The following is a 115,343-nucleotide window of genomic DNA, read 5'->3' as shown; positions in this document are numbered from 1 at the left end:
ATTGGATTCCGTTAAAATTACATTTGCGCGGAGCTTAGCATTCGATCTCGAAATATTTAAATCCAAAACGAGATCAATCCGTTGTTTATTTCGAATACTACCAAAGTTTTTGATTTCATTTATGCGGTACAATGGGGCGGTCATACTAATTTTGGATAACTGACTCAGTATAGTCTGCAATCTGATTGTAAGTGTTTTAGCTAATGCCTTACCAGCCATATCATCGCCTTGGTAATCGGAACGTATGCAAACTCTTGGTGTGTATTTGGACTTTCCACCATGTTCCCCATCGATTGGCGTTTCATTCGATTGTGCTTCCAGAATTCCAAGGAACTCGAAACCACGCCCTCTAACGGTTCGGATATATTTTTGCGTGGCACCTGTATCCCCCAAGACCTTGCGTACACTTTTAATAGCTGTTGAAATAGTGCCGTCCGACATGATACGTCCACCCCAAATTCTATCAACTAACTCATTGCGTGTTACGACTTTCCCTGATCTCTGAATTAAAAATAATAGTAAATCAAAAACCAAAGGTTCAATAGGAAGAGATTCTCCATTAGATTTTAATTTGTATGTAGTTGTATCGATTTCGAAATTATCGAATTTGTATAATTTGCTCATAAGTTTCCCCTGGCGCGCTGAACCTTAATAAATCAGTTCTTACACCTCGCAGCCAAATCCATTTTCCCATAGATAGAAAATATAGTGTTTTAGAAAAATTTTGTTTGTTGAATTGCTGGGAGTAGGCTTGTCCATATCAATCACCGCCGCCAGTCTGGAGGCGGTAATTGATCGGAGTAATTCTTACCGACATTAGATTATGAACGTACATCAAATGCATACGAAACAATACCGCTTGAATAAACGTTACTCAAATCTGGTTGACTGGAATCAATTATTTGACAGTTTCCTTTACGCCAAACGTTATCACATAGTTTCAGTTTGATGTTTGGACCTGCTATTTTCCCACCTGAGGAATTTGTAATTTTAATAGATCTGATATTATTCCGTAGACGTGAGTTTAACACGCCGACACGGCTAGGTGCTCTTCTACAAAATGAACGTCCTTCAAAATCTTTTTCGGTATAAAAACATACTTTAAAAGTAGAGTGATTACTCTCGGAATTCTGTTGCCGGGGTTCAGTAGAAGAGGGAGCTGGTGCGGTAGTTGGTCCTGGTGTCGATCCTGGTGTGTAGTCCATTGTCGGTGCTGCTGCGACAGTTACACATGTAGCAAGAAGAGCGATCAAAGTAGTGGTTGTGCGTGTTTTTAAGAAGTTAGATGTGTTTTTCATTTTATTATCCGTATTGGTTAACAGCTATAAAACACGAGCTTGGTGATCGTGTATTTATGGTTGTTTGCGTTTTAATTTTTGGCTTGAAGTGCGAACTGCATTACTCGCCGCAGGCATGGAAGCATTGTCAGCAATTGACCTTTCCCATGTGACCTGATGGATTAAGGCTACCAAGAAAAAATGCGAAACGCTTGGAGGTAGCTTGAGGAATAGCTGAGGAAAGTGTGGGGGGGAAGGTTGATCTAAATCTTAGATGAAAGGTAGATATGCGGGGCGGTGTTGTTCTGATCGCGGCGGATGCCCGGCGTTGCCATAAGATTGCGGATTACATATGGAGTATTGCGATTTGAACTGCTGAAAAGGGAGGGCATCAATTCAATAAAAATGTCCGAATTATGAGTGAATATTTAGATTGAATCAGTATGATAGAGCTGATCCACTTTATTGAAACTTGATGTTATGTTACCTAGTTTCATGCTATAGTACATTGATGGTTTTTATCTTTAGAAACGTACTCTGTAAATTGAGAGAATGCGGGAAGTCGATGAGATTTGAATTTGATGGATTTGAGCTAGACCTTGAGAAAAGGGAGCTTTTTGATGCTGGTAACGAGATCATAATTGAACCGAAAGTGTTCGACCTTCTTACTTACATGGTGCTAAACAGAGATCGCATGCTCAGCAAAGAAGAGCTTATCAACGCCGTTTGGGACGGTCGTTTTATTTCAGATAGCGCGGTATCAACAACAATTAAATTTGCGCGGAAAGCTGTTGGGGACAACGGACGCGATCAGCATACAATCAAAACAGTTTTTGGTCGTGGTTTTAGGTTTGTGAAAGACCCCTTGGTGTTGGAGAGCTCAGATCAGGGAACAGTTACATCAAATAAGCCTGTTCAAAAAGTAAATATCCCGCCTGTCTCTAATGTACCGCGTCGGCAAGGGCCATTTTGGGGGCGAGATGAAGAGTTTGTAAAACTTCAAAACCTTGTCCGTGAAAAGGCACTCGTTTCAATTGTCGGACCAGGTGGCGCTGGGAAATCGGCATTATCAATGGAAATTGGGCGATGGGCACAGGATCATTTTTCTGGAGGGGTTTGGTTTTGTGAATTAGCCACGGCCAACGAGGCTCAGCTTGAATCGGTAATTCTTGGCACGCTCGACCGAAGCGCCGGGGCTGGTCCTGTTAACGCGGCGCGTATTGCTGAACGTATTGGTGAAGCACCGACACTCTTGATCTTGGATAATTGTGAACATGTTATAGACGCTGTTGCAAGGTTAACAGATGAGTTAATACAGTTGCTACCTGCGCTCATGCTTTTGACAACGAGCCGCGAAGAACTTGATGTGCTTGGCGAGAATATAGTACGCATTGGTGGACTTGATTTTGGTTCAGCTGATGCACCTGCGGTTCGTTTGTTTCAAAGTCGTGCCGCAGAAGTATCGAATTTCGTCGATAATGACGAGAATAAGGAAACTATACGAAAAATCACAAAACGGTTGGAAGGACTGCCGCTTGCGATTGAGCTTGCCGCACCTCGTCTTGCATCCTATTCTCCGGTGGAATTGTTGGAAGCATTGGACGACCAGCTCTCAGTCCTCGCCTCACGCCGCCGTCATTCTGCAGCGCGTCACTCGCGAATGGATGACACGATTACGTGGTCGTTTGACCTCCTTAAAGAAAATGAACGAAATGTTTTGTTGTCACTGGGGGTTTTTGCAGGTGCGTTTACAATGGAAGCGGCAATTGCAGTGTGTGGTCCTTTCCAAGCACGTGAGGCGATCCATCGATTGGTGCAGCAGTCCGTGGTTACGTTCTTGCCAAGTGATGGAGAAGAGGCATCGCGTTTTAAATTGTTAGAACCCATTCGACAGTTTTGTATGCGCCAATTGGACGACACTCGACTTGTTGAGCTTACACAGTGTCACGCCGAATGGTACGCCGGCCACACAATCGATTTAGCTCACAAAATGAGAGGCCCCGGAGAAACTACAGCGTCTCATGAATTAACGGCTGAATGGAGCGATGTTGGTCGTGCATTAGAATGGGGGCGTCAGAATAATTCGCCAAAAATTGCAATCGACCCACTACTTGCACTTCATATTCACTTACTTTGGCAATTGCGCATTGAGGGTTTTTCTTGGTTAGAGTCAGGGGTAAACTCCTGCGGACTTTCTGAAGATCGGCAGCCTCAAGTTGATTTGCTCAGAGCCATGGGATGCTGGAGCGCTGGCGAACTTGAACAATCCGAGCAATTGTTAGAAGCAAGTGTGAAAGGCGGAGGGGAGACTACTGCCACAGCATATTTCCGATTTTATCAAGCTTTTGCGCGCGAGGATTTTGCAGGAGTTCATGCTGCAGCTGAGGCGGCCTGGGTTAAAGCTGAGGCAAGTGACGATATTGCTTGGCAAACAACTGCAGCTGCGTTTCGGATCATAGGCCGTACGATGGTTAATCCCAACGATGAAATGTTGGATGGTTTGTTTCAGGACTTAGACAGACGTCTTAATCAATATAGATGGCCGTCAGGTGAATGTGGAGCTCTGCTGGCCATGCTGACGTATGAATTTATGACTGGAGACGCCGCATCTGGTACAGCAATACGTAATGAGTTGGATCGCGTAGCTGACGCTTGCAACGCGCCTTGGTTCAAGATAACGGCTTCCGGTGTTGGCGCTCAAGATCGTGATGACGTGCAAGATGCTGCAAGTAAAGTTCAGAGGTCTGCGCAAAATTTACGGATGGCTGTTGCCTCCGGAGACTTGATGCAATTGCCAACTTTAATTCGATTTGCCGCAATGGAATTATGGGAAGTTGGTGAAGTAGAAGCGTCTGCAAAAATTATTGGCCTTGTCCCCAAAGTGCGTGGACTGGGTGAGAAAGGGTCGATGGCCCCAGGCTATGACCAAACCGTGAAAATGGTGCGTGAGGCCCTTCCGATTGAACGGTTAAAGGAGCTTTTGAGGATTGGTAGTCATCTGTCACTGGAAGAAGCTGTTGTTGTTTTAGAGTCTGCGCTGGAGAATAATCGTTCCGATGATTTGTAGTATCCTGTGTTCTCATGCTTTTTTACTCTTGATGTGATTCTTCATAACTTCTCCAAGAGTTCGCCAAGCTTTAAATTTGGCAATACTTCATAACCTTTTCATCGCCAGCAGGTGTTCTGTTGTGTGTTTCCGCGGATATTACCGCTTAAACAATATTGGAGATGGATATGAATGTACAAACAAAGTCAAAAACAGCTGATAATGGTGTAAATGTAGATGCCTTGTTAGGCGCTCGTGAGGCGCTTACTGCAGCGCCACAAGCAGCGAACTTTACTTGGCGTGCTGAGTGTAAGTGGCTGAATGGTATGCATAGTCGTTCAACAATGACCGGTTTCTTTGGTCTTGGTGAAGAGCATACTCATAAGACACCTTATAATATTGATGCGGATCACCCTGAATGTTTTGCTGCCGAAGACGATGGCGCTACGCCGACTGAAATCGTATTGGCTGCATTGGCGAGTTGCTTAACTGGTGGTGTAGCCTCAGTTGCCCAGCACCGGGGAATTCAGTTGCGTGCGGTGACGGCACGTGTTGAGGGCGATTTAAATGTTTACGGTGTTCTTGGAATGGATCCAGAAATCCGCAATGGTTTTAACGCCATTCGTGTGAGTTTCGACATTGATTCGGATGCTTCAATTGAAGAGGTTGAGGCCGTTGTCGCACAGTCCCAAAAGCTATCTCCTGTTTTCGATATCATCGCCAACCCGGGCAATGTCAAAGTGACTGTAGGTTAAAAACAGCATTCATTAATGAATGGAGAGAGCGATGAAAACTAGAGAAACTGTCGTTATTGGGGCCGGTCAATCCGGCCTCGCAATGAGCTACGAATTAGCTAGCGCTGGAATTGAGCATGTTGTTCTAGAGCGTGGGCAAGTTGCTAATAGTTGGCGAAAAGAGCGATGGGATTCACTTCGGCTTCTTACACCTAACTGGATGAATGGTCTCGCAGGTCTATCCTATCAAGGGCGTGATCACGACGGCTTCATGACAAATGCAGAACTTATTAGCCAGTTTACTACTGCTGCCAAAATCAACGACACACCAATCCAATGTCAAACGAATGTAATGTCAGTTCGGGAGCGGTGGAACGGGTATATGGTGCAAACCGATAATGGTGCAATTGTATGTAATAATGTTGTCATGGCAAACGGGGGGTGCGGAGTTCCCAAGATTCCAAGTTTTGCTGCCAGCCTACACAACGATATTGTCCAATATACTCCCCAAAATTATAAACGACCCACTGATCTTCCGGATGGTGATGTATTGATTGTTGGGGCCTCGGCTTCGGGTATGCAATTGGCGCAGGAAATACAGAAGTCAGGTCGTCAGGTCACCCTTGCCGTTGGAAACCATCTACGTTTTCCTCGCGATTACAGAGGCGTGGATATACTTGGATGGATGGATCTGATTGGCGTTTTCTCTCAGCCTTATGATAAGGTTGATGATCTTGAACGTGTGCGAAGAACCCCGTCACTGACGCTTGTTGGTTCGGACATGCGAGAGACAATTGATCTCAATTCACTGCAAAAAATAGGCGTTGAAATTGTAGGAAGATTGTCTGCAATCCGTGACGACGATTTTCTGTTTTCCGGTGCTTTAAGCAATCTCTGTAAAGCTGCAGACTTAAAGCTAGAGCGCTTACTTCGTTCAATAGATGATTGGTTAGAGCAATCCAATCTCACAACGTTATTCCCGATGACGAGCGCAATCCCATCAACAGGAGTTCCAGAACAATCTCGTTTGAAATTGCGTAGTTCTTCCGTTCGAACAGTTATTTGGGCAACAGGATTTTTATCGGATTTTTCTTGGTTAGATTTACCCGTGTTCGATCGGAAGGGACGCCTAGTACACGATGGCGGTGTTGTTGCACCGGGATTATACGCGCTTGGTTTACCTTATATGCGCACTCGAAAATCGACCCATATTCATGGTGCACAGGAAGATGCGCAGGCGATTGCTCACCATATCTGTAATCGGTTGCAAAAAACTATGGCTGCATAACGGCTATGTACCGGTCTTAGACCAAACGAAAAATTTACGCGTTAACTCCCGTTAAGGAAATAACCTTAGGTCAAAAACGGGTCTTGAACGCTGAAATACTGAATGAAAAGGAAACTAGAATGTATACGCTTCACAAGATTCGTGCCAGGCCGAACGTAGCTGTTATACGTGCCATACATCCCGCAGAATTAGATGCCGTGCGTGGATTTATGCGAGATTTGGTTGAGTGGCTTTTTGAGCGCCATCATCAATATATTGATTTGGTTCGCCGTTATTTTGATCCGAATGAATTTGACGCAGAACTTAAGAATTTACCTGGTGATTTTGCCTCGCCAAAAGGCGTTCTTTTGCTTGCATTGGTTAGCAATGATTACGCTGGATGTGTCGGTCTTCGTGATCTTGGCGAGGGCGTTTGTGAGATGAAGCGTCTATATGTCGATCCTGTCTATCATGGTCATGGTATTGGAGAAGCATTGGTTGAAGCCTCAATTTCTCAGGCGCAATATTTAGGATATTCGAAAATGCGACTGGATACTGGCCCAAAACAAGTAGAAGCTCGAGGATTATATGCGAAGATGGGCTTCACCCCAATTCCAGCCTATTATGACCTTAGTGCCGAGATGGAAGACTGGCTGACTTTCATGGAATATGATCTCACATATGAGTGAGGCTTTCGCCGATGTGCGATTAAGGGTTGTCGGACTATTCCATATCGTCCGTCACCCCAATTTCAATTGAAGAATTCAGCTTAATCTTACTCATATCTCTCTGAGTTATCTAATATTCATTGTCTCTCAATTGTTTCATGTCGCTCGCTGTAATTATATTTCCGGCGATACCCCATTGTCCATCAGGGATATCATGAACTTTTACCCAAGTGATTCCGCGTGTTAGTTCACCGCTTACTTCAATCACCGCATCGGTGACTTTTTGGATCATTTTTGTCTTCTCACTTTCGCTAAAGACACCCTCAATTACATAAATATTTACCAGCGACATCGTCATCTCCAAAGGCAGCTATAGCACCTGCGTTAGCTCGTTTGTGGAGTTAATAGACCTGACCGATTGATAATGCTTGAGGGGTATATGAAGAATATATGAGGAGTGCATATTTCTTACCTATTCTGATTGTCTGGGTTTGTCGTTTATTATTGTCACAGGCGAAATTAGAAATGTGACGATAGACGCACTCCATTGTGAAATCAGCCTGATGTCGCGGGAATTTTCGTGCAGATATTAAATCCCCATACAATCCTCAGGTAGTCCTCAAGCAGTGATGTGTTTCAACACGTAGGACTCTCTCAGATTTTAAAGGATGGATATTTTGTAAGGCTGATCAACAAAGTTTGATAATGCCGATGACAAAAAAGCATTCGATCCAAAGAGAGACTAATAGGATTGAAACAAAATGACAACACAGCACAACTCCCGAATTTTTGCACATAGCAACCAGCAAGCTAAGTATTTGCTAAATGATGTACCTAGAGGTGCAGGCTATGAGTTAAGATCAAGTACCAAGGCCAAGTTTGATGGCTTGGGAAATCAAATATCTCGATTGTCAGTTCGACTTGCTTGTGGAACTTCACTCATTGCCTTGGTAAGCGTTGCTACCTTGACAGTATCTTCATTCGCGAGTGATTTTGTTGTTGATACCGCGACAACAACAACCAACGGTAATGGCGCAAATGTGCTGGATGGCAATGATAATCTTCTCATTACGAGTGACGGTAGTATCATTGTAACCGGAGAGGATGGAGTACGGGCATCAATTGGTAATAATACGATTACAAATGAAGGACGCATCGAAACAAATGTTGATGGAAATCACGGCATTCGATCCTTCGGTGCAGATTCAAAAGTGATCAATTCGGGTGAAATTCTCACCCACGATGCTAACGCCTCCGGCATTTATGGCTTTGGCGACCGGGCTAACATCGTAAATAGCGGAAGAATATCTGTTGAAGGTGAAGATTCTAATGGCGTCCGCATGGATGGTAACCATTCAGTTGTTAATAACTCGGGAGTAATTGAGGGTTTTGGTGAAAGAGTCCGAGGAATCTCTTACGGTGGTGGTGGCGCAAGTGTTGTCAATTCGGGTGAGATAACATTAAGCGGTGGTGATCAATCTGTTGGCATAATAACTGGCCACGATGCTGCTATTTTAAACTCAGGTTCTATATTACTTGGGGGTGATTCTTCATTAGGTATCGTTCTTAACGGTGTTAATTCGATTGCGGTAAATACAGGTAATATTACCACAACGGGAGTGGCTTCGGTTGGTATTGCCTCGCTCTTCCGCAATTCCATAATTGTAAACACTGGCGAGATCAGAAGTGCTGGGAATTTGAGTGCTGGTATTGAAGTCAGCAAAGAAGACGCCACCGTGGTGAGTTCGGGTCAAATTTTTATAAGTGGTGACAATAGCAACGGCATTAGTGCAACGTTTGGGGCCTCTGACGCCAATATTCGTAATTTGGGTGAAATCATAACCTCTGGAGCAGGTGCGAACGGTATACGGTCTCAGGGCGAGGGCGTTGACGCATTTAATAGCGGCTCGATATCAACAAGTGGTGATGGGGCCAGAGGCGTTTATAACTCAGGCGCAGGCTTTAATTTTGAGAATGCTGGAAGTGTATCAGTCGGTGGAAACGGAGCTGGTTCTTATGGCGTCGAGAGTACTGGTACAGAAGCAACTATTATCAATAGCGGTTCCATTATAGTAGATGGTACAGGCGCAACGGCTGGCATTCGTGTTTCAGGACCAGATTCAAGCATATCAAATTCCGGTAAAGTTATATCGACAGAAGGGAACTCTATTGAGCTCTATGGAGCAGGTGGGATACTCAATCTGAATGCACCGTCCTTTATCGGGGGAGCATTTAATATCCCGGGCTATGGATCAGATACAGCAGAGCTAAACATCGCCACTGGCGCATCTCATTCAGTGTTGTGGAAATTCGATCCCACACATCTTGATGGTGGAGCGCCGAAAGTCTCAGGTAACGTGCCAGGGTTTTATGATGCAGGCACAGGTCGGTTTGCAACATATGATCCAACAATCCTTGCTATTGCATTGGATCAGCTTGGAGGGAAAACAGGATTGATCTCTGATCTTGCCGCCCGCAAATCATCGGAAGATGATATCTGGATTTCTGCGTTTGGTAGCTTTTCCAACATTGATGGAAATGGCGCAACGCTTGATCGTGATATTGCCAGTGGTGGTGTCGCCTTTGGTGCAAGCAGACAGATCAGCAATACGTTCCGTCTAAATGGAATGGCCGGTTATTTAAACTCAAAAGCCGATGCAAGTTCACGCTGGACACAGTCTTTGGACAATGAATCACAAAGCTTCTTTGCCAATGTAAATGGTGATTTTAAGCGAGAGAACTACGATCTCAACTTTGGTCTATCCGCAGGCTTTACGAACAATGATAACCGTCGTTTCGTCAATGATAACTTAGCTCTTACAAATGGCCAAACACTTGGTCAGTCTTGGGCCACGTCTAAATATTCAAGCTGGTGGTTTAGTCCTGAAATTACTGTCTCTAGAGATATTGAGGGAGCAAACGGTTGGACGTTTACACCTCTTGCTCAAGCACGATATTCATTTGAATCTATTCAAGGATCAAACGAAGCTGGATCAAATGCTAACGCAGCTTTAGCAAAACGTAATCTCGGCTTGCTCGACGCAAAGGCTGAAGTATCTGCAAGTAGGAAATTCGATCGCATTAAGGTAACCGGGCGAGCAGGTGTTCAGGGAACAGCATCTGTTGGTGCTGGCAGCACCAATATCACGCTTGTTGGTATCACGCAGTCTGTATCGAATGGCTTTGATAATCGTGTTTCTGGTTATGTCGGTGCTGATTTGAATTATCAGTTCAACGACAAAACATCGCTTAATGTTTCGAGCAAGGGTACTATTGGCGGTGGCATAAAAAGCGCCTCTATCTTCGCAAAGCTAACGAGAAAATTCTAATACCCGTTTAACTTTATGATGGCTAAGGCACGAACAATATATATTGTCCCTGATAGCATTGTTGTATCTCCCAATCCTCAAAAAATCCCCAGAAGGCCCTCAAGTAATGTGTGCCGGATGTAGATATTTTCTGCACAGGTTCTCGAGGGATGCGTGATCTTTGATCAGTCAGCTTGTTCAGTATTCGCTGGATGGCAATGACCTAGTTATCTGCCGTTGAGCCAAGCAACTTTGTTAAGCGATATCTTATGGAGAGAAAAATGTCGAAATTTAAAATTCATGATGCGAAGAGTTCAAGCATCCTGGCAACGTTAGAAGATCAAATCGGGTTTATCCCGAACGTATTCGGGGTGTTGGGTGGAAACGCAAAAGCACTGGAAGCTTTTGCAACTCTAAACACCCTTTTTGGGAACAGTAGTCTTAGCCCAATCGAGCGTGAGATCGTTCAGGTCGCGGCAAGTGTTGTAAATAGCTGCGAATATTGTGTTGCTGGACATACCGCTTTCGCACATTTTCAAGACTTAAATTCGTCTCAAATCACCGCCATTCGGACCGGGGAGAAGCTTGCTGATAGACGTTTGGAGGCACTGCGCCAGTTCGCCCAATCGTTAGTTTCAACGAAGGGTCGTGATGCACAGTTGGAATTGGAGGAATTTTTAGCTGCGGGATATAATCGTGAACAAGTCTTTGATGTCGTCTTAGGTGTCAATGTGAAAATGTTCAGTAATCATGTCGCGGGTTTGACTGAAATCCAACTTGATGAACCTTTTGCTCCGTTTCAATGGTCACCTGAAGATACAACGTTGTCCGCTGCATAACAGTAAAAATTATTTTATTTAAAAGCAGTCCCACAACAGCAAACAAACTGCCTCTTTCTACGTCGATCTTGAAGTTTAATTCAACTGAAGGAAGAGATTCTGAAAGTTAAGATGTTTTCCTCCACAGATGTGGAGGAAAACCAGCAATACAAAGGTGGCGAGGGATTGTTTTCCAACCACAAAAAATGGCCTTAAAGGAAATTAAAATGTTGCATAAATTGTCCGTTTTGACTGCCGTAGTTTGCGCGGTGATAACCACTTCGTGCTGGGCTGATGAAACTACCCCTGATAGATCAAACCTATTTTCGGGTTGGTATGGAAGCGTATTCGTCGGGCATAGTTCATTACAACCATTTATGAATACACTTTCATATGATGAAAATTACGAATTCCATCACTCCTTTGATAACGGGTGGGTGTATGGTTTTACTCTCGGTAAGAGTTTTGAGAATGGATTGAGGCTTGAAGCTGAACTTTCCCGTGCAGCGCATAACCTATCCAGCGCTGGCTATAATTCTGCTCCATTACCAGATAAATCTGGTGGATTTGAAATTACCTATGCATTTGTGAATGGGTGGATTGATTTGCCAAAAATCGGGCGCATACAGCCTTATGTCGGCGGCGGTATCGGCGTTGGACGGATTGATTCTGACATCGTACTTTTTGATTTTGAAGGCGTTCGCAAAGCTGGGGCAAATCTTGCACTGCAGGCTGGAGCTGGAGTTACTGTTCCACTGAGCAACAACCTCTTTCTTGATCTTGGATATAGGCACAAAGCGATACCCAATTTTAATATGAAAAATTTGGTTACACCTACAAGTACCTATGTAGGCTCATCAGCAGGCAGTCATAACCTACAAGTCGGCTTCACGATACATTTTTAATGACTAATCGAACATTCGATGTGGAAGATATGAAGGAGAAAATTATGACAATTTCATATGAAAAATTTGAAAAACTTGAATTTGAAGGTTGGCAAGAGCGCGCTGCTGGATATGACGATTCAACCCTTCATATGACAGGTAAAACTATTCCCGCATTGATAACCGCGACCGGTATTGCACCTTGTGATCGGGTTCTTGATGTTTGCTGCGGAACAGGTGCTGTTGCACGCGTTGCCGCAAAGTTTGGCGCAAAGATCAGTGGAATCGATTTCGCACCTGATATGGTTAGCATAGCAAGTGAGTTGATCGCTGATGGTGAGTTTAAAACCGCCGACGCTCAAGCGTTGCCATTTGAAGATAATAGTTTTGATGTCGTTCTTACAAATTTTGGGCATTACCATTTGGCCGATCCAGAGCTTGCAATTCGTGAAGCTGCTCGGGTTTTACGTACCGGTGGGCGTTATGGATTCACAACCTGGGTTGGGCCAGATCAATCAGATGGATTTGGATTGATTTTAAAAACAATCCTTGGAAATGTCGACCCTGATGTCGTTATTCCAAGCGCCCCAGATGCCTTTCGTCTTGCCGATGAAAAGGTAGCCAGACAAGTTTTAAAAGCTAGCGGATTTGATCATATTCAATGCAGAACGTTTCCGTCAAAAATTGTGTGTCATCCAGATAGTTTTGTTACCTTTTTGAAAGCTGCAACAGTTCGAGCTACCTTAGTTTTGAATGCTCAACCGGTTAAAATTCGAACTAAGATCGAAGCTTTGTTGCGGGAGAAAATTGAATCATTCGTTACGAATGGGCAAGTCGAACTACCAATTCCTAATCGTATTATTACTGCAACGCGCATGTATCCTGAGGGAGCTTTGTGATGAGCACACTGAAAACACGATTCACTGAAATGTTTGGGATAGATCATCCGATTGCACTTGCTCCAATGGGAGGTGCAGTTGAAGCGGAACTTGCAGCAGCAGTTAGTAACGCGGGTGGATTTGGTATTTTACCACTTTCCTGGAGTGATCCCGATACTATTCATGAGCAACTTCTATCAACTCAAGAAGCAACAGATAAACCATTTGCAGTAAACCTTTGTATTGAAAATTCACAGGATAAACGTCTTGGATTGTGTTTGGAACATGAGGTTAGGGCTGTGCATTTTTTTTGGGGAGACGCAGGCCCTTATGTCAAACGTGTGCATTCTGCTGGTGCTAAAGTTATTCAAACGGTTTCGAGCTCTGACGAAGCGAAACGCGCGTGTGACGCTGGTGTTGATGTACTAATAGCACAAGGTTGGGAGGCGGGAGGCCACGTTCGAGGTAAGGTTGCTTCCATGCCGTTGATCCCATCGGTTACGGATGTGTCCGGTGAAATCCCTGTGCTAGCTGCTGGGGGAATGGCAGATGGACGTAGCCTCGCTGCTGCTATGGCTCTTGGGGCAAGTGGCATTGTAATGGGGACGCGATTTCTAGCGTCGGCTGAAACATGCGCTCACCCTGATTATGTGGCGCAAATTCTTTCCGCTGATGACAATGATACAATCTATGCAAAAGATCTTTTTAATGTGGGTTGGTCAAATGCACCGCATCGTGTATTGCGAAGCGCCTTAACTGACCGGTGGTTTGAGGATGATTGCCCTGATAATATTCATCGCTTTAGAGCAGGTGAAACAGTAACCCGTAGTGGCGATGTTAATATATCGGCTTATCAATCAGCAACTCCGCATAAATCCATGTCTGGAGAAATAACAACAATGTCAATGTGGGCGGGTCAAAGTTGCGGTCTGGTCTCGGAAATCACGTCTGCATCGGGAATTATAAAATCAACGGTTACCCAAGCAATCTCTATAATTGAGCAGCAATCAAAGTTACTAACAGGTGGAGTTCTCAATGACGGATGAAATGCGATTTAAGACGCTCAAAGTAGCTCTTGTTCTGTTCGGGGTTATTTGTTTTTTAATCTATCCTCTGGGCATCGTTTGGCCATCAGGTTGGATCTGGCATGGCGGACAAGGGGAACATTATTTTCAGATGATTTGTGGGATATACGCTGTATTGGGTTGGTTTTTGATCAAGGCGGCAGTCGATCCTAACACCCATAAAAGTTTGATTTCATTCACGATATATTCAAGTGTGGTTCACGCTGGAATAATGGCATCGCAAGTTGTAACCGATCACATGGAGATAGGGCATTTGATTGGCGATATACCGGCCTTACTTATTGTTGCCATTGTGCTTTGGTTGCTCTTTCCTAAAGATGAAATAACTCGGTAGAGAGAACACGTTAGCTCGCACTGAGTTGGATTTCGACCATTGGGATAAATGCAAGAATGCAACGGACTGAGGATAGTCATTTTGACTTCCGTCATATATCTGTAGGTATTATAAAACGCGAGCTGCCCTCTATCAAAGGTGCTTTCAGAATAATAACTTACTCTATTATTTGGAAAGCATTTCCTTATTCCAAAGGTCAATAGACTGGAATGTAGAATGATGCTCAAGGATATACACTTCTTTTGCTATCATTTATAAATATCAGTTAAACCGAGATTTACGTAAATTGGTGTACGTGACGATTGAGTCATTCCATCTGGAATCAGTTTGATGTCGTGTAGAATCTAGTACAGACCAAAAACCTTCATACTATCCCCACACGATCCTCATGCAATGCCGCATTTTAGCGCGTAGAAATTTTTCAGATTTTGGAGGGAGTTTAGAGTCCTTTCTGAAATTTCTTTTTATCTAATGTTTAATATCAATTTTTTTAGTTAGGAATAGAATCATGAAAATGCGAAATACAATTTTGCCTGCGGTATTGGCCACAGCAACAATTTTAACAGCCTCATCTTCTGCAATTGCAGGGGGAGGCCACTACGGTAATTCCGGTGGTTACGGCCATCATAATAACCATCATGGTGGCGGTTATGGCCACGGCCACAGAGCATTTAAAATTTGCTTCTACTCGCGTACAAATTATCGTGGCCACCATTACTGCGAATCTGATTATCGTACCAAACATAGAGTTGGTCATAATTGGCGTCACAAAATCAAGTCAGTAAAAATTCATAGAAATGGAAGATACGGCAGACATACACCATCCATCCGCCTATGTAATCAATACGGTGGCGGCGGTTATTGCAAAACCTATTTTCGCGGCAGCCCTCACCTACACGAAGCTTTGTATGGTCACGTTTATTCTTACAATATTAGCCAATAATGCAATTTGTGAGATTGAAAATCAAAGGGGTGCGATTGGTTTTCGCACTCCTTTCTTTAGTGTTGAATATATCTAGCAATCTGACGCCATCAAGTATCAAAATACTGGTTTATCATCTTCCAGCAGTTAACGACGGTCTTTGAAAGGTGTTGTACTTGATGATACGATGGCTTGCTTTCAGCAGTTGACTTATTCGCTCACAGGTACTTTTTTCAAAAGTTCAAAAGTTCAAAAGTTCAAAAGTTCAAAAGTTCAAAAGTTCAAAAGTTCAAAAGTTCAAAAGTTCAAATATCGAAGAGTCGAGAAATTTATTTATCGACCAATCTGATTATCTATTTGTTGGGATATCTACGTATCGAACGCCTTGCATATCAAGGGTTTGAGTGTGCACAATTGCTAATGTGGGATTAGGAGAAAACGTTACCTCCCTCTCGTCTAGTAACGCTAAGGTTAGAGAAGGGTACGTGGCAGGATATATACAAAGGTAACACCTTTGTCGCACGTACCCCCACCACCTGACGGTGGCCGCCCGAGGGCTAATTCTTGATGCGAGACGAAGGAACGAGACTATTGAGCAAGACCACCACAAAAACGAAAACGCGCTCTTTGGGTTTGCCAGAAGGTTTAAAGGGTGAAGCGCGCAAAGCTGGACGCAAGCATGGCCAGTGGAAGCAATCAAACCCGGATGACGTGAGAGCAATGTTGGCTTCGTTCACCTTAGTTCCAAAGTGCGACCGGAGGAAAAAGAGGCCTTCAAGACGCTCTGCAAAGCTCAGGGTGTCACACCCAATAAAGCTGTCCGCATCTTCGTTCGCCAAACAACTGGCTATCTCGAACTTGGGGATCGGTCGCTTGATTGCCTCCTTGACATCACTCGTCAGATAAGTGGCGTCTCAAAAAACATCAACCAAATTGCCAAGGCCGGAAACAGAACACTTAGTCCTGACTATGTCGCGTTCATGGAAGATCGGAAGGAATTGGGTGCTCAATTGGCGAGATTGGAAGACCTTCTCAGGGAGGTTGTTAATGTTGGCAAGCGGCGCTCGGATGGTCTTCGTAAATTTGAAGATTTGCTGGAGGCGGAATGAGCGATCAGGTTCGAGAATTGATAGCAAACGCAATTGGCACACGTGAGAACGTTCGACCGGTTGATATCGTCATGGGTGACCATTGGGGAGAAATTGATCTCAGCAATTCAATGCGTTTGTCACTGCTGTATTCGGTTCTCAAGAAGAACGATGCTGGAGGGTTTGCCAAAGGTGGTGGAGGCGGAAACACAAGCCGACTTCGTTCGCCTTTCTCAGTTGCTAAACGTTCACCACAAGCCATGGTCAAAGTTGTCAAAAAGGGAGGCACTTCAAGCGCGCGCGCTATGCGTGATCAGATGTCATATCTTTCCAAAGATGGGGATGCAAAGCTGGAACGTTCAGAGCGATATTTTGGCATCGAGTTAGATGATAAGACCCATGAAGATTTGATCCGATCCTGGGGTTTGTCTGGTGAGACGAAAACACAATCAGATAAGACCACTCATTTTGTGGTGAGCTTTCCAAATGATACCGATCATAATGCGGCCTACAAAGCAGGGCGGGCTTGGGCTGATGAGATGTTTGCGTCTGGAAATTATGGTGATGTGTATGACTATTACACTGCGTTTCACACAGATCGCGCCCATCCGCATATGCACGTGGTTGTTAATCGTCGCGGTATGGAACATGGCGATTGGCTGAAAGTCTCACTTCGAAGCCAGTTTAATTATGACGAGTTTCGCGCAGTTCAAGTCGAAGTGGCTGCAAGAGAAGGCATCTATCTTGAAGCATCTCACAGACTAGCTCGAGGCCTAACAGACAGACCTGTTCTTGATGCAGAATATCGCGATGCCGTAAGAGATGGGAGGAAGCCGGTAGCTCCCTCCCATATTCCAGAAACAGCATTGAAAGCAGCAGCATCAGTCATCCTGCATGTTCATCAAATGGGCGCAGCGGCCGCTCAACTTCAAGATAAATATCCAGAACTATCAGAGATCATGTCTATCACAGCAGATACAATCTTAGCCGGACACGAGGTCATGCCCGGTAATCAGCAAAACAACAGACCTCTCAACTTTAACGAAATCAACCAAGCAAGCGAGTTTATCATGTCCAGACGACTTGAACTTCTCGACGGTCTTAAAGAGATCGATGATGAGATTAAATCTTTGCCAGATGGAGAAGCAAAATCACGCTTTGAAAGGGATGTGTCTCAAATGAAAGCAGATACCGCCGAACTCATGCCAGATGTTGCAGAACTTCAAAGACATACCTTTGAAAACCTCAATGGTTTTTATCAAGGGCTCAAGGTGGAGGATGATATTGAGAAGGATGCCAAACTTATTGCTGATCGTGAAGTTGCGGAATTAGCCAAGGAAGCAGGTATAGAGCCAGACAAATTTGTTAACCGGTTTGAAACTGGTGAGCCCGCCTCACAGGAGTTAGCCGATACTTGGCGACAGGATGAGTTGGAGGACATTTAGAAGAATCTAACTTATGATGACCGAACCGAACCTCGCGATCAAAGTGAAGTTGAGCAACTCGCCAAAACTGCATATGACGAACTGCATCGAAATGCTCTTCAAACGTATCGGCAGGTAGAACGTGAACTTGAGACCCATCGAGCGCGGAAGAAGCAGCTTCGTTTGATTGGAAGGCGAATCCACCGAGGTAGGTCCCTTGAAAGTGATGTTGAGAAAAGTTTGAATCAGATAATCAAGGACACTTTGCATCCAATGGAACTGAGTCGTCTTGAGATGGGCGAGAGTAACGCATTTCAACACATCTCAGAAAATGTTGATCATCAGCGCGCGTTGAGCCATAGGTACTTAGGCGCTGAGGTTCATGACGCAGAAGGTAATCGTAAATTACATCTTCATAGAGCGCTTCAGAAAGTGGATAGAGAAATGCCACAAATAAACAGAGCTTTGGATAAAGATTATGGTTTGGATTATTAAGTTACCAACACCTTTACATTATCTGCTGAGATGTTGAGCGGACATAATCTAGATGAAGGTCGAGGGCAGAAATTTTGCACACCTATATCTTCAGTTGTCTTTCTTCCTTCTGGACCTTCATCTGTCTTTCCCAATCTTTTATTAGTTGGTTCCAATTTGCTGGGTACTTTTGCAGAGGATAATTGGTGATTATACACGGTCCGTCTTGAAATGCCGATAGTCTTACCGACTCTCACACCGGACAACGAAATAACGGCTGTTACCGAGATAGGCATTGAGCATCGGTCAGACGGTTCGCTCGGTTGTTGTTTGGTCTCGAGGAAAATCAAGAATAAAAGGATGAAGTTCTTCTTGCGTCCCCTTTGTCTGTTAAGTTGATTGATAATTTATGTAACTATTTTAGGCCGCATTTTTAAAATGATTCTGGCATGGTAATAAATCTAACTCGCGGAGAAAATGACTGAAGAAGTAAACTTAAGAACCATCTCAAAACCCAAGTCTTCATTACTGGATGTAGTGTTTGTCCATGGTTTAACTGGGGACGCGACTAAAACATGGACTTCAAAGAGTGGTTTTTGGCCGGAATGGTTGGCCGAGGGCAACCAGATGGTCGGTGTTTATACTTTAGGTTTCCCAGCCAGCAAATTTAAAAAGTCGGTTAATCGTGAGCTGGACATATATGAATTGGCTAAACCCTCAACAGAGCTACTTTGTGGAAATGGTATTGGACAAAGACCTGTTATGTTCGTCACTCATAACTTTGGCGGAATTTTAACTAAATTAATACTCCAACATTGCAATGGTTCTTTAGATAACGCACACGCTTGCCCCGTCTCGCCGATACGCATTCACAAGTTGGCTCATACGTTGTTTAGTTTGTTTTCCGCGTGTCCGCTTCAAAAGCTAGTTTAGTGCATATTAGAGAAAACTGAAAATTGGCGGCTCAGGGCGTGCGATTGGCGAACATGTGTAAGATCGCCAACTTGTAATTGGCTAATTATAAGCGCAATGTTGATGAAAGGTACTCTCTTATGAAATACAAACGATCTCACTGACTTTTGCTGTATTTTCTATAATGGCTACGTCAAATACTGTTTATGCTGGTGACACTATGAATGGAGCTCAACTTGATGCGCTGATTACAGGCAATACTCTTTATGTCGATATTCCAAAGGGTGCGCCAGGAGCTCCAGAGGGAGGGATTGCCCCAATATACTATGCCACCGATGGTACGGTGAAGGCCCATTTGCCAGCAGGTCCCATGCTAGCGGGAAGATGGTCAATTGATGGCGATCAATATTGTATTGATTGGAACAATGGACCGCAAAACAGTTGTACTGAACTTGTGCGTAAGTCTGTCGGGTTCGCTGTAGTTGATGTAGCTTTGCAACAACCACGTGGAACGGTTAATCGCATCCAAACCGGAAATCCAGAGAGGCTTTAAGGAGGGAATTTGAGATGATATTAGTCACAGTTGAAGCCAAATTCTCACCAGATGATGTGGATGAAGCCATTAGTCTTTTTAATGCGCAAGCAGATGATATACGTCTGATGGATGGATGCGGACATTACGCATTGTTCCGCGATATAGGAGGCGACGGCATCGCCATTCTTCAACATTGGGCGGCAACGGATGCCTTTAATGCGTACAAGACAAGTGATGTATTTGCAAAACTTGGACAGGATCTACGTCCGCTTATGACGGCATTTCCAGTGACTCGCGTCGCAACAATTGATAGCGTCTAAAACATGATTGAATCACGGCATGCTGCATATTGCTTTTTCCAGGACATCGATCCACGTCCGCCTATGGATGCAATTTTTGAGCGTGATTACCTGCTTTACGCGGTTAAAGGCGCGTTGAATATTAGGATGGGGGACCAGAACTGGCTTTTGCCACCTTCCTTCGCGACATGGGTTCCTACAAACACAAGGGTAATTGTTGATATCACAAAGCCTGTGACGAGTTGTTCTGTTCTTTTCCGTCCACGATTCTGTGCGAATTTTCCAGAGCACCCCGCTGTTTTTTAGATGTCAAATCTTGCCAGGAGTATGATCCAGCATTGTAAAGGTTGGGGAAGAGACGATCCGCAACCGTCTAAAGCGGAAGGTTTCTTTCTCGCTCTGTTGAACCTCTGTGCTAACCTTATCAGCGTGTCAACAGACGTAAGACGACCATATTCAGATGATCCTTCCGTCCGGCAGGCATTACGGTTTACCGAGGGCAGATTAGAAGGCGCGTTGAGAGCTGCCGAGGTCGCAAAAGCTACAAATTTATCGGAACGCACCATGCAAAGAAAATTTGTTGAGTGTCTGGGAATGACTTGGTCTCAAACTCTCTCGCGGCTTCGAATGATCAAGGCAATCGAACTCTTGTCAGATACATTTCTTTCAATAATTCAAGTTGCGGGATGTTATGGGTTTGCTTCTCGTAGTGCCTTTAATCGAGCGTTTTTGGAATTTGTAGATGCAACAACATCTGAATTTCGTAAGAGGCTGCAGGATTATTAGCCAGATATTTGTTTTTAGTTTTATAAAATCTCGATAACTAAACCAATGTCTTTGCTGGAATAATGAGCATCATCTCGTTAAGTCAACAGCGCGGAATTGATACAATTGATACATTCTGTGACGTTATTCAGATACGCTTAATTTGTACGCATTGAGGCGGGGCGATGCAAACGGCGATGTTTCCGGGAAGACCAAGCACAGTGAGGGGAGATAAATGAAAAAAGAGATTGAACTTTCGTTGACTGACGATGCTCATTCGATTTTACCATTTCTCAAAGATGCAATAGGCGCTTTGGAGGAGGGGTTTGCTCTTTACGATAAAGATATGCGATTTGTTTTATGCAATGATCAGTATCTTGATCTCGTGTTTTCCGAGAGCCACCCAGCTTTGGAGGTTGGACAAGATGGTGCGGAAATTGCCGCGATGGTATTTGCATCAGAAACGTTTCTACTTCCTGAAAAAATGAAGCTTAAGGAATTGGTCTCGCAAACGATGGAGTTTGTGAAAACCTACGGGAGAGGCTTGGAGCTTAAACGTGCTGACGGACGAATTATTGAGTGTTGTTCAAATAAGACTGGCTTGGGGGGCTATCTAATTACTGTTCTGGATATTACGGATCGCAGTAAGTTGGAAGATGGTTCCAGAAAAATGTTGAACGATGTTGCAGAGTCTTTGGACCAGGCAATTGCGCTCTATGATGCCGACATGAACTTCCTTTTTTCGAACAAACTTTATGTTGAGGAATATTTTGATAAGTCAGCCGTTCTCTCGCCACAACCTGGGGAGAAATTGGGTGATCAAATTCGGCGGCTTGCAGATGCAAACCACTTTAAAAAAGTAGATGGCCTAACAACAGAGGACATTGTTAATTTCACGATCCAAAACACACGAAAATATTCAAAGAATGATGAGCTTGAATTGGCCGATGGACGTATTGTTTCAGGCTCTGCGCATAAAACCGAACTCGGTGGATATTTCATAACACTTAATGATGTTACGATTAAACGACAAACAGAGAAACGTGTGCGTGGAATGTTCAATGATGTATTGGAAACATTGCATGAAGGCGTTGCACTTCTCGATGATGATGGGCGCTTGACATTATTTAATGATAATTTTTTGCAGATGTTCGGCTTGCCAGATGATCCAACTCTTTATGGGAAGTCATTTGATGATGTGTTGAATTTATCTGTTGGGAAAGGATTGATTGAATCACCTCCTGATATGAAATTGCAAGAACTTATCCGCCTGATTACTAAGCAAGTCCTAGATGGTGCTGTTAGTATTGAGATCCCGGTACAAACCGGAACATTGTTGGGAACATCTAGCGTCACACCATTAGGCGGTCGGCTTATTACCGTAGACGATATAACAGACAAGTTAGAATCCGAAGCTAAGAGCATGACGGCCGTTAACGAGGCAATACAGGCATTAGATTTAGGCCTTGTTCTATGGGATGCGGATCTAAAACTCGTGATAGCGAATGAACAGTGGTTTGAGATGTTTTTCTCCGACAGCAATAACCCACAAGTTGGTGATAGCCTAACTGAGGTCATGGACAGACTGCTAGAGGTGCAATTTTTTAAGATACCAGATGAAATCTCAGCTCAACAATATAGTGGTCTGCTGGTCGATTATATCAAAAACTATGCGAAGAAAGTCACCTTTGACACGAATGATGGTCGTATAATTATGGGTTCATCAAACGCCACAGGTTTGGGTGGTTATTTGATTTCATTTTCTGACATTACAGAGCAGCAAAAGACACAGGAAGAACTAGAAAAGCAGCGCGAAATTTCTCATCAAAATGAAAAGCTATCTGCGTTGGGTGAGTTGCTAGCCGGAGTTGCTCATGAGTTAAACAATCCCCTTACTGTTATAGTGGGATATGCACAAATGCTAGAAGGTAAAACAGATGACCCCGTGTTGAGCCGTCGAGTTGAAAGAATTTATCAAGCTGCTGAGCGTAGTGCAAAAATTGTAAAGACTTTTTTAGCGATGGCGCGCCAACGCCCCACGCGCATCGAAAATTGCTCACTAAATGAAATTGTCTTGTCGGCGCTAGATATCTCGGGTTACGGACTGAGAGCTAACGGGACGAATGTCAAATTAGAACTTGATAATGATTTACCTTCGGTTTCCGGCGATGATGATCAACTAACTCAAGTATTTACAAATCTTATTGTCAATGCGGAACATGCCGTCTCTTCGATGGGGCAAGAGGGTGAACTAGTCTTACGAAGTTCCTATGATGTCAATGCGGATCGTTTGGTTGTTGAGATATGTGATAACGGTGCAGGTATTTCAGAAGATATTCAAGCAAGGATATTTGAACCATTTTTTACAACAAAGGACGTGGGTGTTGGAACCGGAATTGGTTTGGCATTTTCTCACCGAATTGTAGATGCTCACGGCGGGTTCCTTGATCTAAAATCCGAACTAGGAAGAGGAAGTGTTTTCTCTGTTCATCTCCCCATTTCTTCAACCCTGAATTTAGAAAGTGGTAAAACTGAGATCATTGAAGATAGTGATAGCATATGCAGGGTCCTTATTATCGATGATGAGGAAAATGTCGCAAATTTTATTTACGAATTGCTTGAGGAATGCGGCATGGATGTTAAAGTCTTAACAAGTGCACGGGATGCTTTAAGTCTTCTTAAAGCAGAAGAGTTCGATGTCATTTTGAGTGACTACAAGATGCCGGGGATGAGTGGCGCGAGTTTCCTGAATGCGTTGCAGGAAACTGCGCCTCAATTGGTAAAACAGGTTGGGTTCATTACGGGCGACACTATGGGCGATGATGTGGCTGAGTTCATCCGAGAGACCAATAGCCCCTATATTGAAAAACCGATAATCAAAGAAGAATTGTTATCATTAATAAGATCACTCTATACGAGCGTAACGGAGGAGCAATTGTGAACAGCAAGCTAACCCAAATTCTAATATGTGACGACGAGCTTCATGTGAGAGAGATGGTTGGGGAATACCTTGAAGAACGAGGCTACGGTGTGTCTTGCGTGGCAAGTGCTGAAGAAATGCTGGGGCAGCTCAATAATGCTGAACCTGATCTTATTATCCTTGATGTGAATATGCCAGGTATTGATGGATTGTCAGCACTCAGAGAATTGCGTTCTAAATCTGATGTACCTGTTCTTATGCTAACTGCGGCAACAGGCGTGGTTGATCGTATTCTTGGTCTCGAAATGGGAGCGGATGATTATATTGGCAAACCTGTAGACATGCGCGAACTGGAAGCACGAGTTAAAACAAATATTCGACGACAAAAAGTTGTTCATAGGCAGGAAGAAGAAGTCCAAATTTTGAGGGGCACAATTCCATTTGGGTCTTGCCGGTTGGATGTGGACGCGGCGAAGCTTTATGGCGAGGCTGGAGGAGAAATTGCCCTTACCGCAATGGAATTCAGTCTCCTCAAGGTATTTGCAGAAAACCGTGGACGCATTTTAAATCGAGATCAATTGTTAGAGCAGGCTCATGATAAAGGGTGGGAGCCATTTGATAGGTCTATTGATCTTAGAATTTCTCGGATTCGTCGTAAAATTGAGAGTAATCCGTCAAAACCGAAAACAATTCGAACTGTACGCGGGCTCGGGTATATTTTTGACTGAGCTATCTTTGCTGTAGCAATCCTTTTTCTCAAAAAAATGTATTGTATTTGTTACCTATTCCCAGCTCCAAATCCAAAATGGCGGGGGTTTTTCTACGCAAATTGATACAATTGATACGGTTAGCGACAATGCTTTGATACAGTAGTCGAATATCCAAAATAGTGAAAATTGGCCACATTGGCCGCATTATTTTGGATGTAAAAATGAGAAATCAAAACCATAAATCTGTTCATTCTAAAGTACTTAAAGCAGCACTGCTTACAACTGTATCTACTATCACATTAGTGCCAGCTTTTTTCGCAGTTGCACAGCCTGCCGCAACTGTTGCTGAAGGCACAGTTAATGCGAATGATACAACGGGTGTGGATGTTTCCGCAGTTGGAACTAATGACATTGTTTTGGATGTCAATTTAGCGCCTATTGTAGCTAACAACCACGGCATTTTTACCAGTACAATTGATGGTGATACTGAAATCATCGTTTCGGCACCTAACAGCATAACGGCCACTACTGGCATTGACGCAAAATCAACTGGTGTTGGTAATTTTACCATCGACGTGAATGCCGACATTACTGGCACCACAGGTGAAGGTATAAATGTTTTTGCCAATATGGGTGAAACAATTATCTATCTGGGCAATGATGTAAATATCAGGAGTGGCTTTGCGGAAGGCGTACGTGGTGAAATACTTGCGAACGGAGCTGACTTTACCGTTCAGGGAGCAGGTTCCGGCAGTGTGATTGGAGGGAGTCACGGCATCGTAGTCGGTTCGAAAGGAAACATCTTCATTGATGGGATTGGCCTAGTTGGTAGTTTTGGCGGGGATGCAGTCAGAGCATTTTCCAGCGGTGGTGACATTGTCATCACAAATATAAACGAAGCTATTGGCGGCCAAGTTGGAATATTGGCAAATGGTGACGGCGGTGAGATACGTATTTCAGCGGAGGATGTTGCAGGTAATACTAATGGTATTGAGGTGGAAAACTCTGCCTCAAGTACGTCTATTTTAATTGAGACAACGGGTAACGTACAGGCTGGGAATACCGGTATTCATACACTTCATTTAGGCTCTGGCATCTTATCAATAAAGGCCAATAATGTTATTGGTTACAATGAAAATGGTATCTCAGCAAGAACAACAGGCACTGGGGGCCCGATAGAGATAAACACTCATGGATCCATTATTGGTGATGAAAACGGAATATCTGTGCTGAACTTTGGTCTTGGCAACAGTACAATTAACATTCTTGAAGGTTCGGTAAGCGGCGGTGCAATCGCAAACTTGAGCGATGGGATTGACATTGAATCTTCAGTTGGACTTACGAATACGGTTAACTTATCTCAAGGGACTTCGATTTTCAGTCTACTTAATACGGCGATTAGAGCTCAAAATGGTGACGATGTTATCAATAATAGTGGCACAGTTATCGGTGATGTTAAGTTAGGTTCTGGTGCGAACACATTTAACAATCATAGCGGTGGCTTATTTGCTACAGGGCTTGTCGCCGATCTCGGCATGGGAAATTTTTTGATAAATTCAGGAACGGTTTCTCCTGGTGGCGAAGGAACAATTTTAACAACCTCGCTAACAGGTGATTTTATTCAAACTGCGGCTGGGACATTAATTTCGGATCTTGACGGCGCTCTCGCAACAAGTGATTTAGTCGACATAACTGGCAGCGCAGATATAGCGGGTATCCTTCGACCCACTCTAATTAACCCTACAGATATACAGCAAGATTTTACTATTTTGACTGCGGCGGGCGGTGTCACAGACAGCGGGTTGAGTGTTGTGGATGGTCCAGTAACAAGCTTTGAACTTTTGTATCCAAATGCAAATGACGTAGTTGTGTCTACGACAGTTGATTTTTTGATTGACGGCCTCAATCCAAATCAAATGAATATAGCCGCTAACTTGAACAATGTATTGGGATTGGGTGGAGGCGAATTAACCCAGGTACAAGGTGGTCTCACAGGGCTTCCTGATTCAGAAAGTATTGCTAAAGCTTTGGATCAGTTGGGCGGTGAGAGTTTTTTCAATCTTGAACAGGCATCGCTTCATTCATCACTAAGTTTCGCAAATTCTCTACTTAGCTGCAAACAGTCTGGCAGGTCATTTACGGTGATCTCGGAGGGGCAATGTGCATGGCTACAACCTCAGGGCCGTGTTTTGAACCGCAGCCAATCAGCGAATAATATTGGTTTTGATGAACAATTGACTGGACTAACAAGTGGAGCACAGTTCTCATTAGCACCGAATTGGCATCTCGGCTTTGGCATGGGCTATGAAAGTGGGTTTTTAAACACAAATGCTGCGGCTCACGCTGATTTCAGAAGGTTTCAAGCTGGCGCAACACTTAAGTATCAACACGATTCTTGGCTCTTTGCAGGAAGTATATCAGGTGGGGTCAGTCAAAACGATTTGGCCCGTAATATTACATTTGGCGGATTGAATTTAACTGCCAATTCAGCGCCTAATGTAAGTTTCGTTTCCAGCCAGCTACGTGCAGCCTATTTGATTGAAAGGAATGCTTGGTCATTTAAACCAACCCTTGATTTTGCTGTTACCCACCTCAACCGAAGCGGAGTTATTGAGGTGGGAGGAGGTGCGGCAAATCTTGACGTATCTGGAAGCGGCAATACCTATTTCTCGATCTCTCCCTCATTGGAAATCAGTCGAGAATATGCTTTGGAGAACGAGACGAAAATTCGAGCATTTGCTGACTTTGGTATAACTTCAATATCGGGTGATGAGGCAAGTTTAACCGCTAGCTTCTTAGATGCACCTGCGGGTGCTGGATCATTCAACGCAAGGGGTGAGCTGGATCGAGTGTTTGGTGATATCGAGCTTGGTGCGACGCTTTTTACAGAGAACGGATATAATTTTAGTGCAAAATACCAAGGTCGTTTTTCGGAGAATACATCTATTCATGGTGCGCAATTGAAGGCTAGCTTTAAGTTCTAACTCTCAGCGTCTGCGAAGCAAAAAAACCCGTATTTATCACTTAGATGCGGGTTTTCTATTCCTTACCTATAACAAGGGTTCCTCCTACCATTTCTAAAACCAGTATCGCTTACTAAGGCTATGGTGGGGTATATATAATAGTCCTCGCACGTAAAAACGGGAGCCACTGAGTAAACAGCGGCTCCCGCGTTCGGGTTGGGTAGTAGCATAAAATGTGGCTTACGTATCAAGACATTTTTGCAACAGCGCATCGTCAGGCCACTTAGCATTTGGTCCAAACTCGGCATAGCAACCGGCAGTCCACGCATGCGCTACGTTATCACGAATTGCGGCGGTATTATTATTGCTTGCCTTCATGTTTGCAAAGCCTGCCGGAACAGGTGCACGCTTCTTAGCAATTTTCGCATTCATTACAGTCTTTGCCTTAATTCGCGATGTATCCGCATTTGCTATCGAGCTTGTTGTTATTGATACCGTTGCAGCAAATACTAGAGCTGCAGATGTTGATATGATTTTTGAAATTTTCACGTTTCTCTCCTTTGATTGAGGAAAACACTATGCTTTCCATGAGTAGAAAATAACGGTGCGATGTAACAGAAAGATGCCACGATATGTTTCAATTGTATCGTTCAGGCATATTTGCAGGGCTGGTATTAAGCTTTCAGAACTTCGACAGACAGAATAATCGGAACACGGCCATTCTTAATCACACAAAACCTATATGATGTACCCATCTCAATTGCCCTAAATTGTTCTTCTGATTCAAATTGAAATACACGTCGGTAAAACTGATAATAATATGCTGTTGCAAAGACGACCTGATAGCGATTTTTGATATCTTTTGACCATGTTTTAACAGGCCCTTCTAGTGTCGTAACCGTAACCTTTTTTTGGTGTTGTCTTAAAGATGTTGAGTATAAGAATACTATGCTGAAAATAAGGAGTAAGAATCCTGAGAATCCAAGTAAAAAAGGACGAGCCTGTTCCAGGCCTTGTACGTTGCTAAGTGCGGCAAAGGCTGAAAACCCTGTTGCGATTAATCCGAATGTAACAGATGCTGCGTGACCGCCGGTGCGTTTGATCCTAATGTATTTTTTTAGTCGTAGTTGCTGCGCTTGCGAGATATTTCCAGCTTTGTTTTTTAAGAGTTCGTCAATAGAAAATCCGAACGCATGTTGGAGATTGCTTTGCTCTTGTTGGGCTTTTTTTTGAAGCGATGACATCTATTTTAATCCAAAAATTCCAATGAAGTTTCGCCAATGGTAAGCAAACCCTTCCGTTGGCCAAACCCCCGTTTTTTGATGGAAGTTGAGGGTTTTAACATCATCTGATGTGGTTAAGTCTATCTTGAAGGAAAATTGTACGTTCTCTCTCATCGATATAGGTAGGTACATCTTTTGAATTTGGTAGGCTTCGGAGTTATTCTCAGTGGTCTTGAGTGTAAACGTGACGCAATTGGCTCCTACATTGTTGATAGGCCTTAATGACCAGAGATTCTTAGGCCCGGAAATTGTCACATCATAAATACGTACTTCGTTTGGTGTCGGAGTGTCTCGTGTCCAGGGATGGAATCTAAATTCTATAGTTTGACCAGAACCTGAAAGTTTTGTTCCTTCAATCGCACTGCTTTCAATGGCGCCACGAATTTCCCTATTGCTTGCGGTTTGAAATATTATAGACAGAGAAAAAATCTGATTGGCTATGCTGATCTTTTCATAGTGATATGCGGGGCGAGGGCTTTCGCAACCTGCCAGTAACAGTAAAAAACCACAAACACCCAAGGGTCTTAAGTTCAAAAAGCTTGGTCTGCGCCACTTTGAATGTGTTTGGCTGTTGTTTTTCATTGCTGATGGCCCTTGTTCCATTCTTCAATGAGATACTAGATGAGTTTTGTATCAATATGATTGGTAATGAGGTGCTGATATGTATCAGTTGTATCTAATTTGAGCACCGATGTAACACTGGTTAGTACACTCGTTACATATGATACATTTTCCGATGTCACTCTGACAAACAACCTTCCTATTTTCTGAAATCGGCGAGTTATTGCCAAGGTGAAATTTAAGAAGGATAAAGGTCATGAAGAAATATCAATTAACAATTTGTGGAGTGGCTCTAGCGATGTTAACGGGAACAGCAAGTGCATGTGATGTTATCCATGCAGTTAAGTATGAGATCTCCGAGGGCGGGTTTGCAATGTTACATAACGGCGCCGTCGTTCATTACGGTGATGAAGGCGATGTAGGTCAATATCCATTGCTGGACTGGTTGGTCGAAGGTGAGAACACTGTAACAATCGAATATCGCGGCGACGCAGGCGGAAATCCTTCCACATTCTCCTTAGAAAAAGGGTGTAGAGGTGAGTTCGAAACTAAGATATTGCAAGAAATTTCCTTGGGAAAGTCTGAGGTGAAGGAATTGACTTTTACTAATGATACTCCTGTTGTTTCTGAATACATCCATGCCCAAACAGAAAATGATGTTGGCTTGATGGAAGCGGTAAAAGCGTTCCAAACAGCTGTAAAAAATGGTGACATGGAATATGCAATGGCTGTCCATGCTCCGATGTTGCGTAATTTCAAACGGCAGGGTGCTCCTATTGAAAGCGTAAAAGAGCACATGTTAGAATTATTATCGGATAAAAATGCGTTTTTGTCTCAAAAGCTAAGTGCTAAGCCAATCATGGATGGCCTGATATACCAAGTATTAAGCTCTGATGACGGTGCGCCATTTCAGGTTACGACAGAAATGAATGGTGGAACACTGTCTTGGAATACCGGTACATTCTGGGGTAAGTTTGACGGAGAGTGGGCGATCGTCGCAAGATGATTTTGCAATTGGAGAGATAGTTATGAATAGATTTATGGCAGCGCAGTCACAACGAGATACATTGATATTCTGCCTATATCTCCTTATAGCTTTTATTGTTTTGGTGGGTAATACCGCTCATGCATCGGACCAGAACATAATTGACATGAGCGATGCATTTAATTGTCCTCAGGGTCGACACATGCAGCCCAATGGCCCGTTTGCTGTTGACATATATTGTGATGATGCGCTGGGAACAAACATTGCCGTTATGTTGGTGAAGATGAGTGCTCCTTTTCAGGGAGAATATTCTTTAACGAATAGGGTTTGGCAGGGCGACAATTGGGCGGCCTCCGCGAGTAGCATAATCTGGAGTGATGATCCGAATGAAGTCTATGTTTCTACAGATTCTGTCTATGGCACGGGTTCAATATATAAGCTTCAATTACTCGAACAAACATCTGAGTTAATTTGGAAAATGGAGAGTGGGTGCGTTCCGGCACTTAAAGCTGTATCAGTTGCAACATTGAGAGTTGAAATATTACCGTGTTCGGAAGGTGAGACCGATGAGATCATTATACCTATTAAATAGCACAATAGATTATTCGATCATGAGTTCAGCAGCAGGCATGCGCAAGATAATGTTTCCTCGAGTCCGATTCAGAAGCTAGCTTAGTGCTAACATAGTATGAAATACATTAATTAAATCAGCTAATTGTCCGTCATCATATGATTTGAGACTAGCTGTCTGATTAGTTAGAGGGGTATTGGGTCCACCTGTTTTGTTTAATTATGCGGCTTGTTTTTGGTTTTGTACGTTCGTTCTTTCGTCTCATCACTTGCGGCTCATAGTTAGAAATAGTCGCTTGTTTGTTGGGGAGTTAACTTCCGAACAGGGCCAACTTCATACGCGAAGATTGAGCTGATGCATGACTGCACTACGTTCAAAATCGGAAGTTGTCTCATGCCGTAAAATCTTCAACCTCGTGCCAATTGTAGACCTGTCGCCTAACAAATATCCGTTTGGATTCAATCTATTAAGTTGTTTGGCCGATTATCAGTTCAGTATCGAATTTGTGTTGTAGTAATTCATTTTTATTGGATTGTTTGTTAGCTATCCAATTAGCGGCTTCGACGCCGATATCATATCGCGGAGTTTTGGTTGTTGTGATCTGCAAAGGAAGAGCTTCTAAAAAATTTAGACCGTTGAATCCAGCGAGCGCCACATCGTTGGGAACAGATAATCCGTTTGCAAGACAGTGCATTAACCCACCCGCTGCGAGGTCATCGTTTGAATAGTAAATTGCCTCCGGTGCTTGTGTTTGTGCCAATATTTCAGCTGTTAGAGAGCGACCATCTTGCATGGACAAAGCTTTATCGGATATTCGAGTTTGAGTAATCGTTCCGCCATTATCTAGAATATATGTTTTGAATGAATTGAAACGTTTTTCGGCCCTGAAATCAGAGCCATGCAATCCGGCAATATACCCAAACTGCCTATAACCTTTTGAAAAAAGGTGTGCAGCCATGTTCACGCCGGCTTCCCTTTGCGAAATCCCAAAACTACCTGAGAGAGTGGGGCCATCTACATCCATAATTTCTGCAGTTCGCACGCCAGTTTGTTCAATAATCCGCCGCAAACCATCTGTATGTTCGAGACCCGCTAATATAAGACCCTGCGGTCGCCAAGATAATAAATCATATACAATTTTTTCTTCTCGTTTCAATGAATATTCAGATACACCAAAAACAGGGCGTAAGTTATTTTTGTCAAGAGTATTACTGATTCCCGATAAAACTTCTGTAAAAACACGGTTTTGCAGAGTAGGAACAACCACTCCGACGAGTGGGTTGTCATATTTAGCCATTCCACCCGCAAGACGGTTATGTACATAGCCAATGCTTTTTGCAGCGTCTTCGACTCTAGACAACACATCTGCTGAAATATAGCCAGATCCTCGCATAACACGTGAAACCGTCATCTGGCTGACGCCTGCGACTTTTGCAACATCGTGCATTGTTGGGGGGGGAGTATGTTGATTTTTATTGCTTTTATCCAAAATTAGGCCGCTCATATTTTTGCATGTTTTGATAAAATTCTTATAGCACCTTGACATATGTTTGCACAAACATATATTTTGCAACAAATATGTTAGCGTAAACATATCTATCTGACTTCAATATGTTTGCACTAACATTCTGAGGTTGACCAAAACACAAACGTTTAATCCACTGGGAGGATACCATGAAAAAAATACTACTCGCATCTACCGTGCTACTCGCTAGTTTTGCAGTAACTGCGCCGGCTTCAGCTGAAACCCACCGGGCGGAATGCTTCGCACCAGCGCCTGAGACATCAACAATTTCATATGATGCAAAAGAAGGTCCATATAAAATAGCTTTTGTGAATGGTTTCGCAGGTAATGATTGGCGCATTCAGGCCATCCAATCTGCCAAAGCATGGGCGAACCGCGCAGACAATAAAGACAAAATTGAAGAATTCACTGTCGTGTCTGTTGGTAATGATAGCGCAGCCCAAATTGCAGCGATCGACAACTTTATTGCTGCTGGTTACGACGCGATTACCTTTATTGCCGTAAATCCAACTGCATTTGAACCTGTGATCCGTCGTGCTCAACGTGCAGGCACAATTCTGGTGCCATTTGATAACGTTCTAGATACAGATAAAATCGTACAAGTGAACGAAAGTCAGTTGGCATTGGGCACGCTTAAAGCACAGTCAGTGATGGACGAACTTGGCGGCAAAGCAAGCAAAATTTTGATGGTCAATGGCTTGCCTGGCAATTCAACAGATCGCGATCGCCGCTTAGGTATGATGAGTGTCTTTGAAAAAGTTGATGGACTTGAAATTGTGGAAGTTGTTGGTAATTGGGACACAGGTACAAGCCAAAAAGTAGTCGCAGATGCACTTGCTACACACGGCACATTTGATGCAGTTGTTTCCCAGCACGGTTCCGCCGGTACGATTAATGCGATGCAAGCTGCTGGCCACCCAATTGTGCCGATGGGCGTAGATGGCGAAAATGGAGTTCGGATGTTGATGAGCGAGTTAAGTATTCCCGGTATTTCTGCAAGCCAAGCACCTGCCATGTCGGCAATCGCATTGGAAGCTGCTGTAGAACTCTTACAAGGCCAAGAGCTACCGCAAACAATTTTTCTTCCGATTCCGCAAGTTAAATCGGCTGATCTGAAATCTGGCGAAAACTACTTCCCTGACCTGCCAAAGTCTTTCAATACAGGTACAGGTTATGCGGAATGCTTTGCGCCATTCACTCCAGATGAGCTTCTTGCTCAAACACCCGATAATAACTAAGAACATTTGGAGGTCGACGATCACAAGATCGTCGACCTATTTATTAAAGCCATGACCTCTGCACAACATTTTCTTGAGATGCGCGGTATCTCAAAGCATTTCGGCGCCACTAAAGCGCTTAATAATGTCAATTTTTCTTGTCGTTCCGGTGAAATTCACGCGGTATTGGGAGAAAATGGCGCAGGCAAATCCACGCTTATGAAACTCATATCGGGTATTTTTAAACCTACAGAAGGAGAAATCTTCCTTGAGGGTAAAAAGATTGATCTGAAATCGCCCAAAATGGCTCGTGAAACCGGCCTTGTGTGCATGTTTCAAGAACTATCTCTTGTTCCTGATTTAACTGTTCAAGAAAATCTTCTGCTAAGTGCACGTGGCAGTGGCCTTGGCTGGCTCAACTCTAATTCACTGACCGTAGCCCGTGAAGCATTGGATCAGATTGATGGAGAGAACATCCATTTCTCGACCCGCGTGGCAGATTTAACCTTGCCTGCTCGTCAACAAGTAGAAATTGCTAAAGCTATCATGATGCGCCCGCGGCTTTTAATCCTCGATGAAGCAACATCTGCGCTCAATTCAGGTGTGGTTGAAAAAGTCTTTAAACGTGTGCGCGAAGAACGTGATAATGGGACGAGCATCTTATTCATCTCTCATCGATTTCATGAAATCGAAGCTTTGGCAGATCGTATCTCAGTGTTTCGCAATGGCCAATGTGTTGAGACATTTTCACAAGGCCGACATAACTACGGTGAAATTATCGATATGATGGTGGGGCAAAAAATTGATGAACTGTTTCCACCGAAACCGCTGCCTATTCAAGCTGCACCAACGATGATGCAGATAAATGAGTTTAGCTGGGGTAATGAATTAAAATCCATTTCTTTAAATGTAAAGCAAGGGCAAATTGTTGGATTGGGCGGCCTCGACGGACAAGGACAAAACACATTGTTACTTGGCTTGTTTGGGTTGTTAAAACATACGAAAGGGAAGGTACTTGTTGCAGGCAAAAAAGTTGATATCAACAGTCCCAAAAATGCCAAACATCCTGATATAGGCCTCGCACTGATACCCGAAGACCGGAAAACTGAAGGACTTATACAAGATCAAACAATTGCGGAGAACCTCGAACTCGCTGCTCAGGGTATTGCAGAACTAGATGCAACTGATCCGACATTGTATCAGGCTTCATTGGATCAGTTGGAGCTAAAACATGGTGGGCTTGATCAGCCAGTTTCCTCGCTTTCTGGCGGCAATCAGCAAAAAGTTGTTCTGGCGAAATGGTTGGCACTAAAACCTAAATGCCTACTTCTATCGGACCCTACGCGGGGTATAGATGTGAAAACAAAAACGCAGATATATGCAATTCTTCGTAAATTAGCCGATGAAGGAACAGCAATTATTCTACTCAGCACAGATTATGAAGAGCTCATTCATCTGTGTGATGAGACCCATATTTTCTATGAAGGAAATATTGTTGCCTCACTTAAGGGTTCTGAAATGACGGCACAGAATATTATCGCAGCATCGATGAACATTTCAACTCTTTCCACGGTGAACAAAACGGGGGAACAACATGCTTGATTATATGCGTAGTAATCGCAGAGAAATGATTGCAGCATTTGTGCTCATCGTTCTTCTGGCGACATATCTTGGAACCCACCCACGTGGCCCCTCAACCTATGTTATTACAATTTGGGCAAACCAAGCCACGATTTTGGGTCTTGCGGCAATTGCTCAGTTTTTTGCCGTTGTTGTTCGTGGAATAGATCTATCCGTGGGTGCGGTTATGGCGTTGACAAACACGCTTGCATCGCACCTTCTGGAAGGTTCCGCATTGGACATTTCATTCGGGATCATGGCCGTTCTTGCGGCAGGTGCTGCATGTGGTTTGCTCAACGGATTGTTGATTGTTTATGGGCGAATACAGCCAATTGTGGTTACCCTAGCAACGGCCTCGATTTTCGTCGGTTTAGCTTTATTATTGCGCCCAACACCTGGCGGGGCCATAAACTATGATTTGGCCGACGCTATAACTTTAGACGTGTTTGGAATACCAACCGCACTGATTATTACTGCCATTCTAGTTTTTGGGTTTTGGTTACCCTTCCGCCGAACTGGCCTCGGATTAGGGCTGTATGCGCTTGGTTCATCCGAGCAAGCAGCTTTCCAATCTGGGATTAATACAAAAACTGTCCGCATTTTAGCCTTTGTCCTTGCTGGATTATTTGGAGGACTTGCAGGCTTATTCTACAGCTTTGTAACCACAACAGGAGACGCAGGTATTGCAGCCAATTTCACATTAAACTCGATTGCTGCAGTTGTGCTTGGCGGCGTGCTGCTTAGGGGTGGTGTTGGGTCGTTAATTGGCGCGCTTGCAGGTGCATTTATTCTCAAGACGATTGCGTCACTTATGTTCTTCTCCGGCATCCCTTCGCTAGCGCAACCGTTATTTGAGGGCATGATCTTAGCTGCCGCAATTGCCATTGGTGGAGCGGATGTTTTGCGTGTACGCAATCGTTTGGAGATCTTTGGAAGATGACAAAGGCAATTACACTAGACAGTCTCATGCCATATTTTGGCTGCATTGCATTGATCATGGCTGGAAGTCTATTTTTCCCGCAAATTTTGTCCGCAGATTACCTACTACAACAGCTTCAAATCGCTGCGTTCTTGGGTCTTCTTGCAACAGGCGCAACCATTGTTATTTTACTTGGACATATTGATTTATCGGTGCCTTGGGTTCTAACAGGTGCCGCAATTATCTCGACAGCCTTAGTCGGATCAGGCGACCCCATATTAAGCGCGATAGCTATACCTGCTGCTCTCCTGTTCGGTGCCTTTATCGGCATCATAAACGGTGTTGGAGTTGCCATATTGCGCATCCCATCTATGGTTTGGACATTGGCTGTAAATTCTATTTTACTCGGTTTAGCAGTGCTCAACACGGGTGGATTTAATCCTAAAGGTGAAGCAAGCCCCCTCATGGTCGGCATGGCTTCTGGCAACCTGTTTAGTATTCCATTGGGTTTTCTTTTGTGGATGGCAATTGCAGCCTGTTTAGCCTTTTTCTTGTTGCGCACACCTTTTGGTCGATACCTGCGTTCTATCGGATATAATGAAAAAGCAACGTTCCTGTCTGGTGTCTCTACACCCTCGGTCATTTTCGTTGCATTTGCCATTGCAGGTATGTGTTCCGCTCTTGGCGGAGTTTTGCTGGCTGGTTATGCAAATCAAGCGTACCAATCAATGGGCGACCCGTTTTTATTGCCCACCATTGCAGCTGTGGTTGTCGGTGGCACATCAATCTTGGGCGGCCGTGGTTCGTTATTTGGCACCATTGGTGGAGTACTTTTTATTACATTGTTAACGTCAATTTTATCAGTAATGCAGATCAGTGATGCATGGCGCAATATGATCTTTGGTTTTGTAATTTTGGCTATGCTTTTGTTCCAAACATTGCGAAAAGGGCTGCACAATGAGTAATATTCCTCGGTACATAGTTGTTGACCCGATATTTGAAACATTCATCGATACGTCCATTGTCCCTGAAGTAATAGCGGACGGGTGCGCATGGACTGAGGGTCCTGTGTGGTTTGAGAACGCACTCTATTTCAATGATATACCCAACAAGCGAATGATGCGCTGGACGGAAACTGACGGTGTGAGCACAACACTTGCTAACAATGAGTTTGCGAATGGCAATAGCCTAGATATTGACGGACATATTGTATCTTGCGAACACGGCGGGCGACGCGTTATCAGACGAAACAACCATGTTGATTTAGCAAATGTGCAGGTTGTCGTTGAATCATATCTCGGTAAAAAACTAAACTCACCGAATGATCTTGTCGTAAAATCTGATGGGTCCATTTGGTTCACCGATCCGCCATATGGCATAAATTCAGATATTGAAGGGTATCCTGCTGATAGTGAAATTGGTGGATGTTATGTTTTTTGCGTGACACCAGCCGGTGATCTACGCGCGGTTGCTACCAATTTTGAAAAACCAAATGGCCTTGCATTTTCACCAGACGAAAAACGTCTCTATATAGCTGACTCAGGAGCCATAAAGGGTGCTAGTTTCCCCGGCATTGATTACGAATTACCACATCATATTCGAATGTATGATGTCGATAACTGTACCCTTAAAAATGATCGTATTTTTGCTGTAGTTGCTCCCGGTGTGCCGGATGGATTGCGCGTTGACCAAGGCGGCTTTGTCTGGACATCAGCCCAAGATGGTATCCATTGTCTATCCCCAGAAGGCGCGTTGATTGGTAAGATTTTACTGCCGTCGCAAACATCTAATATTTGTTTTGGTGGGCCTGATGGAAAAACAATGTTCATCACATCATCTGACAAAGTATATCGTGTGTACAGTCAACGAAGAGATGCAGCACACGTCATAAAAGAAAAATTCGGAGACAGAAATGCTTGATCAACAGACAGTTGCCGTTTTTGGCTTGGGATCGATGGGTTACGGCATGGCGTCATCATGCTTAAATGCGGGATTTACAACATTCGGCATAGATATAACCGATAAACCGATGGAACAATTTCGCGCAGAGGGTGGCTCAACTGGAAATGTTCATGATCATCTATCGGAACTTGATGCTGTTCTTGTGGTTGTTTTAAATGCTGCGCAAACCGAGGCTGTTCTATTCGGTGAAAATGGTATTGCACCAAGCCTAAAAAAAGGCACTGTTGTCCTAGCATGTGCAACTGTGCCCCCAGAATTTGCAAAAGACATGGAAAACCGCTGCGCAAATCATGACGTTTTATATCTAGATGCTCCTATTTCAGGTGGGGCGGCAAAGGCTGCTAGTGGAGAACTGTCCATTATGGCATCAGGGTCGCCTTCAGCATTTACATCAGCAAAACCTGTGTTAGATGCGATCTCCGCAACTGTATTTGAATTGGGTGATGCTGCGGGCGCTGGCTCGGCCATGAAAGCGGTTAATCAGCTACTTGCGGGTGTGCACATTGCAACCATGGCAGAGGCTTTAACTTTTGGCATGACCCAAGGCGTCACGCCGGAAAAATTTGTTGATGTTATCTCTCAATGCGCTGGCACGAGTTGGATGCTTGAAAATCGTGCACCACATATTGCGAATGGTGACTACACTCCGCTTAGCCAGATTAATATTTGGCCAAAAGACCTCGGCATTGTTCTAGATGTTGCAAAATCGGTAGGGTTTAGCGCACCCATAACTTCGGCAGCATTACAACAATATATGGTCGCTGTCGGCATGGGATTAGGCAAAGAAGATGATGCTTCAATTGCAAAGGTTTATGCTCGAAATGTGGGCTTAAAATTACCTGGAGACAAAGCATGAAGCTTGGCTGCATTGGAGATGACTTTACAGGTTCAAGTGATCTAGCAAATACTCTGGCAAAAGGTGGTATGCGGACAGTTCAGTATTCTGGTATTCCAAATGTAAATGCACAAGATTGGGTTGAAGCAGGTGTGGTTTCACTCAAATCTCGCTCGATTGCGTCAGAAGATGCCGTTGCGCAATCTCTTGAAGCCCTTGAATGGTTGAAAGCGCAAGGTTGCACTCAATTTTTTTTCAAATATTGCTCTACATTTGATTCCACTAAAGATGGTAATATTGGCCCCGTCGCGGATGCAATTGCAGGTGCATTGGATGCGCATAAAGTCATCGTATGCCCAGCATTTCCTGGTGCAGGGCGATCAATTTATCAAGGTCATTTATTTGTAAATGACACATTGCTTAATGAATCTGGGATGCAAAATCATCCGCTCACACCAATGATCGATTCAGATGTTCGCCGTTGGCTTTCTTACCAAACAAAACATCAAGTGGGACATGTGAGTATTGCAGCTGTGCACAATGGGGCAGACGCAATTAAAAATGCACTGGACGCAGCACACAAAAACGGCCAACGTCTTGTTGTTGTTGACGCTATTGCTGATGCAGATCTAAATGCCATTGGTCAAGCCGCTGCTGATCTGCCGTTTATTACTGGCGGTTCTGGTGTTGCTTTAGGGCTTCCCGCCAACTTTGGATGCACCGCTGGCCAGACCAAATGGACAGGGCAAACTGGCAAGGCCGCCGCATTATCAGGTTCATGCTCGATTATGACACGACGGCAAATTGCAGCTCATAAAAAGGTTGCGCCCATATACGAGATTAATGCCGCTGATGTAATCAATAAAAACCTGAAGTTAGATGATGTAATAAAATGGATAATTGAGCAAGATGGTTTGCCTTTAGTATATAGCTCCGCTGACCCTGATGATGTCAAAGCTGTTCAAGCAAAATATGGCCTTAAACGCTCTTCAGAAGCTTTGGAATGTTTCTTTGCAGATTTGGCTTGTGGTTTGGTTGCCAATGGGGTTACGCGCATCATCACAGCAGGCGGTGAGACATCTGGCGCTGTTGTCGAGGCATTAAACATCTCGCAGTTGGAAATAGGCCCAGAGATTGCCGCAGGTGTTCCAGCTTTGCGCGCAAATTCTGATCTCGTTCTTGCGCTTAAGTCCGGAAATTTTGGGTCGGAAGATTTTTTTAACAAAGCCGACAAGGTCTTATCAAAATGACAGAAAACCAGCTTCGGGAAAAGATATGTATATTGGCGAAATCTCTTTTTGATAGAGGTTTTACACATGGTTCAACAGGAAATATATCCGCACGGTTGGATGATGGAGGATTGCTTGTTAGCCCAACGGGTACATCGTTCGGGCGCCTTGACCCGGGAAAACTGAGTACATTCGATGCGAGCGGCAGGCATATCGGTGGTGATAAACCAACAAAAGAAATGCCATTACATTCTGCATTCTATGATACACGCAGCACCGCTGGTGCAGTTGTTCATCTGCATTCATGTCATTCTGTTGCTTTGTCACTGTTACCGGGTGCGGACGAAGACAATTTCCTACCTCCATTGACACCTTATGGAATTATGAAACTTGGTAAGGTTAAATTACTTCCTTTTTTTCTACCCGGTGATCCGGCTATGGGTGAAGCCGTTCGCGGACTTGCAGGCAAACGATCTGCAGTCATGCTTGCAAATCACGGACCAGTTGTCGCTGGCAAAGATATCGAAGCTGCATGTACTGCGATTGAGGAATTAGAAGAGACCGCAAAACTTGCGATATTAACTCAAGGTCTTAATCCAAATAGACTTAGTCAAACTGATGTTCGAAATATAGTTGATGGCTTTAATGTGGAGTGGGATGATTGATACAGTTTTCTGCAAATTTGGGCTTCCTTTGGACTGATAGAACTCTACCAGATGCAATAAGGGCCGCTAAATCTGCGGGATTCTCAGCCGTTGAATGTCATTGGCCCTACGATACGCAGCCAGAACTTGTGCGCAAAGCGCTTGAGGAAACAGGCCTGCCAATGCTCGGCTTGAACACACATCGCGGCGAAGCGGGACAAAACGGTTTAACTGCTTTGCCGGACAGAGTAACGGATGCAAGAACAGCTATTGACCAGGCCGTTGAATATGCTGATCTCATTGACGCGCAAGCCATTCATGTCATGGCAGGCTTTGCAGACGGTGCAAGCGCTAAAACAACATTTGTGGCCAATTTACATTACGCAGCTGAAAAAACTGCGAGAACTATACTCATCGAACCTCTTAACCGACATGATGCACCAGATTATTTTCTCCAAACAACGGACCAAGCTTATGATATTATCGCAGAAGTGGCAGCGCCGAACTTAAAGCTGATGTTTGATTGCTACCATGTGGGCCGGACAGAAGGTGACATAACAACGAGGTTAGAAAACCTCCTTCCACACATTGGTCATATCCAATTTGCATCTGTGCCTGATCGCGGCACACCCGACCATGGTGAACTCAATTACCGTGAAATATTTGCTACTATAGAAAAACTTGAATGGAACAAACCTATCGGTGCCGAATACAAACAAACAGGACCGACCGATGATAGTCTGAACTGGATGAAAGACTTTTGCTAAATATAGAAGAATCAAAAAGAGTTAGCACTTTCCCGTTAATCTCCAAATATTTCTAATACACCTATTCTTACTTTGGAATAAGGCTTACCCCCTCATTCATATCAATTTAGTGGCGGCTTAGGGCCGAGGCTGTGTGGAAACGTATTAGTTTTGTTGGTACTGGTTTGAATAGGCCGTTTGAGCTGTAATTTTTGGGATAGGCTATAGAAAAGCATATACTGGTTTTATTATGGTTCTCTATTGGTTTTTGACGCTTGTTCTGGCTGTTTTCGCAGATATGTGCCGAATATCACGCAGCTTTGATTGCAGCGGTCAGGTTTTGTAGGGCGATGATATTGAGGACGCGTTTGAAGTCATAGGCAAGCACGTGCAGGCTTGTTTTTGTGGCGACATTCTTGCGAGTTCGGGTCAGAAAGTGGCTATGTCCCATCCATGTTTTCAGTGTTCCAAAAACATACTCAACTGTTGACCGCCGAATGCGCATTGCATCTGGCTTGTCTTCCAATCTGTGTTCCACATCATCCATTATGGCTTCATGATCCCAACGTCTGATGCAACGTATTTTCTCCGGTGTGCAGCGTGATTTTAGATGGCAGTTTGAACAGGCTGTCAGGTGCCTGTAGAAATTGACATTGCCCCTGCGATCAGAGCGGTGAGCACCTTTGGTCAGGACCTGTCCTGCGGGGCATGTATAGGTGTCTGTTTTAGCGTTGTAGATAAAATCCTGTTTGATATGGTGTTTGCTATCAACAGCGGTTTGAATATTATACCCAACGATACCAGTACCACGATGCCGCATGGAACGCGCATCAGTATCAGTGGTTGAGACCTGTTTGTCAGGTGATTGTTCCAGTTGGATGCCAATCGCCTGAAGTTCAGTCATGTATTCACGAAGCGTGGCATTCTTTCCTGAAGTTGTTCAATCTTAGCTGATGGGAGAGCTGGCTCATTCCTATCAGCAGCATCAAGCTTATTTAGATAGCCTGTAATGCTAGCTTTGATATCATCCATTCGCCGCTGTAACTTGGCAGGCGTGAAGTCCTTGTCACGATTATTATCAGCTTTGAACTTTGAACCATCAATGGCAACAAGCTCACCGTTCAGAGCACCATCCAATAAACCTATCTGACGACACAGCATACAAACTGGCAGCAGGTCTGCTGGATCGCCTTGCTATTGTCCCGCCGAAAGTCGGCTATCGTTTTAAAGTCAGGAACAAGACGACCTGTTAGCCAGATCAGTTCAATATTGCGACCAGCTTCGCGCTCCAGTCTGCGACTTGAGTGGATACGGTTCAAATAGTCATAAACATAGATCTTCAATAAAACAGAAGGATGATATCCGGGTCGACCCGTATGAGCAGCACCTTTGAAACCCATTGCCGCTAGATCAAGGCCATCTAAAAAGCATCAACAGCGCGAACGGGATTATCTTCACCAATAAAATCTTCAAGATGGTTAGGAAATAAAAGGCCTTGTTCTCGATCATCACCCTCAATGAAACGCTTCATCCAATACCTCTTATTAACGAAACAAAATATATCACATTCACCCGTTTCCACACAGCCTCGGCCCAAAGCGGACATTGGAGGAATCGCATACTTAGTTTTACTAGAGTAGTATTTGCTGCTTGATGGGTAGTAGTGCTGCACCAAAAGAGGCTGCGTCACCATCGATATCTGACTTGATAAGTGAAGGTCGAGATGGTGAACGTACTGTTGGGTCATGATCGCCAAACGGATTGGATGATGCATTGATCAGCATATCGCGTAATGCTGGGGGAGCTTCTCCTCCAAACACAATAGCTGAGGGGTCGGTGATGGCGGATAGTGCCCGGATTGTTAAATTCAAATGTGGCGTAACTTCATCCACCCATTCTCTCACGCCTGGCATGTTAGGATCAAATTTTTCTGCCAACTCCCGTATCGAATTGATGTTGATTCCGTGATTTTTCAGGCGGATCAATAATTCGCCGAGCGCGGGCCTGCTTGTCATCTGGTCGGGTGTTAGAATTGTACCCAATTCACCTGCATTCATGTGCGCGCCGGTTAATGGGCGACCGTCTATGATGATACCTCCACCAAAGCCATAATTGAAGGATAGATAGGAAAATGAAGCATGTGTTCGTCCTGCACCGACAAGCGTTTCTGCAATCGCGTTTGCATTAGCATTGTTTTCAACCCAAACATGATCGTGAAGATGACCTGTTAGCTCCGGCAGCAGCGGGATATTGGCCCATTCGGAAAGTTGAGAAGATGTGTGAAATTTGTCTGGAGCGCCAAGTCTATAACCTGTTATCGCAAAACCTACGCCGACAATTTTATTCGTCGGCACACTGTGTTCTTCGGCCAATCGTTCCATACTCGATTTTATGCCCTTTATAACAATGTCACGATTGTTCAGGTTTGTCGGTTCGACATAAGTGTCAATAATCTGGGTGCAAGACAAGTTAACCAAGGAGAGTTGAATGGTATCCGTGTTGAGCGAAACTCCGAAGGCAAATGCGGCATCATCAATCAGAGTAAGGGTTAGGCTGGGCTGACCAGGGCCGCTTTTTGTCTCCCTATCTGCTTTCAATAGGTTTTTTGAAATTAATGAATCTACAATGCGATGAACTGATTGTTGCGTGAGTCCTGTGTGTTTTGTAAGGATTGAGCGAGAAATCTCAGGATTTCTGTGTACGATATCTAACACCAATCGTTCGTTTTCTGTGGCAATTCTTCCTTGCCGATCACGCATACTCATTTCAAATTCTATCTCGCCAATACGTGTTACTTAACTGAAGAAACATATTTCTACACTTAAAGTTATGAAATTAATAGCCGTAGTGTTTTTGCCAAAGTTAAGGCAGTTGATGCCTGTAAGACCGCATGTAATTTTTGGTTTTTTTGTAAATAACTTGACTATCACTTTGAATTACACATAAAGTGTCATATTAATTACACATTAAGTGTATAATTAAACTTCACACGGTAAAAAAATCGCGACAAAAGCGAAAATAGTGGAGTTGGGAGGACAGTTTGGCAAATATTGCTTTGACGAATGTGACAAAGGTATTCGGGGAATTTACAGCCGTGGATAATATCTCCGCAGAAATATCTGACGGTGAATTTGTTACATTATTAGGCCCATCTGGTTGTGGAAAAACTACACTTTTAAACTTGATGTCGGGTTTTTTAATTCCTGATGGAGGGGCTATTCAAATCGGTGGAGCGGACGTCACAAATGCTCCACCTGAACAACGTGACACAGCGATGTGTTTTCAGTCTTATGCTTTGTTCCCCCATCTATCTGTAAAGGAAAATATAGCCTTTGGATTACGTCAACAAAAGCTGCCCAGAAAAGAGATAGAGGAACGTGTAACCGAGCTTGGCAGGCAGTTGGGATTGCAAGCTCAGTTTGCAAAGCTTCCAAACCAGCTATCAGGTGGTCAGCAGCAGCGTGTTGCTCTTGGGCGATCATTGGCTGTACGACCAAGTGTGATTTTATTTGATGAGCCGCTTTCCAATTTGGATGCAAAATTACGGGAAAGCGTACGTTTTGAAATTCGAAAAATACAAGCGGAAGCTAAGTTAACAGCGATTTATGTCACGCATGACCAATCCGAAGCGCTGGCAATGTCAGACCGAATATTTGTGATGAATGCGGGGCGTGTTGAACAATCTGGTACCCCAAAGGAAATCTACAACACACCAGTAACCAGATTTGTAGCTGACTTCATAGGTGCCGCCAACATTCTCGAGGGTGAAGTTATTGGATCATCTGATAACGGCTCGTGGATTTTTGATACCCAGATTGGTCAGCTGGCAGTTGAATGCAAGAAAAAGCCCGAGGCAAAAAAACATTACCTGTGTTGGCGACCCGAGGATGCCGTAGTTGCTGCAAAACCGGGCAAAGGTGCTAACAGCAATTATCTTGAGGCCGATGTTTCGACGATTGCCTATCAGGGCGGGTTCACGGATGTGTTCGTTCATATAAATGATCTTGCGCAACGAATTCACGCCAGTGGAACATTTGAAATCTCCGATCAGAAGGCGAAATTCCAAATTCCACAAGATAAGATACGAATTCTGGAGCCGGTTTCATGAAAATGAAAGATTGGCTCAAAGTTGTGTTGCTTCTGCTGCCGGGCGTTGGCCTGATCGTTTTCTTTATGGGCACTGTCGCCTACATTGCTTTTGCACAATCTTTTGGCCTTTACAATTTGTCTGGTGTTAGTGAATTTTCGACTTCCTTTTGGGAGGCGATGGTCAGCAAAAAAGCCTATATGCGTTCCGTACGTTTCTCTCTCTACGTCGCAACGATTAGTGCGCTACTTTCTGTGGCCATCGCCTACCCAATCGCTCTTTGGTTACGAAAACCATTCAGGGGTTCAATCGCTGTGGGTGCTTTGTTAAAGGCACCGTTGCTGGTTCACGGCTTGGTTGCAGCCTTTTTGTTTATTAATATCATCGCCTATCACGGTCTGTTAAACCAAACGATGATTGGTCTTGGCATTTGGAATGAGCCAAGACGTCTTCAAAACGATAGGAATGCGATCGGTGTGATTATTCTTCAAACATGGAAGAATATGCCATTTGCGTTATTGCTACTCACAGGTGCTGTTCAGAGTATCAGCGACGATGTTCTTAATGCTGGAAGAGACCTCGGCGCAGGTGCCTTTGATCGATTTAGGAAAATCATTGCTCCGCTGACGGTATCTGCAATGCAGGCGGCGCTTGTCATCATCTTTATTGGTGCTCTTTCCGATTTCTCATTTCAGACAATTGCAGGTCCGACGAACCGTCAATCCATGGCTCAATATATGACTTATTTTAGTGATCTTGGCCGATGGAACGAGGCTGGTGTTGTGGGTGTTACTCTGATGATCGTTTCATTCGTTGGCGCGATAACGCTTACGCTCGCTGCGCGGTTTATTTTCGGAGGCAGACGGTCATGAACATGTCTCGGCTTAATAAAATTCTTATGTTCAGTTTAATAACGGTTTGCGCACTGTGGTTAGTTATACCTTTCACAATGGCCATCCTCTGGTCGTTGGTCGACCCCGCCGAACCATGGACAGTAGATAAACTTATTCCACCGCAAATGTCATTCTATCGATGGACATATATGTGGGAAAATTCGTCGTTAAAACAGGCACTTTTCAACTCATATGCACTGGCACCAACGGCGGCAATAGCTACCTTATTACTGTCACTTCCAACGTCATACGCACTGGGTCGATTAAAGTTTCCAGGTCGTGAATCGGTTAAGATTATCGCTCTCTTACCTCTGGTCATTCCGCCCTTCGTGACATCAATTTTCTTCTCATCCATTTTGTTTCAACTTGGCCTTACACACTCTCGGTTCTCCGCAATCGTCCTAGCACACACTGTCGTATTCATGCCCTATGCCATACGCATTATGACAGTCTCTTTTGAACAGGTTAGACAAGATCATATCAATGCAGCCAGGGATCTTGGCGCACCCTTATTGCAGCGATGGAAGGTTGCCTACTTACCTGCACTTAAACCAGGCATTATGGCTGCTTTATTGATTGTCTTTATTCAATCAATCGAAGAGTTCGCGATCGCGTTTATCATTGGTTCGCCAAATCTGGTTACAATTCCAACACTTCTATATGCATCCTTGGGGCAGGATTTTGTCCGCCCAAATGCCGCTGTGTTGTCACTCATTCTCGTTGTCCCAAATGTAATTCTCATGCTCTTTTTGGAAAGGCTTCTCAAGTCGGCCAATCCAACTATGAGCTCGGGAAAAGGATAGCGTGAATAATTCAAACAAACTGAGGATATTTTGTCATGAATAAGTTTCTTACTAGCATAGCGGCGATTGCCGTATCAACAACTGGAGCTTTTGCCTCGGACCTTTCTTCTATGTCTTGGGATGAGATCGTGGCCCAAGCGAAAGAAGAAGGTTCTGTAACTTTCACTAACTGGTATCTTCAAGATGCCATGCGTGATGCCATGAAACCATTTGAGGAGAAGTACGGCATCAAGGTTACTATTCCTGAAGGTAAAATGACAGCAAACAGAGATAAACTGTTAGCTGAAGCCAACCGTGAAAAAGGTGACTTTGATGTTTTCGCGTTTGGATTTAACGATTTTGAGGTATTGGATAAGGAAAGTCTATTTTTGACTTTAGATGCCTTGCCAAAAGATGATGGCCGCAAAACTAAGTTGGCTGGAATAGATGGCGGAAAATTTGTCGTCGCATATTGGGGTAACCAAACCGGTGTTTCCTATGATCCTGCAAAGGTAGCAGAAGCCGATTTGCCACAAACTCCAGCCGAATTTGAAGCATTTTGGACAGCTAACCCCGGCAAATTTGGCTTCAACTATGAAAAAGGTGGCTCCGGCCCATCGTTTTTCCATAATGTACTTCGCGTCGTCGGCGATGTCGATCTTTCTAATGGTGATGATAGCGCAGAACGTGTCGCGGAACTTCAAGCGGGAATTGACTTCTTTAATAAGAATGCTGAAAACTATGTCATTACCGCATCAAATGCAGATTCAATAACACGGGTGAGTGACGGTGAACTCTGGATGGCACCGGGTTGGGAAGACCATGTTGCCGGTTTGCAAAAGCGTGGCGAAATACGCAAGGACATTAAGTTTTACGTGCCTTCTTTTGGTATGAACGGTGGTGGTAATGGCGTTGCAATTCCAAAAAATTCACCACACCCTGCCGCGGCTCTTGTATTCATCAATTGGCTAACGTCAGCTGAAACACAAACAAGCTTCAATGCAAACTTTGGCACAGCGCCAATGCATGCAAACGCGGATGATTCAAATGCACTTGTTCCGAATGATCAACGTGCATACACCCAGCCATGGGGCGCACAACCGCTCTTTGACAAAATAAACGAAACATTCATCGAGAATGTAATTCAAGAGCGCTAAATCTTCTCCCAAGTGCTTGTCTGGTTCGGGTCGATTGGCCCGAACCAGGATTCTAATTTATTGAAAGAAAGAAAACTATGTCAGAAGTTCGGCCTATTATTGATTCAAAATTAATTCTTCATAGAGGTGCATCTGCGTACGCGCCCGAAAATACATTGGAAGCGCTGCGTTTGGCGGCTGAGATGGGTGCAAAATGGATCGAAACTGACGTTCGTGTGTCGAACGATAATGAATTGGTGATGATCCATGATGAAGAGGTTGATCGTACGACCGATGGCAGCGGGTTTGTCGCACAAATGACTTTGGATGAGATCAAAACCCTGGATGCTGGTGGCTGGTTTTCGGGAAAGTACAAAGGTGTTAAAATCCCGAGCCTTAAAGAATACCTTGAAACGTGCCTCAAGCTCGATCTTGGTTTGGTTCTCGAGCTTAAAGTGACACACGGATGGGAAGAGAGATTAGGCAATCAGGTTGCTAAATCAATCAAAGAGATTTGGACCGGTAAACCTGAAAAACTTGTCCTTTCAAGTTTCTCTGAACGGGTGCTAAAAATCGTGGAGGAGCAAATTCCGGAATTTCCCCGCTGTCTTGCAGTGACAGCGGTGCCTGATGATGTTGAGCAACGCCTTAAGGAAATAAATGGCAAGATGATTCACTTACAACATAGTTTTGCTAATGATGAAGGATTATCAAACTTAAAAAATGCAGGCTGTGAGTTCGCGTTTGCAACGGTAAATGATCCAACACGTGCAAAGCTTCTACTCTCTCAAGGAGCATCAAGCATTATGACCGACAGGCCGGACATCTTCGCAGCTTCTAATGCAGCAGAATGAGTGAATTTTCTGAACGGTTGGAGTTTATAACGGAGTTATCTGAATGCGCCCAACAAGGGAGGGCTCAGGTTGATCGAAAACATAAACTGCTTGCACTGCGTTGCCTTTGCCATTGAATGGGCTTCCATTAAAGCACCATCTAAGTCATCCGCAATAAAGCCTCTAAGATCGTAAAGCTCGACATGTTGGTTGTCTTCTTCATTGGTCAAGTGATTGGCAAGCTGTCGTGCGCCACCACGTTGCGAGGCTTTTAAAATCATTGCAACTGATACAGCTTATGGAAATGGTTCAGTATATAAATTGACGCTGCTAACAAGGGATGTAAAAATCATGTGGTCTAGGGGAGAAAATCTGGATGTATCTTTGTACTATCAAGCCTGTCGCTCACAGAAGTATTATTCCTGACCGAAATTAGATGCATAGAAACTTTTCTTATACATTCCAATATTAATGGCAACCTTGGCTCTGTTTCATGTTTACGCCCGTTTACTTAGATTTTGTATAGACCTTCAACGTAATGCCGCTTTTGAAATTGTCACCCAGCTTGATCCTTGCAATTATTCCTCTCAAAGGGGAGTTGAAATTTTGTCCATACTGTGTGGAGTGCTTCGACAAATTTATCTATCATGACAGGAGTATGGTTTGGTGATAGCGTTACTCGTAAACGTTCGGTGCCCTTAGCAACTGTTGGGTAGTTAATTGGCTGCACATAAATATCAAAATTGCTAAGAAGTTCATCTGCGACTGCTTTGCACAAGCGCGGATCAGCAATCATTATCGGCGTTATATGGCTTTCCGACGGAAGAAACGGTATTCTTGCCAAAGTTAATCGTTTTTTCAGGTACGCAACAGCGCTGTGCATGGCTTCACGCTCGTATGAGCTTTGCCGTAAATGTGCAATTGAAGCGCGCGCGCCAGCGGCAATGGATGGTGGCATGGTGCTTGTGAAAATAAACCCACTGGCATGACTGCGAATTGCATCAATAAGTGCCGACGAAGACGTAATATAACCACCAACTACACCGTAAGCCTTGGCAAGAGTTCCCTGAATAATGTCGATTTCATTGTTCAACCCTTCCCGTTCAGCTACACCCGCACCTGTAGGACCATACATTCCGACAGCATGGACCTCATCAAGATACGTCATCGCATTGTAACGCTTGGCAAGTTCAATAATTTTTGCGATCGGACCAATATCTCCATCCATGGAGTAAACTGATTCGAATGCAATTACCTTGCAACGCGATTTGGGCTGCTCCTTAAGTAGGTCCTCCAAATGATCAATGTCATTGTGTTTGAATATCTTCTTTTCTGATTTGCTGGCTGAAATACCCTGTATCATTGAAGCATGATTTTGATCATCAGACAGTATCAGGCAATCGGGCAATAATCGTCCAAGAGTAGATAATGTTGCTTGATTTGCGAGATAACCGCAGCCAAAAACAAGTGCTTTTGGTTTTTCATGAAGTACGGAAAGCTCATGTTCTAATGCAATAATATCTCCATGATTACCCGAGATATTCCGCGTTCCGCCAGAGCCAGCACCATGCAGGTCGATTGCTTCCTTCATCGCCTTTCTAACATTTGGATGCTGTCCCATTCCTAAATAATCGTTGGAACACCAAATAGAAATTTCCTTTGGTTCACCGTGAATAATTGCTTCTGAGTACGGGAAATGCCCAACTTGCCTATTATGCTCCTGAAAATGCCTGTAGCGCCCCTCTGCAATCAGTTCGTTCGTAGAACTCATCATATGGTCATCATAAATCGTGCCATTATTCTGGGCATGTACTTTTTGTAAATGGGGACGACTAGATAGATCGGATCTCATAATACCAGTTTCCGTTGGTCAGTTTTGCGCATAAGAAGATTCTAAAATTTTCTGAATTTGCGGTTGAATAGGATGGTCATCTGCAATGACCTGGCTAAGTTTTTGTAATTCTTCAACAGCTTCATTATTACGATTAAGTCTATGCAGGAGAAGGCCTTTATACCAAAGAGCTTCTAAAGTATCTGGCGCATGTTTCAGGACTGCTTCTGTGTGATTGAGTAAAACTGAATTATCTCTGGTGCCTTGATCAATTGCTACGCGCAAAAAGTCCAAACGAAACTCCATATCGGCTGGAAATGCTTCTGTCGCTTCTTCTAATAAATTGGGAATGTCTTCGTTGCGTCCAAGCACACGATAGCTTCTTAACAGCATAACATAATCCTGTCGGCTCCCGTCTCCGCCCTTTATGCGGCCTTCAAGCCGCCCAACCATCTTGGTGACATCCGGTTGCCCGTTCTCGTCCAGGCGCGCGTTAAATGGAGATGGCATTTCTGCGTCTTCTGCAATTGGAATACGCCCATCATCATGGGGTGAAATATCTAAGTTAATATCACTCAATGACGCGTACTGACTAACTCCAACTGCAAGAGGTGCACAAATGATTACAAGCCCAAGAATTGATAGCTTTAACCATCTATTTGTTGAACCAAAACGGTACGGTAAATGGCTAAATCGATGGTTTCGGGCGTTCTCGAGCGCATGTTCTGCATCTTTATATAGAATATTACTTACTGATTTGTGCTCTTCACTATCAATTCGCCCTTCTTGGAAAGCGTGGTCATTCTCTCTTATTAAGTTAAGTAAACGATTTTTTTCATGCACCCATCTAGCGCTCGGATCTAATACTTCTAACCCAACACCAAGGTCTCTATGTTTAGTTCGCAAAAACGGCATAGATAAAAGAAACAGTAGACTAGATAGTAATAGGAAAATTAGAATCCAAATCATGTTTAAACCTCCATCTCATCTAGGCGTTGCTCGTCAAGCACATCTTTTTGACTAGGAGGATCGCGATGCATTGCTTTAATCAATCGGTAAGCAATGAAAATGAACAAGAAGCCAAACCCAAACGGAAGAACCCACAGGAATAGACTGGGGCCATTTGTAGCCGGCTCTAGCAAAACATAGTCTCCATAACGTTCACGAAAAAACAGGATGATGGCATCATCAGTTGCCCCAGCTTCAATTTGTTCGCGCAGAAGAAACAACATTTCCTGTGCTATTGAGGCCTGGCTGTCCAGTATGTTCTCACTTTGGCATACAGGGCACCGGAGAATTGAAGCGAGCTCACGTACTCGAGGCTCATTCTTATTTTCTGTCACGAGTTGTTGGCCACCTGCATGAACAGTCAGCAAGATACCTAACAAAATTGCTATTATGACTCTCATGGATTTACCCCAATTTTGGGCAAAATTTCTTGCAGAACTCGCCTATTCAGAGGTCCAGTGTGACGCCATTGAACTATACCATCTTTATCTGCAAAAAATGTTTCCGGCATACCATATACGCCAAAATCTATACTTGTGCGGCCACGCGGATCGATGCCAGACGAATAGGGAAACTGACCCTGAGTGCTAAGAAATTGTAGCGCGTTACTATTGGTGTCACGCGAGTTTACGCCAACCATGACGAATTCTTTCGTGTTATTTGCCTTACTACCAAGCCAGATAAGTTCATCATGTTCCTGCCTGCAGCTTGTGCACCACGAGGCCCAGAAGTTGATAATGAAGGGCTTACCAAGATAGTCTTCAGTTTTCACTAGACCTGTTTTTGTGAGCATCGGAAGTGAAAAGCCTGGAACCTCACGACCGATGAGAGCCGATGGCAAATAAGAAGGGTCCCGTGTCAAACCAACAGCAAATAGAACCAGCAAACTTACTGCAGAACCAGCGAGAACTACACGCCAATTTAGGATATATGATTGCTTTCTGGTTGCGCAGGTCATTCAGCTGGCACCTCAACGCTTTTGGGTAAGTGTACATTAGGTTTACGAAAGGCGACTGATTGTGTGAGTGATAGCATGCTACCCGCAAGCACGATCATCCAACCGAGCCAAATCCATATAATTAACGGGTTCCAAAATATTCGCGCTGTTATTCCTCCGCTTTCAGATTCATTGCCCATGACCATGTATAAATCCCCGCTGAAGAAACTATGTATCGCGATCTCCGTTGTTGTCATATTTCGAATTTTATAAAATCGCTTCTGGGGCTGCATCACAAAAAGCAAGTTCCCGTTTTGCGAGACACTGAATTCTGCTACGCGGCCTTGAAAATTTTCGCCGTCCGTATCCGCCAGATTTCGCAGAGTCACCGTGAAATCTGAAATTTCAGTACTTTGTCCGATGTTTAAGAAAACTGTTTTTGTAGACTGGAAAAGACCGGAACCAATCATACCAGCTGCAATTAGCACGATACCAAAATGAACAATCAGGCTTCCCATTCGTCGCCGGCTATTCGTCAGTGTTTCATAAATAGAAAGCCACAAGCTAATGCTCTTCAGGCGTTTTCGTGTTGAAACAGCGATTGATATATCTCTGATAATGCAAGCTGCAGCGAAACTAACAGCAAAAGTCGCGAGAACTGTAATAGTGCGTGCAGCGGGCAAAAACATGCATGCAATAGCTAAGATAGAACCAAAAATTAGTTGCTTATATGATATGTGCCATAACCTTTTAAGTGTCATACCACGCCAAGGAATGGATGGCCCGAGCGCCATCAAAAACATAAGCGCGACCATGACTGGCAAAACAACTATATTGTAATATGGTGCGCCAACCGATACTTTCTGGTCAGAGACCACCTCAAGGAAAAGTGGATAAATTGTACCGATAAATACGCATGTTGCTGTGAGTAACAGCAAGATACTATTGATCAGAATTCCGCTCTCGCGCGAAATTAGTTTTTCGACAATTGCTTCACTTTCAAGGAGCTGACTGCGCCAAATAATAAGGCCATAGCTGACGACCATGGCGACTGCCAAGAAGATCAACATGTAAGTGCCGCGTCCAGGGTCCACTGCGAACGAGTGCACAGACGTTAAAACACCTGAACGAACCAGAAAAGTTCCAAGTAATGTTAAAAGAAATGTTGTGGTAACAAGGAATACATTCCAAGTTCGAAACATATGCCGTTTCTCTTGAACCATCATGGAATGCACGAGGGCTGTTGCAGTCAGCCATGGCATAAGGGAAGCATTTTCTACTGGATCCCATGCCCAATAGCCTCCCCATCCCAATTCGTAGTAGGCCCAATAACCACCAAAAATAATCCCGGAGGTAAGGGCTGCCCAAGAAAACAAAACCCAACGGCGGACTGCCACGACCCACTCTATTCCGCTATACCCGCGGATCAAAGCGGCAATGGCAAATGCAAATGGAACTGTAAAACCAACATAGCCCAGATAAAGTACAGGTGGATGAAACGCTAAACCGGGGTCCTGCAAGAGTGGGTTCAAGTCCTGACCATTTAATGGGGTAGGAGTGAGCGTGAGGAACGGATTTGAAAGAAAAATAATGAAAATTAAAAACCCAATTTGAACCGCACTAAATGTTGCAATAATCAAAGGCATAGAGAGTGGGAAATTTCTCCAATGAACACAGATCGCACTGAAAGAAAATACCGCCAAATACAACGCCCAGAGAAGTAGGGAACCTTCATGGGCGCTCCAAAGTGCAGAAACTTTGTAGAGCATAGGCAGGTTCAAATTGCTATTTTGTGCAACATAGGCTGCTGAGAAATCATTTATGATAAATGCTCGAAAGAGAACCAAAACTCCAAACAACACCAATGCAGTATGAATACCCATAGCATTTCTTGCGGAAATCAGCGCAGAAAGATTTCGAGTGCGCTCTGCAACAGTTGCTACGATAAAAGCATAGATTGACAATATCAGCGCTAAAGATACAGCAAGTTGGCCAAGTTTTAGATAACTGATGTCCATCACTTTTCCAGCCCTCTCAAACAGTCATCAATTCCTGATATGGAGCTTTCTATCTTGGCTTCGCTTATTGCGGCATACCCCATAACAACAGTTTGTGAAAATGACTTGTTTTGCTTGGATATCCACGCCCCGCCGGTCTCGGGTCTATATATGCCAATACCATTTAGTAATGCGGATTTCTCCAACAAAGAGGGACTACCGTATTTAGTCGGTAAAGACCATGATATATGTATACCAGCTGTTTCGCCAACGATCTGACAATCGCCAAATAGGTTATGAAGACCAGAAACAAGGCAATCACGACGCTTCATGTAGGCCGTTCGTATTCGCCTGAGATGACGGCGGTAGCCGCCGATATGGATGAACTCAGCCATTGCAGCCTGTTTCATCCAGCCAGTACCATTGCTAATAAGCTGTTTCCAATCCCGTAGTGGATGCATGATCTTTGGATTGGCTATTAAGTAGCCTAACCGGAGTGCGGGACCGAAAGATTTGGAAAAGGTGCCGAGATAGATAACACGCCCTGTTTGATCCAGCCCCCTCAACGAGGTCAGAGGCGCTCCATCGTAACGAAATTCTCCGTCATAATCATCTTCTACAATATAGCTCCCGGTCTTTCTTGCCCATTCTAACAAGAGAAATCTTCGCTCAAGGGAAAGCGTTGAACCAATTGGATATTGGTGAGATGGCGTTACATAGACAATCCATTTACCTGTTTTGGGCAAATCATCGATTTTGATACCTTGATTATCGACTTGCACTCCTTTGCTTGCGTAGCCCATCGCAGTAAACAGAGCCAGCGCTCCAAGGTAACAGGGGTCTTCGTGCAAAAACCCATATCCTTTGTCTTTGAAGGCCATTGCAAGCAATGTCAGACCATCCTGCGTACCACTTGTAATCAATACGTTATCAAAATTGGTGGATATACCACGAGATGGGCCCACATGATCTGATACAGCAGAGCGCAATGTCTCCAGTCCCTCTGGACCTCCATAAACCGACATAGAATCGGTTTGATGTCGCAGTTTGGTTTCAACAATTTTACGCCATTCACTCTTCGGAAATAGTTTTGACTCCGTCCTGCCAATCCAGAAATCAGCCTTGAGCCGCCGACCGTCCGCCCTTTCATGCTTATGAACCAGAAGGCGATCTATCGGACTAGTTTCATCATTATTCTCGCTGGCAAGAACCCTCTCACCTCCGACGGTGCTTCCTCTTTGTGAGCTCATGGCAGCTTCAGGCAGTATTGAGCTTACAAAAGTTCCGACATTGGCTTGAGTTTCAATATACCCTTCCGCATATAATCTTTCATAGGCTAACACGACAGTATTTCGCGAAACTCCAAGCTGCTCGCTAAGTACTCTCGTTCCAGGTACAGCATCACCGCTTCGCAATCTGCCCTCAAGAATCATCGCGCGAAGCTCTTGAAAGACTTGCGTTTGAAGTGTTCGTTTATCATCCGGATTTAGTGCTAAAACAACTGGCATCTCTTCCCCCCGGATCTACTATAACTTAACATGCGACAATATGCATGGTGCCGGCCCCTCTCTTATTGTTGAGTCCGGCTCAAGTATTTGTATTTCGAAATAAGAAATCTACACGCATCAAACCAAAGTTTGGGAAAGGTTAAACTGGTAGTAATTTATAAACCCAGTAGCCGCCCGCCTGAAACACTAGTTTAGTCCCTGGTGCCAGTCCAACTCTCGCGCCATCAAATGGGAGCAGTTGGCCAATAATCGTCGACTTATCTTTGGCATCAGAGAGGAAATATACACGTAAGCGCCCATCTGGGATCTTTACTGCCGCATAGGATGCATAGTTATTTACTGCCTGCCAATCCTTAATCAGACGTGTTAAATCATGAGCATGGGCATCACCTTGAAAATCCTTCATGGCCACCAGCAGCCTGTCACCCAATTCAGCACCAAGATCAAATATGTCGCGCAAGTGAAGAATAATATAAGTATCTTCATTTGCAGACAGCGCTCTCATTTGCGCAGCACCATAAATATCTTCTGAGACAAGCGCTTCACGAAAGTTCATCCATTGTTCGTTTGATGTTTCATTCTCAAAAACTTTAGGTTGCGCATAAGGAAGAATGGCTGAATCCAACCAGCCGTCTGGCATTTGAGTTGATATAATAGGAGTAACACCTGCCAACGGAACATTTACATCATCCATGATATTTTGAATACGGTTCGATAATTCGGGAAAAGCAAGTACCGTCGCAGTCTTGGGCAAGTATTTTTCAAGCGCTGCAAAAAGTTGAAGTTCTTCCTTTGCATAAATATCTGAGCGGAAAATTGGTTGATTAACGTGACTTTTCCAATTGACTACCAAAGGAGGTTTGCCCTCCATTTCAAGCGCTTCAAATGATGTAATGGCCGCTCTTATTCCATCCATCTTGAGGTCGTATCGTTTAATCGTGCCTCCCAGAAGTAGTTTGCTAAGCTCCTTTGTTTCCTCAGAAATATCGGCATCGTCGACCAACTCCAACCTAGGGCTTTCGACAGGCTTCTCATTAGCTTGATGTAAGAAAAACCAGCTGATTAGGATAATTGACGCCAAACCTAAAATGGTGACGGTCGCAATATGCGACCGCCGGAGGGAGTGTTTTGCGATACCCGTTCTCTCATGACTTGCTGTTAAAAGAACCATCACTTAGCCTCAAGTTCTTCGATGCGTTTCTTAAGTGCAGCTTTCTCGCGAAGCTGTGTATCTGCATCGCGGATACGCGCTAGGCTACGAACCAGTTTCGCCCAACCATCGGTGTAAGTAAAACCACCCGGGTTCACATGAGCAAGTCCTTTGAAATGCCTCATATTATGTTGCTCCCACATTTCCGCGAATTCTACATCAACAGCGGTTGGGTTATTGCCCTTAGTGAAAAAGAAGCTAAAGAAACCGCCAGGTCCGTCTTCATCCGGATGAGGTGGTGCCGGACGATTTGTGGTTTGTCCGACTAGAAGACCATCGGCATATAAACCATCCATGACTTCTCTCGCCTGTGAAACTAAGGCAATGCCTTGAGCCGTACCTTTATCAATAACGTCAAAGTAACTGCGAGCAAAACGCTCAGAATGGCATTGAGAACAGGTGGTTATCCAACTATCAAGTCGATCTGAATACCATTCATCATTAATGTTCTCTGCTGTTTCGGGCAGAGGATTGAAACCCCACCGTACTTTGCGAACTACATTATGGCCGTACTCTCCGTCATATTCCATATGGCAGGTCTGGCAGGTTGGCGCAGTTTGCCCACCCTTTTCAAAAGCATCAGCCAACGGTAGTTCCCAATCCCACTGATCACCTGAACTGTTGTAAATTGCGCCATGCCGGGAAAGCATAAAGTTTTCGAATTCATTATGATCGACACCATTATGGCATGTTGAACAAGCCTCTGGTTTTCGTGCTTCAGCTGCAGAAAACTTATGCCTTGAATGACAGGAGCCGCAGGTATTTTGCGTTGTGTGACACAGTGTGCAACCAACGGCAATTTCGCGTTCCTCCATGCCTGCCCAGATGGCTGTGTCGACGTTTGCCAAATATGACAGCGCATGCGAAGGACGGCCAGCTGGCCATTGGCCTTGAGGCCAATTCTGGGTATCGCGTTCTGATTCACGCTCGGCGAACTCTTTTACATGGCACTGACCACATGCTGCGGCATCCGGCATTTTCAGATCAGCCTGGTGATTACCTTTCTCAGCACCCACCCCAATATGACAATCGATACAACCAACCGAATTGAGTGGTTGATCCTTCTCTAACAATCCCATGGAACGAAGGTTGTTTTCGACATCATTGATCATGTCTTTTTTATAAAAACGAGAGTCCGAGGGATCCAGTTTACGGATTTCGTCCAGATTTCCATGCACGCTTCCTTTCCAGGAATGCACCCAACCAGGCGTCACCGATTCATGGCAGGCGACACAATCACTGCGTTCAACTTCAAAGTCTAACTCAGGCGGCACGTAGTGTTCGGTTGGATTTAGGTACATTGAAAATGGAATGGGTTCCCACAAATCAGACAACGCTCCTTCACCTGCACCTTGAGCGGGGTCTCGATAACGCTCAACAATTGCATCATAAAGCACATTTGGCGCAACACTTTTCTCGAGATTAAGCGCCTCATAAAGTTCATCTGGAATGTCTGCCCGTGCACTGGAAGACGCCAACATTGCAAAGGTAGTGAACAAGACAATTAGCGTCTGAATACAGTTTCTATGAATCATGAATTCCCCTCCCGTCCCACAAGCTGACGCAGGACTATCAAGAGGCAATATTACAATTGGTGCTCGAGAAGGAGGTAGATCCATGCCCCGAATAAATGATGGGGCCGGTTGTAATCAACCGGTACTTGCTACATCAAAATGGCATCATTATAAAATTTGTGACTGTATATTTTCAAAGTAGGACAGCCAGCGTTGAGTAAGTGTTTGACGATTGCCATGAAAATTCAACAACCCTTTATCATACCTTTATTACCTGAATCATAGAAGAGAAACTCCACTATGCATAAACTCCTGCTCCTCATAATTGGCACGATTTATATTATTAACTCGCTCGTCATGTGGTTCACACCAATATGGTGGTACGAAACCGTTCCAGGCATTACAATGATGGGTCCATTTAATTTGCATTTCGTACGCGATATAGGTTTGGTCTACCTCATTTCTGGCATCGGATTAATCTATGGCATACGTGTGCCACAAGTTGCTATTTTCGCTTGCTTATGGCCAGCTCTACATGCCTTATTTCATGCATGGATTTTTATCCAAAGAGGCATGCCAGTTGATGTAATCGCTGCAACAAATCTGTTCCTGATTCAGCTTCCAGCATGGTTGAGTGTTTGGGCTGCGATCCAACGTTTTCCTGCGTTGCAGAAGGAAGGACGTTGAAGATATTCAGAACCTCGATGAAGATTGTCGCATGAATTAGATAACAATGATCGCTACTTTGGAGGTCGTGGTACGAGTAAGCGGATTTCATAACAGGCATCATCGTTTGTAAGCAAGATAATCCAACCTGACAATGCCGCTCCACATGCCTGCCAAACATGGAAGGGTGAAATGACAATGTACGGCAAATGACCAAATTGAATTCCAGATATTATTCCCACGTTACATTTGCGACAAACATGTAACCAGCTCCATAAATAGTCTTTATGAGTTTTGGTGCTTGGGGGTCTTCATTTAGTTTTGAACGTAAGCGAGAAATGCGCACATCAATGGATCGATCGAAATTCTGTTCAGCATCAATATCTAATGTAGTGAGTATTTGGGAGCGTGAAAACAATCTATTTGGACCTGATATAAACATTTTCATAATGTCCATTTCAGCTTTGGTTAATGGTGTGGAATGACCATCGACATGTGTCAAAGAATAGTTGGATAAATCAATTGTCCAGTCATCAAAGAATGCTTTAAGATATTTCTTACCGTATGTATCATTAATTACTGCAGGTGTGCTCGCCTTTTCTGTACGGCGTAAAACGGTTCGTATACGGGCAATTAATTCCGCAGTTTCAAATGGTTTTGAAATGTAATCATCGGCACCCATTTCAAGGCCTACTATTTTGTCACTTAATCCACGTCTACCTGAAATTATAATACTGGCAATCTGGTATTTGTCGTTCAGCAACTTAATAAGATCCAACCCATTTTGGTCCGGCAGTCCAAGATCTATTAGGCATAGATCCGGCTTAAATACTTCTAGCTCGATCTCAAATGCAGAAGCCGATTCAAAATGTCGGGCAGTAAAACCATAACTCTCAACCGCGATGCGGATGTTCTCAGCGATATCGCAATCATCTTCGACAATAGCGATTTTGTGTGCAAGTGCATTTTTCATGTAACGATCTTCTTTTTTATGTCCGTTGACATCAGCTTAGTAAGCCTAGAATTGTTTTTGCAAAGACTTGAGAATCAAATGGTTTACGAAGGAGAGTGAATTCATTTTGAGCGTCTTTTATTATCGGGTCTTGTCGCGGTAAACCGCTTACCAATAATATATTTAGTTCCGGTTTGATTACACTCCATTTGCGCGCTAAGTCTAATCCGTTTTCCAAACCGGGCATGATGATATCGGTAATCACTGTGGTTATTTCTGAGACTTGTTCCACAAGGTTACAAGCTTCAATAGCACCATTTGCTTCGATATTTGGTATTCCAAGGGTGACTAGATGATTTCGCATAAGTGCCCTAAGCTCCGGATCATCATCAACAATCAGGAACAACTGGTTACTTAAGTTCTTAAGTTGAGTTGGAGTCTCATTTAGTTTGTTTTGAGATGTACAGAATGGAATCTTCAAGCAGACTTGCCCGCCACCGTCTTGCGTATTTGACAGTTCCAGTTCTCCTGCGGATTGTTCAAGAAACGTATTTACCATGGAAAGCCCAAGTCCGGTTCCTTTCCCTTGTGGCTTAGTTGTAAAGAATGGCTCTTTTGCTTTAGCAATTACGTCTTCTGAGAAGCCATGACCGGTGTCCGTGATGTTAATACAAACAGTTTTCTTTTTATCTTCACCTGTGTTTTCAATCTTTGCAGAGACGGTAATTTTACCTTCTCCATGGTGAGTTTCAATTGCATCTCGTGCATTAAATAAAACATTTAAGATAGCATCTTGAAATGCGCCTTCGTCTACCTGGCTGATGATTTCTTCATCACCGAGTTCGAGGTTGATATTGATGGAGCTGGAAAGCGAAGCGGAAAAGAGTTTTACCAGATCTCGAAGCAAAGCAGATAAGTTCGTAATTTTAATATCAAGGTTTTGGCGAAATAAGAAAGACATCAAATTATCAATTATGCGAGTACCGCGTCTAGCAGCCTGCTCTGTAGAGCGGATCAAATCGGACTGCGAGTTGTCTGCTGCTTTTTCGATGCGTTCGAGATTACCCAAGATTACGGTCAAAATATTTGAAAAGTCATGCGCAAGTCCGCTGGTCAGTTGAGCAGTTGTTTCCAATCTATTTGCTCTTAACTGCATTTCGTTGGCAGCAATTTCCGCAGACACGTTTAGAGACTGAACAAAAACACCATGTGTTACCCCTTCTTCATCTATATCTGGTGAGAATGTTGTGCGCACGGAATGTATATCATCTTCGATGCCTTCTACCCTGTAACTAAAAGTTATTGTGTTCCCCTGAAGGGCGGTTTCCAAATTTGGTTGTATGTGCGCCAAAACTTTTTTGGGAAATACTTCTGTAATGTTTTTATCAACGAGACTGTCTCGTTGAATTCCCATGACATCAGAAAATCGATTGTTGGAGAAGCGATAAATGCAGTGTTCGTCAATATAAGCAATATGAGCTGGCATTGCGCGCGTAATCTTGCGCATTCGCCCTTCTGAAACAAGCAATTCTTGTTTGGTTTTTTGAAGAGCGCGATTTGCTGCCTCTAGAGCGCGGTTGGTTTCTGATAATTGGCCGGTACGACGCAATAGCTTGTCAGATAGTTCATCACTGCGTGCTCTAAGTACTTGTTCATTTCGCCAAGTTTCGGTGATGTCAGAATAAATAGTTACCCATCCTCCACTTTCAAGTGGGTGTCCCTCAACTGATATGCGTTGTCCATTTGGTCTGGTACGTTCAAAATAATGCGGTTCAAACAAGCGGGCACGTTCTATCCGTTCTGCCGCCAATAAGTCTACATCACCAGGCCCAAATTCACCGCGGCGTGCCAGAAAATAGTTCAGATCTGCAAAAGAAAGACCCGGGATGATAATCTCGTTAGGCAATTCAAATAGATCGATAAAACGTTGATTGCAGGTTACTAATGTCATGTTTGCATTAAAAATCGACAAGGCTTGCTGAATGAGATTCAGGCCTTGTTCGATAACGAGATGATCGTTTGATTTATCTGTGGTTCTGGTATTGTAAACTGCTGGCAAACTCGAACCCTCCTTGTCCAACATTTACGGCCAAGTATGACCAAAAATAAAGTTATATCAACTTTATTAGGTAGGAATATTTGCTGTAACATTTCGCAACATTGTTGAAATTTTTGTGAAAAATTTACCGCATATGATGCTATTGTGAGTGTTTGGGAGGACACGCAGTTATGCTATTGGAAGTTGACAATATTTCTCTATCTTTTGGCGGCATCAAGGCGCTCAGCGAGGTCAGTTTTTCGGTTGAAAAAGCTGAGCTTTTTTCGATTATCGGACCAAATGGAGCGGGAAAAACGTCTATGCTGAATTGCATTTCTGGACGATATACTCCCAATAATGGTTCCATTCGTTTCAAAGGTGATGAGCTCATTGGTCGTAATACGAGTGATCGCCCTGATATTGGTATTGGTCGTACATTTCAGAACCTAGCCCTGTTTAATCACATGAGTGTACTCGACAATATTATGGTCGGGCGACACCATCTCCTCAAAAATAATTTTCTGACTGGAATGGCGTATTGGTTTGGTGCACGAACCGAGGAGTTAGAGCACCGCCGCGAAGTTGAAGACATTATCGATTTTTTGGAAATTCAACATATTCGCAACGCAACAGCTGGAACACTCTCTTACGGTTTGCGTAAACGGGTGGAGCTAGCCCGTGCTATCGCACTTAAGCCTGAGCTTGTTCTGCTGGATGAGCCTATGGCTGGCATGAATATGGAAGAGAAAGAAGACATGGCGCGGTTCATTGTCGATCTCAACCAAGAGCTCGGCATGACTGTTATTATGATTGAGCATGACATGGGTGTTGTGATGGATATTTCAGATCGTGTCATGGTTCTCGATTTCGGTGCGAAAGTTTGCGACGGGTTACCAGACGAAGTGATGCAGAATGAACATGTAAAAACGGCTTACCTTGGTGCTGATTATGATGAATCTCCACTTTCATCTAGTGGGCGCGTTGAGGAGGTGGTGTGATGAGTGCATTGATCAAAAAAGGTGATGGTCTGGATACTCTTCCTAAGCTGCTGGCTCACAATGCCAAACATGTTCCAGATGAAGTCGCATTGCGTGAAAAGACATTTGGTATTTGGGTTAGCCAAACCTGGAATGATTATAACAACAATGTCAGGCGTATTGCGTTGGGTCTTGTCGCCCTTGGAATCAAAACAGGTGACGTTGTTGGCCTTATCGGCGATAATCGGCCGGACTGGGTGGCAGGTGAAATAGCAGCACAGGCGTGCGGTGCGGCGACACTTGGTCTTTACCGCGATTTGATGGAACAGGAGCTTGCTTATCTCATAAATTACGCTGAGACGCGATTTGTGTTCGCTGAAGATGAGGAACAGGTCGATAAGTTTCTTAATCTGGATAAAGATTGTGCCTCTATCGAAAAGATTATTTATGAAGACCCGCGCGGAATGCGTAAATATGATGATCCGCGCTTAATCCAACTTGAAGAGCTTCGAAAGCTTGGCGATGAATTGCATGCGAAAAAACCTAATCAATATAACCAAATGGTTGAAGGTGTCGGCGGGAAAGATCTAGCGATTTTATGCACAACGTCTGGCACGACATCTAATCCCAAACTAGCAATGCTGAGTGCTGGTAGCATCATTGATCATTGTCATGATTACTTAATCGTTGATCCGAAAAACCATTTGGATGAATACGTATCCACACTTCCGCTACCCTGGATTATGGAGCAGGTTTATGCGGTGGGTATGTCGCTGATATCGCGCATGACGGTAAATTTTGTTGAAGAACAAGAAACTACAATGTCTGACTTGCGTGAGATTGGGCCGACTTTCGTGCTTTTTGCGCCACGTGTTTGGGAAGATCTCGTGGCAACCGTGCGTGCGCGTATGATGGATTCTTCATGGACTAAGCGTTTAATGTACGACATTTTTTCTGAAATTGGCATCAATGCTTTTGATGCAGGAAAAAACTCAAAGTTGGCGCAGATTGGCTTGTTCAGTGCTCTAAAAGATAGACTTGGTTTGAGCCATGTAACGTCCGCAGCGACAGGCGGCGCGGCACTTGGCCCAGATACATTTAAGTTTTTCCTTGCCATGGGTGTCCCCCTCCGGCAGTTATATGGCCAAACTGAGCTTCTAGGCGCCTATACAATTCACCGCTTTGATGATGTAGATTTTGATACTGTTGGTGTTCCGTTCACTAACGATATTAAAGTTGAAATCAAAGATCCTGATCCCGAAGGAATCGGAGAAATTGTAACAACCCATCAAAATATGTTCATGGGGTATTACAAAAATGAAGCTGCATCGAAAGCCGATATGAAAGATGGCTGGATGCACACCGGCGATGCAGGCTACTATAATGATCAAGGCCACCTTGTGGTGATTGACCGTATTTCAGATTTGGCTGAAATGAAAAGCGGGCTTCGTTTCTCGCCACAATTCATTGAAAATAAGTTGAAGTTTAGCCCCTATGTGGGGGAGGCGGTGATCCTTGGCGCGGGGCGTGATTATCTGGCTGCCATGATTTGTATTCGCTATTCTATTTTAGCCAAGTGGGCTGAAAAGCGTCGAATATCTTTTACTACTTATACCGACCTCTCCTCGCGTCCGGAAGTTTACGAACTAATCGAGAATGAAATTCTGGAAATCAACAAAACACTTCCGGAAGCCCAGCAGATAAAAAAATTCGTGCTGCTCTATAAAGAGTTGGACGCTGACGATGGCGAATTAACGCGCACGCGCAAAGTGCGCCGCAATGTTGTGGCTGAAAAATATGAGAACATTATTGATACGATCTATTCTCAGAATGATCATGTAGATATTGATACGATGATTACCTTCCAAGATGGAACTAAGCAACGCATCCAAACAACAATCGCTGTTCGCGATCTTGATAGTGATGGCACAATGCCAATCGCTGCTGAATAGGAGCAGAATAATGAATACATCACTGTTAATTCAGCTTCTGGCAAATGGACTGATCGTCGGGATGCTCTACGGTGTCATCGCAATGTGTTTTGTGTTGATTTATAAATCAACGCAGGTCGTAAATTTTGCCCAAGGTGAGTTTCTTGTTCTTGGCGCTTGGGTTTGCTTAGCGATGGTTACGAAAGCTGAACTTCCTTTTTGGGTGGCATTTCCTTTCACATTGGTCTTTATGACCCTGTTCGGCATCATGATCCAGATTGTCGTTTTGCGACCACTCATCGGCGAGCCGATCATATCGATCATTATGGTAACAATTGCGCTTTCGATCATTATGCAAGCGGCCCTAAACTGGATGTTCGGAAATTCCGCAGCTAGTTTCCCGCAAATTTTTCCAATTCAAACAGTTGCATTCTTAGGCCTTCAAATTGAAATGGCCTATATTATGAGCCTCGTCCTATCTGTCATCGTAATGGGTGTTTTCTACGCTTTCTTTCAATATTCCAAATACGGATTAGCAATGCGCGCGACTGCCTTCGATCAGCAGGCAGCGCAAAGTCTTGGTGTTTCCGTTGGTCAAGTTTTTGCAATGAGTTGGGCGATCTCCGCAGTTGTTTCTGGCATAGCTGGGATCATTATCGGCATCGTAAGCGGCGTTTCATCTTCCCTAGCTGTGATTGGTATTAAAGTTTTTCCTGCGGTCATTGTTGGCGGGCTAGACTCGATTGTCGGCTCAATTGTTGGTGGCGTTATTATCGGACTTTTAGAAAATCTTGCTGAATTTGTGGATGGGCAATATCTGCAATGGGGCAATCTTTATACTGTTGCGCCGTTCTATGTGCTCATCATCATCCTTGTAATTAAGCCATATGGTTTGTTTGGCACACGTGATATTGAGAGAATCTAAAAATGGCATCTACATCACTTCGTCCTTGCGGTGATTTCCGCACAAGTTACAAACAAGACCAGTATCTATTTCAGACAAAAGTAATAGGCTGGATCGCTGCTATCGCTTTATTGGCTTCGATAGCAGCACCTGCATTTGTGAGCTCTTATCTTATTAATGTTTTGATCTTGGTTGGCATATCCGGAATTGCGGCATTAGGTTTAAATGTGCTTGTTGGCATGACAGGACAGATTAGTCTTGGTCATGCAGCTTTTTATGGTTTCGGCGCTTTTACATCTGCCTACCTTGTGAGCCATTATAGTGTGCCCGTGCTCATCGCAATTCCACTAGCGGGCATTGCGACTGCAATTGTCGGTATGATTTTTGGCTCTCCAGCTGCTCGCATTAAAGGTCTTTATCTAGCCATTGCGACATTGGCATCACAATTTATTCTGGAAGATTTTTTCTCTCGCGCCATCTGGTTTACCAATGGGTATGGCGTTGACGCCTTAAAGCCAGAGTTCTTTGGAATATCGCTTAATACCGACAGCAGTTATTATTATGTGGTTTTATTCTGGGCCGTTATCTCAATGATTGCCGTCGCAAATCTCAAACGTTCGCGAGATGGTCGCGCACTCGTCGCCGTGCGTGATCACTATCTATCTGCCGAAATCATGGGAATTAATCTCACAAAATATCGTATTCTGGCATTTGGTATTTCATCGTTTTTTGCAGGTGTTGCCGGAGCACTATATGCGCACTATATCGAATTTGTTTCGGTGGAAACATTTAGTATTGCATTGTCGATTAACTTTCTGGCGATGATAATTATTGGCGGACTTGGCTCTGTTCCTGGCGCGTTTTTGGGCGCAGCTTTTATTGAGCTTCTGCCGCAATTCGTACAGTTTGTAACAGGTTGGCTAATTAGTGTTTTTCCGATGATCTTTGGATCACTGTCGGAGGGTAAATCCTATATTGAGCAAATCTCTATTGGCACGGTTATCATTCTATTTCTAATTTTCGAACCGGAAGGGCTTGCGCATCGCGTTGGGCAAATCCGTAAATCGATCAAGCTATATCCGTTCTCCTATTAGACGGATCAACTCAGCGCTTAGTCTTGGGAGGACGGCGCTAAATCGAATATAAAAGGAGGAAGACTATGAAGAATATTTCCAAGCTAATCTCAGGTGTTGCATTGGTAGCACTGATTGGTAGTACATCTGCAAATGCCGACAGTGTATTTGTTGGTAATCTTGTTGACTTTACTGGCCCAACTGCTTTCGTTGGTAAACTTTACGGCACTGGTATTAAAGATGCTGTTGATTACATTAACAAAAATGGTGGCATCGACGGCACAACAATAGAGCTTGAGCAGATAGATTATGCCTATAAAGTGCCGCAGGCTATCGCGACCTATAAGCGTTGGACGTCAAGCGGTAAAATGGTCGGTCTTCAAGGTTGGGGTACCGGCGATACAGAAGCATTAATCTCATTTGTTGCTAAAGACAAAATTCCGGTTTGGTCCGCATCATATTCTGGCCACCTAACGGATCCATCCGGTGCGAACCCAAATACGAAGAAGCCAGCACCTTATAATTTCTTTTATGGTCCGAGTTATTCCGATGCATGTCGTGCAATGGTTCAGTGGGCGCAAGAAGATGCAAAATCTAAGGGCATGGAAAAAGCAAAATTTGTGCACCTAGGCGACAATCACCCTTATCCAAATGCACCTAAGAAAGCATGCGGTGAATATGCTGCTGAGTTGGGTATGGAGGTTTTGAATCCAATTGGTGTACCTATGAAACCTGGAGATTTTAAAGCTCAGTGCTTAACCATTAAAGAATCTGGTGCAAACTATGCATTTGTCGCAAATCTTGGTGGGTCGGTCGTATCGTTACTTAAGTCATGTAAAACAGTGGGTGCTGAAGTCACGTACATGGCCAATATTTGGGGTGGTGATCATCTGACAATCGCGGCAGCGGAAGCTGTTGGTTATATTTTCCCTACGGCATCACCATTTTGGGAATCTGAGGTGCCTGGTATGAAGGTTATCAGAGAAATTTATGACCAAGGTACTGCCGATAAATCGGCTAAACCTACACACCACTATGTTCGTGCAATTTGCAGCGCTTTCTACATGAAAGAAGCGATGGAATGGGCCAAGGCAAATGGTGGTTTAACGGGTGAAAATATCCGCAACGGTATGTATGTCAAAACAGATTGGGTACCGGTTGGTCTTGAGGGCGTGTGCGAGCCATCAACATGGACCGACAAGGATCACCGCGGCACAACAAACGTATCAGTTAATAAAGGTACGTTTGAAGGTGGCGAAGTGAAAATTGAAAAAATCGCCAATGTCAGCCTACCACGTCGTGATGACTGGATTGGTTACTAAAATTCATCCCGCGACCTGTTTAAAGGTCGCGGGATTATTTACCTGATCGGAACCTGAACCATGATGCAAGTTAAAGAAGAGACAATTGTTAATCCCGCAAAAGAGCGTGATATTATCTTGTCGGTTGATAATATTGAAGTCGTTTATAACGAATATGTGCTTGTTTTACGCGGATTAAGTCTTGAGGTCGAGCGCGGCTCTATTACCGCTTTGCTTGGTGCAAACGGTGCTGGTAAATCAACAACGCTTAAGGCCATCAGTGGTTTATTGAAATCCGAAGATGGCGAAATTACACGTGGCTCAATTACTTTTGATGGCCAGACTATCAGCAATCAGGAACCGGATTCTACAGTTCGTTCAGGTGTTTTTCAGGTCATGGAAGGCCGACGAATTATTCAAGATATGACGGTGATGGAAAATCTTCGTTTGGGTGCGTTTACACGCAAAGACCGAGCAAATATTGCTGATGATATTGAGCTGGTTTATTCCTATTTTCCGCGCCTTAGGGAGCGTAATGGTCTTGCTGGTTACCTATCCGGCGGGGAACAGCAAATGCTAGCCATTGGTCGCGCGATGATGGCACGCCCAAAACTAATATTGATGGATGAGCCGTCTATGGGACTATCGCCTCTGCTGGTAAAAGAAGTCTTTGGCATCATTAAAAAACTCAACAAAGATTTTGGCGTTTCCATTTTGCTTGTGGAGCAGAATGCAGCAATGGCACTTAATTGCGCCTCACACGGTTATATTATGGAAAATGGAAAAGTTGTGTTGGATGGGACTTCGGCAGAACTGCGTGAGAACGAAGATATCAAGGAATTTTATCTTGGTGGTAGTGGAGAAAGAAAAAGCTTCAAAAATATTAAGTCATTCAAACGTCGTAAACGCTGGTTGTAAGGGGATAAAAATATGGCAAAAGCAAATGTTAATAAAGCAAATCCCCGGACTTGGATTGACCCACGTGAGCTTCGATCTGAAAATGATAGAAAAGCCGAACAACTTAGTAGATTACGCGATGTAATTATTAATGCGCAAAACCAACCATACTATGAAAAGGCTTTTCGCACAGTACCAGTTATCAATTCATTTTCTGATCTGGAAAAATTACCCGTATTACGCAAACAGGATCTTATTGACATTCAACCAGCTGCTCCACCATTCGGCGGATTAATGGGGGATAGCAGCCGCGCAGATTATCTGTTTGTTTCTCCTGGACCAATTCACGAACCTGGGTTCATGGATCCTGATTTTTGGCGCTCGGCACGCGCGTTGCGATCAGCAGGTTTTAAGCAAGGTGATATCGTTCATAATACGTTTTCTTATCATTTAACCCCGGGTGCCTGGATTTTTGATTCTGGTTCTCGTGCGATTGGATGCTCTGTCATTCCAGCAGGAAATGCGCCGATTGAACAACAAGTTATGGCTATTTTTCAATATCAGGCAAATGCTTATGTAGGCACGCCGGATTTTTTGAAAACACTTATTGAAGCATGTCAAGCTGCCGATCGGGGGCCAGTACCTTTCACCAAAGCGATGGTGAGCGGCGGTGCACTCACACCTGGTTTGCGCGATTTTTTCTTCAAATCGGGAGTTCAGGTTTTACAATGTTATGCGACTGCAGAATTAGGTCTTATAGCCTATGAAGTCGATATTTCTGGCCAGATGGTAGCTGATGAAGACGTAATTATAGAGATCATTGACCCGGATACCGGATGTAGTGTGCCGAACGGCCAAGTTGGTGAAGTTGTTGTTACAACGCTTCGCAAGGATTACCCACTTATACGTTTTGGTACGGGTGACCTTTCCTCGTTTGTTGCACCCGAGTTTTGCAAGGCTGACCTTAATGGACGTACTGGCGCTATTCTTGCGGGCTGGCTGGGGCGAGCAGACCAAGCATCAAAGATTCGTGGAATGTTTGTCCGACCAAGCCAACTGACAGCTCTTTGCTCCCAAATTGAAGGGTTGCAACGTGTCCGTCTTGTCATCGATCGTGATAATGAAAAAGATGACATTATGCTATTTTGCGAAATGGAAGATGCCCCAGTAGAAGCGGTGGAAGGTGAGATGCTAGAAAATATAGCACAGTTATTTCGTGAGTTATGCCATCTAAAAACAAAAGTCTCTTTGGTTGACCATGGTACGCTTGTTGATGATGGTCGAGTAATCGTGGATATGCGCAGATAGGTCTTTATCTACGCAGTTTGTATGATTGAGATTATTTGGCGTTCTCGCATAGTTGGCGCGGTATTGTTGTATGTCTGTTCTGCTATTGTAAGCTTGTTTAATGTTTAACCTTGCGTAAAGCTTTTAGATTGCGCTGTGGATCATCGACAAACCGCTCCGGCATTGATTCTATATGAATAATTCTGTCTAATCGGAAGTACCTGAAATCTTGTCGTAAACGACACCATGCCCCTATCATCCACCCTTCTGTAAACACAGTTAGGGAGAGTGGTTCGATTTCTCGTTCGCACCTTGTTTTATCTGGGGTTTTGTACAGTATCTTAAGCAACTCCCGCTGCTGGATCGCTTTGCGTATCATTGGAGTAAAACTCGGTGGTCGAGTGGCATTGCGTGCTACAAAAAAGGGAGCAGCTTGAAGCAACTTGCTGGCTTCTGCTGGTAATGTAGAGCTCAATTTGTCGCGTACTTCTTTGGCGGAGTAAGCAAGCTCTTCATCTGCGGCCTCGATTACAAATTTTAAACCGATTGCCACAGCTGAAATCTGATCAACCGTCATAGTCATTGGTGGGAGGTCAAACCCGGGACGCAGCATATAGCCGACGCCTGGCTCCCCATCAATTGGAACACCCGAAGCCTGCACATGAACGATGTCGCGATAAATTGTGCGAACACTCACTTCCAACTGCTCAGCTAGATCGTCAGCTCGCGAAATTGATTGTGATCGCAGTAAAGCTATTAATCGAAACAAACGTTCAGCTCGACGCAATATTCTCTCCTGACATAATGGTGTCAGGAGTAGTAGTGTATCCATTTCATCTAAACAAGGTGTGTATGCATAAATGGTTACTGACTTTCTTCCTTTTGGCCGTTACATTGTCCTCGTGTCGGGGGTAAATTGTAGGTTGTTATTTTCGTCAAGAATGCGTCTTGGTGTAGTGCCGTCAATTCGGCATATCTGTGGTTCAATTGTTACTTTTTTATTGATCTTTATGGTTGTGCATGACGGGTTAGCTGCGCTTCTGGCAGCCTGTCCTTGGATCCACGTCGCTCTGTCGATGGCAGTGGGTGTATTTATAATTATCTAGGCATAAAGTTGTTGCTAGCCGATCCACTCGACTTAGCGTTTGAACAGTAGACAGACCGCAAAAGCGAGGCAAGCAGGTCCCTAATGATGTTTAATTTTGTACTTGGCGGAATGATTATCCGAAGCGGTGCAAACCTTTTCGTTTCCAATTAGAAAGATAACGCAATGAAAACTCCCAAAATAGCAATAGTAACAGGTGCTTCGCGCGGGATCGGTGCAGCTATTGCAATGCGGTTAGCACGGGATGGGCTTTCAGTAGTTGTGAATTTTAATACCCAACAGGCAAGCGCGGAAGAAGTGTGTCAAAAAATTAGATCGGACGGTGGAACTGCTATGCCGATAGGTGCCGATATTGCAACATCAGTGGGCTGTAAAACATTGGTGGAGGCTGTCAAGTCTGAATTTGGGGGCATAGATGTGCTTGTAAACAATGCCGGGTGGGCGTGTAGATCTTCACTAAAAAAAGTCGCGCATGACACAATGAGGCGTCAGCTTTCGATCAACGTAGAAGGTATGATTATGTTATCACAGTCAGCAACCGCCCACATGAACGATCACGGGCGTATTATCAATATTACCTCGATTGCGGCGGCTGGCGGACCAGATTTCACCGTTTACGGAGCTACCAAAGCAGCTGGAAATTCGATTACAAAAAGTCTTGCACATGAGCTTGGTCCAAGAGGAATAACAGTTAATGCTGTAGCACCAGCTGCTGTGGAGACAGATCTGTTTTATGAGGTCGGACTTGATAAATCGCGCGCAATAAGCCTTCAAAATACGCCACTTGGATTTGAAGGAAGTTGCGTGGATGTTGCAAATGCTGTTTCGTTCTTCGTGTCGCAGGATGCAAAGTGGATCACAGGCCAAGTTCTAAATGTATGTGGCGGTAAGAGCCTGTAGGCAATCACTATTGATTTTGTCTGGTTCCCATCAGATTGTTTCTATTGGTGTCGGGTGAAGTGAAAATCAACACGTCGAACCAATGTCAAATGCTCCATAGCAATTTTACGTATAGACTTTGTGCATGGCTGTTTGTTTTAAATCAAAGAAATTGCTGGAAAATGCTTCTAGATTATTTAAATGATGAACTCGGTTGATTCACCCATAAAAGTAAACAACAAGCGTTTTCGGGCTATTGAACAAGCTTTTGCGCGCGATATCTCAATGGAGGAGCTGCTCCAGCGTTTTCCTGAACTCCTTGTTGCGATTAACAAATATAAACTGCATTGTGCTGGCTGCTTACTTGCTCGATTTCATAATGTCAGCGATGCAGCAATTGAACATGGATGGGATGAGGACGAACTGATGAAAGAATTGATCTTGGAGGTGGCTAGGGAATATGCGGGCCATTCCACATGATTGAAGCTAATTTAATTTGTAATACCATTGGCAACCAACATAAGTTTATGTCCTTCCACCAGGGTGATTTTCTGCCGCCCAGATTTAATAAGTCCCTTATCTTCCCAGGCGCTCAAAAGTCGAGATACAGTATGAAGAGTAGTTCCTGTCATCTCAGAAATATCTTTTCGTGAAATAGGGAAGTCAATTAATATGCCTTCTTCGGTCTTTCGTCCTGTTTGATTTGCAAGCTTTAAAACGGCATTTGCAATACGTTGTTCGACTTTTTCTGTTGCTAACTCGACTACATGTTGTTGTGTCTCGATAAGCCGCTCACCGACAGTTTTGTAGGTGTTCGATGCAAATGTTGGGTACTTATCAGTTAACTCATCCCAAATTGCATCTGATATAACAAGCACAACACAATCAACTGCAGCAATTGCACTGGCGGGGTAATTTTTTTGGCCAACGGCTTTGGCAATGCCAAATAATTCGCCACTGGTGATATATCTCATAACAACTTGCTCACCATCAGGCGTAAGCTTTGCAACTTGTATATAGCCATCCAATAACACATAGAATTTATGGGCTTCATCGGCTTGTGAAAAAATAGCATCGCCTTTAGCAAAGTGCTCCGAGCGAGCTACACCCAATAGTTCGGCTAAGGCCTCGTGATCCATGTCAAGAAATGGAGGTAAATCCTTGATCAGCGATTGGTCGAGCGACATATTCATTTGTAATTTTCTTTGATCATACGCAAGCCCAGCTCTTTAAACTCAGGTTATTAGTATCGTGTTGACTAACTATATATCTAGACCAATACTTGCCAACTGCAAGTGATAATCTTGCTCTAGAAATGCAAAGCGTTTTTGCAAATCATATCTTGCTGTTCTCAGGTGGTATAAATGGCAGAAAAAACAAATAGAAGTACTTTAACTATCCCACTGTTAAGTGTTGGTTTTAGACCGTTCTTTCTGCTTGCATCAGGATATACGGCTTTCAGCATGGTTTTATGGTTGCCTTATTTTCAAGGTGAACTGGAACTATACACCACATTTACTGTTGTTGATTGGCACATTCATGAGTGGCTTTTCGGTTTCCTACCGGCAATTATAACGGGATTTCTTCTGACGGCAGTTCCAAACTGGACGGGTCGTCTGCCGATACGTGGTATATCGCTTGCTTTTCTAGTATCTATCTGGATTTTTGGGCGTATTGCCATCTCATTTTCAGATCTGATAGGCTGGCTTTTTACCGCACTGATCGACTGTTCGTTCCTGATACTCGTTGCGCTCCTTATCGCACGCGAAGTAATAACGGGGAAGAACTGGAAGAATTTAAAGGTGCTTCTTCCGCTTTCAATCTTGGCACTGGCAAATATCTTCTTTCATATTGAAAGTGCTTTTCATGGCAGTACTGACATCAGTAGACGTTTTGGAATAGCAGCGAGCATAGCCCTTATACTCCTCATTGGAGGGCGCATTATACCAAGCTTCACAAGAAATTGGTTAGTTCGAGAGAACCCAGGAAAGCTACCTAAACCATTTGGAAAATTTGATATGTATTCAATTGTAATGAGCGTAATCGCACTTCTATGCTGGATTGTGTTTCCAAATGTACTGGCAACAGGAATATTGCTTATTTTAGCAGGTGTTGTGCAGTTCATTCGGTTGTGTAGATGGGCGGGACACCGAACATGGCATGAGCCTTTGGTTGTGATTTTGCATCTAAGTTACTTGTTTATCCCGATCGGATTTCTTCTATTAAGTCTGGGTATATTTTTCCCCGAAACTGTTCCACTTGCTGCTGGCATTCACATTCTTGGGGTAGGTGCAATAGGAGGTATGACCCTTTCGGTTATGATGCGAGCATCACTTGGTCATACTGGCCAAGACCTTAAGGCCTCTCCATTTTCGGTTTTAATATTTGCTGGCCTTGTGGTGTCTGTGTGTGCAAGACTTTTTCAAGCTTTGTCGATAGGCGATTATGAACTTATGTTCACCATTTCTGGTGTGGCCTGGATTTTCGCTTTTGGCGGTTTCGCGTTATCTTATGGTCCAGCACTGTTAAGACCAAAAGGCTAACCTTTCTCGGAACATCAATCCTAATTGTGGTTTAGGGTGTACCTAAACACCACTCGTTAAAGTGAAAGGTGGTCTGATTTGAAGCAATGATAAAATCGACCTTTGCCCAGTAGTTTTATCTATCGTTTACCCATTCAACTTTGGTGCTTAAATTCTTCTCCGCTATTAAACTTAGCCAACAAGAGTGTATTTTGAAACCGGACAAGCATGTCTTCAATTTGACTTTCGTTCATCAAAGATGCGGCAGTTGAAATACCATCTGCGAGCGAAGCTGATTTATTTATGACACTTATGCTTTGCCAAAGGTTCTGGCCGGGTATTCCATGCTTGGGGTCCAAGATATGTCCAATATGCCCATCGAATGTTGTGCCATTTACAGATGATGTTGCAATTGATGTGTCCGACAGCGGGACTATTTTATCTGCAATATCCCGGTCTGCATTCGATAAACTTACATTCCAAGGCTTGCCTCGCTCATTTTGGCCAAGGGCTGAGATTTCCCCCATCTTTACAACCGCATTTCGCAAACCTTCTGATTTGAGAACCTGCACAATACGATCTGTTACGAAACCCTGAGCAATACCATTTAAAGTCAATGCCATTGCAGGCATAGCAAATTGGATCACTTGAGTGGAATGTTCCACATTATCCCAACCCACTAACTTAAGTTTCTGTTCTAATAAATTGCGTGGTGGGTGGCCTTTATGTTCCGCATAAATCTGCCAAAGCGGCTGTATAGTTGGGTCAAAATATCCACCACTGGCGTCATGAATAAGATCGATGGTTGAGAATAATGAAACTAGCTCAAGCGGGGGATTTTCCAGCAGACCAAATCGGTTTAGTCGCATCAATGCACTATTTGACCTGTAAAGACTAAAGATATTTTCAAGTCGATTTACTTCATCGACTACGAGTTTAATAACTTGCTTCGCATCATGCTCTGCCATGTCTGAGATAATAAGCTGCGAGTCAGCCCCCAAAACAATGCCTTTCCAGTTTACTGGTTTAACGTGAGCCGAGTATGTTGAAGTTGCAAACGTCGCACCGGCAGCAATGGTTATGAATCGCCTTCGATTTATACTCATTGAACGCTTCCTGTCGTCTGGTGATTAATATCAACGGGCCCTAGGACATATTCATCAGGAATATCATCAAGTTTTACGATGGTTCCGCCGTTCTCAAACTTAAAAGCCAGCGCACCCTCCATTGAATCAAATGGGATTGTTTCAGGCGCGCCCATGCCGCCCGTTGCGTTGCTATTTATTACGAAATATGCCTGATTTATATCTATCCATGCGTTGTCCCCCGGTGCTGCCCAGCTGGCAGCTTTAGACATGTCATGGACATAGATTGCTGCAATTTCAAAAGTTTCTTCGGGTAGTCGCGTATAAGCCACTGCATCGCGAACCTGTGAGAACCAGATTGGAAACTTTATGTTTTTGAGATGAATTTGAGCTTTCGGGCCTTCATGTTCAAGAATGTTCATATTGCAGTAATGGCCAACTGCTTCTTCTGTCATTGCGACAGCATCTGGTACATTCGTGCTCGTGCTTTGACCACTACACCCTGTCAAAACAAGTGATGCTAGCAGCGCTGAAAGTTGGGTTAGATGTTTTACATTCATGGCTGAACCCTCTTTAAAATTACGGTTGAGATAACAAGTGCAACACCTGTCCAAATTAATGGGCTTAACATGGCAAATTTAGGCGCTAATGGCATTTGCTGCCCTCCTGAATCCAGTGCCGTCGAAAACCCTGATGTTTCGATGGCCGACATATTAAAAACTCGGAATGCATCGGCTGGATTGAGAAGAAGAAAGTAGGGGAAGAGCACCTTTGCGAAATATCCATCGACACTTATGAGTAATCCCCCAAGCAACGCCAGATCATAAAGGACAACAGTAAATAGCCAGATTGAGATGGCCACGGCAGCAGCGGTGCCTGTTTGGCGAACGCTCGTGCTTGCGACATAACCAATGGCGATGAATGTTCCACCCAAGATTATGCTTGTTCCAATCAGGCGGGTGAGATCAACTAAACTAGACCAAGGTGTTTCAGGATTGAAAAAAAATGAAACACCTCCAGCTGCGCCATAACCAATGATAACGGCGAGTGACAGGACAAAAAGGTGTCCCAAAAATTTTCCCAATAGAACGTCGGCGCGCGAAACCGGAGTTGCAAATGTTAACTGCAACGTGCCTTTATCTATCTCGCCGGCAATTGCGTCAAACGACAATAACAAGGCGATGAGAGGAACAAGATATACAGTTAACGTGGATAGGCTCGCTACTACAACTGTCAAACTATCAGTTTTGGTGGCTCCCGTAGGTGCACTCCCCAGAAGAACAAGAACGAGTGCAAAAACCAATAAAATAACAGATGCCAGAACAACCCAACGATTGCGAATGCCAATGCGTATTTCATTTTGGGCAATCGTAATAACAGAATGCATTACATATCCTCGCTTTGTTCAGATGCGGAAAAATGTCGATAAATTTCATCCAGGGTGGGAGTAAATATTTCGACATCATTGATGGCGTTTCCCAAACTCGATATCTCCGCCAAATTTTTCATTTTTGAAGATTGTGAACATGAAAATTCCACAGATGAACCATTAATTCTTCGCCCCCCAAACTGCTCGTACACATTTTCGATCATGTCTGGTTTTGAACTAATTCTAATCCGAATGGGTAAGTTTGCTGCTGCCTGCAATTGGGATAACGAACCATTGGCTACCAAGGCGCCTTTACGCAGAATTGCCACTCGATCAGTTTTGGCTTCCAACTCGCTCAAACCGTGTGAGGATAGAAGCACAGCGGTCCCTTTGACTGATACATCCGAGATGATTTGATAGAATCGCTGCCGAGAGATCGGATCAAGACCTGATGTTGGTTCATCAAGTAGAAGCAGTTTGGGATCTCCAATCAGAGCCTGCGCTAACCCCAATCTCTGACGCATGCCTTTGGAATATGTTCCACATGGCCGATTAGCTGCATCAACCAGGTCAACTTTCTCAAGGGATCCGTTCACATCAGAGAACGAGGCTTTTTTTAATTTGGCGTAATAGGAAATGATTTCTCTGCCTGTCAGCATTTTTGGGAATGCTATGCTTTCCGGTAGATATGAGATTGCTCTTCTTGCGTCCTTGCTTCCGGGTAGGTGTCCCATAATTTCGACATTGCCACTATTTGCTGATAGAAAACCCAATACGATGCGAAATAGTGTTGTTTTCCCAGCACCATTGTGCCCCAGTAATGCGACACGTTCACCTGGCTTAAGCTCTATGGAAACCTCATTCAGCGCTTGTAACGAGTTGAACTGCTTTGAAACACAATTGGTTCTAAGTATCGGGGTTACCATTATATCCTACCCTGAATTCTTTTTGCCGCCATGCTTGCATTAAAAGTAGGTTTCATACGAGGTTGCTCATCGATAACACCGCCTGGCAACAAGGATGGAAACTCTTTTTGTGCCCATTTAATGAGTTGAATTGCGGGGCTCCCCAGTAGTAATTTGGCAGTTGGTTGTGTCCATAATATTTGATCCATCGTATCGTTTGGTCGAAACGCTTGATCAGCGATATTATCGCCGTTTACATCAAATGCTGCATGATCGCTCCAAAAATTACCCCGCCAATCATGATCGCGAGAGCCAACATATTTGACCTGAATGCGATTGCCGATAAATGAGTTTCCAATGATCTCATTGCGTTCGGAACCTGCAGTAAAATGTATCCCTATCGGACAGCCTTCAAAGTGATTGTCTCGTAAAATATTTTTATTGGCGTTGTACATGAACAGGCATTTCTTCCCGCCGTTTTGGATAACATTTCCTTTAACAATTGCTTTGTTGGCATAGTTGAGCATGATGCCATGATCGCGATCACCTATTGATAAGTTGTTTTCAATTTTGACATGGGTTGTGAACATAATGGCATAACCAAGGTGATTTCCAATTGACACATTTCCAGAAACTTCACTTTTGTCTGCATACATGTAATGCACAGCAAATCGCAGGTCTTCGAAGCGGTTATTGGTAAATGTGTTCTTCCGGCTTGAATTGACAAATATGCCGTCGCGCCCATACTTAATTTTGTTATTCTCGACCCGTGCGCCTGGCGCGTTCCAAACATAAACCCCATTACCTCGTCGGTTCATGCGTCGACCTTGCCGCCCAATTATCGTATTGTTTCGCACCAATGCATTTCGTGCCCCATGAACATCAATGCCGTACAAATTGCCTTCTAAATAGTTATTCTGAATAATAGCATTTGCAGCTTTTTTCGTCAGTTGAACACCACTATCTATGGTTTTATGGTTGGAGCCTGAGCCTGTCAGGTGCAAGCCTGAAATCACAACACCAGGAACATCAATACGGATAACAGAACCCGTTTCTGCACCGATAATATTAACATCGCCATTTCCATGAATTTCAATGGATTTGGTAAGCGTAAAACCGCCCACATAATCTCCGGCCTCAAGAATTAATCGGTCACCAGAGTTCGCCATTTCGATGGCCCGCACCAATGCATTTTTTCCGGGTTTAACAATCTCATCTGCAGCCATAACAGATGTAGAAAGCAAAGTTACCCAAAATAAACTAATTATGATGCGAGCTAACATTGTCTTCTCCGTGGTTTAGCTTGAGCGTGGCTCAACAAACATCCGGCCGCGCATTTCCATGTGAAGTGCATGACAGAACCACTGGCAGTAGAACCAGTGAACACCGGGTCGATCTGCAGTGAATGTGACAGATGCTGTTGCTTGCGGAGCAACTTCCATCGCGACTCCGTAGTTGGAGATACAGAAACCGTGCGTAACGTCATCAACATCATCAAGATTGGTGACATAGACTGTCACTTCATCTCCTTGTTTGACGGTGAATTTTTCAAGGCCAAACACTGGGGCAACAGAGGTCATATACACTCTGACTTTGTTGCCATCGCGGATCACCACATCGTCAGATTCGATATCAACGCCATCTGCTTCTGCCTGAGCAACCGCATCAGCAAAAACCGGATCTGCTCTGTCCCAAACATTAACAGGTTTCACAATGTCAGAGCGAACAATAATACTGTCATGTGGTTCAGCGAAGGTTGGGCCATCATGAACAACTTTCATATCATCACTTGAGATATCAATGAGCTGTTCGTTCTCTGGTTTCAGTGGACCAACGTTGATGAACCGATCTTTTGAGAACTTGTTCATTGAAATAAGCCATTCGCCGTCTGCATCGGCGGTTTCACCCATAGATGTAGAGTTATGACCAGGTTGGTAATGAACATCGACCTTTGAAATAATCGGATCAACATCTTCACCGGCATAAGCCTTAACGGCCTTATCAATATTCCACTTCACAACTTGGCTATCGAGGAACAAAGTTGTAAATGCATTTCCTTTGCCATCAAATGCTGTATGTAGCGGCCCTAAGCCGAGCTCTGGTTCGCCTACAATTGCAGAACGTGGATCTGCATCGCTTGCAAACAAAGCATCTAGTTTAGTCACGTCGATAATTGATACAGTCGGAGATAATTTTCCTGCGATCATGATGTGTTTTTTATCCGGGGCTGCATTTACCCCATGTGGACTGTTTGGAATAGGAATATAGCGTGTATATTTCTTGTTAGATCCCTTACGACCGTCGATAACAGGAATGCCGTTGAGCATTTCCACATCACCAGAGGCGACCCCTTTTTCGATCTCTTTGAGATTAAAGACAACCACATGATCAAGCTCACTCTCAGTCATCTCTGCAAGGTTCATACCCATCTCTGAATTGTAACTTGTAGAGAAAGCATATTTCCCCTGATAGTCGCAATCAGTGTTATCTAAGTTCCCGGACACTTTGACTTGCCAGGCAACCTTCATTTCATCACCATCAATAGCGGTAAAAATATTCACATATGTGGATGGATCATCGAGAATTTTACCATCATTGATAAGCGGAGCTTCATGCTCACCATTTGCAAACACATACCCCGTACGCGGATACTTTTGAGGGCGCATACCATGAATATCGTGCGCGTTTGGAATTTCGATAATTTTATCGCATTTCATCACATCGCAGCGGATGCGGGCAACACGCGTGTTGGCTTTGTCATTGGCAAAAAGATAACGCCCGTCATATGTGCCTTCAGTGAATGACATATGCGGATGGTGAAGATCACCATTATCATAAGTTTTCATGCCTTTTGCAGCCAGGAACTCCTTTGTTTCATCTGTGAGGTTTTCAGTTAGAATTTTTAAGCTCTCGTTAGTTTGTCCCCAACCTGTTGCAGAACAACGATTAAAAACAGGAATTCGCATAAGCTCGCGCATTGATGGAAACCCTAAAACCCTAACTTCACCTGATTGACCAGATGACCAGAACCCATAATATGGATCAAGTTCTCCTGGTGATAGATTTGCCTTTGGTGTTGCGGCATTGGCTTTCGTGACACCGACGTTCGGGAGCATATCTGTTCCCACTCCCGTTCCTGCTATCACTGCCCCTGCGGCACCAGCTCCAAGCAATGTTCTGCGTGAAAAGCCTTTTTCTTTAGTTTCTTCGGCTGACATAATATGTTCCCCTTTCCGAATGTGAACATTTATGGATTTGGAGAAGCGCGACTGGCCTTTGCAGCCGCGCTGTCCGGTGGTAAATTTGCTAGTTTGTTTTTGCCTCTAAATTTTGCACGCTTCTCTTCAGAGATGATGCAAACCGGGCATTTGGTTTTGCTTTGGTACAACACCTGACAATGCAGACACTGATGGCATTCATTCGGGTTGATATGACCTTCTGGATGGATAGCTTGAACCATGCATTCTTTCGCGCACCGAGTGCACGGGTCGCCACATTCTTTATAGCGCTTGAGCCAATCAAACATTCGTAGACGGCCTGGAATTGCTAATGCCGCACCAAGTGGACATAAGTACCGGCAATAAAAGCGCTCTATAAATAGTCCGGCGCCAAGCAGCGCAACAGCAAATAGAACATATGGCCAAGAGCGATCAAATTTAAGAATGATGGCCGTTTTAAACGGCTCAATTTCAGCATATTGCTCAGCTAATTCTAATGAATAGAGTGATAAGCCAAATAGACCTAAAAAGACCATATATTTGATTGGCCACAGGCGTTCGTGAATGCCCCACGGAACAATATATTGCGGGGTTTTGCAGGCCCGAGCGATTTTGTTTGTTAGTTCCTGCAAAGCCCCAAACGGACATAGCCAGCCGCAGAAAACGCCTCGGCCCCAAAATAGAAGGGATGCTGCAACTGAGAACCAAAGGATAAAAATCAACGGGTCCATCAAGAATGCGGACCAAGAGAATTGAGATGTAAGTGCTGCAAAAAACGCCATAATATTAACGACTGAGAGTTGCGCATTTGCGTACCAACCAAGCACTAATAAAGTGAATGTTAGGAATCCAATTCTGAACCAATAGGTGAATTTTTCATGACGCGTAACTTGCATCTGGAAAAAGAACACACCGGTTAACACCGTGAGTGCTACAACAAGCAGTGCAACTTCGATCTGTTTCTGTTCCCAAATGCGTTTCCAAAGATGACTTAGTTCATCTGGGTTTGAAGAGGCAAAGCCAAGATTTGAATTTGAATCTTCATGTGTTGGCTCAGTCCCTTTTACAATCTCAGTGTGTCTATCAGGAATTCGATAGCCAAGGTCAAACGTAATGAACGCCTTATCGATGGCGCCCACGGCTCGTTGTACAAGTAGCTGTAAACGGAATGGTTTTGTCGGTTCAAATTCCATATCAGCAGGAATTTTGAATATATCGAGTTCCGTAAATGATGGTGCATCACTAGGTGCCAAACGACCCAAACGACGATGTTGTTTATCAAAAAAGCGAGCAGATTTATCACCCTGAATAAGTTGTATGCGATCGAAGATGCCTCCGCGTACATAACCTGAACCTTTGAAAGAATATTCGCCGCGACCCAAAACAAGAATTGCATCCTGACCATCATCAAGCCATTCGACTAAATTGTTATATTCATCATCACCCAAGAGAGTACGCCCAATTTCAGGTGCGCTTATCAGTGCGACATGCATATCGATGAACGTATCTTCTGGATCTCCTTTATCAGGACGTTTGATCGCACGCGCATCTCCACTATCAATAAAGGCTTGATTAATTTGACTGATATCTAGTTTAAGCGCTCGGGCAGATCCGTCCCCCGCTAACGTCTGCCAATTCGAAATGGCTGCATTATCAGTAGTTGTGAGCGTCTTTTGAGGACCGCTGGATTTTAATTCCGGTTCCAATCCACCAAGTCCTAATTGACGAGCAACCTTCAATCCTGCGCGAACAATTGAATCATCAATCACCATTATGGTGACAGTCGCACCTGAAACAATATCCAGATCATGCGCGAAACCGCTAGCGCTTGCCTCTTTTATCAGGTCCAGCCCTGCATATTTTTCGGTTACAGCCTGAATTTTTTTATTTGGAATGCCTATCAGGACGATAGGTTCTGAATGCTTGACTAGCTTTACACCCGTCACCTTTGCATTGTTATCAACACCCATAATAACGTGAATAGGCTTGCCTGAATATCCAGTTGTAGTCACAAAATCTGAAGTTAGAAAGACATATCCAACAACTTCATTGTTCTTCATTGCGGGGATAACTGGCAAGTTGCTTTGTAACACACCCAGACTGCTTGCGCCTGGTACGAGCTCGGTTACGTCTATGTCATCCAAAAATTTAGTGACAATTGGCGCAGCAAAAGCAGATTGCAAACCTATCAATCCTAACATTAGAACTAAAAATAGTGCTGTTTTCAGTCTGCATAGATTTTTTTTAAGCGTGCACATGTGAACCCATCTTCATTTCTGAAGACAAGCCTTATCAGTTCGCATAAATGCGTTCTTTGTGCTGCAACAAACTTCTTTCTTGAAAGCTGTTTGTTTGCAATTTCAATGTCTCATCAACCGATCTTCCTCTGATGGACTCCGCATCAATGAGGAAGATCGATATAGTATCGATTTATGAGTTCTTGGCCTTCGGAAAGGATTGCTCTGTAAAGCAACCTAGACCGACTCATCATGTTGAGAATGATGGTGGGCCAGTTTGCGGAGCCCCTTCAAACCGAATAGACTTTGATAAGTTTATAGTATTATCTGAAGGGGCAGTTGCCTTGAGGTTGCTGGCAACACGTGTAAACAATTCTGGTGAAATGTGCAGAGCTGCTGCTTTGACAAGAGTGCAATATGGACAGCCTTTTGCGTAGGCTTTTTTTTCACCGTTTTCTCCGCTAATGCAAATAACAGGAACGGTTCCATCCGGCAGCGTATAGGCAGATAGATCTGCAATTTGTTCAGTCTCAGAGGCGATAACAGGCCTGTGTGCAAAGCTAGTCCATACCATTGCAATCGCGCAAAGGATTTTAAGTGCTTTACAAATGTTTCTACCTATCTTCAATTGTATCTCGCCGGGTAGGTGATATCATACATCTTCATACCGATATCATACCCAGATGGTGATTGAGTTTGTCGCAGCGCAAACAAAAATAATTTTGTAGGAATTGGGTTGCCGCCAGAATTACTTCACATTGGATTAGGTTTGCCATGCTGGTGCGAAAAAAACATCATCAACCGAACTTCCCAACATACTCTGTTTCGGAATTCTTAAGAACTTACGCGGGGTAGTTGTTGCGGCCATCAATGCATCGATGGGTGTTAATCCAACATGCTCGACAAGGCGGATAACAGAGCTTTTGAGATCAATATGTGCACCTGCTAGAGACCCTTGTGAATTCACTAGCTTGCCATCATCAACTATAATCTTTTCACCATAGAGCGTAAAATGATCGGGACCAGCAATTGTCGACATAGCATCTGATACCAGAACCATCCGGTGGGGGGTGGGACGGGCGCGAAAGGCGAGAGCTGTCATCCTATCATCCACATGATGACCATCTGCGATTATGCCGCAATAAGCGGAGCTATTGATAGCTGCACCAACTATGCCAGGTGTGCGTGATGTCATTGGCGGCATGCCGTTGAAAAGATGGGTGAACGGTAATAACTGTTGGCAGAATGAATGCGAGTGATAAAGATATGATTGCTGCCACCGAATTAATAAAAGTGTGGAATATGAAAATATGTTATGTTATTACGTAACATGTAGTATTATTACACTCCTTTCTAACAAATAAAAAGGTATGATAAGATGAAAGTTTTATTCAATAAATACGTTGGTGCTGTCGCAATAAGTGTGATGGTGCTTTTTGCAGCGCAAGCACAGGAAACCAAAAAAACTGAACACTCAACAAAGCATAATCATGCTGAAAAAGTTGATGATGTCTACCGTGGATATTTTGATGACAATCAGATTATGCCTCGAATGTTGGCAGACTGGAAAGGTGATTGGCAATCTGTCTATCCATTATTGCAAGATGGTACTTTGGACCCGGTAATGGCGCACAAGGCCGAAAAAGGGGATAAAACGGCTGAGGAATATCGCGCTAAATATGAGGTTGGATACAGGACAGATGTTAATCGAATTGTGATCAATGATAACGATGTTGCATTTTATGAAAAAGGCAAGGTTTACAAGGGTATTTATAAAGATGATGGTTATGAAATTTTAAATTATGACGCTGGAAACCGAGGTGTGCGTTTCATATTTGCGAAGGTTGAGGGAGATGCGGCAGCTCCCGAATTCATCCAATTTAGTGATCACCGTATCGCTCCGGCAGCTGTAGGACATTACCATCTCTACTGGGGGAATGACCGAACTTTGCTTTTGAAAGAGCTAACTAACTGGCCAACTTACTATCCTTCTTCAAAAAGTGGTGAAGAAATTGTGGCCGAAATGACAGCACACTAGTAAAGGCTCGTCTCTTAAATACTGATTGGTCTGGTTGCGGTTCGTAATTAGGCCAATTGGTGTGCCCGGATGGAGTATAAGGAGCATAGATGATCTGAGCGTGTAAACTACAATCGTTTTTAATGTTGCAAGAATGTCGTGTAGTTCACTTCATCTCAAACTTTAACAAAATGGCTTTTGGTTTGCTCAAGTATTTATTTATGAGGTAATATTTTCAAATTCCTCTTTTATAATCTGTGCAATGAGTGAACAATCATCTTCCTCGAAACTTAACGGTACGCGCATATCAATTAGGCGATGTAGGATCTCAAGGGTTTGATCCAGTTTTGGAGCCAAGGCGTAGCGCCAGCTATCATAGCGGCTGGTAAAGCCAACTGGATTAGCATCTCCAAACCACTTTAGCTCTACACCACGGTCTGCACAGTTTTTTATAAATTGTTTAATTTGAACATCAGACCATTCAGGTACTAAAAACTGAATGGAAGAACCAACATAAAGTTCCTCCTCGGGCCTTAAGGGTAATGTTAGGCCTGATACGTCGCGAAGGGCTTTTTCTAGTATTTGATAACGTGCATTCCACCTCGCAATATTAAGTTCTAGTTGTGAGAGCTGTGGACGCAATATTGCCGCTCGCAGATTATCCATTCGAGACGAGCAATTTGGCATATCAAAACGTGCACGTTCGAATGCCTCCATATCAGGTCGCGCTTTATGTTTTTCATAAAGCATGTAAGAACCTGACAAGATAATAGCCCGCGCCATCAACTCGTCATCGTTGGTTGTTAAAAGCCCGCCTTCACCACTATTAATATGCTTGTATGTTTGCGCGCTGAAACAACTTATTGAGCCGAAATTTCCGCTTTTTATGCCATTCCATTCTGCACCCATTGTATGAGCGCAGTCTTCGATCATCTTTACCCCTAGGTCGTCCAGAATCTCTATCAGTTGTTCCATCGGTGCAATATGGCCGCGCATGTGCGATAGAAGCAAATATCGAGCACCGCTTATCATGAGTTTATCTTTTAAGTCATCAAGATCAATGGTCAGATTCTTGGTGGTTTCTATATAAACAGGTGAGGCGCCAACAGCTGCAATTGCACCTGGAACCGGCGCTAGGGTAAATGCGTTGGTTGCGACCCTGTCCCCGGGTTTAACGCCTATTGCCCTAAGTGCAATTTGCATTGCACCGCCGCCTGATGATGTTGCCAGACAATATTTGGTATCCTGATAAGTCGCATATTCTTCTTCAAGAAGATTAACTTCACTATCCTCACCTTCGACCATGTTATACCGATGTAGGCGTCCGGTTTTCATGACCTTAACGGCCGCAGAAATAGCATCTTCAGAAATAGCTTCTTGCTGGGTGAACGGTTTTTTGAATTGAAGCTTTGGCATTGTTTTTCTTTCTTATTATCGCTGGTCTGATATGAGACGCTTTCGGGTTGAAAAGCAAGACGTTAAGTCAAAACAAATTTTGAGCTTCGTCGAAGCGAATTTGAAGATTTGATCATGAATAATTACTTCGCATCATTTCCCAAAACATGATCCATGATAGGTGTTAGAATTATAGGGATACCCAACTTGCATTGTTGATAGATGAACGTTGGCAGGCGTCGATGAATTTCATACCATAAACACCATCTTCGATCGTATTAATATGGTGGCCTTCTGGCAGGCTCGCGCCGGTTTTATAAGCCTCGATGGCAATTGCAGCTTCTGAGTAAATTGTTGCAAAACCCTCAAGATATCCTTCAGGGTGTCCACCGGGTACCCGACTAACACGATTTGCAATGTCGCTGGCGCCATTACCAGACCGTGTGATTAATCTCTTTGGTTCGCCAAATGGCGTATGCCAAAGATAATTAGGGTCTTCTTGTGACCATTCTAATCCGCCTTTTTCTCCATAGATACGTAGCGTAAGCGAGTTCTCGTTTCCGGGTGCCACTTGGCTGGCCCATATAGTCCCTCTAGCACCACCTTTGTAGCGAATATTAATGTGTGCATTATCATCCAGTTGGCGGTTGGGTACAAAACGAGATAGTTCCGCTGATAATTGCTCAGTCTCAAGCCCGGAGACAAAATTAGCTAGATTGAAGGCATGTGTTCCAATATCTCCTATTGCACCACTGCCTGCCATTTTAGGGTCTGAACGCCATGTGGCTTGTTTGTTATCATCATCAGCAGCCTCAGTAAGCCAGTCCTGAGCATATTCAGCGCGAACAATTCGAATGTTTCCCAACGTGCCATTGGCAATTATTTCACGTGCTTGGCGAATGACCGGATAGCCCGTGTAATTATGCGTAAGAATGAATAGTTTCTTGCTTTGATGGACCTTCTTTTCGAGATCTATTGCTTCGTCAAGATTGGTTGTAAGTGGCTTGTCGCAAATCACATGAATGCCAGCGCTCAGGAAAGCGCTCGCTATAGGCGCGTGTAAATGATTAGGCGTAACAATTGCAACAGCTTCAATACCGTCCTTAAGATCAGCTTCATGGCGGGCCATTTCCTTATAATCTGTATAGCTACGATCATCATCAAGTCCCAATTCTCGGCCAGATGCCAAGGCGCGTTCAGGATTGGATGAGAGGGCACCGGCAACGAGTTTGAAACGATTGTCGATGCGCGAGGCAATACGATGAACAGCGCCTATAAATGCGCCTTGCCCACCGCCAACCATGCCAAGGCGTATAGTTTTTTTGGGGTTAGATGTGGCCATTTTTTGTTCCTTACTTAGTGCCAATCATGCGGTGTATGGCTGCCATATCAGTTTCAGAATCTGCAAAATCATCAAATGCTTTATCTGTTAGAGGTATGGTATGTTTGCGGATAAATGGCGCACCTTCTGCGGCGCCAACTTCGGGGTGTTTCAAACAACATTCCCACTCGAGAACAGGCCAACCATTAAATCCATATGTTGCAAGACGCGAGAAAATACCCGAAAAATCAACTTGCCCATCTCCTAATGAGCGAAAGCGGCCCGCGCGCTCTGTCCAGTTTTGATACCCGGAGTAAACACCTTGACGACCAGTTGGATTAAATTCTGCATCTTTGACATGAAAAGCACTGATGCGTTCGTGGTAGATATCAATGAATTCGAGATAGTCTAATTGCTGTAATACAAAATGCGACGGATCATAATTAATCATGCATCTTGGATGGTTGCCAACGGCATCTAGAAACATTTCAAATGTTATGCCATCAAAAACATCCTCACCGGGATGGATTTCATAACCAATATTGCAGCCTGCATCTTCATATGCATTTAAAATTGGTGTCCATCTGCGTCCAAGCTCCGCAAATGTTTCTTCAATAAGCCCTTGTGGACGCTGGGGCCATGGGTAGAGATAAGGAAATGCAAGAGAACCTGTAAATGAAACAGATCCTCCAAGTCCTAAATTTTGACATGCCTTGGCAGCAAACAGCATTTGCTGCACGGCCCATTCCTGGCGAGCCTTCGGATTGCCTCGAACATGTTCGGGCACGAAGCCGTCAAATTGTTCGTCATATACGGGATTTACTGCAACCAGCTGGCCGATCAAGTGGGTCGATAATTCTGTGATTTCAACACCAGCATCGGAACAAATACCTTTAACTTCATCACAATAGGTTTTTGATGTTGCGGCTTTTTCAAGATCAAAAAAGCGTGTATCCCAAGCAGGGATTTGTATCCCTTCATAACCAAGACCAGCAGCCCATTTTGCGATTGTAGGCAATGAATTAAATGGTGCGGTATCGCCAGCAAATTGGGCAAGAAATATCGCGGGGCCCTTCATGTTTTTTGTCATATTTATCTCTTTCGAATAGTTGCCTACTTAAGCAATGCTTGTGCTGACTTTGCATCCAGTGCCGCCGGTCGATCGCACGTTGTCGATAATTCTATTGTTTGCCCGGTTTCGCCAGATTTTAAAATGGACGCCATCACATCCACGACGTGATGCGCAAATTCAAGTGAGCAACGTTGCGGCCGACCTTCCTGGATAGCAAGTGCCATATCCGCTAAACCGGCACCACGGTAATTGGATTGATGATTCCCAGAATTCTTATCGACGTAATTTTCTTTTTCGAATGGGTGTTCCCAATGGGGTAAAATCACTTCTTCACTTTCTTCGGTTAGCCTTAATTCACCTCCAAAGAAGTTCGGGTCAGGTACAAATAATGTACCTTTTTCACCATATAGTTCCATATTGCTGTGGCTCTGCGCCCAAACATCCCAGCTCGTAATCAAGTTGATGATTGCACCATTATCAAACTCAAGCAAAGCATGGATTGTTGTTGGTGTTTCAACCGGTACTTTTTCACCATCACGAGGCCCGCAGGAAATTGTTCGTGTTTTGGAAGGTGATGATGTCATTGCCGTTACACGTTTGACCGGACTAATAAGTTGGATCAAATTGGAAATGTAATAGGGTCCTAAATCTAACATTGGCCCTGCACCAGGCTGGAAGAAGAAATCAGGATTTGGATGCCAATGTTCCATACCATGGCTTTGAACAACTGCAGTACCTGAGGTTATTTTACCCACTGCTCCACTATCGATTAATGCACGTGCACGCTGGTGTGTACTTCCCAAAAATGTATCTGGAGCAGACCCGATACGAAGACCTTTTTCATTCGCAAGCTTTTTAAGAACATTACCCTCTTCTGTTGAGAGCACAAATGGTTTCTCTGAGTAAACATGCTTGCCAGCATTCAGAATTGCGCTTGATACTTCAACATGGGCTGCTGGAATTGTGAGGTTTACGATGATGTCGATATCACCTGCCATGAGCAAATCGTCTATTGACTCGGCACGAATATCAAATTCTTCTGCTCTTGCTACTGCCGCACTATGATTGATATCGGCGCAAGCTCGAACTTGGATGCCTTTAAACATCGGAACCAATTGCATGTAGGCAGCTGAGATATTACCACAGCCAATTATGCCAACACCTAGAGTTTTCATCTATCTTACTTTCGTTAAATTTCGTGTTGTTTATTAAAATGATTTTGCAGAGGCTAATGAACGGCTAGCAAAACGATTATGATCATTTGGATTATCATGTTCCATGATAAATAACTTGGTGCCGGATGCTTTAAGTGCGTCGTAAATTGTGGGCCAATCAACAATACCATAGCCAACGTCGGCCCAACCATCCTCATCAGCGCACTCGCCTGCAGCAGCTATATCTTTTATGTGCGCAGCTGTGATGCGAGCATTATGTTTCTTGATGAATTCAATTGGATCATGATCGGCTTTCACACACCAGGCAACATCAAACTCGATCTCTAGATTTGTGAATTCACTAAGCATGACTTCAATTGGTATTTGGCCGTCTTCAAGCCTTAAAAACTCAAAATCATGATTGTGCCAACCAAACCCAAGTCCGGCATCAATTAACGGTTGACTGAGGCCCTTCAATTTTTTTGCAAAATCGATCCAGTCTTCAGTGTTTTTTGGGCGATCTTCTTCTTGTAAGTAAGGCCCATAGACTTTCTCAATGCCGATGGCCTTCGTGATGTCAATCACCCGCTGTGGGTCACTTTCGATAAGGTCCAATCCAACGTGGCTCGATGTCATCGTAAGATTGATTTTATCAAGCAATGTACGAAGTTCGCGTGGGTTAACATCCTCTAATAGTGCTCCAAAGCCTTCAACATTATTGTAGCCGAGTTTAGAAAGCATCTCGAGAGTATCTTCCAATGGTGGAAAATTTCTTGAAGAGTAAAGTTGATATGAAAAACCTGTCATGAGTATCCCTATGAGGCGTGTTTTTTATAATGTTTAATCTTACGGCTGTTGTATAGTTTGAATGTTTTGTTCCCCTCGTTACAAGGGATGATAAGACCCGCAACTAATACATAAACGTGTGGTGAGCACTTTGTTGGTTGATATATTTGAGAGTCGCGTGATTCTTTATATGTGATAATTGACATAAATGTCGAGTTGATTGAGCCTCGGAATTGGCAACGGCCCGCCTCAAACCCACAGTGGGTTTATCTGCAAGAATAATATATTTACTAAAAATTAGGCACGGTCATAGTTTACTTTATAGAACCGCGCTAAATTTATTTAGTTTTCGAGTTTTTTAACGGGTTCTGTACAAGAATTACATTGTTATGAAAATCAAGTGTTTGGTGGTAATTTAAAATGGTCGTACCTTCTATTGACGTGTTGCAAGCTGCTGCGACAAATCAGATTGAGGTTTCTGCACTGCGCAACTTTGATTTCAGTTCAGATGAATATGCAGTTCTCTATAACAATTCGAGTGCGTCGGTTTTTCAGCATCCAATTTGGTTGTCGGAATTTTATACAAATCTGGCATCAGAACGAGAGGCCGAAGCTCTTGTCATCGTGGGGCGTGATGTTGTCGATAGTTCTTTGTTATTTGTATTACCTCTCATAGAGCGTCATTTAAATTTTATTCGGCTAATCGAAGCGGCAGATCTTGGTGTGAGTGACTATTCATCTCCAATTGTTGCCCCGCAGTTCCTCGAAACTCATCGCCAATCTGACCAGTTTTTTCAATTGATAGCTGATGCTATCGGTCATTATGATGTTTTGCGTATCAAGCCGATACGCAAAGAAAAACGTATGGCTTGGCGCTGCTTCTTCGATTTTGAGTTTGAGAAGCTAAACTTTTCTGCTCATGCAACATGTGTGAGCGCACCCTATGACGATTGGCGTTTTGAGGCTTTTGGGAAAAGTCATGCAAATTACATTGATCGAAAAAAACGTAAAATTGAACGATATGGAGATGTTAAATTTACACTCCTAAACAACGAAGCCGACATTGATGATGCCTTGAGCTTTTTAATTGCGCAACGGAAAGGTCGTTTTGAGGGCGATGAAATTCAAAACGATTATGTCGAGGATTTTTATAAATCGGTTGCAAAGCGCGGCATTAAAACAGGATACAGCAAAACGTACTCTCTAGACGTAAATGAAAGTACAATAGGTGTTGTTTTTGGTGTCGCTTATAGAAATTGCTATCATTATCTTCTCATCGGCTGTGACTATGAAAGATTTGGAAAATTCTCGCCTGGATTTATCATGTATGACGAGATTATGCGTGATTGGGTAAATGCTGGTGGAGATACGTTTGACTTCACAATTGGGGATGAGCCGTTTAAGGAAAAATTTGCTGCGAAGTCGACGCAAATGTACCAGATTCTGCATGCAGGTAGTTTGATTGGTCGTCTTGCTAAGTATGCTTATGAATTCAAAAACGGTGAGTAGATGAAGACCGTTTTATTCGCTGATAAATGTTTTGCCAGTAATTTGGATGATTAGTATGCAAAATCTAAACCAAGGGTTCTTGGAAAACTCGGTGATTATTGCCGCTCATCCGGATGATGAAATACTTTGGTTTTCATCGATCATGAAGGATGTGAATAAGGTTCTCATTGTTTACGAAGACTTTTGGGCGCACCCGGAACTTGGGGCAAACAGAGCAAAGGCTGTAGCGGAACTGCCCCACGCTGATGTGACTAGTTTAAAAATTGCTGAAGCTGGGACATATGGTTTGGCTGACTGGCACAACCCAAAACTATCGCGATACGGTATAGCTTTTGGTTCAGAAGCAATTATACGCGAAGTAAAACGTCAGGTTAAAAGCGTTCTTCCTTCGCCTGAGCAAACACCTGATCAAAGCGTTTGGGCGAATTACCGAGGTAATTATGATAAGTTATATGTGGCACTTGACGCCGTATTGAGCGAAGAGATGAATGTATTTACGCATAATCCTTGGGGGGAGTATGGGCATGAGGAGCACATTCAGGTTTTTCGTGTAATTGACGACCTGCGTGCCAAAAAAGGTTTCAAACTCTGGATGAGTAATTACGTAACCAATAGATCTTTGCCACTTGCGATGACTTATTTTAGTGCTTCTGAAGTTCAATATATCAAACGTCCTACCGACAAGATTTATGCTGAAGCTGTAGCTGACGTTTACCGGAAGCATGATTGCTGGACTTGGCACAATGATTGGAAGTGGTTCGATGAAGAGTGTTTTATGGAAGCGCCGACACATCAGAAAAATAATGGCGAACAAGCACATTTGTCTCCACTCAATGTTTTTTCTATCTGATTGGAGTTTGAAGGTAGTTTGTCATGTTCGCAATCATCTTTTGCAAACATGGAATGTGCAAGTTGCAATGGGTGAACAAGTTCACAGTCGGGTTTGAGTCTGTTTAAAGTCAGTTAAGTTGCCAACAAATAATATGCCACTTATAGATTAGGAAAATTGATCGCAAAAATATTCAAAGATTGTGATTGCTTGTCAGGTCGTTAGCGTTTTATCCTGTGTGCAATAATTCAGATAATAATGGGAGAAATTGAATGTTGAAATTGTTTGGTGGCCTCGCGGCTGCAACTATGCTTCTGGTTGCGCCGGTGTTGGCTGATGGCCATAAACTTAAAGTCGGTATGATCACAACTTTGTCTGGCGGCGGTTCTGGTCTTGGTATTGATGTTCGAGATGGGTTTATGCTTGCTGTAAAGGGCAATGATCATATTGATGTTGTTATAGAAGATGACCAGCGAAAACCTGATATTGCCGTGCAGCTCGCGGATAAAATGATTCAGTCGGAAAAAGTAGATGTTCTAACGGGGATTATCTGGTCAAACCTTGCAATGGCTGTTGTGCCAGCAGCTGTTAATCAGGGTAAGTTTTATTTGTCACCGAATGCTGGCCCGTCAGCATTAGCTGGCAAAGGATGTCATCCAAACTATTTCAATGTAGCTTGGCAGAATGATAATTTGCATGAGGCTGCTGGAGGTTATGCGAATAGCGAAGGTTATAAGAATACATTTATTCTTGCGCCCAATTATCCAGCCGGTAAAGACGCGTTAACAGGGTATAAGCGCTTCTTTGAGGGCGGACTTGCTGGCGAGCTTTATACAAAACTTGGCCAAACAGATTATGCTGCTGAAATTGCGCAAATTCGTGCATCTGGTGCTGACAGTGTGTTTTTCTTCCTGCCGGGCGGCATGGGGATTAGTTTCATGAAACAGCTCTCACAATCGGGGATAGATCTTCCTATCGTCGGACCTGCATTCTCATTTGATCAAGGTATTCTTAAAGCCGTTGGAGATGCAGCTTTAGGTGTTAAAAATACTTCTCAGTGGTCAAAAGATATCGACAATGAGGCAAACAAGAAGTTTGTTGCTGATTTTCAGGCTGAGTATGGTCGTTTGCCATCTCTTTACGCATCACAAGGTTATGACACTGCAAATCTATTAATCTCCGCTGCCGGTAAAGCAAATATTTCTGATGTTGATGGTTTCCGCGCTGCACTGAAGGCTGCAGATTTTGCTTCAACTCGAGGTGATTTTAAATTTGATACTAATAATCACCCGGTTCAGGACATTTATGTACGCGAAGTGATTAAAGAGGGTGATGTTCTAACCAACAAGATTATTGCTGTTGGTCTGAAAGATCGTTCCAATGCTTATGTTAGCGATTGTAAGATGTAATATCACTATTGATGTGCGGAGATAATCCGCACATCAATCCTAATTGTTGGGCTTATGTTGAATTGCTTTTATAACACCGCGCAATTCTGCTAGTCCTCGCATTCGGCCTATCAGTGGATAACCGGGCATAGAGTTTTTATCTAAATCATCTAATATTTCCTGGCCGTGGTCGGGGCGCATTGGAATATTCCAGTCTGCCCGCCCTTGTTTCCTGCGATGTTTTTCTTCGTTTAGAAGTGCTGCTATCACAGCCACCATATCAGTATCACCTTCAAGGTGCTCTGCTTCAAAGAAGCTGTGCTTCTCATCGAAATTTGGCCCGTCACGTTTTGTGTTTCGCAAGTGAACGAAATGTATTCTGGAACCCAAATTTTCAATCATCTTGACTATGTTTATGGACGGTGAAACGCCGAGGGAACCTGTGCAAAGCGTGATACCATTGTGCGGGCTATCTACGGCTCGCATAACGAACTCATAGTCTTCCATTGTCGACATGATGCGTGGCAAACCCATGATTGAGAAAGGGGGATCGTCAGGATGACAACATAGATTTATCTCCAACTCTTTGCAGGTTGGAATGACCGCTTCCAGAAATGTAATCAAATTAGCGCGTAGCTGGGTGGCATTTATATCAGTATATGTGTTGAGTAAATCTTTGATGTCAGCGACATCCCATTTGTCATTTGAGCCGGGAAGGCCTGCTACAATATTATGTTGTAATACAGATTTCTGTTTTTCACTCAAGGTCCTGAAGTAACCTTCGGCCGCCGTTCGGATATGCTCAGGATAATCATCAGCTGCATTTTCGCGCGACAGAATGAACATATCGAATGCGGTAAATTCCATCAGATCAAACCGCATGGCTGTCCCGCCATGAGCCATTGGGGAACGGAGGTCTGTTCGTGTCCAATCGAGAATTGGCATGAAGTTGTAGCAGATTGTTTTTAACCCACATTCAGCAAGATTGTGAAGGCTCTGTTTGTAATTTGCGATATGTTCTTCGAAATCACCCGTGCGTGTTTTTATGCTTTCAGAAATTGGCAGGCTTTCGACAACTTCCCATTTCAAGCCAGAAGGCGTGCCGTTTTCCAAAGCAGTGATCTGTTGCTGACGCATTTTGATCTCATCAATGGTCCATACAGCACCTGTATCAACATGGTGAAGTGCCGTAACCACACCTTCTACACTGGATTGAAGAAGGGCATCCATCGAGATTGTATCTTCAGGCCCAAACCAGCGCCATGTCTGCATCATTTTGAGAGATCCTACTCTTAGTATTTAGATTATTTATTCCAACCTTGAGCAACAATATCCTTGTATTATAATGCCGTCTTATCAAGGGGTGTGATTATTTTATATTTCGGTCCACCATACTGTTAGTATTCAATTTTGGTTACGCGGTTGATAATTGTCAGATACGAGCCAGCAGTTATTCAGGTTTGAATAATTGTAATGTTTATGACTAAATTTTCCGTAACAAACCGTTGAGTAGATATCTAGGGTTAACATTGAATAGTTTAAGGAAGCTAAGTTAATATATATGTATGTAAGTAAGTAATGAGTTATTCTCTTCCGTTGAAATTTGGTTCGTTTCCAAATTCGGAGATACATTTAAAGTATCTATATCTTTAAAATTTTAAATAAATTCAACTGATTACATAAATTTCATTTTAACCAAACGACTTAACCAAGTGTTAAACATTTGCTTGTTCGAACTGGGAATTTGCATCATTTAAAGTCCAACTAAGTATGCGTTGGAGTTTGTGATGTCTGTTTTGATTAAATCACTCTATTTTCTTTTGTTCAGTAGTATTTTTGTAGGTATCTCTGTTGCATCTGCTCAGAATGTGCCACGCCTTTATACAAATGAGGCAAGCTGTGATGCAATTAAATCTGCTATTCGCAAAAATGGTAAAATTGTACTGAGATTTAAAAAACCGCGCGGTAAACGTATTACCTATGATCTTTTCTATAAATCTCCATCCAGATGTACTACTGATGAAAAAGCTGCCTCAGAAAATGTCCCATCTGCGAATGGAAAATGCAATGTAAGTTTTCGTTGTATACCCCGGCTGGATCAGGGCCATGAATCGTCAGATGATCCTATCATCATTGCTGCCCCACCACCACCTCCTCCTCCATCAAATCCTCCCGACGATGGGTGCAATGGGTGTGAAAGCGAAGGGCTGCCGATGTAGCACAGTGTATTCAGTTTGACGTGTGCTCCGGATTCAACTTGTTTTATCGATCGGGTGCGTAATGTCGGTTTGAATAAACGAAGGGCTGCCCAAATTTCAGCGAAAGTTTGATAGAGCTTTAACTTGCCATCCGCTCATCGCGTTTTTGCATTACGATGGCTCGATTTGATATAATGGAAGCTGTGATAAAGCTTATCGTTACACGACCAATCATAATTGTCGATAATGCATTTATTTCCGGACTGACGCCGAGGCGCACAGATGAGAAATTTTTAATTGGACGTGTCGTTGCTGATGGTCCTGTCACGAATGATGCAATGACTAGATCGTCAAGTGATAATGTGAACGCAAGTAGCCATCCGGAGATTACAGCAGGCGCTATAATCGGTAGTGTTACGCTTCGCAAAGCGTCCCAATGAGTGCAGCCGAGGTCAAGAGCCGCGAATGCAAGTCTATTTTTCATCAGTTGAATTAGCTGATCGAGTGAAGAGCCTGCTAAGTTGAAATAATTTACGATTCGGAGTTTCTATATGCTCCTTTAGTTGTTCAAGTACTCGCGCGTCAGTATATGTAAATGATGGATGTTCATTATTATCGTCACTCATATTTATCGCTTGTGTGCTTTCAGAAACGACGGCTATTCCTTATAAAAAATATCGCTTGTGACAAAATCAAGTTGTAGCAATGTAGTACGCTGATTTATTCGTCATTGTTGCGATCATAAGGAGAGATTTGGCAGTTAAAACAGCAAGATATCTTTCTTGGTAGTCGTATTTGACAATTTTAGTACAACGTTGTACTAACTAAATTGTGATAGTACAACGTTGTATTTATGCATCTGGGAGGATTATATGCGGAAACACATTATTGCTGGTCTGTTGGCCAGTGTTGCCTTGGGCATGGCTGGAACAGCTGCTCAAGCGGATATTACCATTACATATCCCACAGGCTGGGAAGAACTTATGGAGCCTGCATTTAAGGCTTTTGAGGAAAAGACTGGCGAAAAAGTTATTGCCACAGTTGTACCAAAAGACTTGGATCAGCGTATCACTGTAGATTTTGCAGGTGGTGCAGCAACTGATGTTGTGGTTTATGATAGCTATAGAACGGCTGAATATACCGAAAGTGGCTATTTGGCTGACTTGACTAACTACTCAACGAACTGGGCAGATTGGTCGCTTTATTTTGGTTCGCTTAAGGATATTTCCACTATTAACGGCGAAGTGCGCGGCGTTCCTGTTTACACTGATGTGCGTATGCTCTGGTATAACCGTGCCATTCTTGAGAAGGCAGGGGTGACTTTACCTTGGGAGCCTAAAACCTGGGCTGATATTCTTGATACGGCTGAGCAAGTTAAAAACAAAGTATCTGATGTTGAATATCCAATTTATTTCCCAGTTGGCACCAAGCTTGGTGAGGCAACAACAATGCAAGGCTTTTATATGGCGTTGCTAGGCGCTGACGGTAATGAAGGCGGTGCAAATCGCTTACGTGACTGGGATGAAAATAAATGGATTGGCGACAGTCCTGCTATCCGCAAGGTGCTTAACCTTTATCAGGATATTTTCATTAATCGCGAGCTTTCTGGTCGTGAGCTTTATTACACACCGGATGTATGGGGCGATATGCGTCGTGCCTTTGCAAATGGTAATATCGCGATTATGGCAAACGGTTCGTGGGAGTTTGGGTCAGTTTGGCGCGCAGCTGGCATCGAAAAAACGGCTGAGGAAAAGTCAGAGTTTATGGCTTGGACGCCATTTCCTGGTGACGGATCTGCAAATGCTCCGAGCTACAGCAATATTTCAGGTGGTTGGAATGTAGCAGTTGCAGAACAATCAGAGCAGAAAGACCTTAGCTGGCAGTTGATTGAAACAATTCTGGAAGCAAAATCTTATGCTAAATGGGTAGCTGGTCAAGGGCGTGTTGCAGTGCGTACAGATGCTTTGGAGGCTGATGTTTATCAAGCCGATGCCTATCTTGCCGCTATCTCTCCATTGGTTGAAAAAACCACAGGGCGTGACACGTTCCCGGGATATTCTTCTGTTTCGGCATTTGTTCAACAGGCCACGACTTCAATTCTTGAAGGCCTATCTGTTGATGAGGCTGTTGAAGAGTTTAAAGCAAATCTCGTTGATGAGTTTGGCGAAGAAGAAGTCAAAACAATCAAGTAAATCACTAATGTCCCACCGATATGTTCGGTGGGGCCTTCTATCGTAATAAGATGCGTGACGAGCGTGTCTTGTTTTGGACGAGCCGCGTCTTAATATGTTAGCTCTTCGTCTCGCTGTTTAAAAAGGTAAGTCGCCATGATTTCCACCTCACATGTCTGGCTCCGGCGCTCAACATCTCTTATGACAATCGCTGCAATACCAGCCATATTGTTTATAGGACTATTTATTTTTTATGCCGGATGGACGATTTGGGTCAGTTTTACTGATCTGGCGCTCTTGGGAAAGAAAGCTATCTCCCCCAATTTTATCTGGTTTGATAATTACATTCGTCTGATTACCCGTCGTGGATTTTTGGAATCTGTGTGGACCACAACAGTCTTCACATTCTTCTCGGCTATTGTCGGTCAATGCGGGTTGGGTTTTTTACTTGCGCTCCTGCTGAAAAACTATCCATTTCGATTGAAAGGAACAGTTGAGTTCGCGCTCCTGTTTGGTTGGCTTGCACCAGATGTTGTAGGTGCCTTTATGTGGAATGCGTTCGCCAGCCGCGATGGTTTTATAAATACTTTGGTCTTGAGCCCTCTTGGTTTTGATAACATAAACCTGCTGAACGCCTACGCGATGGAAGTTGTTGTAATCGCAAATATTTGGAAGGGAACTGCATGGTCGTATCTCCTGTTTTCAGCGGCCTTGGACACCGTTTCACGCGAAGTATTGGAAGCCGCCTATGTCGATGGAGCCAACGGACGGCAACGACTTCGCTATGTTCTTTTACCGCTCCTACGCGCTCAAATTGCAACTAACTTGCTATTTGTAACGATTTGGACCTATGCCTTCTTCTCCCTTATTTTTGCCCTCACTGGCGGTGGTCCAGGGCGTGAGACTGAGGTTCTTTCCATTTACATGTATAAACAGGCCTTTGATGTGGGTAAGTTGGGCTATGGCAGTGCTGTTGCAATAGCTATGATGGTTATTGTTGGCGGGTTGTCTATCATCTATCTACGGCTAAGTCAGGAGCGGGCAAAATGATCAGTGCTGTCAAACAATCGCCTGCACGTGTTAGCGCAACAAATTTATTATTGGCGTTCATAATTCTTGCCTGGCTTAGTCCGTTGAGTTGGCTGGTGATGACTTCGATAAACCCGCAAGCAACGGGAGGTTTCTCCATCCCGAGCAGTCTCAGCCTGGAACACTTTGCGTCTGTGATGACTGGCACGTCCTTGCGCCAATTCATAAATTCTATGGTTATTGCTATCATTACCGCAACTTTGACTACCATTTTGGCAACACTTGCCGCTTATCCGTTCTCGCGGCTTGATATTCCCTACAAGAACACCCTTTTGTGGAGCCTTGCATTGCTGCGTATTCTCCCAGCAACCGCCATTATCATTCCAGTCTTTTTGACTGGGAGGGTAATGGGGTTGTTGAATGCGGGAGGGGTCATCATGGTTATGACGCTGCTTAATTTGCCGTTTGCCGTTTTACTGCTTAAAAACTTTTTTGACACGATCCCTACTGAACTAGAGGAAGCGGGTTATATGGAAGGCGCAACGCTTTGGCAGAGTATTTTGCATATTGTGCTGCCATTGTCTCGAGCGGGTCTGGCTGTGATCTGGTTTATGGCATTTACCAGTGCTTGGAATGAATTCTTATTTCCTTTCTTAATGTTGCGCAGCGATGAACATTTTCCAATGGCAGTTGGTCTTTATGCGTCTTTCGGTCAGTATGGTGCAACAAATTACGGCTTCCTGACCGCTTATTCTATTATTTATGCGGCACCAGCTGTTCTCGTCTACTTCCTGTTAAAACGTAACCTTACAACAGGTTTTGCAGGCGTTGGGGTCAAAGGTTAACAAGGGAGTCAGGACATGAACCTGTCAAAACAGCAAGAGAAGCTGGCACGTTATCTTGCCGAGTTAGAGCAACATGCGGAATGGTCGGCGGAAGACCATGTAAAGCTGCATTTTCGAATTACTGAAGATGATGATGCTTCAGTATTAGCGGAAGATTGGCGCAGTTGGGACGTGGTTCCTCAGGACCTGATTTGGGGAGGTGCCAAGCGACATCATTGGTTTGCTGCCGAAATTGCGCTGACCGGACAGCCTGAAGGCGCAAAGCCTATCTTTAAGATCAAGGCCCAGAATGAAATTCTGATGGGCAGAACGCAAGGGCAGGGGCTGGTTTGGCTCAATGGCGAATATCTGCAAGGGGTTGACGGGTATCATGCTGAAATTGATTTGACGCAAGTTTTGGCCCCAGGTGATACGGGCATTTTGCACATTAATCATTATACCGGTGATGCAAGCCGACTGTGCGGTTATGCATTGGAGCGGTTCTGGCGCGACCAAGAGGCTACAGACCTATATTATGATCTGCATGTTCCTTTTGAGGTTGCCGTTCGACTGCCGGATACGGACTTGCGTAAGCATAAAATTTTGACCTTGATTGATGATGCATTTCGACTTATCGATTTTAGAGATCGTAATCATTTCATCGCATCGCTTAAGCCTGCGGCTGAAATTGCTGCCAAGATATATGAGCTAACGGATACTGAAGAAAAGCCGATTGCGAGTTGTATTGGACACACACATTTAGATGTTGCGTGGTTATGGCCGGTTTCGCAAACACGCGAAAAAATGCTCCGCTCGATGGCAACAGCCCTCAAACTTCTGGATGAAAACCCTGACTTTATGTTCATGTATAATCAGTGTGTGATGTTTGATTATTTGGAGCAAGATGCGCCCGAGTTACTTGAGCGTGTTAAGCAACATGTCAAATCAGGTCGCTTTGAAATTGAGGGCGCAATGTGGCTTGAGCCAGATGTAAACATCATTTCAGGTGAATCCATGGTTCGCCAAATTCAACGTGGCAAACGCTATCATCGCAAGCATTTTGACGTAGATCCCAAAATTCTCTGGTTGCCGGATACGTTTGGTTATTCTGCAGCTATGCCGCAGATAATGCGTAAAGCAGGTGTTGAATTTCTGGTAACAAGTAAATTATCGTGGAGCGATACCAACCGGATGCCTCATGATACATTTTTTTGGACGGGGATAGATGGTACAGATGTAAACACCTATTTGATTACCACCCAGCGGGATGACGCCACGACAATTCGCACCGTATATGAGCCGGATTTGGATGTGTCTTATGTTATGGGGGCGTGGAACAGATACGAACCCAAAAATGTGAATGACAACTACCTAATTCCTTATGGTCATGGCGATGGCGGCGGAGGGGTTACCCAAGAAATGATCGAAGTCGGGCGCCGAATGGAGCGAGGCATTCCGGGCTGCCCATCAGTGAAGTTTGAAGGTGTGACGCCATTTATCAATCGCTTGGGCGATAAAATGGGAAAAGAACCAGATCGGTTTCCTAAATGGGTAGGTGAACTTTATCTTGAATATCACCGTGGCACGTTAACGTCGATTGCCAAGAATAAGCGCAATAACCGATTGGCTGAAGACCGATTGCAAGATCTGGAGTTCGTTTTGGCGGCAAACAAGATTGATAACGCTGCAAGCGACCTTCAATCTGAGGCGCTGGCGGAGTTTTGGCGCGTCATACTGCTCAATCAATTTCATGATATTTTGCCTGGCACGTCAATTGCAGAAGTTTATGAAGATAGTGATCGCGAATATGCCGAGTTTTTTGCAGATAGTTATGCTGCATTAAAATCGGCGTTGGGACATCACTGCTCTGGCGATATTGCACTTATAAATGCTTTGGGTAGCGACAGAAGTGGCGAGTTAGTGACACTTCCATTTGATCTTGCACAAACAGGAACTCAGTTATCCTCTGGTTCAGGTAGCACACCGCTTCAAGCCATAACTCGGGCAGATGGTAGCACTGAATGGGTTGCGCCAGTTGCTAATATTCCGGCTACAAGTATTCTCAATCTATCTGTTACACCAGACAGAACGGGTGTTGCAAGCAGTGGTTTAAACGCTTCCAAACATATGCTCGAAAACTCATTCCTGCGAGTCGAATTTGCAGAGAATGGGGAAATCACTTCTGTGTTTGACAAAGCGGCTGGTCGTGAACTTCTCAAGCCAGGCAGCGTAGCTAATCAACTTCAAGCGTTTGAAGATAAACCTATACAATGGGATGCTTGGGATGTTGATTGGTATTTTGATCAAAAATATTGGCCAGTGGATACGTGCGCTAATTTTGAACTGATAGAGGAAGGTCCTCATAGAGCAGCGCTTAAGGTGGAACGAAATTATGCTGGTTCAAAAATCGTGCAGATCATTTCGTTGGCACAAGACTCAATGGTTCTTGAGTTTGATACCTATGTCGACTGGAATGAAAGTCAGACTTTGCTCAAAGCGGGTTTTGAATTTGCACTTAATAGCAATGAAGTGAAATCCGAAATTCAGTTTGGTCACGTTACGCGGCCCACCCATGCAAATACCAGTTGGGATATGGCGCGGTTTGAAGCGAGTATGCATCGTTGGGTTGCCATGAGTGAAGGTGATTATACGGTGGCACTTATTAATGATAGCAAGTATGGATATGATGCACGTGGGCAGCGTATTCGCATGACGCTTATAAAGTCGGGCATTTTCCCATTTGAAACTGCTGACCGTGAACAACATCATTGCAGATATGGACTTACCTTTGCCACCGGTTCAAACACTATTGCTACAATTTCACGCCGCGCGGAAGCCTTTAGTCATCCGCTCATGGCAATTGCCGTCGAGAATGGTGGAAATGCAGAAGCAGACGATCAAAATGGTTTGCTGAGTATAGACACTAAAAATGTTGCAATTCACGCCATCAAGCCGAACGAGGACGAAGATGAAATAATAATTCGTCTGGTCGAAGAGAGTAATCGCCAGACAACTGCAAAAATCAGTTTCGGATTTCCAGTCAAAAGCGTCCGCTTAGTCGATCTTATGGATCAGCATGAAGCGGATTTAGAAGTTGATGAAGACGGGTCTGCGATCGTGAAATTCCGTGCATTTGAAATTATCACACTAGCGGTCGCCAAACAGCGCGACCCGAATTAAGGAGTGGGGAACATGGCAGTTTTATCCGCAGTTAACCTCAAGAAAAATTATGGCGATGTTAATGTAATTCCTAACCTTAACCTAGATGTGGAGGAGGGGGATTTCACGGTTCTGGTGGGCCCGTCAGGGTGTGGTAAATCAACCCTGTTGCGCATGATGGCTGGCCTAGAAGATGTTACAAACGGAGAGTTGCAGATTGATGGCCGTAGAGCCAATGACCTGCACCCGCGTGAGCGAGGCGTCTCAATGGTGTTTCAATCATATGCACTTTACCCTCATATGACTGTTGCCGATAACATCGGTTTTGGTTTGAAACTTGAAGGGCGCAAAAAAAGCGAAATAAAGCAGGCTGTTCATGAGGTTGCAGATACGCTTCAATTGGGAGAACTTTTAGAGCGCAAACCCGGCCAACTTTCTGGCGGGCAAAGACAGCGCGTAGCAATTGGCCGTGCAATTGTGCGTAAGCCTCGCATAATTTTGTTTGATGAGCCTTTGTCTAATCTTGATGCCAAACTACGTGTTGAGATGCGCATGGAGTTGATGAAATTCCATCGCAATCATAACATTACAACAATCTATGTTACCCACGATCAAGTCGAAGCGATGACAATGGCAGATAAAATTGCCGTTATGGAAAAGGGGCATATTCAGCAATTTGATACACCCAAAAACCTGTTTTCTGCTCCGGCCAATCCCTTCGTTGCGGGTTTTATTGGCTCACCACAAATGAATTTGTTTGATATCATGAAAGTGACCGATGCAAGTTTGCAAACCAGCGGCAATGCCGAGATCAAAATCAACCCAAGTGCGGCATCTCATTTTTCGGATATCGCAGCACTAGGTGTTCGCCCAGAGCATCTCTCTATTCATGAGCAGTCAGACAATTTGAGTATTGAAGCTGAGGTAGACCTAATTGAAAGTCTCGGCGATGAAAGCATCATCCATTTTGTATCAGGCAATGAACGTATTACTGGGCGGTTTTATACAGAAATTAACTGTCAAATCGGGCAAAAACTGTTTCTATCCTTTGATATGGAACACGTTCATTTATTCGATGAGAAGAACAATAGAGTAAGCTAGTATTTTGAGTTAACTGAAAGGTTTTTGCCTTTCAGCCTCCCGGCAAGATTAACTCGCAAGATTTAATCTTGCCACATCACTTTAGGCGCACCAATCATTTGCAGATCTTCAGGTGCTTCGCCATTGATGCGCCGGATCAGTAATTTGGCAAGCACTTCACCTGCGCCGATAAGGTCTTCCGAAATCATGTCCAGTCTGGGACGACAAAAGTCCAGCATTGTTGAGGTTCGGCGCGAGACAATATCTATATCTTTGCCGATGATAACATCAGATTCAATGAGCGCATCGATGAGCGCCAGGCTACCGATATCACTGGAACTAATAATACCATCAGGTAAGCTATGATTGTTGGCAGCACGAAGCACCGCTTCGTGCATCGCAGCTGCGAAAGGTTTCACTCCTTGGGCCGGATTAAGAGTGCTTACTTTGGCACCTTCCTCTTGTGTTGCCCGGTGGAGGCCCGCCTTTGCGTGCTCAAAATAAGTAAGTCCCACTGTGCCTGACGCTATTGCCAGGTTCTTTCGTCCTTTTTGTATCAGTCGTTTTGCCGCCTGATACACGAATGCCTCATTGTCGAAATCATAATAAGCATGAGGAACAGCAAGGTTTGTTCGTCCGTGAGTTACAAATGGAAAGTCCAGCTCTGTTAACAGCTTAACCCGCTTGTCATCTGGTGTAGTATTGGTAAAAATTATGCCATCAGCAGCGTGAGAGGTGGCGATGTCGCGGAAGACTTCTATTTCATCGGTGTGAGCAAAAATGGGTGTGAATGACATTTCATACGGGGTAGCACTTAATGCGGTCGATACGCCGGTAACAATTCGACGTTCAAAGTCAGAAATATCATCGGAGTGGTCAACCGCAACTGTAATTACGAACGTGCGCCCGGTTCGAAGGCCAACACCAGACCTGTTCGGGCGATAGCCTATCTCGCGCGCAACCGCGTGGACGCGTTTGACGGTTTCAGCATTTAGATTGCCACCACCCCTTAGCGCCTTTGAGACAGTTGTTATAGCAAGCCCGGTACGTTCTGCAATCGACTTCAAGGTCGGTTGATTGCGCCGTTTTTGTCTTGGTTCTTGTTCTAACATAAAATTGTTACTTCCATGATACTTAAGCTACCACAAAACCACCCTTATGCCGAGCTTTGAAGTACGTATCTTGATGTTTTCCAAGTACTTTACAGGTTCATTTTAAAACGGCTCGCAACTATGTCCCTTTGGTCGAGTTGTATATGTTTTGGTTTGTAGAAAATACAACGTAATGAAGCACGTCTAACCTTGCCGCGCTGCGCTTTTGCCGTCCTTCATAAAGGTCTTCAAAGACTACGGTCGTAATATCATATTTGCAGCCTTTTCAGCGATCATGATCGTCGGCGAATTTGTGTTACCAGAAGGGATTGTTGGCATAATGGATGCGTCGACAACGCGTAATCCACTCACCCCTTTAACTCGCAAATCCGGCCCAACAACGGCTTCTTTATCTGGTCCCATGCGACAAGTACCAACGGGATGAAAAATTGTTGTGCCAATATCACCGGCAACTTTGGCCAGGTCTTCATCAGATTGATATTTGTTTCCCGGTTTAATTTCGAAAGGTTGATATTTATCCATAGCGGGTTGTCTGGCAAGCTCGCGCGCTAAACGAATGGCACGTGCCGCTACTCTTTTGTCCGCTTCCGCACTCAGATAGTTGGGATTAATTGTTGGATGCGTTGCGGGATCAGGCGTTTTGATGTGGCTTGACCCGCGACTTTGCGGGCGTAATGGCACAACACTAGCCGTGAATGCCGGAAATGGGTGCAATGGGTCTCCGAATTTTTCGAGTGACAACGGTTGGACGTGAAATTCCAGATCTGCAGTTTCAATTTCTGGTCCGGATTTGGCAAATATCCCCAACTGGCTGGGAGCCATTGACATCGGCCCTTTTCGCGACAGAACATATTCAAGACCAATGCCAATTCGCCCCAATATTGAACCTGCTCTCTGATTAAGTGTTTTGACATTTTTGACACGAAAAGCAACGCGTAGTTGCAAATGGTCCTGTAGGTTTTCACCCACTCCATCTGATTGATGAACTACATTGATCCCCATTTTTTTCAGGTGTGTTGGGTTGCCTATCCCTGACAATTCCAAAATTTGCGGAGAGCCCACCGCACCCGCCGCTAAAATAACTTCGCCATTGGTCAGATATGTCTCACTTTTACCGTAACGTTCTACCTCAACACCACATGCGCGTTTGCCTTCGAATATGACACGTTGTACCTGCGCATGGGTTATTACAGTCAGGTTAGTACGTTTCTTGGCGGGCCGTAAGAAACCTTTGGATGTGTTCCATCGCCAGCCACTTTTTTGGTTTACGCGGAAATAGGAAGAACCTTCATTATCTCCACGATTGAAATCTTCAACCTTGGAGATTCCTATCTGTTCGGCTGCATCTTGATAGGCATCCAAAATTTCCCAAGACAGACGTTGTTTTTCTACGCGCCACTCGCCACCTGATCCGTGCATTTCATCAGCGCCATCATAATAGTCTTCCGATTTTTTGAAGTAGGGTAAAACATCCTCCCAACCCCATCCTGTATTTCCCATCTGACGCCAACCGTCATAATCATTTGCTTGCCCTCGCATATAGATCATACCGTTGATTGATGAGCATCCGCCTAAAACCCGCCCGCGAGGGTAGTTCAATGCACGCCCATTCAGTCCTTCTTGTTCGGTTGTTTTATATTTCCAATCAGTGCGGGGGTTACCCATGCAATAAAGGTATCCAACCGGTACATGTATCCAGATGTAGTTATCTTTACCGCCGGCTTCTAACAGCAGAACTTTGTTCTTTGGGTCTGTTGACAAGCGGTTGGCCAGAACACAACCTGCGGATCCGCCACCAACAATGATAAAGTCGTAATTTGTAGAAGATTCGATCATGATACTGCCTGTCGTTGAAGAGGTGATGAAGTCTTGTGCACCAAATGCGTGGTTATAAGATTCTTAGTTCGTAGCCACATGAGCGTACATACTAATGTGAGCTTTCTAAAAGCAGTAAGGTAGGCTTTTTCCGACAGGTGGCAGTCATGCAAAAATTTGATATTCAAAGCGATACTTTTTCCGCTACGATTAAGCCATATAGGGTTTGCGCTTTTCGCAACCATACTGTTCATCTTCGTCCTTTCCTTAAAATATTAGAAACTTAGTTATTCAAAAAATAGACCGATCGACTAGTTAAATATGAAAAATTACCGCGCATACCCTGATAAAAAACCTTTCATAAATTGGCGTAGTGGTGCTTCAGACTGTTCGAGTTTAGCGCGCAAAACAGCACCTTCCCAGCCGATCCAGAAATACTCAGCTGCGGCATCGCAATCGATATCAGGGTGAATTTCACCCATGTCGACTGCTGCTTTTAAGCAGGTGGCAGTGCGGTTCTGCCAAGTGTGAAAAACATCAATCAATAGATTGCGATATGCAGGAGGTAGTGCACCCATTTCCTGACCCAGGTTACCCACAAGGCAGCCGCGCGTAAATTCAAACCGTTGCATGCCAATTACTGCATCCTCAACAAAATCTTCCATTCGTTGAAGAGGTGCGCGCGCTTCATTAAGTAATATGCGGTCTAATTTCGACGTGAAATAAACTGCGTACCGGTCAATCAGTTGAGCGCCGAAAGCTTCTTTACTTTTGAAATAATGATAAAATGATCCTTTGGGAACATCGACGCTCCGTAGGATTTCATCAATACCTGTCGCCGAAAAACCTTTTGCGGTTAGTGCTGCCACTCCGGCGTTCAAGAGCGCTTCGCGGGTTTCGCTGTGGCCAGTCATTTCTTTGGGTGGTCGGCCACGGCGACGTTTTTCAGTATTCGTTTGCAAGTATATAGCTCCAGTATCTAATTATTTTATTAGACCGATCGTCTATTAAAAGTCAAGAAGGCTTTAAAACCGTGTTTTTCGCGGGCATGATTTAGTTTTGTGTTACATACGACTCATCAGACTAACCTGATAGAAATATGCTTGTTTGAAGTTGATAAAAGAGCCAAGAATACATCAACTTAGGTATACTCATAGATTGTTATTAACAATGTATTTAGGGCAGTTGTGGGTTCTTGTGTATATAATAATCCATTTTTTAAGTAATCCGCCATCGGAAATGTTTGGAATCTAAGGTTATATTCTCATTTCATAAATTTACATTGGGCTTGCCAGATAAAGAGTGATTCTTTCTGTGGGGTCGCAAGCGTATGTTTCTCCATGTTAGTAACGGTGCTGGTTTTATTTGATAACAATAGCTCCATATCTCCGCCTCCATGAATCTTCATGAAAGCAGTATAAGTTGATGGATTTCTTCAGAAGATTACTTCACAGCAACATGAGATCGGATATGTGTGATTACTTTTCTAACAAGTTCGTCAGCGTGTGTTTCATCTCTTGCTTCAATATAACACCGCATTTCCGGAGCATTTCCTGATGGGCGAAGATGAATTATCTCTTCATTATCGAGTGTTACACGCAAACCATCAATTGTGTTGATGTTGGCGATTTTTCCAAATGATGCAAAAAAACGATCACTTGAAACTCTGTTATTTTTAAGTTCGGCAATTAGTTTTTGACCAACATCGGTTGGAAACTCCTGAATACGACCTGCCTGGGTGGTGGGTAGAGCATGATCTATCACCAACTCTGAAAGCGACTTATTCCTAGAAAAAGCCAGAGAAAGTGGTGCCAGAAGTGGTAATATACAATCTCGTGTTGGTAATGCATCAAGTGTTTTGCTACCTATCGCAATATCACTTGCAACAAGAAAGCCACCGTTAGCTTCAAAGCCTGTAACGCGTGTGCCGCCTTGTGCAATTGCTTCGTTCATTGCTTCGATAACGTAAGGTGACCCGACGCGTGTTTTGGTGACTTTCACATGATCGGTATCTTTAATTCCGGAGTTGGAACTAATTGGTGTGGCTATCCTGTCAGCTTCTAAGAAGCGACATGTAATAAAGCCAAGCACATCACCTTTGATAACCTTGCCATTTTCATCTGATAAAAGCGGTCGGTCCGCATCTCCATCGGTAGAGATGATAGCGTCAAGGTTATATTCTGGCGTCCATTTTTTAATCGTGGCTTGAGTTTCTTCGCTCACTGCTTCCGTATCCACTGGAATAAAGCCCTCCGAACGACCAAGCGAGATGGTCTCCGCACCAAATGATTGTAATAAATCATGCAAGAAATCACGTGCAACGGAGCTATGTTCATAAATACCAATGCGTTTGCCCAAAAATGCATCTGCTGGAATTAATCCGGAAAATCGCTCGGCAAAAAGCTTCATTGCAGCCTTATGTTCATTGCTAATATTGAAGGTGTTAGCTGCGGTTTGAATTTCAACGTCATTTGCAAAATTCGCGATAGCTATTTCATCTGTTTTATCGATTTCACCATCTCCACGGTAGAATTTGATACCATTCCGGTCCGATGGAATATGTGAACCGGTAATCATAATTGATGCTGAAGCATTCTTCATGGCGTAATTTGCAAGTGCTGGTGTCGGCAAGGCACCACAATCTATCGGAACGAACCCTTCGAGAAATACTGCATTGAATGTTTGAGTTGCAATTTTCAGGCTTGAGGGGCGAAAATCCTGTCCAATATAGACATTATCCCCTTTTTTCGCAGAACCTTTAGCAATTAGATGACGTAGATAGCCGCGTACATGTCGTTCGCAGGTTCCATCTGTTATATCTTTGACAAGCCCACGTAGACCGCTTGTGCCAAATTTTGCGGGCATTATCGTTTCCTCTTGTGAGTCTGATTTAAAATATCACAATGCATCTTTATGTTCTAAATATTCAATGAAAGCGCAAAAGACATGATAGAAAGTGCTTGAAGGCATATTCTCAGACACAACATGTCCTTTATCATCGATTCCATCATACCACCCGCCCTCTATTGGAGTGTTTAGATATCTATTGTAAAGCTGATCAAGCATACGAACCTGCAAGTTGCCATCCACATGCATATTATGCTGTTCCATCGCAATGGAAGCTTTTAACGCCTCGGTCTGGCACCACATTCGCCCAATTGGTGAAAGGTTGGTGCCATCAGCATTGACGAATTGTGCAACGCCATCGGTCTTTACATGATGACCAAAAGAGAGCGCTGTCGCATAAATTTTTCGCGCGTAATTGTAAACAGACCGATCTCCAGACATTTTTGAGTATCTTAGAAGCAGCCAGACCCATTCGTAATGATGCCCTGGCTCCACCAGATTGGTGCCATCTTCAAGTGGTGTCCAAGATGTGTCAAACATTTCATGCACACGCCAGTTTTCATGATCAAAGAATTTAGTCTTGAATAAATCGACAAGTTTTGCAGCTCGATCAAGATAGTCCTGTTCTCCAGTTGCTTCATACCAAGCAAGCATTGCCTCAAAGAAATGCATGTGCGGATTGGCCCTGCGAATATCGGGCTTCTTCGTTGTTTCGAAGTAACCACCCAGGTCAGGATCAGCTAATGTCTCATCCACAAACTTAAGCGTTTTTTCACCCCATTCTTTAGCAAGTGGAGACTTTGTCGCCTGCCACAAGGTCGCCATTGCAAGTAGCACAAAGCATTGATCATACATATCGCGCATGTCATCTTGTATTGTTCCATCGGGATTATATAGATGAATGAAACCGCCATCATCATGCCAGCCCGTTGTAATTAATGTATTTAGGCAATGGTCGGTAATCCTGACGCATTCATCGCGATTCCAACCGAGTTCATATGCTTTCGCATAGCAATATATTTGTCGCGCTGTAACTCTGAGACGTCTTTGGCCAAGATCAACAGGGTTGCCTGCGTAATCCAGTGCTTCATGGGCACCGCCGAATTTATAGTCAAATCCATGTTCAGCCCAGAAAGGAAGCGCTTTATCAAAGACCCAATTTTTAACGGTATCAATATAGGGAACAGTTTTGCCAGATGTATTGACCATTTTGGGCGGCCAGCTTGTTTTGGATATTTGATTATGAAGTTCTTTGACCATATGACTTTTATCGCGATGAACCACCATCAAAGCATCGGCGAGAGAAACAATAACCAAATCATCTATGCCTGCCACTGCCACGGGGCGATCTTGTACTCTTATATAGCTATTACTAACTTTATGTGAGACAATGTCACCAATCAACACATTGTTATTTTTGTCTTGAGGTGAGATCTCATACAATCGGTTCCAAGAGCCTAAGTCGCTCCAATCGAAACTGGCTTCTATAGTACGAATATGTGTGGCACTTTGCATTATTCCATAGTCAATAGATATTTTCTTGCATCGTTCGAAATCTGCTTCTCTCAAGAAGAGAAGGTTACCTTCACGTTTTCCGTTTTGTGATGCTAATTTTGCATGATGCCAAATGTCTGGCTGCTGTCGCTCCAACTCAGTTACCATATCTTTAACGCGGAACATGAATATGCCGCCATTCCAGAAAAAGGAACCTGCTTCGAGAAATGCTTTGGCGTCTTCTGCGTTTGGTTTTTCTTTAAAGCGCAGCACGTCATAAATTGGGCCATCGTCGTCGGCATGTTCAATATAACCAAATTGTGTCTCGGGTCGCGTAGGTTTTATACCAATGGTCATTATTCCACCAGAAACTGCAACAGATTGAGCTGCCGTCTGCATGACTGAATTAAAACTTTTGATATCGGTCACATGGTGGTCCGAAGGAAGAACTAAGACAATTTGATTTGGATCGGTGTCAGCCAACTCTGCAATTGCCGCTGCAATTGCTGCTGATGTTTCGCGCATGCAAGGTTCTAGTATTATGCTATCAATATCTGCAATTGAAGTGCGACATTGTTCCGAAATTTCAGCGGCAAAATGCGTGGAGCCGATCACGCAAGCTGAGCCATACAATTCTTCATTTCCGTTTGCGGCGGCAACTCTATCAAGTGTGGCGACAAGCATTGTCTTTCTACCAGCTAGTCGGTGAAACTGTTTCGGGGCATGTGCTCGTGATAATGGCCATAAACGACTGCCAGAGCCACCACACAAAATAATCGGTGCTATGTTCAAGTTTAAATTTCCTCTTAAATGCCTTGTTGAAGAGTATATTGTAAGTGCAAATATTTTGTTACGGTTCCGCGAGGCTTTATAAGCGTGGGTTGATACCAAATTGAATTTGTGAATGACACCTTGTTGAGACATGATGACATTTTCGTTTTATTATAATGGGGGTGTGACAAGTGAATTGTTGCGCATGTAACTTCTTTATCTGTCAAACCTGAAACAGTCCACATACGAGTTTCTCAATCCAAATTAAATCCGTTCAAAACCTCGCTCACGGCTAACAAAATATGGCGGGTTTCTTGATTGAGTCACGAGCTGGGATGATTTTACTCCAATAAGGCGGTTCTAATGATCAATCATGTAAGCGGGCCTTCGTTCTACTTATTTAGAGGGCGTAGTATTATTGCATGCTATACAATCTTCGTGAAAATGAAGTTTGGTGCTCATTACGGCTAATGTTTTCATAAGCCTAACGTTAATATTGATTGCTAATGTATATATGCTGTTATTTCATCGGAGTCGTACTGTTTAATGTGGGTTGAGAAACTTGTGATGTAGTCTTTCTCGGGTACCTTTATTCTTTCTCAGTGCGCCGTACTAAATGTCGTACTAGATATTGTATATTTAAGCATTCATCTGTCTATAAGCCATGAAAAAGCCCAGTATTTGTCTGTTTCAGAAAAGTAGAGTAATGTAAGCTTAGGCTGACATTAAAGGCACCACGAAATTAATTTTACTTTTTGTGATATTTTTGTGAAATATAGTTTGACATGTTTTATTGTTTGGTTCTATAAGGCGTCTACCGGAGCTTGGCAGCTTAGGTTGCCGGCGGGCTTCAACGTGTTTGTTGAGGACAGTGGGTTTCGG

100 protein-coding genes and 2 pseudogenes (1 of these 102 running past the window's edge) are annotated in these 115,343 nt (G+C 43.9%); 59 read left to right on the top strand and 43 right to left on the bottom strand.

The genetic code is table 11. The features are described 5' to 3' along the window. Window positions 1-624, bottom strand: partial view of a winged helix-turn-helix domain-containing protein gene (locus AB2J24_RS17685; RefSeq protein ID WP_367386469.1) — the 5' portion only. It extends 132 nt beyond the left edge of the window; only the first 624 of its 756 coding nucleotides appear in the window; it begins with the start codon at window positions 622-624; the stop codon falls past the left edge of the window. Window positions 625-821: 197 nt separating this feature from the next. After that, complete coding sequence (locus AB2J24_RS17680) at window positions 822-1,298, bottom strand: hypothetical protein (RefSeq protein ID WP_367386468.1); 477 nt, start codon at window positions 1,296-1,298, stop codon at window positions 822-824. A 544-nt stretch (window positions 1,299-1,842) separates the two neighbouring features. On the opposite strand from AB2J24_RS17680, the gene AB2J24_RS17675 reads away from it, so the two are divergent. From AB2J24_RS17675 to AB2J24_RS17660, 4 genes are all read left to right on the top strand, one after another. Further along, entirely contained in the window at window positions 1,843-4,344 is a 2,502-nt protein-coding gene (locus AB2J24_RS17675) for a winged helix-turn-helix domain-containing protein (protein ID WP_367386467.1), read from the top strand. A gap of 167 nt (window positions 4,345-4,511) precedes the next feature. Continuing rightward, on the top strand, window positions 4,512-5,078 hold the full coding sequence (locus tag AB2J24_RS17670) for an OsmC family protein (RefSeq protein ID WP_367386466.1): 567 nt from the start codon (window positions 4,512-4,514) through the stop codon (window positions 5,076-5,078). Window positions 5,079-5,109: 31 nt separating this feature from the next. Beyond that, window positions 5,110-6,345, top strand: a complete 1,236-nt coding sequence (locus tag AB2J24_RS17665; protein WP_367386465.1) for an NAD(P)-binding domain-containing protein — start codon at window positions 5,110-5,112, stop codon at window positions 6,343-6,345. A gap of 119 nt (window positions 6,346-6,464) precedes the next feature. After that, the gene (locus AB2J24_RS17660; RefSeq protein ID WP_367386464.1) at window positions 6,465-7,013 is read left to right on the top strand and encodes a GNAT family N-acetyltransferase; all 549 of its coding nucleotides are present in this window, start codon (window positions 6,465-6,467) and stop codon (window positions 7,011-7,013) included. Window positions 7,014-7,122: 109 nt separating this feature from the next. On the opposite strand, the gene AB2J24_RS17655 is transcribed toward AB2J24_RS17660, so the two are convergent. Further along, on the bottom strand, window positions 7,123-7,344 hold the full coding sequence (locus AB2J24_RS17655; protein WP_367386463.1) for a tautomerase family protein: 222 nt from the start codon (window positions 7,342-7,344) through the stop codon (window positions 7,123-7,125). 409 nt (window positions 7,345-7,753) lie between these two features. Between AB2J24_RS17655 and AB2J24_RS17650 the strand changes: the two genes are divergently transcribed. The 18 genes and pseudogenes from AB2J24_RS17650 (at window position 7,754) to AB2J24_RS17565 (ending at window position 27,332) form a co-directional block, all read left to right on the top strand. Next, on the top strand, window positions 7,754-10,321 hold the full coding sequence (locus AB2J24_RS17650; RefSeq protein ID WP_367386462.1) for an autotransporter domain-containing protein: 2,568 nt from the start codon (window positions 7,754-7,756) through the stop codon (window positions 10,319-10,321). Between the two features lie 260 nt (window positions 10,322-10,581). Then, window positions 10,582-11,139: a carboxymuconolactone decarboxylase family protein gene (locus AB2J24_RS17645; protein ID WP_367386461.1), complete on the top strand. Its 558-nt coding sequence runs from the start codon at window positions 10,582-10,584 to the stop codon at window positions 11,137-11,139. A gap of 206 nt (window positions 11,140-11,345) precedes the next feature. Beyond that, on the top strand, window positions 11,346-12,023 hold the full coding sequence (locus AB2J24_RS17640) for an outer membrane protein (protein WP_367386460.1): 678 nt from the start codon (window positions 11,346-11,348) through the stop codon (window positions 12,021-12,023). 44 nt (window positions 12,024-12,067) lie between these two features. Continuing rightward, window positions 12,068-12,901, top strand: coding sequence for a class I SAM-dependent methyltransferase (locus AB2J24_RS17635; protein ID WP_367386459.1), 834 nt, complete (start codon window positions 12,068-12,070; stop codon window positions 12,899-12,901). Further along, window positions 12,901-13,926, top strand: coding sequence for an NAD(P)H-dependent flavin oxidoreductase (locus AB2J24_RS17630; protein WP_367386458.1), 1,026 nt, complete (start codon window positions 12,901-12,903; stop codon window positions 13,924-13,926). The genes AB2J24_RS17635 and AB2J24_RS17630 overlap by 1 nt, the downstream gene beginning before the upstream one ends. Continuing rightward, complete coding sequence (locus AB2J24_RS17625) at window positions 13,916-14,299, top strand: DUF6632 domain-containing protein (protein ID WP_367386457.1); 384 nt, start codon at window positions 13,916-13,918, stop codon at window positions 14,297-14,299. Before AB2J24_RS17630 ends, AB2J24_RS17625 begins: the two co-directional genes overlap by 11 nt. Window positions 14,300-14,807: 508 nt before the next feature. Then, window positions 14,808-15,242 carry a hypothetical protein gene (locus AB2J24_RS17620; RefSeq protein ID WP_367386456.1) on the top strand — a complete coding sequence of 145 codons (435 nt, stop codon included), beginning with the start codon at window positions 14,808-14,810 and terminating at the stop codon, window positions 15,240-15,242. A 716-nt stretch (window positions 15,243-15,958) separates the two neighbouring features. Continuing rightward, window positions 15,959-16,330 (top strand): annotated as a pseudogene (locus AB2J24_RS17615) (DNA mobilization endonuclease VirD1/MobC family subunit); the annotation flags it as partial. Continuing rightward, complete coding sequence (locus AB2J24_RS17610; RefSeq protein ID WP_367386455.1) at window positions 16,327-17,754, top strand: relaxase/mobilization nuclease domain-containing protein; 1,428 nt, start codon at window positions 16,327-16,329, stop codon at window positions 17,752-17,754. The pseudogene AB2J24_RS17615 and the gene AB2J24_RS17610, both read left to right, overlap by 4 nt. A 252-nt stretch (window positions 17,755-18,006) precedes the next feature. Continuing rightward, entirely contained in the window at window positions 18,007-18,228 is a 222-nt protein-coding gene (locus AB2J24_RS17605) for a hypothetical protein (protein ID WP_367386454.1), read from the top strand. 456 nt (window positions 18,229-18,684) lie between these two features. Beyond that, window positions 18,685-19,140: a hypothetical protein gene (locus AB2J24_RS17600; protein ID WP_367386453.1), complete on the top strand. Its 456-nt coding sequence runs from the start codon at window positions 18,685-18,687 to the stop codon at window positions 19,138-19,140. A gap of 199 nt (window positions 19,141-19,339) precedes the next feature. Continuing rightward, the gene (locus tag AB2J24_RS17595; RefSeq protein WP_367386452.1) at window positions 19,340-19,672 is read left to right on the top strand and encodes a hypothetical protein; all 333 of its coding nucleotides are present in this window, start codon (window positions 19,340-19,342) and stop codon (window positions 19,670-19,672) included. A 14-nt stretch (window positions 19,673-19,686) separates the two neighbouring features. After that, window positions 19,687-19,974 (top strand): putative quinol monooxygenase, encoded by a 288-nt coding sequence (locus AB2J24_RS17590; RefSeq protein ID WP_367386451.1) that lies wholly within the window; start codon window positions 19,687-19,689, stop codon window positions 19,972-19,974. 3 nt (window positions 19,975-19,977) lie between these two features. Beyond that, window positions 19,978-20,259: a hypothetical protein gene (locus AB2J24_RS17585; RefSeq protein ID WP_367386450.1), complete on the top strand. Its 282-nt coding sequence runs from the start codon at window positions 19,978-19,980 to the stop codon at window positions 20,257-20,259. Between the two features lie 21 nt (window positions 20,260-20,280). After that, window positions 20,281-20,739, top strand: coding sequence for a helix-turn-helix domain-containing protein (locus AB2J24_RS17580; protein ID WP_367386449.1), 459 nt, complete (start codon window positions 20,281-20,283; stop codon window positions 20,737-20,739). A 214-nt stretch (window positions 20,740-20,953) separates the two neighbouring features. After that, window positions 20,954-23,659: a PAS-domain containing protein gene (locus AB2J24_RS17575; RefSeq protein ID WP_367386448.1), complete on the top strand. Its 2,706-nt coding sequence runs from the start codon at window positions 20,954-20,956 to the stop codon at window positions 23,657-23,659. Further along, a complete protein-coding gene (locus AB2J24_RS17570; RefSeq protein WP_367386447.1) occupies window positions 23,656-24,366 on the top strand; it encodes a response regulator in 711 nt (236 codons plus the stop codon). Before AB2J24_RS17575 ends, AB2J24_RS17570 begins: the two co-directional genes overlap by 4 nt. A 203-nt stretch (window positions 24,367-24,569) precedes the next feature. Continuing rightward, the gene (locus tag AB2J24_RS17565) at window positions 24,570-27,332 is read left to right on the top strand and encodes an autotransporter outer membrane beta-barrel domain-containing protein (RefSeq protein ID WP_367386446.1); all 2,763 of its coding nucleotides are present in this window, start codon (window positions 24,570-24,572) and stop codon (window positions 27,330-27,332) included. Between the two features lie 219 nt (window positions 27,333-27,551). On the opposite strand, the gene AB2J24_RS17560 is transcribed toward AB2J24_RS17565, so the two are convergent. From AB2J24_RS17560 to AB2J24_RS17550, 3 genes are all read right to left on the bottom strand, one after another. Beyond that, entirely contained in the window at window positions 27,552-27,860 is a 309-nt protein-coding gene (locus AB2J24_RS17560) for a hypothetical protein (RefSeq protein WP_367386445.1), read from the bottom strand. Window positions 27,861-27,985: 125 nt separating this feature from the next. Further along, on the bottom strand, window positions 27,986-28,555 hold the full coding sequence (locus AB2J24_RS17555) for a hypothetical protein (protein WP_367386444.1): 570 nt from the start codon (window positions 28,553-28,555) through the stop codon (window positions 27,986-27,988). Beyond that, complete coding sequence (locus tag AB2J24_RS17550; protein WP_367386443.1) at window positions 28,556-29,176, bottom strand: hypothetical protein; 621 nt, start codon at window positions 29,174-29,176, stop codon at window positions 28,556-28,558. It abuts the gene before it with no gap. Between the two features lie 235 nt (window positions 29,177-29,411). Between AB2J24_RS17550 and AB2J24_RS17545 the strand changes: the two genes are divergently transcribed. Further along, window positions 29,412-30,161 (top strand): hypothetical protein, encoded by a 750-nt coding sequence (locus AB2J24_RS17545; RefSeq protein WP_367386442.1) that lies wholly within the window; start codon window positions 29,412-29,414, stop codon window positions 30,159-30,161. A gap of 22 nt (window positions 30,162-30,183) precedes the next feature. After that, window positions 30,184-30,732 carry a hypothetical protein gene (locus tag AB2J24_RS17540; RefSeq protein WP_367386441.1) on the top strand — a complete coding sequence of 183 codons (549 nt, stop codon included), beginning with the start codon at window positions 30,184-30,186 and terminating at the stop codon, window positions 30,730-30,732. A 445-nt stretch (window positions 30,733-31,177) separates the two neighbouring features. Here the strand turns inward: AB2J24_RS17540 and AB2J24_RS17535 are convergent, their stop codons facing one another. Further along, the gene (locus AB2J24_RS17535) at window positions 31,178-32,215 is read right to left on the bottom strand and encodes a LacI family DNA-binding transcriptional regulator (protein WP_367386440.1); all 1,038 of its coding nucleotides are present in this window, start codon (window positions 32,213-32,215) and stop codon (window positions 31,178-31,180) included. Between the two features lie 170 nt (window positions 32,216-32,385). Between AB2J24_RS17535 and AB2J24_RS17530 the strand changes: the two genes are divergently transcribed. The 9 genes from AB2J24_RS17530 to AB2J24_RS17490 are packed head-to-tail and all read left to right on the top strand — an operon-like array spanning window position 32,386 to window position 41,429. Next, window positions 32,386-33,474: a sugar ABC transporter substrate-binding protein gene (locus tag AB2J24_RS17530; protein ID WP_367386439.1), complete on the top strand. Its 1,089-nt coding sequence runs from the start codon at window positions 32,386-32,388 to the stop codon at window positions 33,472-33,474. Between the two features lie 51 nt (window positions 33,475-33,525). After that, entirely contained in the window at window positions 33,526-35,055 is a 1,530-nt protein-coding gene (locus AB2J24_RS17525; protein WP_367386438.1) for a sugar ABC transporter ATP-binding protein, read from the top strand. After that, the gene (locus AB2J24_RS17520; RefSeq protein ID WP_367386437.1) at window positions 35,048-36,013 is read left to right on the top strand and encodes an ABC transporter permease; all 966 of its coding nucleotides are present in this window, start codon (window positions 35,048-35,050) and stop codon (window positions 36,011-36,013) included. The genes AB2J24_RS17525 and AB2J24_RS17520 overlap by 8 nt, the downstream gene beginning before the upstream one ends. Further along, window positions 36,010-36,957 carry an ABC transporter permease gene (locus AB2J24_RS17515; protein ID WP_367386436.1) on the top strand — a complete coding sequence of 316 codons (948 nt, stop codon included), beginning with the start codon at window positions 36,010-36,012 and terminating at the stop codon, window positions 36,955-36,957. The genes AB2J24_RS17520 and AB2J24_RS17515 overlap by 4 nt, the downstream gene beginning before the upstream one ends. After that, window positions 36,950-37,912, top strand: coding sequence for an SMP-30/gluconolactonase/LRE family protein (locus tag AB2J24_RS17510; RefSeq protein WP_367386435.1), 963 nt, complete (start codon window positions 36,950-36,952; stop codon window positions 37,910-37,912). Before AB2J24_RS17515 ends, AB2J24_RS17510 begins: the two co-directional genes overlap by 8 nt. Then, entirely contained in the window at window positions 37,905-38,810 is a 906-nt protein-coding gene (ltnD, locus tag AB2J24_RS17505; protein WP_367386434.1) for an L-threonate dehydrogenase, read from the top strand. The genes AB2J24_RS17510 and ltnD overlap by 8 nt, the downstream gene beginning before the upstream one ends. Beyond that, a complete protein-coding gene (gene otnK, locus AB2J24_RS17500) occupies window positions 38,807-40,039 on the top strand; it encodes a 3-oxo-tetronate kinase (protein ID WP_162654817.1) in 1,233 nt (410 codons plus the stop codon). Before ltnD ends, otnK begins: the two co-directional genes overlap by 4 nt. After that, a complete protein-coding gene (locus AB2J24_RS17495; RefSeq protein ID WP_367386433.1) occupies window positions 40,036-40,683 on the top strand; it encodes an aldolase in 648 nt (215 codons plus the stop codon). Before otnK ends, AB2J24_RS17495 begins: the two co-directional genes overlap by 4 nt. Further along, complete coding sequence (locus AB2J24_RS17490) at window positions 40,680-41,429, top strand: hydroxypyruvate isomerase family protein (protein ID WP_367386432.1); 750 nt, start codon at window positions 40,680-40,682, stop codon at window positions 41,427-41,429. Before AB2J24_RS17495 ends, AB2J24_RS17490 begins: the two co-directional genes overlap by 4 nt. A 289-nt stretch (window positions 41,430-41,718) precedes the next feature. Here AB2J24_RS17490 and AB2J24_RS17485 read toward each other — a convergent pair. Beyond that, a pseudogene (locus AB2J24_RS17485) lies at window positions 41,719-42,939 on the bottom strand (transposase). Between the two features lie 100 nt (window positions 42,940-43,039). Continuing rightward, window positions 43,040-44,167, bottom strand: a complete 1,128-nt coding sequence (locus AB2J24_RS17480; RefSeq protein WP_367386431.1) for an ROK family transcriptional regulator — start codon at window positions 44,165-44,167, stop codon at window positions 43,040-43,042. Between the two features lie 281 nt (window positions 44,168-44,448). Between AB2J24_RS17480 and AB2J24_RS17475 the strand changes: the two genes are divergently transcribed. The 5 genes from AB2J24_RS17475 (at window position 44,449) to AB2J24_RS17455 (ending at window position 49,160) form a co-directional block, all read left to right on the top strand. Further along, window positions 44,449-45,516: an ABC transporter ATP-binding protein gene (locus tag AB2J24_RS17475; RefSeq protein ID WP_367386430.1), complete on the top strand. Its 1,068-nt coding sequence runs from the start codon at window positions 44,449-44,451 to the stop codon at window positions 45,514-45,516. Next, window positions 45,513-46,367 carry an ABC transporter permease gene (locus tag AB2J24_RS17470; RefSeq protein WP_367386429.1) on the top strand — a complete coding sequence of 285 codons (855 nt, stop codon included), beginning with the start codon at window positions 45,513-45,515 and terminating at the stop codon, window positions 46,365-46,367. Before AB2J24_RS17475 ends, AB2J24_RS17470 begins: the two co-directional genes overlap by 4 nt. Next, on the top strand, window positions 46,364-47,191 hold the full coding sequence (locus tag AB2J24_RS17465) for an ABC transporter permease (RefSeq protein WP_162654822.1): 828 nt from the start codon (window positions 46,364-46,366) through the stop codon (window positions 47,189-47,191). The genes AB2J24_RS17470 and AB2J24_RS17465 overlap by 4 nt, the downstream gene beginning before the upstream one ends. Before the next feature lie 35 nt (window positions 47,192-47,226). Continuing rightward, on the top strand, window positions 47,227-48,327 hold the full coding sequence (locus tag AB2J24_RS17460) for an extracellular solute-binding protein (RefSeq protein ID WP_367386428.1): 1,101 nt from the start codon (window positions 47,227-47,229) through the stop codon (window positions 48,325-48,327). Window positions 48,328-48,404: 77 nt separating this feature from the next. Beyond that, window positions 48,405-49,160 carry a glycerophosphodiester phosphodiesterase family protein gene (locus AB2J24_RS17455; RefSeq protein WP_367386427.1) on the top strand — a complete coding sequence of 252 codons (756 nt, stop codon included), beginning with the start codon at window positions 48,405-48,407 and terminating at the stop codon, window positions 49,158-49,160. A gap of 35 nt (window positions 49,161-49,195) precedes the next feature. Here AB2J24_RS17455 and AB2J24_RS17450 read toward each other — a convergent pair whose 3' ends face one another. The 9 genes from AB2J24_RS17450 to AB2J24_RS17410 all read right to left on the bottom strand — a co-directional run bounded on the left by AB2J24_RS17450 (window position 49,196) and on the right by AB2J24_RS17410 (window position 59,165). Beyond that, window positions 49,196-49,420 carry a hypothetical protein gene (locus AB2J24_RS17450; protein WP_367386426.1) on the bottom strand — a complete coding sequence of 75 codons (225 nt, stop codon included), beginning with the start codon at window positions 49,418-49,420 and terminating at the stop codon, window positions 49,196-49,198. A gap of 275 nt (window positions 49,421-49,695) precedes the next feature. Further along, window positions 49,696-50,991: a 5-aminolevulinate synthase gene (hemA, locus tag AB2J24_RS17445; protein WP_367386425.1), complete on the bottom strand. Its 1,296-nt coding sequence runs from the start codon at window positions 50,989-50,991 to the stop codon at window positions 49,696-49,698. Window positions 50,992-51,009: 18 nt separating this feature from the next. After that, entirely contained in the window at window positions 51,010-51,939 is a 930-nt protein-coding gene (locus AB2J24_RS17440) for a tetratricopeptide repeat protein (RefSeq protein WP_367386424.1), read from the bottom strand. 2 nt (window positions 51,940-51,941) lie between these two features. Then, window positions 51,942-52,379, bottom strand: a complete 438-nt coding sequence (locus tag AB2J24_RS17435; protein WP_367386423.1) for a cytochrome c-type biogenesis protein — start codon at window positions 52,377-52,379, stop codon at window positions 51,942-51,944. Further along, on the bottom strand, window positions 52,376-52,936 hold the full coding sequence (locus AB2J24_RS17430; RefSeq protein WP_367386422.1) for a DsbE family thiol:disulfide interchange protein: 561 nt from the start codon (window positions 52,934-52,936) through the stop codon (window positions 52,376-52,378). The genes AB2J24_RS17435 and AB2J24_RS17430 overlap by 4 nt, the downstream gene beginning before the upstream one ends. Next, on the bottom strand, window positions 52,933-54,933 hold the full coding sequence (locus AB2J24_RS17425) for a heme lyase CcmF/NrfE family subunit (RefSeq protein ID WP_367386421.1): 2,001 nt from the start codon (window positions 54,931-54,933) through the stop codon (window positions 52,933-52,935). Before AB2J24_RS17425 ends, AB2J24_RS17430 begins: the two co-directional genes overlap by 4 nt. Beyond that, window positions 54,933-56,420 (bottom strand): PLP-dependent aminotransferase family protein, encoded by a 1,488-nt coding sequence (locus tag AB2J24_RS17420; protein WP_367386420.1) that lies wholly within the window; start codon window positions 56,418-56,420, stop codon window positions 54,933-54,935. The genes AB2J24_RS17425 and AB2J24_RS17420 overlap by 1 nt, the downstream gene beginning before the upstream one ends. 139 nt (window positions 56,421-56,559) lie before the next feature. After that, window positions 56,560-57,591: a hydroxylamine oxidation protein HaoB gene (gene haoB / locus AB2J24_RS17415; RefSeq protein ID WP_367386419.1), complete on the bottom strand. Its 1,032-nt coding sequence runs from the start codon at window positions 57,589-57,591 to the stop codon at window positions 56,560-56,562. Beyond that, on the bottom strand, window positions 57,591-59,165 hold the full coding sequence (locus AB2J24_RS17410; RefSeq protein WP_367386418.1) for a multiheme c-type cytochrome: 1,575 nt from the start codon (window positions 59,163-59,165) through the stop codon (window positions 57,591-57,593). Before AB2J24_RS17410 ends, haoB begins: the two co-directional genes overlap by 1 nt. A 279-nt stretch (window positions 59,166-59,444) precedes the next feature. On the opposite strand from AB2J24_RS17410, the gene AB2J24_RS17405 reads away from it, so the two are divergent. Beyond that, window positions 59,445-59,831: a hypothetical protein gene (locus AB2J24_RS17405; RefSeq protein WP_367386417.1), complete on the top strand. Its 387-nt coding sequence runs from the start codon at window positions 59,445-59,447 to the stop codon at window positions 59,829-59,831. Between the two features lie 211 nt (window positions 59,832-60,042). Here the strand turns inward: AB2J24_RS17405 and AB2J24_RS17400 are convergent, their stop codons facing one another. After that, entirely contained in the window at window positions 60,043-60,783 is a 741-nt protein-coding gene (locus AB2J24_RS17400) for a response regulator transcription factor (RefSeq protein WP_367386416.1), read from the bottom strand. Window positions 60,784-60,814: 31 nt separating this feature from the next. Further along, on the bottom strand, window positions 60,815-62,821 hold the full coding sequence (locus AB2J24_RS17395; protein ID WP_367386415.1) for a PAS-domain containing protein: 2,007 nt from the start codon (window positions 62,819-62,821) through the stop codon (window positions 60,815-60,817). 170 nt (window positions 62,822-62,991) lie between these two features. Here AB2J24_RS17395 and AB2J24_RS17390 point away from each other — a divergent pair, with 170 nt between their 5' ends. From AB2J24_RS17390 to AB2J24_RS17360, 7 genes are all read left to right on the top strand, one after another. Beyond that, a complete protein-coding gene (locus AB2J24_RS17390) occupies window positions 62,992-63,798 on the top strand; it encodes an ABC transporter ATP-binding protein (protein ID WP_162654836.1) in 807 nt (268 codons plus the stop codon). Beyond that, on the top strand, window positions 63,798-65,729 hold the full coding sequence (locus AB2J24_RS17385; RefSeq protein WP_162654837.1) for an AMP-binding protein: 1,932 nt from the start codon (window positions 63,798-63,800) through the stop codon (window positions 65,727-65,729). Before AB2J24_RS17390 ends, AB2J24_RS17385 begins: the two co-directional genes overlap by 1 nt. Window positions 65,730-65,739: 10 nt before the next feature. Beyond that, a complete protein-coding gene (locus AB2J24_RS17380; protein ID WP_162654838.1) occupies window positions 65,740-66,633 on the top strand; it encodes a branched-chain amino acid ABC transporter permease in 894 nt (297 codons plus the stop codon). A 2-nt stretch (window positions 66,634-66,635) separates the two neighbouring features. Continuing rightward, window positions 66,636-67,706, top strand: a complete 1,071-nt coding sequence (locus AB2J24_RS17375; RefSeq protein ID WP_162654839.1) for a branched-chain amino acid ABC transporter permease — start codon at window positions 66,636-66,638, stop codon at window positions 67,704-67,706. A 65-nt stretch (window positions 67,707-67,771) separates the two neighbouring features. Continuing rightward, window positions 67,772-69,007, top strand: coding sequence for an ABC transporter substrate-binding protein (locus tag AB2J24_RS17370; RefSeq protein ID WP_367386414.1), 1,236 nt, complete (start codon window positions 67,772-67,774; stop codon window positions 69,005-69,007). A gap of 60 nt (window positions 69,008-69,067) precedes the next feature. Further along, a complete protein-coding gene (locus AB2J24_RS17365; protein WP_162654841.1) occupies window positions 69,068-69,904 on the top strand; it encodes an ABC transporter ATP-binding protein in 837 nt (278 codons plus the stop codon). Between the two features lie 12 nt (window positions 69,905-69,916). Beyond that, the gene (locus tag AB2J24_RS17360; RefSeq protein ID WP_367386413.1) at window positions 69,917-71,191 is read left to right on the top strand and encodes a phenylacetate--CoA ligase family protein; all 1,275 of its coding nucleotides are present in this window, start codon (window positions 69,917-69,919) and stop codon (window positions 71,189-71,191) included. 97 nt (window positions 71,192-71,288) lie between these two features. On the opposite strand, the gene AB2J24_RS17355 is transcribed toward AB2J24_RS17360, so the two are convergent. Beyond that, entirely contained in the window at window positions 71,289-71,957 is a 669-nt protein-coding gene (locus tag AB2J24_RS17355) for a helix-turn-helix transcriptional regulator (protein ID WP_367386412.1), read from the bottom strand. A 483-nt stretch (window positions 71,958-72,440) separates the two neighbouring features. Here AB2J24_RS17355 and AB2J24_RS17350 point away from each other — a divergent pair, with 483 nt between their 5' ends. Then, window positions 72,441-73,175, top strand: a complete 735-nt coding sequence (locus tag AB2J24_RS17350; RefSeq protein ID WP_367386411.1) for an SDR family NAD(P)-dependent oxidoreductase — start codon at window positions 72,441-72,443, stop codon at window positions 73,173-73,175. A gap of 180 nt (window positions 73,176-73,355) precedes the next feature. Then, window positions 73,356-73,634 carry a hypothetical protein gene (locus AB2J24_RS17345; RefSeq protein WP_367386410.1) on the top strand — a complete coding sequence of 93 codons (279 nt, stop codon included), beginning with the start codon at window positions 73,356-73,358 and terminating at the stop codon, window positions 73,632-73,634. Between the two features lie 11 nt (window positions 73,635-73,645). On the opposite strand, the gene AB2J24_RS17340 is transcribed toward AB2J24_RS17345, so the two are convergent. Continuing rightward, window positions 73,646-74,347 carry a Crp/Fnr family transcriptional regulator gene (locus AB2J24_RS17340; protein ID WP_343162572.1) on the bottom strand — a complete coding sequence of 234 codons (702 nt, stop codon included), beginning with the start codon at window positions 74,345-74,347 and terminating at the stop codon, window positions 73,646-73,648. Window positions 74,348-74,518: 171 nt separating this feature from the next. Between AB2J24_RS17340 and AB2J24_RS17335 the strand changes: the two genes are divergently transcribed. Next, on the top strand, window positions 74,519-75,697 hold the full coding sequence (locus AB2J24_RS17335; RefSeq protein WP_367386409.1) for an NnrS family protein: 1,179 nt from the start codon (window positions 74,519-74,521) through the stop codon (window positions 75,695-75,697). Between the two features lie 134 nt (window positions 75,698-75,831). On the opposite strand, the gene AB2J24_RS17330 is transcribed toward AB2J24_RS17335, so the two are convergent. The 9 genes from AB2J24_RS17330 to AB2J24_RS17290 form a co-directional block, all read right to left on the bottom strand. Beyond that, window positions 75,832-76,782, bottom strand: coding sequence for an FAD:protein FMN transferase (locus AB2J24_RS17330; protein ID WP_367386408.1), 951 nt, complete (start codon window positions 76,780-76,782; stop codon window positions 75,832-75,834). After that, window positions 76,779-77,321 (bottom strand): nitrous oxide reductase accessory protein NosL, encoded by a 543-nt coding sequence (locus tag AB2J24_RS17325; protein WP_367386407.1) that lies wholly within the window; start codon window positions 77,319-77,321, stop codon window positions 76,779-76,781. Before AB2J24_RS17325 ends, AB2J24_RS17330 begins: the two co-directional genes overlap by 4 nt. Next, a complete protein-coding gene (locus AB2J24_RS17320; RefSeq protein ID WP_367386406.1) occupies window positions 77,318-78,148 on the bottom strand; it encodes an ABC transporter permease subunit in 831 nt (276 codons plus the stop codon). Before AB2J24_RS17320 ends, AB2J24_RS17325 begins: the two co-directional genes overlap by 4 nt. Beyond that, window positions 78,148-79,056: an ABC transporter ATP-binding protein gene (locus AB2J24_RS17315; RefSeq protein ID WP_367386405.1), complete on the bottom strand. Its 909-nt coding sequence runs from the start codon at window positions 79,054-79,056 to the stop codon at window positions 78,148-78,150. The genes AB2J24_RS17320 and AB2J24_RS17315 overlap by 1 nt, the downstream gene beginning before the upstream one ends. After that, complete coding sequence (locus AB2J24_RS17310; RefSeq protein WP_367386404.1) at window positions 79,056-80,318, bottom strand: nitrous oxide reductase family maturation protein NosD; 1,263 nt, start codon at window positions 80,316-80,318, stop codon at window positions 79,056-79,058. Before AB2J24_RS17310 ends, AB2J24_RS17315 begins: the two co-directional genes overlap by 1 nt. Before the next feature lie 15 nt (window positions 80,319-80,333). Beyond that, window positions 80,334-82,253, bottom strand: coding sequence for a TAT-dependent nitrous-oxide reductase (gene nosZ, locus AB2J24_RS17305; protein WP_162654852.1), 1,920 nt, complete (start codon window positions 82,251-82,253; stop codon window positions 80,334-80,336). A 29-nt stretch (window positions 82,254-82,282) separates the two neighbouring features. Next, window positions 82,283-84,436: a 4Fe-4S binding protein gene (locus AB2J24_RS17300; protein ID WP_367386403.1), complete on the bottom strand. Its 2,154-nt coding sequence runs from the start codon at window positions 84,434-84,436 to the stop codon at window positions 82,283-82,285. Between the two features lie 304 nt (window positions 84,437-84,740). Then, window positions 84,741-85,118, bottom strand: a complete 378-nt coding sequence (locus AB2J24_RS17295; protein ID WP_367386402.1) for a hypothetical protein — start codon at window positions 85,116-85,118, stop codon at window positions 84,741-84,743. A 135-nt stretch (window positions 85,119-85,253) separates the two neighbouring features. After that, the gene (locus AB2J24_RS17290) at window positions 85,254-85,685 is read right to left on the bottom strand and encodes a hypothetical protein (protein ID WP_367386401.1); all 432 of its coding nucleotides are present in this window, start codon (window positions 85,683-85,685) and stop codon (window positions 85,254-85,256) included. 183 nt (window positions 85,686-85,868) lie between these two features. Between AB2J24_RS17290 and AB2J24_RS17285 the strand changes: the two genes are divergently transcribed. Next, entirely contained in the window at window positions 85,869-86,528 is a 660-nt protein-coding gene (locus AB2J24_RS17285) for a ZinT family metal-binding protein (RefSeq protein WP_367386400.1), read from the top strand. Window positions 86,529-86,726: 198 nt separating this feature from the next. On the opposite strand, the gene AB2J24_RS17280 is transcribed toward AB2J24_RS17285, so the two are convergent. From AB2J24_RS17280 to AB2J24_RS17260, 5 genes are all read right to left on the bottom strand, one after another. Next, window positions 86,727-87,923: a DegT/DnrJ/EryC1/StrS family aminotransferase gene (locus AB2J24_RS17280; RefSeq protein ID WP_367386399.1), complete on the bottom strand. Its 1,197-nt coding sequence runs from the start codon at window positions 87,921-87,923 to the stop codon at window positions 86,727-86,729. A gap of 169 nt (window positions 87,924-88,092) precedes the next feature. Continuing rightward, entirely contained in the window at window positions 88,093-89,244 is a 1,152-nt protein-coding gene (locus AB2J24_RS17275) for a Gfo/Idh/MocA family protein (RefSeq protein WP_367386398.1), read from the bottom strand. 10 nt (window positions 89,245-89,254) lie between these two features. Further along, window positions 89,255-90,313 carry a sugar phosphate isomerase/epimerase family protein gene (locus AB2J24_RS17270; protein WP_367386397.1) on the bottom strand — a complete coding sequence of 353 codons (1,059 nt, stop codon included), beginning with the start codon at window positions 90,311-90,313 and terminating at the stop codon, window positions 89,255-89,257. A 23-nt stretch (window positions 90,314-90,336) separates the two neighbouring features. After that, on the bottom strand, window positions 90,337-91,470 hold the full coding sequence (locus AB2J24_RS17265) for a Gfo/Idh/MocA family protein (RefSeq protein ID WP_367386396.1): 1,134 nt from the start codon (window positions 91,468-91,470) through the stop codon (window positions 90,337-90,339). Between the two features lie 33 nt (window positions 91,471-91,503). Further along, window positions 91,504-92,256: a sugar phosphate isomerase/epimerase family protein gene (locus AB2J24_RS17260; protein ID WP_367386395.1), complete on the bottom strand. Its 753-nt coding sequence runs from the start codon at window positions 92,254-92,256 to the stop codon at window positions 91,504-91,506. A 399-nt stretch (window positions 92,257-92,655) separates the two neighbouring features. Here AB2J24_RS17260 and AB2J24_RS17255 point away from each other — a divergent pair, with 399 nt between their 5' ends. The 3 genes from AB2J24_RS17255 (at window position 92,656) to AB2J24_RS17245 (ending at window position 95,982) form a co-directional block, all read left to right on the top strand. Continuing rightward, window positions 92,656-93,744, top strand: a complete 1,089-nt coding sequence (locus AB2J24_RS17255) for a GNAT family N-acetyltransferase (RefSeq protein ID WP_367386394.1) — start codon at window positions 92,656-92,658, stop codon at window positions 93,742-93,744. A 55-nt stretch (window positions 93,745-93,799) separates the two neighbouring features. Beyond that, window positions 93,800-94,594, top strand: a complete 795-nt coding sequence (locus tag AB2J24_RS17250) for a hypothetical protein (protein WP_162654861.1) — start codon at window positions 93,800-93,802, stop codon at window positions 94,592-94,594. 251 nt (window positions 94,595-94,845) lie between these two features. Continuing rightward, window positions 94,846-95,982 carry an ABC transporter substrate-binding protein gene (locus tag AB2J24_RS17245; RefSeq protein ID WP_420883668.1) on the top strand — a complete coding sequence of 379 codons (1,137 nt, stop codon included), beginning with the start codon at window positions 94,846-94,848 and terminating at the stop codon, window positions 95,980-95,982. A gap of 39 nt (window positions 95,983-96,021) precedes the next feature. On the opposite strand, the gene uxuA is transcribed toward AB2J24_RS17245, so the two are convergent. Beyond that, on the bottom strand, window positions 96,022-97,236 hold the full coding sequence (gene uxuA, locus AB2J24_RS17240; protein WP_367386393.1) for a mannonate dehydratase: 1,215 nt from the start codon (window positions 97,234-97,236) through the stop codon (window positions 96,022-96,024). A 512-nt stretch (window positions 97,237-97,748) separates the two neighbouring features. Between uxuA and AB2J24_RS17235 the strand changes: the two genes are divergently transcribed. Next, window positions 97,749-98,180 (top strand): hypothetical protein, encoded by a 432-nt coding sequence (locus AB2J24_RS17235; protein ID WP_367386392.1) that lies wholly within the window; start codon window positions 97,749-97,751, stop codon window positions 98,178-98,180. 118 nt (window positions 98,181-98,298) lie between these two features. Here AB2J24_RS17235 and AB2J24_RS17230 read toward each other — a convergent pair whose 3' ends face one another. Then, window positions 98,299-98,652: an ABC transporter permease subunit gene (locus AB2J24_RS17230; protein ID WP_420883669.1), complete on the bottom strand. Its 354-nt coding sequence runs from the start codon at window positions 98,650-98,652 to the stop codon at window positions 98,299-98,301. 379 nt (window positions 98,653-99,031) lie between these two features. On the opposite strand from AB2J24_RS17230, the gene AB2J24_RS17225 reads away from it, so the two are divergent. From AB2J24_RS17225 to AB2J24_RS17205, 5 genes are all read left to right on the top strand, one after another. After that, window positions 99,032-100,351 carry a sugar ABC transporter substrate-binding protein gene (locus AB2J24_RS17225; RefSeq protein ID WP_367386391.1) on the top strand — a complete coding sequence of 440 codons (1,320 nt, stop codon included), beginning with the start codon at window positions 99,032-99,034 and terminating at the stop codon, window positions 100,349-100,351. 135 nt (window positions 100,352-100,486) lie between these two features. Continuing rightward, on the top strand, window positions 100,487-101,380 hold the full coding sequence (locus AB2J24_RS17220; RefSeq protein ID WP_162654866.1) for a carbohydrate ABC transporter permease: 894 nt from the start codon (window positions 100,487-100,489) through the stop codon (window positions 101,378-101,380). After that, window positions 101,377-102,204 (top strand): carbohydrate ABC transporter permease, encoded by an 828-nt coding sequence (locus tag AB2J24_RS17215; RefSeq protein ID WP_367386390.1) that lies wholly within the window; start codon window positions 101,377-101,379, stop codon window positions 102,202-102,204. The genes AB2J24_RS17220 and AB2J24_RS17215 overlap by 4 nt, the downstream gene beginning before the upstream one ends. Before the next feature lie 15 nt (window positions 102,205-102,219). Then, window positions 102,220-105,363, top strand: coding sequence for an alpha-mannosidase (locus AB2J24_RS17210; protein WP_367386389.1), 3,144 nt, complete (start codon window positions 102,220-102,222; stop codon window positions 105,361-105,363). 12 nt (window positions 105,364-105,375) lie between these two features. Further along, window positions 105,376-106,443, top strand: coding sequence for an ABC transporter ATP-binding protein (locus tag AB2J24_RS17205; RefSeq protein ID WP_367386388.1), 1,068 nt, complete (start codon window positions 105,376-105,378; stop codon window positions 106,441-106,443). A gap of 62 nt (window positions 106,444-106,505) precedes the next feature. Here AB2J24_RS17205 and AB2J24_RS17200 read toward each other — a convergent pair whose 3' ends face one another. The 5 genes from AB2J24_RS17200 to AB2J24_RS17180 all read right to left on the bottom strand — a co-directional run bounded on the left by AB2J24_RS17200 (window position 106,506) and on the right by AB2J24_RS17180 (window position 114,482). Beyond that, window positions 106,506-107,534 (bottom strand): LacI family transcriptional regulator, encoded by a 1,029-nt coding sequence (locus AB2J24_RS17200; protein WP_162654870.1) that lies wholly within the window; start codon window positions 107,532-107,534, stop codon window positions 106,506-106,508. 234 nt (window positions 107,535-107,768) lie between these two features. Further along, window positions 107,769-109,370 (bottom strand): GMC family oxidoreductase, encoded by a 1,602-nt coding sequence (locus AB2J24_RS17195; protein WP_367386387.1) that lies wholly within the window; start codon window positions 109,368-109,370, stop codon window positions 107,769-107,771. 308 nt (window positions 109,371-109,678) lie between these two features. After that, window positions 109,679-110,311, bottom strand: coding sequence for a TetR/AcrR family transcriptional regulator (locus tag AB2J24_RS17190; protein WP_244627998.1), 633 nt, complete (start codon window positions 110,309-110,311; stop codon window positions 109,679-109,681). 481 nt (window positions 110,312-110,792) lie between these two features. Next, a complete protein-coding gene (locus AB2J24_RS17185) occupies window positions 110,793-112,214 on the bottom strand; it encodes a phosphomannomutase (RefSeq protein WP_367386386.1) in 1,422 nt (473 codons plus the stop codon). A gap of 33 nt (window positions 112,215-112,247) precedes the next feature. Next, window positions 112,248-114,482, bottom strand: coding sequence for an AGE family epimerase/isomerase (locus tag AB2J24_RS17180; RefSeq protein ID WP_367386385.1), 2,235 nt, complete (start codon window positions 114,480-114,482; stop codon window positions 112,248-112,250). Window positions 114,483-115,343 lie beyond the last annotated feature (861 nt).

The organism is Lentilitoribacter sp. EG35, from assembly GCF_040784015.1.
GTDB lineage: Bacteria > Pseudomonadota > Alphaproteobacteria > Rhizobiales > Rhizobiaceae > Lentilitoribacter.
This window is presented reverse-complemented; position numbering and strand designations above follow the sequence as displayed.

Excerpts from the sequence above, each read along its gene's own strand:
- AB2J24_RS17680 (WP_367386468.1), bottom strand. The coding sequence starts at position 1,298 with ATGAAAAACACATCTAACTTCTTAAAAACACGCACAACCACTACTTTG.
- AB2J24_RS17675 (WP_367386467.1), top strand. The coding sequence starts at position 1,843 with ATGAGATTTGAATTTGATGGATTTGAGCTAGACCTTGAGAAAAGGGAG.
- AB2J24_RS17670 (WP_367386466.1), top strand. The coding sequence starts at position 4,512 with ATGAATGTACAAACAAAGTCAAAAACAGCTGATAATGGTGTAAATGTA.
- AB2J24_RS17665 (WP_367386465.1), top strand. The coding sequence starts at position 5,110 with ATGAAAACTAGAGAAACTGTCGTTATTGGGGCCGGTCAATCCGGCCTC.
- AB2J24_RS17660 (WP_367386464.1), top strand. The coding sequence starts at position 6,465 with ATGTATACGCTTCACAAGATTCGTGCCAGGCCGAACGTAGCTGTTATA.
- AB2J24_RS17655 (WP_367386463.1), bottom strand. The coding sequence starts at position 7,344 with ATGTCGCTGGTAAATATTTATGTAATTGAGGGTGTCTTTAGCGAAAGT.
- AB2J24_RS17650 (WP_367386462.1), top strand. The coding sequence starts at position 7,754 with ATGACAACACAGCACAACTCCCGAATTTTTGCACATAGCAACCAGCAA.
- AB2J24_RS17645 (WP_367386461.1), top strand. The coding sequence starts at position 10,582 with ATGTCGAAATTTAAAATTCATGATGCGAAGAGTTCAAGCATCCTGGCA.
- AB2J24_RS17640 (WP_367386460.1), top strand. The coding sequence starts at position 11,346 with ATGTTGCATAAATTGTCCGTTTTGACTGCCGTAGTTTGCGCGGTGATA.
- AB2J24_RS17635 (WP_367386459.1), top strand. The coding sequence starts at position 12,068 with ATGACAATTTCATATGAAAAATTTGAAAAACTTGAATTTGAAGGTTGG.
- AB2J24_RS17630 (WP_367386458.1), top strand. The coding sequence starts at position 12,901 with ATGAGCACACTGAAAACACGATTCACTGAAATGTTTGGGATAGATCAT.
- AB2J24_RS17625 (WP_367386457.1), top strand. The coding sequence starts at position 13,916 with ATGACGGATGAAATGCGATTTAAGACGCTCAAAGTAGCTCTTGTTCTG.
- AB2J24_RS17620 (WP_367386456.1), top strand. The coding sequence starts at position 14,808 with ATGAAAATGCGAAATACAATTTTGCCTGCGGTATTGGCCACAGCAACA.
- AB2J24_RS17610 (WP_367386455.1), top strand. The coding sequence starts at position 16,327 with ATGAGCGATCAGGTTCGAGAATTGATAGCAAACGCAATTGGCACACGT.
- AB2J24_RS17605 (WP_367386454.1), top strand. The coding sequence starts at position 18,007 with ATGGAACTGAGTCGTCTTGAGATGGGCGAGAGTAACGCATTTCAACAC.
- AB2J24_RS17600 (WP_367386453.1), top strand. The coding sequence starts at position 18,685 with ATGACTGAAGAAGTAAACTTAAGAACCATCTCAAAACCCAAGTCTTCA.
- AB2J24_RS17595 (WP_367386452.1), top strand. The coding sequence starts at position 19,340 with ATGAATGGAGCTCAACTTGATGCGCTGATTACAGGCAATACTCTTTAT.
- AB2J24_RS17590 (WP_367386451.1), top strand. The coding sequence starts at position 19,687 with ATGATATTAGTCACAGTTGAAGCCAAATTCTCACCAGATGATGTGGAT.
- AB2J24_RS17585 (WP_367386450.1), top strand. The coding sequence starts at position 19,978 with ATGATTGAATCACGGCATGCTGCATATTGCTTTTTCCAGGACATCGAT.
- AB2J24_RS17580 (WP_367386449.1), top strand. The coding sequence starts at position 20,281 with ATGATCCAGCATTGTAAAGGTTGGGGAAGAGACGATCCGCAACCGTCT.
- AB2J24_RS17575 (WP_367386448.1), top strand. The coding sequence starts at position 20,954 with ATGAAAAAAGAGATTGAACTTTCGTTGACTGACGATGCTCATTCGATT.
- AB2J24_RS17565 (WP_367386446.1), top strand. The coding sequence starts at position 24,570 with ATGAGAAATCAAAACCATAAATCTGTTCATTCTAAAGTACTTAAAGCA.
- AB2J24_RS17555 (WP_367386444.1), bottom strand. The coding sequence starts at position 28,555 with ATGTCATCGCTTCAAAAAAAAGCCCAACAAGAGCAAAGCAATCTCCAA.
- AB2J24_RS17550 (WP_367386443.1), bottom strand. The coding sequence starts at position 29,176 with ATGAAAAACAACAGCCAAACACATTCAAAGTGGCGCAGACCAAGCTTT.
- AB2J24_RS17545 (WP_367386442.1), top strand. The coding sequence starts at position 29,412 with ATGAAGAAATATCAATTAACAATTTGTGGAGTGGCTCTAGCGATGTTA.
- AB2J24_RS17540 (WP_367386441.1), top strand. The coding sequence starts at position 30,184 with ATGAATAGATTTATGGCAGCGCAGTCACAACGAGATACATTGATATTC.
- AB2J24_RS17535 (WP_367386440.1), bottom strand. The coding sequence starts at position 32,215 with ATGAGCGGCCTAATTTTGGATAAAAGCAATAAAAATCAACATACTCCC.
- AB2J24_RS17530 (WP_367386439.1), top strand. The coding sequence starts at position 32,386 with ATGAAAAAAATACTACTCGCATCTACCGTGCTACTCGCTAGTTTTGCA.
- AB2J24_RS17525 (WP_367386438.1), top strand. The coding sequence starts at position 33,526 with ATGACCTCTGCACAACATTTTCTTGAGATGCGCGGTATCTCAAAGCAT.
- AB2J24_RS17520 (WP_367386437.1), top strand. The coding sequence starts at position 35,048 with ATGCTTGATTATATGCGTAGTAATCGCAGAGAAATGATTGCAGCATTT.
- AB2J24_RS17515 (WP_367386436.1), top strand. The coding sequence starts at position 36,010 with ATGACAAAGGCAATTACACTAGACAGTCTCATGCCATATTTTGGCTGC.
- AB2J24_RS17510 (WP_367386435.1), top strand. The coding sequence starts at position 36,950 with ATGAGTAATATTCCTCGGTACATAGTTGTTGACCCGATATTTGAAACA.
- ltnD (WP_367386434.1), top strand. The coding sequence starts at position 37,905 with ATGCTTGATCAACAGACAGTTGCCGTTTTTGGCTTGGGATCGATGGGT.
- otnK (WP_162654817.1), top strand. The coding sequence starts at position 38,807 with ATGAAGCTTGGCTGCATTGGAGATGACTTTACAGGTTCAAGTGATCTA.
- AB2J24_RS17495 (WP_367386433.1), top strand. The coding sequence starts at position 40,036 with ATGACAGAAAACCAGCTTCGGGAAAAGATATGTATATTGGCGAAATCT.
- AB2J24_RS17480 (WP_367386431.1), bottom strand. The coding sequence starts at position 44,167 with ATGCGTGATCGGCAAGGAAGAATTGCCACAGAAAACGAACGATTGGTG.
- AB2J24_RS17470 (WP_367386429.1), top strand. The coding sequence starts at position 45,513 with ATGAAAATGAAAGATTGGCTCAAAGTTGTGTTGCTTCTGCTGCCGGGC.
- AB2J24_RS17465 (WP_162654822.1), top strand. The coding sequence starts at position 46,364 with ATGAACATGTCTCGGCTTAATAAAATTCTTATGTTCAGTTTAATAACG.
- AB2J24_RS17460 (WP_367386428.1), top strand. The coding sequence starts at position 47,227 with ATGAATAAGTTTCTTACTAGCATAGCGGCGATTGCCGTATCAACAACT.
- AB2J24_RS17455 (WP_367386427.1), top strand. The coding sequence starts at position 48,405 with ATGTCAGAAGTTCGGCCTATTATTGATTCAAAATTAATTCTTCATAGA.
- AB2J24_RS17450 (WP_367386426.1), bottom strand. The coding sequence starts at position 49,420 with ATGATTTTAAAAGCCTCGCAACGTGGTGGCGCACGACAGCTTGCCAAT.
- hemA (WP_367386425.1), bottom strand. The coding sequence starts at position 50,991 with ATGAGATCCGATCTATCTAGTCGTCCCCATTTACAAAAAGTACATGCC.
- AB2J24_RS17440 (WP_367386424.1), bottom strand. The coding sequence starts at position 51,939 with ATGATTTGGATTCTAATTTTCCTATTACTATCTAGTCTACTGTTTCTT.
- AB2J24_RS17435 (WP_367386423.1), bottom strand. The coding sequence starts at position 52,379 with ATGAGAGTCATAATAGCAATTTTGTTAGGTATCTTGCTGACTGTTCAT.
- AB2J24_RS17430 (WP_367386422.1), bottom strand. The coding sequence starts at position 52,936 with ATGACCTGCGCAACCAGAAAGCAATCATATATCCTAAATTGGCGTGTA.
- AB2J24_RS17425 (WP_367386421.1), bottom strand. The coding sequence starts at position 54,933 with ATGGACATCAGTTATCTAAAACTTGGCCAACTTGCTGTATCTTTAGCG.
- AB2J24_RS17420 (WP_367386420.1), bottom strand. The coding sequence starts at position 56,420 with ATGCCAGTTGTTTTAGCACTAAATCCGGATGATAAACGAACACTTCAA.
- haoB (WP_367386419.1), bottom strand. The coding sequence starts at position 57,591 with ATGGTTCTTTTAACAGCAAGTCATGAGAGAACGGGTATCGCAAAACAC.
- AB2J24_RS17410 (WP_367386418.1), bottom strand. The coding sequence starts at position 59,165 with ATGATTCATAGAAACTGTATTCAGACGCTAATTGTCTTGTTCACTACC.
- AB2J24_RS17405 (WP_367386417.1), top strand. The coding sequence starts at position 59,445 with ATGCATAAACTCCTGCTCCTCATAATTGGCACGATTTATATTATTAAC.
- AB2J24_RS17400 (WP_367386416.1), bottom strand. The coding sequence starts at position 60,783 with ATGAAAAATGCACTTGCACACAAAATCGCTATTGTCGAAGATGATTGC.
- AB2J24_RS17390 (WP_162654836.1), top strand. The coding sequence starts at position 62,992 with ATGCTATTGGAAGTTGACAATATTTCTCTATCTTTTGGCGGCATCAAG.
- AB2J24_RS17385 (WP_162654837.1), top strand. The coding sequence starts at position 63,798 with ATGAGTGCATTGATCAAAAAAGGTGATGGTCTGGATACTCTTCCTAAG.
- AB2J24_RS17380 (WP_162654838.1), top strand. The coding sequence starts at position 65,740 with ATGAATACATCACTGTTAATTCAGCTTCTGGCAAATGGACTGATCGTC.
- AB2J24_RS17375 (WP_162654839.1), top strand. The coding sequence starts at position 66,636 with ATGGCATCTACATCACTTCGTCCTTGCGGTGATTTCCGCACAAGTTAC.
- AB2J24_RS17370 (WP_367386414.1), top strand. The coding sequence starts at position 67,772 with ATGAAGAATATTTCCAAGCTAATCTCAGGTGTTGCATTGGTAGCACTG.
- AB2J24_RS17365 (WP_162654841.1), top strand. The coding sequence starts at position 69,068 with ATGATGCAAGTTAAAGAAGAGACAATTGTTAATCCCGCAAAAGAGCGT.
- AB2J24_RS17360 (WP_367386413.1), top strand. The coding sequence starts at position 69,917 with ATGGCAAAAGCAAATGTTAATAAAGCAAATCCCCGGACTTGGATTGAC.
- AB2J24_RS17350 (WP_367386411.1), top strand. The coding sequence starts at position 72,441 with ATGAAAACTCCCAAAATAGCAATAGTAACAGGTGCTTCGCGCGGGATC.
- AB2J24_RS17345 (WP_367386410.1), top strand. The coding sequence starts at position 73,356 with ATGATGAACTCGGTTGATTCACCCATAAAAGTAAACAACAAGCGTTTT.
- AB2J24_RS17340 (WP_343162572.1), bottom strand. The coding sequence starts at position 74,347 with ATGAATATGTCGCTCGACCAATCGCTGATCAAGGATTTACCTCCATTT.
- AB2J24_RS17335 (WP_367386409.1), top strand. The coding sequence starts at position 74,519 with ATGGCAGAAAAAACAAATAGAAGTACTTTAACTATCCCACTGTTAAGT.
- AB2J24_RS17330 (WP_367386408.1), bottom strand. The coding sequence starts at position 76,782 with ATGAGTATAAATCGAAGGCGATTCATAACCATTGCTGCCGGTGCGACG.
- AB2J24_RS17325 (WP_367386407.1), bottom strand. The coding sequence starts at position 77,321 with ATGAATGTAAAACATCTAACCCAACTTTCAGCGCTGCTAGCATCACTT.
- AB2J24_RS17320 (WP_367386406.1), bottom strand. The coding sequence starts at position 78,148 with ATGCATTCTGTTATTACGATTGCCCAAAATGAAATACGCATTGGCATT.
- AB2J24_RS17315 (WP_367386405.1), bottom strand. The coding sequence starts at position 79,056 with ATGGTAACCCCGATACTTAGAACCAATTGTGTTTCAAAGCAGTTCAAC.
- AB2J24_RS17310 (WP_367386404.1), bottom strand. The coding sequence starts at position 80,318 with ATGTTAGCTCGCATCATAATTAGTTTATTTTGGGTAACTTTGCTTTCT.
- nosZ (WP_162654852.1), bottom strand. The coding sequence starts at position 82,253 with ATGTCAGCCGAAGAAACTAAAGAAAAAGGCTTTTCACGCAGAACATTG.
- AB2J24_RS17290 (WP_367386401.1), bottom strand. The coding sequence starts at position 85,685 with ATGACATCACGCACACCTGGCATAGTTGGTGCAGCTATCAATAGCTCC.
- AB2J24_RS17285 (WP_367386400.1), top strand. The coding sequence starts at position 85,869 with ATGAAAGTTTTATTCAATAAATACGTTGGTGCTGTCGCAATAAGTGTG.
- AB2J24_RS17280 (WP_367386399.1), bottom strand. The coding sequence starts at position 87,923 with ATGCCAAAGCTTCAATTCAAAAAACCGTTCACCCAGCAAGAAGCTATT.
- AB2J24_RS17275 (WP_367386398.1), bottom strand. The coding sequence starts at position 89,244 with ATGGCCACATCTAACCCCAAAAAAACTATACGCCTTGGCATGGTTGGC.
- AB2J24_RS17270 (WP_367386397.1), bottom strand. The coding sequence starts at position 90,313 with ATGACAAAAAACATGAAGGGCCCCGCGATATTTCTTGCCCAATTTGCT.
- AB2J24_RS17265 (WP_367386396.1), bottom strand. The coding sequence starts at position 91,470 with ATGAAAACTCTAGGTGTTGGCATAATTGGCTGTGGTAATATCTCAGCT.
- AB2J24_RS17260 (WP_367386395.1), bottom strand. The coding sequence starts at position 92,256 with ATGACAGGTTTTTCATATCAACTTTACTCTTCAAGAAATTTTCCACCA.
- AB2J24_RS17255 (WP_367386394.1), top strand. The coding sequence starts at position 92,656 with ATGGTCGTACCTTCTATTGACGTGTTGCAAGCTGCTGCGACAAATCAG.
- AB2J24_RS17250 (WP_162654861.1), top strand. The coding sequence starts at position 93,800 with ATGCAAAATCTAAACCAAGGGTTCTTGGAAAACTCGGTGATTATTGCC.
- AB2J24_RS17245 (WP_420883668.1), top strand. The coding sequence starts at position 94,846 with ATGTTGAAATTGTTTGGTGGCCTCGCGGCTGCAACTATGCTTCTGGTT.
- uxuA (WP_367386393.1), bottom strand. The coding sequence starts at position 97,236 with ATGATGCAGACATGGCGCTGGTTTGGGCCTGAAGATACAATCTCGATG.
- AB2J24_RS17235 (WP_367386392.1), top strand. The coding sequence starts at position 97,749 with ATGTCTGTTTTGATTAAATCACTCTATTTTCTTTTGTTCAGTAGTATT.
- AB2J24_RS17225 (WP_367386391.1), top strand. The coding sequence starts at position 99,032 with ATGCGGAAACACATTATTGCTGGTCTGTTGGCCAGTGTTGCCTTGGGC.
- AB2J24_RS17220 (WP_162654866.1), top strand. The coding sequence starts at position 100,487 with ATGATTTCCACCTCACATGTCTGGCTCCGGCGCTCAACATCTCTTATG.
- AB2J24_RS17215 (WP_367386390.1), top strand. The coding sequence starts at position 101,377 with ATGATCAGTGCTGTCAAACAATCGCCTGCACGTGTTAGCGCAACAAAT.
- AB2J24_RS17210 (WP_367386389.1), top strand. The coding sequence starts at position 102,220 with ATGAACCTGTCAAAACAGCAAGAGAAGCTGGCACGTTATCTTGCCGAG.
- AB2J24_RS17205 (WP_367386388.1), top strand. The coding sequence starts at position 105,376 with ATGGCAGTTTTATCCGCAGTTAACCTCAAGAAAAATTATGGCGATGTT.
- AB2J24_RS17200 (WP_162654870.1), bottom strand. The coding sequence starts at position 107,534 with ATGTTAGAACAAGAACCAAGACAAAAACGGCGCAATCAACCGACCTTG.
- AB2J24_RS17195 (WP_367386387.1), bottom strand. The coding sequence starts at position 109,370 with ATGATCGAATCTTCTACAAATTACGACTTTATCATTGTTGGTGGCGGA.
- AB2J24_RS17185 (WP_367386386.1), bottom strand. The coding sequence starts at position 112,214 with ATGCCCGCAAAATTTGGCACAAGCGGTCTACGTGGGCTTGTCAAAGAT.